Below are 115343 nucleotides of genomic sequence, written 5' to 3'. Positions count from 1 at the left end.
CCGACCCGGCCGACCGCGCACAATTGCGCGAGTCCCCGGTATCTCTGCGCCGGATCGCCGCGCTCTTCGCGCCGTACCGGCTTCAGCTCACCCTGCTGACCGTCCTGATCGTGGCGGGCTCGACGATCAGCCTCGCCTCGCCGTTCCTGCTGCGACTGGTGATCGATGACGCGCTGCCCCACCAGGACGTGTCGCTGCTGCTGTGGGCCGTGGGCGGCATGCTCGCCGTCACCGTGCTCACCGCGGTGCTCGGCGTCGGCCAGACGCTCATCTCCACCACCGTCGGGCAGCAGGTCATGCACGTGCTGCGGGCCGATGTGTTCCGCCACCTGCAGCGGCAGTCGCTGGCGTTCTTCACCCGCACGCGCGGCGGTGAGGTGCAGTCCCGCCTGATCAACGACGTCGGCGGCATGCAGTCGGTGGTCACCAGCACCGCGACCTCCATCGCGAGCAACGTCACCACCGTGGTCGGCACCGCCGTCGCTATGGCCGTGCTGTCGTGGCGGTTGTCGCTGCTGTCGCTGGTGGTGCTGCCGCCGGCGATCTGGCTGACCCGACGCGTCGCCCTGCTTCGCCGTGACATCACCGCCCAACGCCAACGCCACCTCGCCGACCTGCACGGTCAGGTCGAGGAAGGGCTCTCGGTGAGCGGCGTGCAGCTGGGCAAGACCCTCGGCACCGGCCCCCTCGCCTCGGCTCAGTTCGAGAAGACTTCGCACGATCTGGTCGGCCTGGAAGTGCGCTCGCAGCTCGCGGGCCGCTGGCGGATGGCCACCATGAGCATCCTCTTCGCGGCCATCCCCGCCCTGCTCTACCTCGCCGCCGGACTTCCGGCGACCAGCAGCGGCATGACCATCGGCACGCTGGTCGCCTTCACCACGCTGCAGGCCGGGCTCTTCCGGCCGCTGATGGCTCTGCTCAACGTGGGTGTGGAAGTCACCAGTTCGATGGCGTTGTTCAGCCGGATCTTCGGCTACCTCGACCTTCCGGTCGAGATCGATGAGCCCACCCAGCCGGTCGACCTCGACCCGCGCGATGTCGTGGGCGAGGTCCGGTTCGAGGATGTCGGTTTCCGCTACGACGCGGCGGGCCCCGACGTGCTCGACGGCGTCTCGCTCGTCGTGCCGGCTGGGTCGACACTGGCCCTGGTCGGCGAGACCGGTTCCGGCAAGACCACCCTCGCCTCGCTCGTCGCGCGACTGCACGACGTGACCGCAGGACGGGTGACCATCGATGGAATCGACGTCCGCGACTTGGAGCTCGGCACCCTGGCTCGCATCGTCGGTGTGGTGTCGCAGGAGTCCTACCTGCTGCACACGACCATTCGCGAGAACCTGCGCTTCGCCGCGCCGAGCGCCACCGACGCCGAGATCGAGCGCGCGGCCCGCGCCGCGCAGATCCACGAACTGATCGCCTCGCTGCCCCAGGGCTACGACACCGTGGTCGGGTCGCGCGGTCACCGGTTCTCCGGCGGCGAGAAGCAGCGCATCGCCCTGGCCCGCACCCTCTTGCGCGACCCGCGCGTGCTGGTGCTCGACGAGGCGACCAGCGCCCTCGACAACGAGACCGAGCGTGCGGTGCAGGCCGCCATCGACGTGGTGGCCCAGGGCCGCACGGTCATCACGATCGCGCACCGGCTCAGCACCATCCGCGACGCCGACCAGATCGCCGTCCTCCACCACGGCCGGGTCGTCGAGCTCGGCGACCACACGACGCTGGTCGACGACGGGGGACGCTACGCCCGGCTCAACGGCGCCGCCGAGGTAGTGGCGGCCTGAGCCGAAGGACATGGCTGTGCCCGCGTACCTATCAGCCGGTGATGAGGTGTTCGACCTCGCCGATATCGTCGAGCGTCAAGGTGAGGACGTCTCCCGGCTCGAGCCAGTTGCCGGTTTCCATCCCGCTGCCGCCGGGCAACGTGCCGGTTCCGAACAACTCTCCGGGATAGAGCTGTTCGCTGCGGGAAGCGTGGGCGAGGACTTCACCGAGGCTCCATCGCATCCCGGCGCTCGACACCGTCTCGACGGTATCTCCGTTGATTCTGACCGACCCGGTGAGGTTGTCGATGCGCGGCAGGATTTCGTCCGCGGTCACGGCTGTCGCCGACATCGAACTGGCGAAATGCTTGGATTTCTGCGGCCCGAACCCGCTGGCCATCTCGGCTCGTTGAACATCTCGCGCGCTGAAATCGTTGAGCAGGACGAACGCGCCGATCGCGGCCTCGGCCTGCTGCGGCGTCGCACAGTACAGCGGCTCGGCGAGAACGAATCCGATCTCGAGTTCGTAATCCAATGCCGACGAGTAGGCCGGCGCGCAGATCGGGGTACCCGACGGAACGAAGGTCAGATGATTTCCCAGGTAGTAGATCGGCTGCTGATAGAACAACGGCTTCGGCTTGAACAGTGGAAAGCTGCGACCGCTCAGCCGCTCCACCGCGACTGCCAACCGGTACTGCGCCGGATGGAATCGGCGCACCAGACCGCGGCTGGCGTCGATGTTGTGCTGCTCGAACAACATGAAGTCCCGAAATGATGCCGGGTTGAACGGCAGCAGCAGCTCGGACTCTCGTAGGTGCCCGTCGGCGATGCCGAGTTCCCACTGATCGCTGAACACCTTGCCCGCCAGCGGTTGCGGATGCGCGGACCACTGCCCATCACGCAAAGACTGTGTCTGCAATCCGTCCTCGGTCCGAATACGACGCAATTTCATCGACGATCCTCTGTTCGCTGTGGCCGGAGGTCGGCTCGGGCACCGTTGCCACCTCCGCACGTTGTGGCACTTCACAGACCTGCCCCAAGGCCTCGGCGTCCGCTCTCTGTGACCATAGTGTCGACGGATGCCGAGTCAATCAAAGCCCAACAGGCGCGGCGCGATCCAGCTGGCGGCGGTCGTCGGCGCAGGGTTGGCACTGTCCGGTCTCCCGGGCTCCGCCACCGCCGATCCGAACGTTCGATACCGTGGATACTCCGCCGAGGACCGCGCCGAACCGTACGCGAAATTCATGGCCGCGCACACCGCTCCCGTGCTGCCTTCGGTGACTGCGGCCTATCTCGGCGGCCCGACACCACCGGAACAGATCCCCGAGTTCTCCGAACTTCCGACGGACCTCTCACCGCACGGTATCGCCCCGGTGGAAACCGGCTACGGCACCACCGCATCCGGCGCGATCTGGGTCGCGGTCCATACCGAGATGCGGGGCGTCACCGCTGCCATGTGGGACTGGTGGTTCGCCTGGCACACCGTCGAATCCGCGCGCTACAAACTCTGGCACCCCGACGCGCACCTCTACTGCGCGGTCGCCCGAGACCGGTCGGCGGAACGCATTCCCGACCGCGAGAAGTACATCGGCAACATCGCCTACGTCGACGAGTACATCGGCCCGAAACTCCAGCAACTGGCGATTGCCTTCACCGACCCGCGTGCCCACGGCTTCCGCGTCCCCGATCAGCACACGATCATTCTCGGACGGGTCGGCAGCATCGTCGCACCGGTCGACCTCGGATGGCTGGCGCACCAGGTGAGGCCGACACCCGAGGGGTGCGAGATGCGCAGCCGCTTCTACCTCAATCTCCACGGCCTCCACCAACCCGATCTGCACCGAGCCGCGCAAGCGATCGAACGCGGGCCTGCCGTCGACCCCCGAGACCTCGTCCTCGATGTCGACCTCGCCCGCGAACTGCTCCTGCACTGCGGGCAGGAAATGAATCACCTGGCCGGATTTCTGCCGCAGCTCTACCAGGAATTCGCCCGCTGACGCCGATTCCGCGTGACCCATTCGAGCCCGCGGATCATCGGTCGAATGCGAGGTCGAGAATTTCGCTCCGAGGCAGTGACTGACAGGCGAGTCGGGTACCGCGAGCCAGATCGTGCTCGTCGAGGGTGTGGTTCTCGCGCATGTGGACCTCGCCTCGGCGCAGGGTGTACGCGCAGCCGCCACAGGTTCCCTCGCGGCACACATAGGGCGCGTCCAATCCGCGAGCGAGCAGCACATCGAGGAGCACGGCGTCTGTCGGCCAGGTGACGGAGTGGATCTCATCGTCGAGCTCGACCGTCGCTGTCGAGCTCGACGTACTGTCGGAGACCACCTGGGCGGGTCGATCGAAAGCATCGGTGGTCAGCGACACGAAGGTCTCGGCGTGAATATGCTGCGCGGCAAGGCCGTTGGCGGCCAATGCGCCGCGAGCTGCCGCCATGAACGGCGCCGGACCGCAGAGGTAGGCGTGTGACTGCGCGGGCACGGTGAGCCAGGACCGTAGGGCTACCTCGGTGGGTCGGCCGGATTCCGATTCCAGCCAGTGCGTGACGGTGAGTCGATCGGGGTGGCATCGGGCCAGCGCATCGAGTTCGTGAGTGAAGATGACGGATTCGGCAGTGCGGTTCGCGTAGGCCACCGTGATCGGATTGCGGTGTAGGGCAAGGGCCGTCCGCAGGATGGACATGATCGGGGTGATTCCGCTGCCCGCGGCCACCAGCAGGAACGGCGCGGTCCAGTCTCGCGGGACGAAGCTGCCCGCAGGTGCGAGAACATCGAAAACCGTTCCAGGCGAGGCATTGTCGAAGATCCAGTTGGATGCGCGACCGTCGGGGACGCGTTTGACCGTGATGGTCGGGCGGGCGAGTAGATGCGGCGAACTCGACAAGGAGTAGCAGCGAGCGAGCGACCCGCCCGGGCATGGCACCCGCAGTGTCAAGAACTGTCCCGGCTGGTAGTCGAACGGGGTCGCCGGACCCGCCACCGCATCCAGGGTCATCGACACCGCATCTGCTGTCTCCTGGATGACATCGCGGACTTTCACCTGGTAGATGTGCTGATCGAGCCCTGTGGCTGACATCGTCGTGCAACTCCCTCGTGGCGGGTATCGAGTCTCGGCGCCCCTGCAGCCACAGTGTGGACCACAAATGTGCCATTGACAAATGGCACATAAGCTGATGACACTGGGCTCATGACAACAACAAGGTCAACGGCGACCTCACGGTTGGCGAACACGGTGGCAGTGCCACCGTCACGACGATCCCGGCTGGCACTGGCAGCGGGCCACCACGTACTGCGTCCGATCAACTGCACACTTCCGCACAATCGAATCGGCATAGCCGCGGCCAGAACGGTGACAGCCGCGATCATGGCCGTGGGCGGACCACCCCCTCCAGGAACTCGGGTGACGCCGGTCCGGTCCGGTGCGGTACGCGGGGAATGGGTTCGGGCCGCAAGTGTCGAATTCGGCGACCGGGCAATCTATTTCGTCCACGGAAGCGGATACGTGCTCTGCTCGGCGCGGACGCACCGCGGTCTGGCGGCCCGGCTGTCACGCGAGACCGGGTTGCCGGTATTCGTGATCGACTACCGGCTCGCGCCGGAGCACCGATTCCCCGCCGCCGCCGACGATGTCGCGGCCGGGTACCGGTGGCTGCTCGGAAACGGTTATCGCGCAACAGATGTGCTCATCGCCGGTGACTCCGCCGGTGGCCATCTGACGATGGACCTCCTGCTGGACAATGCCAGGACCGCCACCCCGCAACCCGCCGGTGCCGTGCTGTTCTCGCCGCTGATCGATCTTTCGTTCGAGTTGGCCGAGCACCATCAGCGCCACGGCACCGAAGCCATGGCCTCGGCGCGGGTAGGCCGCAGCGCTGCCGAGCTGTACATCGCGCAGAACCGGCCGACTCACCGCGACTGCGGTTGACGATCCCGCCCGGCACTGCGCTGCCGCCGCTGTTCGTGCAGGCCAGCGACACGGAAATGCTGGTCGGCGATGCCGTGCACCTGCGCGAGATGGTGACAGCGGCCGGCGGCTCCTGCGAACTCGAGCTATGGCCAGGACAGGTCCACGTCTTCCAGGCCCTGCCGCTGTTGGTGCCAGAGGCCGCATCGGCACTGCGCCGAGCGGCCCGTTTCATCGCCGACGCACTGGCGGCATCCGATACCTCGACCCGAGAGCGAGTGAGCTGACCGTGGGAATACTGGATCATCTACCGGGCAACAGCCGTCGATCCTATGGCGCCAAGGCCGTGGTCACCGGGGCGGGCAGCGGCATCGGCCGGGCGTTCGCGCTCGAACTCGCGGCCCGCGGCGGCCAGGTGGTGTGCGCCGATATCGACAAAGACCGTGCCGAGCAGACGGTGCGATTGATCGAACGCGTGCACGGCGCGACCGCGCATGCCCTGTTCTGTGATGTCGCCTCCCGTGGCGACATGGAGAGCCTGGCACTGCACACCGAACTGCTGCTGGGCGGCCCACCCACCCTGGTAATCAACAACGCCGGCGTCGGCATCGGCGGCAGCCCCGTCGGCGAGATCGGTCTCGACGACTGGCAATGGGCACTCGGCATCAACCTGTGGGGTGTGGTCCACGGCTGCGAGCTGTTCACCCCGCAACTGCGTGCGGCCGGACGCGGCGGCATCATCAATGTCGCGTCGGCTGCGGGCTTCGCCGCCGCACCGACCATGGGCCCCTACAACGTCTCCAAGGCCGCGGTCATGTCGCTGTCGGAAACGCTGGCCGCCGAGCTCACCGGCAGCGGCGTCGCGGTCACCGTGCTGTGCCCGACCTTCGTCAAGACCAATGTCGCCCGCGACGGCCGCATCGACGCCACGGCGATGAACCTGGCCGAAACGCTGATGCGCTGGACCGGCTACTCCCCCGAGCGCGTCGCCCGGATGACCCTCGATGCCAACGACCGAGGCCGCCTCTATGTATTGCCTCAGCTCGACGCGCGGCTGATCTGGCTACTCAAGCGCCAATTGCCCACCCTCTACACCCGCGGCCTCGGCACCATCAATCGCCTGCTCCCACAAGCCGATACGAACCCGAAGCCCGTCACCACCACCGAGAAGACAGGAGTCTGAGATGTCCTTCGACTTCGACGACATGCTGGCCAAGATCAAGGCCCGACAGTGGGCACTGGCCGATATCGACTGGGACGCACCGGGCGCCGAACTCATCGACCCCGCATTGCACGCCAAACTGAAGCCGTTCATGGCCGATCTGATGTGGATCGAGAACGTCGGCGCGCGCGGATTCGCCGCTATGGCGCAGAAGGCACCCACGGAGACGTTGCGTGAGATCTACCGCTACTTCCACGCCGAAGAACAGCGCCACGCCAACGCCGAGCTGGCGCTGATGCGCCGCTGGGGGATGCTCGACGGCGACGAGATCCCGGAACCGAACATCAACGTCAAACTGGTGATCGACTTCCTCGACAAGCACGCCGACGGCATGTCGCTCTCCTTTCTCGGCACGGTCATTCCGATGCTCGAGGTCGCACTCGACGGCGCGCTGATCAAATTCATCACCGACGAGGTCACCGACCCGGTCGCGCAGGACGCGTTCAAGAAGATCAATGCCGACGAATCCCGGCACCTGGCCACCGATTACGCGGTCATGGAGCTGCTCGGGCACTCCCCCGCCCGCAAACTGCTCATCGACCTGGTCGGCGGCTGGGCCAAGCCCTCGCTGCTCATCGGCGTCCTGAGCTACGTGCCGCTGTTGAACAAGATGCGCGACAATGTCGTCGACATGGGCGTGGACGAGGAGCGCCTGTACGCGGCTATGCGGCGTTTCAGGGCCGTGGGTGAACGCAATCCGATAGCCAACCGCGTACCCATGTACCGCGTCGTGAAGATGCACGCCAATTGGGTGATCAACCGCGACCACCCCTACCATCTGCTCGCCGACGCGCTGGTGAAACTGACCGCACGTGTTCCCGACCGCTTCCTCGGACCGCAGCCGACCTGGTCCAAGGAACTGACCTACGAGCCCGTCGCGTGAGCGCCGCCGAGCCGCTGGATGTGGCGATCATCGGCGCGGGTTTCGCGGGCATCGGTACCGCGATTCGGTTGCGCCAGAAAGGGATCACCGACTTCGCGATCTTCGAACGCGGGTCGCAGGTGGGTGGCACCTGGCGCGACAACACCTATCCCGGCGCCGCGTGTGACATTCCCTCCCGGTTGTACTCCTACAGCTTCGCGCCCAATCCCGACTGGTCGCACACCTACTCCGGCAGTTCCGAGATACTCGACTACATCGAGTCGATGGTCGACGAATTCGACCTGCGACCCCGAATCAGGTTCGGGCACAACGTCACCGGGACCACCTTCGACGAGGTGAAGGGCCTGTGGACCATCGCCATGGCAGGACGTAAGCGCGCAGTTCAGGCGCGCACGATCGTCATCGCCTCTGGACCATTGTCCAATGCCAGTCTTCCCAGCATCCCCGGGATCGAGGACTACCAGGGGCACAAGATCCACAGTGCGCGCTGGGATCACGACTACGACTTCACCGGTAAAAAAGTCGCCGTGGTCGGCACCGGGGCCAGTGCCGTGCAGATCGTTCCCGAACTCGTACGGCGCGCCGCGGCGGTCAAGGTATTCCAGCGGACTCCGGGGTGGGTGCTACCCCGGGTCAACCGACCGACCAGTCAGCGAACCAAGCAGATGTATCGTCGGCTGCCGGTCACCCAGTCCCTCGCCCGCCGATGCTGGTTTTGGGGGCATGAGTCGGTGGCGCTCGGGGTCGTCTGGAACACGCCGCTGACCCGGGTGGTGGAATCGGTGGCCAAGCTGCACCTGCGTTCCCAGGTGCGCGACCCGTGGTTGCGCCGTCAGCTCACCCCGGGATTCCGGGCCGGCTGCAAGCGGCTGCTGATGACCAGCGACTACTACCCGGCATTGCAGAAGGACAACTGCACCCTGGTCACCTGGCCGATCGCCCGCATCAGCGAACGCGGCATCCGCACCGCCGAGGGTATCGAGCACCGCTTCGACGCCATCGTCTTCGCCACCGGATTCGAGGTGTCCAAGGCCGGCAGCCCGATCCCGGTGACCGGCCGCGACGGGCGGGTCCTCGCCGACGAATGGAGCAAGGGGGCCTACGCGTTCAAGAGTGTCGCCGTGGCCGGATATCCGAACCTGTTCCTCACGTTCGGACCGAATTCGGGACCTGGCCACAATTCGGCGCTGGTGTACATGGAGGCTCAGATCGACTACCTGACCGACGCCATCGGCATGATCCTGACGCAAAATCTGCGCACCCTCGAAGTGCGCCGCGACAAACAGGATCGGTACAACGAGCAGCTACAGCAGCGTCTCACGACGACGACGTGGAATTCCGGTTGCCGCAGTTGGTATCTCACCGAGGACGGCTTCAACGCGACGATGTTCCCCGGCTTCGGCACCCAGTACGTTCGGCAATTGGCCGTCGTCGACCCCGACGACTTCCTGTTCACCCCCGCCGACGCGGAATCGGTGATCGGAACCAGCGACCATGCCGTGGTTCCACTCGGCTAGGGTGACAACGATCCCTGTGTCCATGTCCCCGAGGACGCAATCCGGGGACATGGACACAGCCGGTGCCTGCTCGGTGGCCGCGAGACGAACAGGAGACGAGACGGGTGTCGGAGTACCGCATCGATGATCTCGCCCGCGCCGCCGGAACCACCGCCCGCAACGTGCGCTCCTATCAAGAACGCGGACTGCTCCCGGTGCCGACCGCCCGCGCCGGGCGCGCCCTGATCTACGACGACACCCACCTCGAGCGCCTGAAACTCATCGACGCGCTGCTGCAACGCGGCTTCACCACCGCCCACATCGCCGACTTCATCACCAGCTGGGAAACCGGCAAGGATCTCGTCGACGTCCTCGGTTTGCCGCGTACGGCGACTCCCGACCCGGTCGACGCCTCACTCGAGGTCCCCCTCGAACTCGTCGCGACCTTCCTCGGCGCCGAGGCGAACGACCCGACGATGCTGACTCGCCTCAGCGAGCTCGGCGTCCTCCGAGTTCGCGGCGACATGGTGGAATTCACCGATCCGCTCCTGCTGGAGACCTTCGCCGACCTGCGCGAGTACAAGTTCGACCTCCGCCGCCTCGCCGACCTACAGGCAGTGGTCCAGGATCGCCTCGACGACATCGCCCACCAGATGTTCACCGTCACCCGCGACCATCTCGTCGAACTGCACGGCCCCGGCTGGCTACCGACCACCGACGCCGAGATCGCCGAAACCACCACCATGATCAATCACCTGCGCGACGTCGCCGTCGCCGCCGTGCAGCACAGCCTCGTCCAAGCGCTCGACCGCACGTTGACCCAGGAATTGGGCGAATACCTGGCCACCACCGCCGAGAGCGGCTCTGCTGCGGACCCGGAATAGCTCCTCGTCCACCCGCCTACCTCCACGCGATCGCCGCATACCCTCCAGACCACGACATCTCGTCGCACGGCGGCGTCACATGGTGGCGATCGACTCCGGCAGAATCGTCGCCACCATCTGACGCCGCCGTCGTCGGGTGCGCTCGCGTAGCTGCGCGGTCAGAGCCTCAGTGGCTGACCGTCGTGCTACTTCACTTCTCGAAAGGCAGCACCGCGGCCAGCGCGCGTAGCGCCGCGAGGTAGTCCTCGTCCAACGGCTGGATCGCGACATGATCGGCACCCGCGTCCAGGTGCGCCACCAATCCGGCTCCAACCTCGGCGGCTGTGCCGTGGACGGCGAGGGCATCGACGAGCCTGTCGCTGCCCGGCTTGGTGATGTCGTCTTCGGTGAATCCCAAGCGGCGCAGATTACCCAGGTAATTCACCAAGCCCAGATACATCGACAGCGTGCCCCGGGCAACCTCACGCGCCCGCGCCGCATCCTCGTCCAGGACCACCTTCTGCTCCGCGACGAGTAACGCACTCCCGCCGAGGGTTTCGCGGGCGATCGCGGTGTGCGTCGGCGGGGCGAGGTAGGGCAGTGCGCCCGCGGTCCGGTCTCGGGCGAGTTCCAGGACGCGGGGGCCGAGCGCGGCCAATGCCCTGCGCTCCTTCGGCACACCCGCCGCGTCGAGTTCGTCCAGGTAGGCCACGAGCGCGTCATACGGCTTGATCGCCTCCGTGCCGTTGGCCTCCCGATGTCCGACCCCGATGCCGAGCAGGAAACGGCCGGGAAATCGCTGGTCGATCCGGTGGAAGGATTCGGCGACGACGTCCGCCGGCGCCGTCCAGATGTTCACGATGCTGGTGCCGACAGTCAGCGACTCCGTCGCCTCCAGCAGCGATTCGGTCACCGGCAGATCCGCCGGCGGCGAACCGCCGAGCCACAACGCGCTGTACCCCAATTCTTCGATCTCGCGGGCCGCCGCTGGGGTGAACCCCTTGTAATAGCGCCACACACCGAATTTTCCGAGATCATCACCGGTCATGCCGAAGGCAACGCGGGCATCCTCGCGACTATTCCGAGACCGATGCCGACGTTTCACAGAGCAGCTTGCACAACGGCTTCGGCGGCGACGGTCGAGGGGGCTCGGGCGTCGTCGAGCAACTCTCGAAAGCTCGCCCGGGTCCGGCGGGCCAGTCGCTGTTCGTCGCGCAGGCCCCATCGCCGCGCGACCTCGCCTGCCCGCACCGCGGGCCGCAGGAGCGTCGGCAGGTACTTCAGACTCGTGTTCGGCAGGCCGAGACTGTCGGCCACTTCCTCGCCGGCCCATCGTCGGGTGAGTGCGTACAGCGTCGCGACGAGGGGGCGGGTGCCGATGCCGATCATCGACTTCGGCAGTACGGTAGCCGGGTCGAAACCGTTTTCGATCAGCGCCTTCACCAGTTGTCGAGAATCCGCGTCGGCGGGTGTGTCCGTGAGTTCTTTGATCGCGATGATTTCCCTGGCCCGTGCCGCGTTGTAGGGCAGCAGGTCGTCGGGTACGCCGAGCAGGTAGCCGATATAGCGCCACATATGTTGGATGTCGTCGAGATCGCGTTCGGTGAAGTGCACTCCCGCATCGCGCATGGCCGCGAGCGGAATCGTCGAGAATTCACCTGATACGCCGTAGGCGGTATCGGTGAGGTTGATCGGCACCCCCCATGCCTCCTGATTCCATTCACCGGACTGGAGAATGCGTTTACGCACGCCGGCATGCATGAACCGGACGCGCACGGTCTCCCGGAAGCCGGGGCCGTGTCGTCGCAATGCCCCGGGTGACGTGGCCGCGAGAAACCACCGTCCGGTCTCCTGCATTCGTCGGCGAGACCGGTAGTTCAATTCGCCGGTGAAGGTGAGTGGCTTGACCCCTGCCCCCGATTGATATCCGGCCGCCAGCGCCGCGCAGTTGAAACTCAGCCCGATCCACAGGATCCCATTGCGCCACAACGCCGTCGAACCCCGCTCGAGCGCGTCCCCATCGAGCCAATCAGGCAGCTCAGCGATCGGCTCCAGCATGGTCGCGAGACTGTCCGGAACACCGGTTTCGCCATCGAGCCACGCGTTGACGGCGCGGAACGAGTGTTGCGGACGCGAGCCGAAGGAAGCGACCACCGCGTCGGCGAGCGAGTCCGCCTCTTCGAGACCCTGTTCCAATCGCCGCACGAGACGAGGATCGAAACGGTTGCGCGCGAGGTCTCGGTTCAGAAAGCGCGTGGTCGTCATGCATTACGACGTTAACAGGGGTTAGACACGCTGTCCAACCTCAATTCCTCACGCATGGAGGCTGTGCCAGACAATGGTCGTCAGTGCTCGGGTCAGGCGGGCACGTTCCTGCTCATCGCTGCCACCGATCATTCGGGAGCACGTGCGTTCCACCATCCAGACCAGTGCCGAGGCGGCCTCGACGGCAGGCAGATCGACGCGAACGGTTTCGCGCTGTTGAGCGAGTTCGATAGTGCGAGCGGATTCGGCGATGAACGCTTGCATGTTGTCGTCCATACGTCCGGCCACCTGCGCATCCGTCACAGCCGCGTCCATGACCGCATTGATCAACGGGTACTCGCGCGCGAATATCTCGACGAAATCGGCGAGGGCCGCCTCCAACGCGCCGCGATCCCCGGCGGCTCGCCACACTGCTGCGACACTCCCGGCCAACTCCGCGCGCACGTGATCGACAAGGCGCAGCGAGAACGCCGAGCGATCCGGAAAGTACAGATAGAACGTCGCACGACCGATCGCCGCCGCCCCGACAATCCGCGAAATGCTCAGATCTGCGAAGCGCGCACCGTCAGCACAGAGATCCGAGACGGCCGCGATCAGCCGCCGTTCGACGTCCGGTCGCCGTTCGTCACGCGATGCGCTTCCTGAAATTTCCGTCACGAGCTGCAACGTAGCGCGCCTCGGCAGGTCCGCGCCTGCTGTGACACGTATGTAGGTGTCGAGTATGCGCAGGTCCGACCTAGACTACTGCCGATCAACTGGTGGGATCTCCTGGAGTTCTCGCACTCGACAAGGAAACGAGGCGGGCGATGCGGTCGGGACCAAGGGTGAGTCGATGAATGACAGCAAGACGTTGCGGGACTGGTGGGTGGACCAGGCCGACTACCGATGGCTGGTGCGCACCCTCGCGGCTCGATCGTCGCTGGTACCGCTGAAGGTGCTGGTCGGTCTCGCGGGAGCGACGATCGCGGTGATGGGCGCGGTGATCGCGGGAACACCGGTGGGACCGCCCGGTCATCCCGGCGTCGCGTCGACGATCGGGGTGCTGTCCGGGACCCTGTGGGCGCTGCGCTGGTGGCTGCGGCCCTGGCCGAGCAAGACCGAGTCGCTGGTGCTGATCGCGTGTGCCGATGTGTTGTTCACGCTGGAGTTCCTGCAGTTGCAGGATCGGCTGTTCGGGGCGATGGGCACGGTACTACTTCTCGGTACCGGCAGTTACCTGAGCTTTTTCCACAACACCCGGGCGCTGGCCGTGCATTCGGCCTGGTCGCTGCTGTCAGTGCTGGTGCTGTCGGTGCGGATCGCCACCGGCGGCGAGGGCGTGCACCTGGCGGTCGCGGTCGCGCTGCTGCTCTCCTCGGTATTCATCGCGGTACCCGCGTTCCAATTCCTCTATTGGCTGTTGCGCACGGAATCGTTGTCGGACCCGCTGACCGAACTGCTGAACCGGCGCGGCCTCGAGAACCAGCTCCCGCAGCTGATGGACCGCAACCTCTCGATCTGTGTCATCTGCTTCGATCTCGACCGGTTCAAGAGCGTCAACGACACCTGGGGCCACCGCATCGGCGACATCGTCCTGGTTCGGACGGCGCGGCGGTTGCGCGATGCGGCCGGGGAGACAGCGGTGGTGGCCCGAACGGGGGGCGAGGAGTTCGTGGTCGCTGTCCCCACGGCCGCGGCCGCCGCGCGCGGCGAAGCCGAACGGTTGTGCCGTGCGGTCGCCGAACCCTCGGAGTCCGCGGTGGGGGTTACCGCGAGCGTCGGGGTGGCGGTGTTCGACGCGACAGCCTGTCCGCGATGTCCCCACCCGACCGCGGACCGGCTGCTGCAATCCGCCGACGCGGCGATGTACCGGGCCAAACAGTCCGGCGGGAATCTGGTCGTGGTCGACGAACTCACTCCGCCGTTGGATCATCGCCACCCGACCGATCCCGGAGACCAAAACTAGGGGCGGCTATATGTAGTCGGACCGGCCGATCTGCGGAACGGTTTGCGTCAGAGGTGTTCTAACGCCATCGACTGTCGGCGGGCATGCGTTGTCCGGTGAGATCGAATCCCTCGGCCGTGAAAGGCATCCGATGACCGAGCCCTCCCCTGCCGACGCCCGCCGCGTGGCGATCGTGACCGGCGCCGCGTCCGGTATCGGCCGTGCCACTGTCGAGTTGTTCGCCGAACGCGGGTACGACGTGGTCGCGGTGGACATCTCCGAGCACAGCTCGGCCGGATTCGGCGACGGCATCGTGACTCTGTTCGGCGATGTCTCCACGGATGCGGTGAACCAGGCGGCTGTCGACATCGCACTGAGCCGCTTCGGTCGACTCGACACCATCGTCCTCAATGCCGGCACCGGCGGCACCCCACCGCTCGAGTCCGCCGATGCGGTACGCGCGGCCGACCGCATCCTCGACGTGAATCTTCTCGGCCCGATTCGCGGGCTGCGGGCGGCGATTCCGGCGTTGCGTCGGTTCGGGGGCTCGGCGGTGTTGACCGCGTCGGTGGCCGGTCTGCGGGGCGACGCCGGGAACTGGGCCTACAACGCCTCCAAAGGCGCGTTGATCAACCTGGTCCGCGCGGTCGCGATCGACTACGCGGCTCAGGGTATTCGGATCAATGCCATCGCCCCCGGGCTCACCCGCACCGGTATCACCGCAGGGATCCAGCAGGACCCGGCGCTGCTCGCCGCGATCGAGCGCCGGATTCCGCTCGGACGGATCGCCGAGCCCCGAGAACAAGCGGAGGCGATCTGGTTCCTCGCCTCCCCCGCCGCCGGATATATCACCGGCACCACTCTCGTCGTCGACGGCGGCCTCGACGCCAACCTGGGCATATTGCCGCTACCTGGGCAGTCGTTCTGAACGCGGCTACTCGCTGACGCCGATCTCGGGCACCCTCTTTCCTCGACTCGGGCGCTGTGCTGTGATTGTCACCGGGAGGGCAACCATGCACAACGATCTCTGTGGCCGGGGCACGGGTCGACGAGCGAAACCGCCGAAGTGATCGCCCAGCGACGCCGATGAACCCACCCGACACCTCCCCGACATCCGCTCTGCGCTGGGTAGTTCCGCTGGCGGCCGGTGCCGTGGGTGCTGCCGCCGGGTTGGTCTGGTTGCGATGCGTCTACCTCGTGCTCGCATTTCGCCTCGTGACCGACCCCGGCTTCGATCCCCACGGATACGGACTCGTCGCGGGAACCGTGCTGTCGGTGCCCGCCGCTCTCGTCACCGCGGTGGCTGTCCCCTTCGTTTTCGCTCGCCATCAGCGAGCGCGGGTCGCACGGATCACCACCCCGGTCCTGATCGCTGTCACGGCCTTGCTGTGGGCCGCGTTCCTCACGGCCTAGGACCGCACTCGACACCCTGGTCGACCATCTACTGCACGCAGCGGTCAAAAATATGGACAGAACATTGGACATGTGTCTATACACTTGTTCACGCCGTGTGTACCGTACGTGCTATCTCTCGGACTCGGTGCCATGGCGCGGAGTCCGCTGTACAGATCGGAGCAATGCCCATGTCGTTTCCCCGCGCCGAACTCGACGAAATGATCCAACGGTGGCTGCAGGCGAACATCGAGTGCGAGCAGGCAGGTGACTGGCGGCCACTGGCGGAGTTCTATACCGAGGACGCCACCTACGGCTGGAACTACGGGCCCAAGCACGACTTCATGGCGATCGGGCGCACCGAGATCCGCGATTACGCGATCGGCCTGGAAATGGACGGCCTCGATGGCTGGACCTACCCCTATCAGGCCTGGGTCACCGATGAGAAGACCGGCGACATGCTCGGTCTGTGGAAGCAGGTCTGCGAGGTCAAACGCGCCGACGGCACGAACTACTCCCTCGACGGCATTCAGGGCAGCTGGTTCAAATACGGCGGCGACTTCCAATGGAAGTGGCAGCGCGACTTCTTCGACTACGGCAATCTCACCGTCCTGTTCACCGAGATGATCACCAACGACGACCTACCGGTCGGCGTGACCGAGCGCATCGAGCGCGTAGTGAACTCCAAAGGCAACCTGCCAGGCTGGTACCGCCTCGGCACCTCTCCGGTCCCGCTGTGGTGAACGCGATGACTGAAACAGTACGGGGCGTTGTCGCGCGCCGAGCCGGTGCCGAAGTGGAGATGGTCGACATCGTCATCCCCGAACCCGGAGCCCATGATGTCGTCGTCAAGGTGCTGGCCTGCGGGGTCTGCCACACCGACCTCACCTACCGCGAAGGCGGGATCAACGACGAGTTCCCGTTCCTGCTCGGCCACGAGGCAGCCGGGGTCATCGATCGGATCGGCACTGCCGTAACCCATGTCGCCGTAGGCGATTTCGTGGTTCTGAACTGGCGTGCGGTCTGCGGGAGTTGCCGCGCGTGCCGTCGCGGCCGCCCCTGGTACTGCTTCGATACCTTCAACGCCGAGCGGAAGATGACACTCGGCGACGGGTCACCGCTGACCCCCGCGCTCGGGATCGGGGCCTTCGCGGACAAGACTCTGGTGCACGAAAAGCAGTGCACCGTCATCGATTCCACCACCGACCCCGCCGTGGCGGGCCTGCTCGGCTGCGGGGTCATGGCCGGGTTGGGGGCCGCTCTCAACACCGGAAACGTCAGCCGTGGCGACTCGGTCGCCGTCATCGGCTGTGGCGGTGTCGGCGCGGCCGCGATCGCCGGGGCGCGCCTGGCGGGAGCGAGCACCATCGTTGCCGTCGACCGTGATCCGGCCAAACTGACCGGCGCGACCGCACTGGGTGCGACCCACACCGTCGATGCCGCGACCGAGGATCCCGTCGAGCGGATCCGCGAGCTCACCGGCGGTTTCGGCGCCGACGTCGTGATCGACGCGGTGGGCCGACCCGAGACGTGGAAGCAGGCGTTCTACGCCCGCGATCTGGCCGGAACAGTCGTCCTCGTCGGTGTACCCACGCCGCAGATGCGCCTGGAGATGCCGCTGCTCGACTTCTTCTCCCACGGCGGCGCGCTGAAATCCTCCTGGTACGGCGACTGTCTCCCGGAACGTGATTTCCCGACGCTGATCGAACTGTATCGCCAACAGCGCCTGCCCCTGGACCTGTTCGTCACCGAACGCATCGGCCTGGCCGACGTCGAAAAGGCCTTCGAGACCATGAAATCCGGCCGCGTACTGCGCTCCGTGGTGACGTGGTGAACCGGAAAGAGTTGACACTGATGAAATTCGGGATCGTCCTGTTCACCAGCGACCGCGGCATTCGGCCCGCGGTGGCCGCCCGGGCCGCGGAGGAGCGCGGCTTCGCCTCGTTCTTCGTGCCCGAGCACACCCATATTCCCATCAAACGGGAGGCGGCCCACCCGTCGACCGGCGACGCGTCGTTGCCCGATGACCGCTACACCCGGACCCTCGATCCCTGGGTGTCGTTGGCCATGGCGGCGGCGGTCACCGAGCGGATCGAGCTGTCCACCGCCGTGGCGCTGCCCGTGGAGCACGACCCGATCACCTTGGCCAAGACAATCGCGACCCTGGATCATCTGTCCGACGGGCGGGTGACGCTCGGAGCCGGATTCGGTTGGAACACCGATGAACTCGCCGACCACGGGGTGCCGCCGAACAAGCGGCGCACCGTGCTGCGCGAGTACATCGAAGCGATGCGAGCGCTGTGGACCGAGGAGGAAGCCTGCTACCAGGGTGACTACGTATCGTTCGGAGCGAGTTGGGCATGGCCCAAACCTGTCCAGCGCCATGTCCCGGTCCTCATCGGCGCGGCAGGCACCGAGCGCACCTTCGAATGGATCGCTCGCAACGCGGACGGCTGGATCACCACACCGACCGAAACCGACATCACCGCGCGTTTGGCGCTGCTGCACAAGATCTGGGCCGATGCCGGGCGCGGTGACCGACCACGCGTGGTCGCACTGGATTTCAAACCCGACCCGGCCAAATTGGCGCTGTGGGCCGGCGCCGGTGTCACCGACGTGCTGTACGGACTCCCCGACCGCACCGAGACCGAGGTGCTGCACTATCTCGACCGTCTCTCGGCGAAGCTCGCCGAGCTGACCGAGCTCTGACCCGAGAACGTTTCCCCGAGGTGTGGGCCGGGCTGCTACAGCCCGGCCCACACCTCGTTATCGCGCACGTGCGGTTTCGACCATGTCCTCGACCCGGGTAAATTTGACGCGAGGACGGTCGGCCGCAGCGCCGTTGGCGCGCTCCGCGGCGTCGATCAGCGCCCATCCGTCCCGGTCGACGAGGTTCGGGCAGCGACGCGACAGCAGGGCCAGCAGCTCTTCCCGATCCCCCGCCGGTGTGGCCAGGCGTCCGGCGGTGAAGTCCTCGACGATCCCGGCGACCGTCTGTTCCGCGTCGCCGCGGTTGGTGCCGATCACGCCGCGTGCCCCGCGCTTGATCCACCCGGCGACATAGGCACCGGGCAGTACCGCGCCCGCGCTGTCGAGCACCCTGCCGCCGTCATTGGGGATGATGCCCTTGGCCGAGTCGAACGGCACGCCGGGTACCTGCGCGCCGCGGTAGCCGACGGCACGCAGCACCAGGGAGGTATCGATGGTTTCCCCGCGCTCGGTCGCCACGGCCACCGGCCCCTGCGGGCCGCTGTGAATCTCGTTGTGTGCCAGCCGAAGTGATTCGACCCGGCCTTCGCCGGTGAGCGCGACAGGGGTGACCCGGAACCGGAAGTCGACGAGCCGAGGCGCGCCGGTGGTACCTCGCGTGCTGTATTCGTGCGCCAGGGTCAGCTTGAGGCGGGTGGTCGGATCGGTGGCCGGATCCGACAGTGCGGCGACCACATCGTCGTCGATATCGGCGGGATCGATGACGATGTCGGTACCGGACGAGTGCCCGAGCGCGAGGAATTCCGGGCCGGTGTAGGCGGCCTGGCGAAGGCCACGTCTGCCCAGCAGCAAAACTTCACGGATCTTGCTGTGGCGCAATGCTTCCACCGCGTGATCGGCGATATCTGTGCTCGCGAGCTGATCGGGATCAGTGGTCAGTACTCGCGCGATGTCCAGCGCCACATTGCCGTTGCCGACGATGACCGCCCGCTCACCGGACAGGTCGAAGCGGTAGTCGGCGTAATCGGGGTGCCCGTTGTACCAGGCCACGAATTCGGTGGCCGAGTGACTGCCGGGCAGATCCTCGCCGGGTATGTGCAGCCGCCCGTCGGCGGAGGCGCCGACCGCGTAGATCACCGCGTGGCAGTGCTCCAGCAGTTCGGCATGTGAGATATCGCGCCCGACTTCGACATTGAGGTGGAATCGGACCGAGTCGCGTTTGAACGCCGACGCGAACATGGTGGTGACGCCGCGGGTCTCGGGATGGTCGGGAGCGACTCCGTACCGAGCCAGCCCCCACGGCGTCGGCAGGCGATCGAACATCTCGACTTCCACATCGCCGCCCCGGCCGAGCAGATGCTCGGCGGCGTAGCAGGCCGCGGGGCCGGTGCCCACGATCGCCACGCGCAGCCGACCCGCCGCACGCGAGAGTCGGGCGGGCGCGGCGTCGACGGCGAATTCGGTGTCGAGCGGACGGTGCTGGAAGTAGGCGGCGTTGATCTCGGCGTAGCGCAGCAGGTTCACCGGCAGGTCGTCGGCGTCGTAGATCGAGTCCACGGGACAGGCATCCATGCAGGCGCCGCAGTCGATGCAGGTGTCGGGATCGATATGCAGCATCTCGGCGTTCGCGAAGTCGGGATCTCCGGGTCGCGGCCGGATGCAGTCGACCGGGCACTCCGCGACGCAACTCGCGTCGTTGCAGCATCGCTGGGTGATGACAAAGGCCATGAGCACACCTTCCATGGACGGTAGATCGGACAGGATCAGCCCGCGGTTCGCGGACGATCCGCCCCGCGTTCGGGGATCATCTGACGCAACTCCGCCATGGTCCACGGCGGCGCATCCCGATGGTCCCGGTAGCCCACGAGGGTGGGGGTCGGGCGTTCGAAGCGGCCGACGAATCCGCCTGCCGCGATGTAGATTTCACCGGTGATGCCGGCGGCGAGATCGCCGGCCAGGAACTGATAGAGCGGCGCCACGTAGTCCGCGGGGGGTGCGTCGAGCGAACTGCGCATCGTCGTCTCATCGAGCATCTGCCGCCGATAGAGTTCGAGAATCCGGGCCTCGTAGGCGAATCCGGAGGAAAGGCGCGTCTTCGCGCCGGGGCACACGACGTTCGCCCGAACTCCGTGCTCTTTCAGCTCCGCCGCGATCGCCAACGTCAGGCTGGTCACCGCTCCTTTGCCCGCTGGGTATCCCGTCCCGCCGTAGTCTCCGAGGTAGGCGAAAGAGCTCGTATTGATAATCGAACCTCGCCCTTTCTCGACCATCCGGGGCGCGGCGGCGCGGCAGGTGTTGAACACCGTGGTGAGATGCGAGTCCAGCAGGGCCCGCCAATCCCATGGCTTCGCGTCCAGAATCGACGAGGCGGGTGGTTCGGCGATGCCCGCGCAGTTGACGAGAATATCTATGGCGCCGAACTTTTCGACGCAGACGTCGATCGCCCTGGTCGCGACGGCCTCGTCCGCTGCGGATCCCGCCACCCCCACCGCCGAATTTCCGGAAAGTGTGATCGCCGTGGCCGCCCTGTCGACGGCCGCCTCGTCACGCCCGTTGATCACTACTCCCGCACCGTCTTTCGCCAGTAGTGCGGCGACAGCGAAGCCGATCCCCCGACTTCCGCCGACCACGACCGCTCCACGCCCACTCAACGATCGCTCGCCGTTCATCACGTTCTCCACTCACGTCGACCACATCCACAGCGCATCGAATCACGCTGTGGTCCAAACGAATTCCTGCCGCAATGCCGTATTGCCGTCAGGACATCAGGCGTCGCGCGATCGCGCTGCCGAACCCGTACTTCAGAGTGCCCGCGATCGCCGCGACCGACTCCTCGGTGTACGGGTACCAGATCCGTTCCCGCTTCAACTGCCACCGATCGAGCAGAATCGGCTGAGCGTGGGTGAATCCGCGCAGGCCGTGGCGGCCGTTCGTCTGCCCGAGGCCGCTGCGTTTACGCCCGCCGAACGGCGCCTCCGGCACTCCGTAGATCACGGCAGCGTCATTGTGGACAACCGATCCGGTGTCCAGACGCTTGGCGATACGCAGCGCTTTCGCCGTGTCCTTGGTGAAGACGCTGCCGCTGAGCCCGTACTGACAATCATTGGCCAGTAGGATCGCTTCCTCCTCGTCCGCGACCCGCATGATCGCCGCGACGGGGCCGAAAGTCTCCTCCCGCATCAGTTCCATGTCATGGGTGACCTCGACCGCGACCGTCGGTTCGAAGAACAAGCCGTCGGCGGTGTCGGCTTCCCCGCCGACCAGCAGCACGGCGCCACGGCGTTTCGCGTCCTCGAGGTGGCGGGTGACGATCGCCAGCTGGCGATCCCAGCACATCGGACCCAAGTCGGTGCTGTCACCGGCGCCATAGGTCAGCGATTTCGCCTTCTGCTGGACCAGCCGGATGAACTCGTCGGCAACGCTTTCCACGACATAGATGCGCTCCACGCTCAGACATACCTGGCCGCTGTTGAACATCGACAGGTACACCGCCCCCTCCGCGGCCCGTTCGATGTCGGCGTCGTCACAGACGATCATGGCGTCCTTGCCGCCCAGTTCCAAGGTGCACGGAATCAGCTGCCGCGCACAGGCTTCGGCGACCTTTCGACCGGTGGCGACGCTGCCTGTGAACGAGATCTTGTCCACCCCGGCGTCGACGAGGGCAGCGCCCGTCTCGCCGTCGCCGTGGATCAGCTGCAGCACGTCCGCAGGAACACCGGCTTCGTGCAGGATCTTCACCACCCAACCGCCCGAATGCGGCGTGACTTCCGAGGGCTTGAGCAGTACGGCGTTGCCCGCCAACAGCGCCTGCGCCACCGGATTCATCGACAGCACGAAGGGCGCGTTCCACGGTGTGATCACGCCGATCACGCCCAACGGGCGGTAGTGCACGGTGAGCTTCTTGAACGGACGGATATAGCCGTGCAAGCGTTCACGATGATCGGCGAGATCCCGCTTGGCTCGGCGGCTCCAGTAGTTCAGAAAGTCGCACGAGGCCAAAATTTCGATCGCCAAGGCTTCGACGCGCGGCTTGCCGGATTCGGCCCGAAGGGTGTCGACGACGTCGTCCTGGCGGGCGATCAGGACCTCGACGGCCGCTCGGATGATGGCAGCGCGCTCGCGCACCGGCCGTGCCGCCCACGCCACTTGGGCGACCCGGGCGCGGGCAACCGCTTGCCCGACCTCTTCGGCCGTGCTCACCACGATGTCGCCGACCGCTCCCCCGTGCACCGGACTGCTCAACCCGAGGCGACGTCGACCATCCGACGCCTGCGGCAGCGCTTGCACATTCGCCATGGTCGATCTCCTCAACTAGGTCTTCGAGGTGTCGATGCCGAGAAGGGCTATCATTGGACACTAACCTGGACACTTGTCTGGACGCTAGCATGGGGTGCACTCGAATGGCAATGACCGCCCTCCCCACACGGCCGTTTCCTTGAGTAGACAATTTCTGAAATCTGTATACAGCCGTAGATAACGTGTTCTAAATTTGGGCCATGGCTGCCACGGTCACCGAACTTCTGCTCGCGCGAGCCGAGGACGATTCCCTCGCGATCACCTGCCCCCACCGGACCTGGACGTGGCGCGAGCACATCGCCGACGCCCGACGCCAGGCCGCGACGATCCTGTCCGTCGCCGATCCCGCCCGTCCGATGCACGTGGGAACACTGCTGGGCAACACTGCCGAGATGCTCACCAGCCTCGCCGCCGGCGCGCTCGGCGGATACGTCACGGTCGGCATCAACAACACCCGGCGCGGCGCTGCCCTCGCCGACGACATCCGGCGCGGCGATGTCCAGATCCTGCTCACCGACGCCGAGCACCGAGCACTGCTCGACGGACTCGACCTCGACGGCGTCACCGTCTTCGACGTCTCGCTTCCACGCTGGGCCGAATTGCTGGCCAGCGCAAGCGAATTGACGCCGCACAGCGTGCCGGGCGCGATGGATACCTTCATGCTCATCTTCACCTCGGGCACGAGCGGGAATCCGAAGCCCGTGCGGCTCGCGCACATGATGGTGCCGTTCGCGGGACCACCGTTGGTCGACCGGTTCGGCCTCGGCTCCGACGACATCTGCTACCTGTCGATGCCGCTGTTTCATTCGGCCGCGATACTCGGCGGCTACTGCGTGGCCCTCGCCAGCGGGGCAGCCATGGCGCCCGCCAAATTCTCGGCCTCGACATTCCTGGCCGATATCCGGCGCAGCGGCGCGACGTACATGAACTACGTCGGCAAACCGCTGTCCTACATTCTCGCCACCGAACAGCAGCCCGACGACGCCGACAATCCGCTGCGCGTCGCTTTCGGCAACGAGGCGACCGACCGCGATATCGACGAGTTCACCCGGCGCTTCGGGTGCACGGTGTGGGACGGATTCGGCTCGACCGAACTGGCGATCATCATCACCAGGGAACCAGGGACCCCGCCGGGTTCCATCGGCAAGGGTTATCCCGGTGTGGCCGTGTACAACTCGACAACCGTCACCGAGTGTCCGTGCGCCGTCTTCGACGAACACGGCGCCTTGGCCAATCAGGACGAGGCCGTCGGCGAACTCGTCAACGCCGACGGGACCGGTCTGTTCATGGGCTACTACGGCGACGAGGAAGCCACCGCCGAGCGGACCCGCGGCGGTCTCTACTGGTCGGGCGATCTGGCCTACAAGGACGCCGACGGCTTCCTCTATCTCGCCGGTCGTACCGCCGACTGGATGCGCGTCGACGGCGAGAACCTCGCCGCGGGGCCGATCGAACGGATCCTGCAACGGCTCGACGCGGTCAGCCGGGTCGCCGTCTACGCCGTTCCCGACGACCGGGTGGGCGACGCTGTCATGGCCGCGATCGTCCTGCGCGACAACGCCTCTCTCGATCCGGACGAACTCACCGTGTTCCTCGGCGAGCAACTCGACCTCTCCCCCAAGGCCTGGCCGCGCTTCGTGCGCCTGGCCGCCGACCTGCCGACGACGGCCACCAACAAAATTCTCAAACGCACGCTCGTCGCGCAGGGCGCCACGGCAGGCGATGGCACCCTCTGGCGACGCGAATCACGCTCGACCACTTACGAAATCGCCGCACCGGAGGTGCCCGCCGTTGTCAGCAGATGAACAGTTTCCGCCACAGCTGACCGAACTCGGCTATTACGCGCTGTCGCGCCATCCCGTCACCCCCGCCGATCTCGCGGCCGAGGCGGTGCTGGCCGACCGGATCGGGCTGGGCACCGCCTTCGTCTCCGAGCGGTTCAACATCAAAGACGCCGCGGTCCTGTCGGGCGCACTCGCCGCCGTGTCGACCAGACTGGGTATCGCCACCGCGGCGACCAACCACAACACGCGTCATCCGATCGTCACCGCGAACATGGGCGCGACCCTCGCCGAGCTCAGTGGCGGACGCTTCGCGCTCGGTCTCGGACGCGGAATCGCGCCACTGTGGCAGGTTCTCGGGATACCGAACGTGACCGGTGCGCAACTGGCCGAGATCACCGACATCCTGCGCAGGTTGTGGCGCGGGGAGACCGTCATCGGCCACGACGGCGCGATCGGTTCCTATCCGGTTCTGCATCTCGGCGTGGCACTCGCTTCGCCACCGCCGGTGCTGCTGGTGACCATGAGCCCACGAACCCTGCAACTGGCAGGCCGCATCGCGGACGCGGTCGTCCTGCACACCTTCCTCAGCGCCGAAGCCACCGCGACCGCGGTGTCGACGGTGCGCGAGGCCGCCGAACGCGCGGGGCGCGATCCTGCCTCGGTGCGGATCTGGTCGGTCGTGGCCACTGTCGGCGACGACCTCGACGAGCAGGATCAACTGCGGCGTCTCCACGGCCGCCTGGCCACCTACCTGCAGGGCTATCCCGAGATTCTGATGCGAGCCAACGGCTGGCGCAGCGACGATCTCGACCGGGTGCGGGCGAGCACGGCCTTCACATCGGCGCGTGGCGCGATCGACGCGACTGCCGATGCCGCCGAACTCGCCGAACTCGCCGCGGTGATTCCGCGGGAATGGGTGAGCGACTGCGCGACCGGTTCCCCGCACGCCTGCGCCGCGGCGGTCGACCGCCAATTCGCACTCGGCGTCGACTCGGTGATCATGCACGGCGCCACCCCCACCGAATTGGTCCCGGTCGTCGAGGCCTACCGAGCGATCCGCTCGACCCGGCGCGCACTGCCCGCCAATCCGGGCTCGGTCGCATTGCCGGTCTCACCAGGAGTTGTCGCATGAGCGCCGAATACACCCCTCCCGGAACGGTTTCGGAGGACATCCCGACCGATCCGGCTTCGCTCACCCCCGCCTGGCTCACCGCGACACTAAGGGCGCACGGGCACGGCGTGGATGTCGAGGGCGTGACCGTGACGCCGGTGGGTTCGGGTCAGATGGCCGGCTCGTACCGGCTGCTGCTGCGTTATCGCGACAACACCAGCCTGCCGGTGCGCATGATCGCCAAACTCGCCATCGGCTCCGCAGAGCATCGCCGGTTCGGAGCGGGCGCCTTCCGCAACGAGGTGCGCTTCTACCGCGACTTGGCGTCGACGCTGCGGATCCCGGTCCCGGGCTGTCACGCCGCGGTCGTGTCGGAATCCGGCAGCGAATTCGTGCTGCTACTCGATGATCTCGCGCCGGCGGTGCAGGGTGACCAGATCGCGGGCTGCACCGTCGAACAGGCGCGCGCGGTCGCCGTCGCCGCCGCGGGGCTACACGGCCCGCGCTGGTGTGACAACACGTTGTTCCAGGTACCGGGCCTGTCGCTGCCCACTGCCGAGGATCGGGACCTGATGGACTCGGTACTCGGCCCGATGGCCGACGCCTTCGTCGAGCGTTTCGACGATCGGCTCACCGACCTCGAACGGGCCGCCGTCGCGTGGCTCGTCGCGTCCGCCGGTGAGTGGCTGATCGCCCCGCTGCGGCATTTCGCGCTACTGCACGGGGATCTTCGCGTCGACAATGTGATGTTCGCGCCGGACGGCACGGTGACGGTGCTGGACTGGCAGACGATCACCCCTGGGCAACCGCTGCGCGATATCGCCTTCCTGCTCTCGACGAGCCTCACGATCGAGGATCGCCGCCTCCACGAGCGCACCATCGTCGCCGACTACCACCGGGAACTCACCCGGCACGGCGTCACCGGCTACAGCGCCGAGCAGTGTTGGGCCGACTACGTGTCGTCGCTGATCCACGCGCCGCTGATCGTCGTATTCGGTTGCGGCGCGGCCGCTCCCACTCCACGCGGCGACCAGATGTTCCACACGATGCTCACGCGCAGCGCCGCCGCGATCGACGACCTCGTACCGGGCGCACTGCGCTGAATCCGATACTCGGTGCGATCGCGGCGGAGAAAGCCGGTGCGGCAACGACTTACGGCTACTCCTGGCCCGTCGCCATCGCCCGTACCCGGCCCAGCACATCCGGGTAGCGCCGCAGATGTGCGCCGCCGTTGAGATCGATCGCCGCTCCGGTCATCCACCTCGCGCGGTCGGAGGCGAGGAAGGCGACCGCGTCGGCGATCTCCTCCGGTCGTCCGCTGCGGCCGAGCGGAGTGTTGTCCAGGTACTCCTCGGTCAGCCCCGGCACCAACGAGACTCCGGCGACCAGTGGGGTGTCGACCAGGCCGGGAGATATCGCGTTGACGCGAATACCGCGCTCGGCCAGTTCCAACGCGGCGACCTCGACCAGCATGAGCACACCGGCTTTGGCCGAGCAGTAGGAGGCCATGCCGGTGCCTGGTTGGCGACCGTTGAGTGAGGCGATGCAGACGATGCTGCCGCCCTCAGTGGCGTGGCGACCCGCGTGTTTGAGGACCAGGAAGGTTCCGGTCAGGCAGACATCGATGGTGGTCTGCCAATGCGCCAGGTCGAGGTCGGTGATCGCGCCCGGAATCGAGAGCCCGGCACAGTTCACCACGGTGTGCACACCGTGTGCGGACTCGAATCCCGTCGCCACCGAGTCCTCGTCGGTGACATCCATTCCGATCGCGGTGACATCGCCGCCGAGCAGCTCCGCGGCAGCACGGGCCGCGCCTTCGTCGATGTCGGCGATGGTCACCCGGTACCTCTCGGCTGCCAAGGTGCGCGCGGTTGCCAGGCCGATTCCGGACGCTCCGCCGATCACCAGTGCGCAACGTCGATCGCCGGTCATGCTGCTCCCTCCGTGGTCCGAACCTGGCCGTGCGTCGCGTCGAGCAGATGTCGTCGTAAGAAGTGCGCCTGGTGGGCCACGGCGGTCTCGAACCACTGCTTGCCCGCGAAGAGGTCGAAATGGTCGCAGGGGTAGTGCCTGACCTCGGCGCGGGCCTTGAACGCCGCCTTGGCCGCGGCGTGTGGGGGCGCGGCACGGTCGAAATCGGCGATCTGCACGAGAACCGCGGCGGTGATGCGGTCCGCGTGCCGATCGGCCCGATAGCCGCCCAGCTCGAGTCCCACGGCGGCGTCGACTTCGTTGCGCCAGGTCGGCCCGGCCAACGCGGTGTAGGACTCGAAGTAGCCCTCGGCGGTCAATGCGGCCCGCTCGCCGGGTTTTCCGACCAGCGGCATCATGATCGGTGCGCCGCCGAGGCGCCCCGCGATCGCGCTGCGCACACCGGTCATCGCGGAGCGGGTGACCGCGCCGACGCCCACCTGACTCAGGGCGTTGCGACCTGCTGAGATGCCGTCGATCATGGGCGCCATCGCGATCACCGCGCGGATGTCGGTCCGCTCGGCGGCCACGCTCAACACGTGCCCCGCGGACTGGGAGATGCCCCACAACACTGTCCGCGCCGGATCGACGCCGGGCTGCGCGAGCGCCGCGGCGATCGCGGCGTGATAGTCCTGGATCTGGGCGGCCATCGAGACCCGTTGGCGCGGTTGACCGTCAGAGGCACCGAAGCCGCGGTAGTCGAAGGCGAGAACGGCGAGGCCTGCGTCGGCGAGGTGCCGCGCGAACGGCGCGACACCGGAATCCTTGGTGCCGCCGAATCCGTGCGCCATGACCACGACAGGCGAGCCGGTCGGCCCGGTCAGGGAACCATCCGATGCCGGAGGGAAGAACCAGCCATCGCAGGTGGTCCCCTGGGAGAGAAAGGAGATCTGCCGGTAGTCGTCGGTCATCGGGGCGCTCCTACGGTCGTGGTGTCGGCATCGGCCACCCGGGCCCACGACGGCGGACCCTGGACCCGAGCCCGTTGCGCTCCCGCCGGTAGTTCTCGGGTCCGCATATCGTGTTCGTAGAGGAAATAGTCGACCTGCTGGGTGTGGCGGGGGCGGTCGAGCATGTGCCCGGTGTAGCGCTGCTGATCGGCGACGATCACCTCGCGCATCCGCTGCGGCGCGGGCAGCCGGTACCGTCCGACCGCGTACGCCCCGACCAGCCGTGCCTGAGATTCGACGAAGGGGAACAGGGTGGGCGTCGACTGGGCGAATCCGGCGAAGACCAGGTCGTCGATGCCCGGCACGAACATCCGCTTGTACAGATCGATCCGATTGTCGGGTGCGCTGAGGAATTCCGGATCGAAGAACGGGAAGGTGATGTTGTAGCCGGTGGCATAGATGACGATGTCGAAATCGTCGCTGGTGCCGTCGGTGAAGTGCACCGTGTGTCCATCGAACCGCGCGATATCGGGCTTCGGGATCACATCACCGGATCCGAGGCGCAACGGGAGTTCGACCGATTGGGTCGGATGTGCCTCGAAGAACTTGTGATTGGGCGTCGGCAGGCCATAGCTCTCCGGGCGTCCCGAGATGAGCGGCTGGCCCCACTGCGCGATCTTGCGCTGCCACGAGTACGGGATGTGGGGGCTGGTCCGGAAGTACTTGTCCGCCGGTCGGCCCGCGATGTATTTGGGCACGATCCACCCGCCGGAGCGGGTCGACAGGGTCAGGGTGTTGCCCAGGGCTTTCGACGACAGTTCCACGGCGATATCGGCCGCGCTGTTGCCGAGACCGACCACGAGAATCCGCTGGTTCGAGAAGTCCATCGGTGTGCGTAGGTCGATGTAGTGGTGCGCGTGCAGTGTGGCGCCCGCGAACTCGCCGGGAAAGTGCGGATACCGCGGATCCCAGTGGTGTCCGTTCGCGACGACGAGCAGATCGAAATACCGGGTCCCGGTGCGCTGGGTGCGCAGCTCCCAGCCACCGTCGGGCAGGCGGCGCGCGTGTTCGACGCCGTTCTCGAATTCGATGTGGTCGGTCAGCTCGAAGGCGGTGCTGTAGTCGTCGAGGTACTGCTTGATCTGCGAGTGGTGCGGGAAGTCCGGGTAGTGCTCGGGCATGGGGAAATCCCGGAACGACAGCTGATGTTTCGAGGTGTCGATGTGCAGCGACCGATAGGCGCTGCTGTGCCCGTTCGGATTGCCGAACGCCCAGTTGCCGCCCACCCGATCCGAGGACTCGAAGCAGGCATAGGGCACGCCGTAGTCGTTGAGCATCTTTCCCGCGGTGAGGCCGCTGATACCGGCGCCGATGACCGCGGTCCGCGGTTGATACATATCCCGATCCCTTTCGAGCCGATCTGTAGACAGATTTGCAAGAGTGTCTACTCGCAGTTGTCACATTCTCAGATCTGTCCACTGCTTGCTAGGGTTTCGAGAAACCCGATGCCGTTCCCGCGGGAACGACGACCCTGGAAAGCGAGGAGCGTGACCGAGGCCCCGACGGCGACAGTCGTGGATCGATTGCTCCACGCCGCACAGAAGTTGTTGGCAACCAAGGGGATCCGAGCCACGACGGTCAGCGAGGTCGCCGAGGAGGCCGGAGTATCACGCGCCTGGCTCTACCGGCATTTCCCCGACAAGACCACACTGCTCGGCGCGGCACTCGTCCGGCTGACCGACGCTTTCTGGACCGATGCGCGGGGGCAACTCGATGCGATCGACACCTTCGGCGCACAACTCGCGGCGGGGGTGCGCATCGGCAGAGGGGCCTACGACGATCCCGGCGCATTGCTCATTCGGCTACGCACCGACGAACCCGAGGAATTCGCCCTGTGCACCGACGCGGGCGTCTCCGGCCTGATCCCCGACCTGGCGTCTTTCTGGCGTCCCTACGTCGAGGCCGCGGCGGCGCGGGGCGAGATTCATCCCGGTCACGACCTCGCCCAGGTCTCCGAGTGGGTGGCGCGGGTGCTGATCAGCCTGGGCACGATCCCCGGTGACACCATCGACCCCGATGACAGGGCGGCGGTGCTGGCGCACGTGCGGCGCTACATCCTTCCCGGCCTCACGGCGGATCCCGGCGCTTCCTGAGTCCGCATGCGATGGCCGGCTTCCGATCGCGTCGGATCAGCGGGTGCTCACGCAGACCACGTAGCGGCGCTGGTCGTAGACGACACCGCGGTCGCCGATCGTGCAGACGTTCACATCTGTCGTGTCACGGCGGACCTCGAGAACACGGACTCGACCGGGGACATCGGCGGCGCAGTCCACGTGCCTGACCGCGTCACCCTGAAGGTCGAGGCATTCGCCGACGGTCCAGTCGATATCCAGGCAGACGGTCTGGTCGACACCGCCCGGCAGGGTCCGAGGTTGGGCACGGTCGACGTCGCCCGGGCAGTGACCACCCGTGGACGCCAATTCCGTCACCCGGTAGCGGGAGTCGGCGCCACCGCACGCGACCTGCCGAATATCGGCCGAATTCGCATTCCAATCCACACAATCACCGACACTGAGTTCCACCCAGGGAATCTGCGTCGCGGACTTGGTCAATGTGGACGCGACACCACCATAGAAATCATTATTAGTTCCCACCGGTTGAGTCGCTGAAACCTCTGTCGGCAAAGTTTTTTCGGCAGAGGCATTGTTCGGCTGTGCGGGCCCTTCGGCCGCGAACCCCACGACGACGGAAAGCGCCAGGTAGAAGGCACCTGCCAGTGCGAACACCGCCCCCATGGACACGCCGAGTAAGGCTAGGTTTTTCCGACGCGCCATCTGTGTTGTTCCTACTCATCCGCTGGACGTCCCCGACCGACGTCCCACTCGCTGACAGTTCTTACACGGCACACACGAACGTTGTCTAATTGTGAATCTTCGTCTTTTTACAATGAGAAATCCTGGTCCGCCGCCCAATTCGGCAGGATTGACCAACGGCCGGAAAAGGGTGCTAGTGTCTGCCCGATCTCTCTGGCGGACAACATGGTTCGCGCCCCCGCAGGGGCACGCCGTTCTGCCGCGCAATTATTCGTGATGCGTAAAGGAATTCCCTGATGAAACTCGGTTACCTCCCTGCTGCCACGCTCCTTGTCGGCGCCACCGTCTGGATCAGCGCGGGAACCGCCGCCGCGCAGCCGATCGCACCGACCCCCCAGGCCACCACATCCGGGGTCGACCAGTCCGTGCGGTACGAGGCCACCCTCACCGAGTTCTCCCGGGTGCTGACCACCACCGTTGCCGGCGGCACCTTTTCCACCACCGACGACAACACCGCGGTGACCCTCGTCGCCGACTCCGGCGCCGTCGTCACCCGCATCCCGCTCATCTATCAGATCTCCGGCAAGCAGATGCGGGTGGCACAGACGATCTCCGACGACGGCCACCACCTCGTCCTCGCCCCGCAGGCGCGCACCGCCGAGATCGGCGAGATGCAGGCCATCAGCCCCATGTCCCAGTTGACCAACGAGATCAACCGCAACGTGGTCGGCGTCGTCGCGGGCGGCATCCTCGGCGGCCTCATCGGCACAGTCCTAGGCTTCGGCTTCCTCAGCATCATCACCGGCCCCGTCGGCCTGGTCCTCGGCGCCATCGCCGGCGGCTACGCCATGGGCGGCCAGCCCTTCCTCGACGCCGTCACCGCCGCCGTCAGCGGCCAGCCCTGACCCACTGACGCGCCCGGCCGTGGCATTCCCCGGCCGGGCGGTCCGATCACCCGAAGTAGGCCGCGTAGTCGCCGAAAGGAACCTGGCCGGTCGGGCTCGCGTTGATGGCGTCGGCGACCTGCGGGGGCATGGGAGCCCAGTAGGCCGGCATCTCGGCCGCCAGGGCCGGGTTCAAGATGTAGATCAGAGCGAAGTTCACGATCCACAGCGGCGGAGCCATCGACATGCCGACCACGGTGCTCACGCCTGCCTTGGTGTTGGTCACCAGTTGAGCCTCGCCCGAAATCTGTTGTGCCGCGAAGCCGTAGGCAGCTTGCACGGTGTAGGCCGACCGGTAGAGCGCGGCCAGGGTCCGCACCGCACCGTTGTCGCGCAACCAGGTGCCGACGTAACCCCCGGGTGCGAGCAAGGTGTTCACCTGCCTGGTCGGCGCGTCCGCGTTGGCCGGACTCTCCAACAGCCCACCGGGGTTCACATACAGTCCGTAGCTGCCCAGCACCGAGGGCGTCCTCTCCCCGTTGACCTCGGAATAGAGTGGGCGGCCGACCGTATTGGTGAGGATCTCGACGCAGGCGACGATCACCTCGGCCGCCTCGCGGCTGCCGCCGACGCCGCCGCCGGTGCTGAGGTCGCGATACTGCTGCTCGGTCAGCGCGTCTGCTCTGTCGAGACCTATCTGACCGGCGATCGTGTCGGCCCGTGCCTGACCGAGTGGTTGGTTGAGCTGCTCCGGACTCGTCATCAGTGGCGGCGCCACGTACTCGTAGGCGGGCGCACCGGCGAAGGGGATCGCGAATCCGGTGTCCGAGGTGTTTGCCATGGGTTGCCCCGAGACGGTCTGGATAGCCGTCACGGAGAGCAGGCACGCACCGATCAGTGCCAGTATCGGGAGGGCTCCGCGACGGGCGATCGAACCGCGCCGATGCCCCGAGCTCGCTGTCCACGTGTTGGCCATCGTCGACCTCTCGGAGCACCGTCGTAGGAGGTGAAACAGGTTTCCGAATCAGTCAAAGCCGTGTCCGGCACCGTGTCAAGCCCCGCAACGATCACGAAGGACGTGCGCGTGTCCCCCCGATCCGACCATCGGACCGGCCCACCCACCTCACCACGACATGCCTATTGCCGATAATTTGCCACCCGAAGCAGCATCGCTGACTCTCGCGGGTGTCGGCGCCTCGCCGCCTCCGTAGGTCTACACGGAGACGGCGACCTCGAACTAGTCGGCGTGCAGATACACCGGAACAGTCGCGTGTCCGTTGGAGATGAAGCTCGGTACCGGCGCCAACTCGGCCCGGCTCGTGGCCAGGCGCATCTGCGGGAACCGTTCGAACAGCGCGGGCAGCGCGACGGCCGCTTCCAGACGGGCCAGTGACGCGCCGATGCAGTGGTGCGCCCCGTAGCCGAACGCGAGGTGCTGCTCGCGGGTGGCGCGGGTGGGGTCGAATTCCGCGGTGTCGGCGCCGTGCACTTTCGGGTCACGGCTGGCGCCTGCGTAGGAGGCCAGGATGGCCTCGCCCTTGGCGATCCGATACCCCCCGGCGATGTCGATGTCCTCGACCGCGTACCGCAGGGGCAGGTGTGCCACCGGCGCCTGGAAGCGCAGTGTCTCCTCGACCACGTCTGTCCACGACACCTGGCCTGCGGCCACCGCGGCGCGCTGCTCGGGATGGGTGAGCAGGGCGACGATCGCTTGGTCGAGCAAATTCACCGTGGTCTCGTGACCGGCGTTGATCACCAGCATCAAGGTGTCGACGAGCTCCTTCTCGGACAGCTGAGAGTCGTCCTCGTCGCGCGTGGCGATCAGCACGCTGGTGACGTCGTCTCCAGGATGCGCACGACGGTAGGCAACGAGTTCGCCGACCAATCCGTACATTTCGAGGTAGTTGGCCTGTGCCTGCTCGGCGGTGAACGAGCCGTCGAAGAACCCGTCCACGCACTTGTGCAGCGCAGGACCCAAATCTTCGGGGACACCGACCAATTCGGTGATGACCCGGATCGGAACCGGGTAGGCGAAGCTGTCGCGCAGATCGACCGGCTCGCCGACAGGGGTGGCTGCCAGTGCGTCGAGCAGGTTCTCGGTGATCTCGGCGATCCGCGGACGCAGCGCGGTACTGCGGCGATGGCTGAAAGCCGGGGCGACCAGCCGACGCAGCCTGCGGTGATCGGCCCCGTAGGCGGTGAACATGCTGTCTACGGCCACCCACGGCAACAAGGGCCACGCCTCGGTGATCTCGCCGTTGATGAACGACATCCAGTGCTGTCTGGGGTCCTTCGACACCCGAGGGTCGGCGAGCAGGCTCCGGAGTACCGCCTGATCGGTGACCGACCAGGCGGGCACGCCGCCGGGCAGCTCGACCAGCGCCACCGGGCCACGCTGCTGAATGCGTGCCGACTCGCCTTGGATGTCGGCACCGGTCGTATCCAGCACGATCGGTTCCATGAAAATCTCCTCGATACCGGGGTCTGCGGCCCGTGATCGACAGTGCCGCAGCCATTTTCGATCACTCTTGTGGTGAAAAACCTACCTTGCGGACAGGCCACCGAGACGGCGGAATCAGGGAGTTCCCTGATGTGGTTTCAGGGCTTTCACCGGATGTCATCGACTCGGCGCCTGCCTACTGTCGATCGCAGAACCTCAGAAGGGACGTTCCTTGCGAAAACTCACCGCGGCACTCGCGGCCACCACGGTGTACGCGGCACTGGCGGTCTTGGTGTTCTGCACCATGATTTCCGAGACTGTCTTCCTGTACCCGAACTACTTTCACGATATTCCGGCGTCGCTGATCGTGGCCGACGAGTTCACCGCCGTCGTCTCGGTCGGCAGCGTGATGCGTCCGCTGGGCGCTGTCCTGATGCTGACCGGCGTCGTCGCTGTCGCAGCGACCCTCTGGGCGAAAAGGTCTCGAACCTGGACGCTCGCCTCGATGCTCTCGTCGGTCTCGGGACTGTTCCTGCTCTCGGCGCTGTACCTGTGGCCGCGGTGGACGATCCTGTTCGATGATCGCGCGCTGCACACGGTCGACGAATTGCACCGCACCGCAACCGAAATCGAGGTCGCGCACACAGTGCGTGTGGTGCTGGGAGCACTCACAGCACTGTTCGCCGTAATCGCGGCGCTGCGCATATACCGCGACCGGATTCTGCTCGGCGTCGAGTCGGCGACAGCGGCCGCACTGTCGATGGACCCGCGTTCGAAAAGCACCCAGTAGCTCGGTCACCCGACGCGGTCACCGTCGCCGGGCGCACAGGTGGGCGCTCGGCGACGAGACTGTTTTCTACTTCGCGACATCTCGCAGCAGTTGGCGTGAGATGGCGTACTTGTGCACCTCGGTCGGACCGTCGTAGAGCCGGAAGGCGCGGATATCGGTGAAGATCGCCGAGACCGGAGTCTCGTCACTGATTCCGATGCCGCCGAGTACCTGTACGCAGCGGTCGGCGACCTTGAACAGTTCCTCGGAGACCATCGACTTCACCATCGAGGACTCGTGGCGGCCCTTGCCTCCCTTGTCCAGAGTCCAGCAGGCCCACCAGATCATCAGACGGCATTGCTGCAGCGCGATCTCGTTGTCGGCCAACATGAAACCGACACCCTGGTGCTCACCGATCGGCTTGCCGAACGACGTGCGAGTCTTCGCGTGTTCGATGGCGATCGCCTGCGCACGGGAGGCTGCGCCGAGCCAGCGCATGCAGTGCGTGAGGCGAGCCGGGGCCAGCCGCAGCTGCGCGTAGCGGAACGCCTCCCCGACCGAGCCCAGGATCGCCGACTCCGGCAACACCAGGTCTTCGAACCTGACGACGCAATGCCCTTCGACATAGTTGCGATCCATCGTGTTCATGACCCGCTCGATGACGATGCCCGGCGTATTCCCGTGACACAGGAACAGTGTCGCGCCTTCCTCGGGAACATCGGCCATGATGATCCAGGTGTCGGCGTTGATCGCGCCGGTGATCAGCCACTTGCGGCCGTTGATCACGAACTTGCCGCCGTCGCGGACCGCCGTCGTCGTCAACTGGCTGGGATCAGAACCCGCGCCATCGGGTTCGGTCATCGCGAACACCGAACGCCGCGTGCCGTCGATGACGGGCTGCAGGTACTCGGCGGCCTGTTCGGGAGAGGCGACCTTCGACAGCAGGAACATGTTGCCCTCGTCGGGCGCGGCGCAGTTCATCGCGACCGGCCCCAGCGTCGACCAACCGGCGGCCTCGAAGACCACCGCCTGCTCCAGATGCGACATCCCCTCGGGCCGCTGCTGGATGGTCAGCAGACCGGCTGCCTTCGCCTTCGCTACCAGCTCGCTGCGCAGCTCGTCGGTCGGACCGTGCGAGGTGACGCGGGGGTCGCGTTCGTACGGAACAACTTCGGTTTCGACGAACCTCCGTACCCGGTCGCCCAGTTCAGCAAGCTCGGCAGGGATCTCGAAGTCGATCATCACTCTCCACTCATCAAGGATTGCGCACGTTCGAACAGGCGCAGAGTTGTCATATGCAGTCGCTCACCGAGACTCATCGGTGCCTTGCCGGCCAGCGCCCTGGCATAGGTGCCCTCGAGCACGATGCCGAGTTTGAAGCAGGCCAGCACGGTGTACCAATCGATCGCCGCGACATCGCGATCGGACTGTTCGCCGTAGCGGGCGACCAGTTCCCGGGCCGTGGGCAGGCCGCCCATCTTGGTCAATTCGCCGGCGAACTCGTTCGGCGCACCCGGTAACTGCCAGGTCGCCAAGAGCCAACCGAGGTCGAGCAGCGGATCACCGATCGTGCACATCTCCCAATCGACCACGGCCACCACATCGGGCCCGGTGCGGGAGAACATCACATTCGACGCATGGAAGTCGCCGTGCAGCACGCCCGGCGAAGACGAAGTGGGTCGGTGCTCGTCGAGCCAGCGCGCGACCTCGGCGACCGGCCCGATGGCCGGGCCCGGATATTCGGTGAACGCCGAGTAGGAGTCGAGCTCGGCGAGCCATCGAGGCACCTGGCGTTCGAGGAATCCGTCCGGTTTACCGAGATCGCCGAGCCCGACCGCGATGTGGTCGACCGCACCGAGCCTGGCCTGCGCGTCGATGAGGCTGAAGCACATTTGTCGACGGATGGCGGCGTCGCTCGCGTGCAGGTCGGGCAGTTCGACCCCGGCGTTGAACCCGGCGACCGGTTCCATGAGATAGAAGACCGCGCCACCGAGAACCGACTTGTCGCCACACGCGGCGATCAAACCCGCATGTGGGACATCGGTTTTCGCCAGGGCATCCAGGATGGTGAACTCGCGCCGGATGACATCGTTGCTGCGCGGACGGAGATGGCGCGGACCGCGACGCAGGATGTAGCCGCGGCCTTCGCGTTCGAATCGGACCATCACGTTCTGGGTCCCGCCGGTCACCGGCTCGACCGACACCAGCGGCCCCGATCCGAGGCCCTGGGTATCCATCCAGGTGGTCAGCGCTGCCAGATCGGTCCGCGTGAGAACGGCACCAGCATCGATCGCGTCTTGCTCGGACATGTTCTCCTCGAACGGGATCAGACCTCCTGAGCGCGGAGCGCCGAGGTGATGAGCAGTGCGGCACCGGCTCAGGATGTCTCCGGACAGGTTTCTCACACAGCCGATACCTGCGAGAATTGTGATTAACATAGAGTCCGGGTAAGTGCCCTGTCAACATCCGACAAGCCGCTACAGGGGTCGCACGACTCCGGAACCAGACGTTACTTTGTAGGTTCACGGCGCCCCCGGCGCCCAATCTGAAATGAAAATGTGTCTGAAAGTGTCTCCGAAACCGATGGCGAGTGGCGAGAATTGGCCCCGACGGTTCGACACGATTCAGCACCTGCCGCACCGTCTCGAATCCCCTTCGGCAACAGAGGTATTGGACGATGAAGAGGTTGTCGAGATCCGCCGCGGCGACATTGGTTGCCACCGTCGTCGCGGCCTGGACTGCGGCGGTCGGCGTCGCAGGGGCGCAAACACCCGGCCCGCAGCCCTGCACCCCGTACACCGCTATCTTCGGGCCGGGGACCTGGGAGACCACGCTGGGCGCCGATCCCGAGGTGCCTGTCGGCATGCTCGGGCCCGTCGGCGATGGCCTGCGACGGCAGTTCGGTCGTGACATCACGATCCTCTACGTTCCCTATGCCGCAAGCGCTTTCGACCAGGGTCTGACCTACGCGGAGTCCCTGAGCACCCTGGAATCCCGCGTGCGCCAGATGCTGCGCGGCCTGTGCGGCTCGACGCGGGTCGTCCTCGCCGGCTACAGCCAGGGCGCGGACGGCATCGGCGATCTCGCCACCGAGATCGGCAACGGCGACGGTCCCATCGGCGCCGATCGCGTGGTCGGGGTCGGGCTACTGTCCGACCCGCATCGTGATCCGAATACCACACTGTCCCTGGGAAATACGCAGCCCGGTCGCGGCATCGCCGGAACGCGGAACCGGGATTTCGGTGCGTTGACCGAGCGAGTTCGCACCCTGTGCGCCGACGGCGACCTGTACTGCTCCCTCGATGCCGCCACCTCCCCGTTCCTCGCCGTGTTGGGCAGAGTTCTGAGCGGTGATCCCACACCGATCGCAAACCTCGTCCCCGCTACGACCGATCCCACCAGCCTGATCACTCAAGCCGTCACCATGGGCGCCGGCTGGACCGCCACCGCGGCGAATCTGCCCACCATTGTCGACAACCTCACGCGCCTGCCGGAGTTCCTCGCGGCCGGTGACATTCGCGGTGCGCACCAGAGTGCGCGTGCGGTCAACGTTGCCCTTGCCCCGTTGGTCCAGGCTGCCGCGGGTGTAGACCGAGTGCTGGTCGCCGAGGTCATCCGCGCGGCCGCCGCCGTCGACCCCTCTGGTCGGACCGCGGGCCTCAGCGTGATCGCCGATGCTCTCATGGACATCGATTTTCTGAGTATCGCCGACAGTGTCGGCCGAATTCAGGAAATCCTGTGGCGTGCGGTCGAATCCCTCGATCGCAACGATCCTCTCGCCGCTGCCGCCGACCTGGCCACCTTGGCCGCCACCGGCGCCGACCTCACCGGGTCGGTGCTCGGCCCCGTCGCCGCCGGTATCCGAGCAGACCTCCACGCAACCACCCGAACTCTGCTCAGCATCACCGACCCCGACACTGTCGAAGAGCTCGTCCAACTCGGCCGCCAGGGTATGGACGTAGCCAACTTCTACGCCTCCGACGCCCACATCGACTACCGCGACGACGTCCAAATCCTGCTGAACTACCTCAGCTCCCAAGTCGTTTCGTAGCCCGTTGTGTCGGCTCGACCTGCATCGAGCCGACACAACGGCTTTCAGATCAGCACGACACTGCATCTCCGACGGAGTTGCCGAGCCGCACTCCCAGGACTCTCGATAATTCGCCGACATTGTTTGCACTGGGTGTCACCACATCACGTTCCCAACGGCTGATCTGGTTTCCGTCCGCGATTCCGATCCAGTCGGCCAACTCCGCCTGGGTGAATCCGGAGGCCATCCTCGCCGCCCGAATAGCTTTGCCGATCGTCGTGGACATGGTCTCCCCTCTCTCTCGATGCCCTCAGCACGGACCGCATCGGTGCGAGTGCCCCGTGGGCGAACACTCGTACTGCTGATGTGGTCTCGCGCAGCCACATTCGAAAGATATCGGTGAATCGATCTTCGAAGGAGACTGTGGCTGCACGGCAACTGACTGTGCACGCACAAATTTCGCGCGCCGCCGGGCGCGCGACTTCCGGCTACTCGGGTGGGTTGTCCGCGGCGGTGGCGCTGCGGCGCCAGTCACGGGGCGTCATGCCGAAAGCTTCGCGGAATCGCCGGGCGAAGTGGGCGGCGTCGCGGAAACCCACGGCGCCGGCCACCGATGCGATGGACCGGTGAGCGTAGCCGATGTCGATCAACATGTCGCGGGCCCGGACCAGGCGTTGTTCGATGATCCACTGCTCGAGGCTGATACCTGATTGCGCGCATATCTTGTACAGGTGCCGCACGGAGATGTTGTTGGCGGCGGCGATACCGGGGATCTTCAAGGTCGAATCGGACAGATTCGTCCGCACATAGCCGAGGATCTGCTCGATCAGCAGTTGTTCGGGGATGGCGGCGCCGTCACCCGGTCCGCGCCCGGCCGCCGAGATCAGTAGCGCCCGAACCATTTCCAGGCACGACTCGCCCACAGAGGCGGCGGCCGGGTCCGCTTCGAGCTGGTCGGCGATCCCGACGAGATGCTGGATCTGCGCCGTGACCATCGGGTACAGCGGCGATGCCGCCAGTCGTCCGTGAGCCGCGACGACCGTCTCCGCGGAAATGCCGAGGCGCTCCCTGGACAGCTGCAGGCACAGCGTCCCGCCGAGACCCTGCCAGCCGGAGGCGAACGCGGTGGCCAGGTCGATCACTTCGCAGGCGCCGGGTTCGATCAGCGTTTGCGCACCGAACTGTTCGTGCCTGCGGACCTGCCCGTTCTGAACGGTAACCGTCAGGGTGTCGCTGGGCGCGACTCGCTCGTGCCGACTGGTTCGGCAGACCTGGTGACCGGATACCTCCGAGCGGGTCAGCGCGATCGGGCCCAGCATCCAGGCCTGATGTCGGCTGACCACCTCGGCCGGCGAATCCAACATCTGCAGGTTCGCCCCGATATCGGCTTCCTGCAGGATTGCGGTGACCGCCTCCCGCCGGTCCGCCGGCGTGAAGTAGTCGGAGTCGATCAGCACTGCCATTTGTGATCTCTACTTCGGATTCTCGCCGGCGGTGGAGCCCCTCCCGTCGCCGGCCGCTACGCGTTTCGGGTGGTGGAAATTCGGGCAAAGCGATTGCATGGGTTCGTAGTCGGCGATGCTATCGCGCCGCGGCGCGCCCGTAGCCCGATTCGGTAGGGATTGCACACCGACTTCACCGGCCCACGATGACGTGTTCCTTTGCCGCGGTAGGCCGTAACGACAAGATTCGGCGTTCGGCAGATGTCGCTGTCGCAGCCCATTCCGGTCGCAGAGCCGCATAGGTGCACACATCGCGCCACCGGCCCTGGGTTCGATAGAGCTGCCGCAGCCGCGCCTCCGGCGTCAAGCCCACTCCCGACATCACCGTGTCCATCACCGGATGATCGTGCCGGTGCCCCGCCCATACCCGGTGAATCCCGAGCGGCCCGAAGGCGAATGCCGCCATGAGCCGCCCCGCCTCGATACCACCCGCCCGCAGCGCCCCTTCCGGAACCACGACCAGACCGCCGATCATGGCGTTGCTGCCGAAATCCTCTACCAGCAGCCCGATGGTGCCGACCATGGTGTCCGCACCCGGCGCCGTGATCGCCAGCGTGTACCTGCGCCGGGGAGTCTCGCCGCGCGAGCGCAGGGCGGCATCGAAGGACGCCGAGGCCGCCTGGACACCCATGCTGTCGGTGCCCATATATCGGGTCAAGAGCGGATCGGTGAAAATCCGCTGGTAGACGCCCAGGTCCCCGGCGCGCAGATCACGCAACCGCAGCCGCGCGCCGACCAATTCCACGTTGTGCAGATCGATCGTCAACGGACTTCCTCCATCGCCCGCACGAATGTCGGAGCAACCTGTGGACCTACCGCGGGGATGAGCTCGTCGAGGTCGACATAGGTTCGTCCCGACGGGATCAGCTCGCCGAGCAGAATCCGGCGAGCCGTATCCGCCACCAAGGCACCGCCGAGCATCACCCCGGAAGCGAGTTGAGGCCAGCTGGACAGGCTCCGGCCGATCTCACCGACAGCATCGCGCATCGCCGGACTCAGCCGCGGCTCGTCGACCACCGCCAGCAGAAACGACAGCCGCTCGCCCCGGCTCATTTTCGCGACATCGGACGAGGTCGACCCGCCGGTGCGGCCGTGGAACAGCGGGCGATGGGGTTCGCGATCGAAACGCTCCACGTCCAGCAAGCCGCGATCGTTGGTGTCCATCAGTACCGGGACGGCTCGGCGCCGCGCGTACTCGCGGACAGCGACTTTCGCCCAGACCGTGTCGCATTCCTCCACCACCAGATCCAACGGCCGGGCGCCGCCCAGGCCGTCGAAGAACGGTCCGATCGACTTGTCGGTCAACCCGTCCGCGAACACCTCGATGTCGAGATAGGGGTCGATCTCGAACATCTGACGCGCCGCCAGCACAGCCTTGGAGACCCCGAGATCACCAACCCCTGCCCGCAGCCGGTTCAGGTTCGACAGCCCGACGTTGTCGAAGTCGGCCAAGCGGAACGATCCGCCGACCCCTTCCATCGCCAGCGTCACTGCCGCGCTGTTGCCCACCGACAGCCCGACCACACCGATCCGCCGCGCGCGCAGGTCTCGCTGCTGCGCCCCGTCGATCTTGTTGCGATTGCGATCGGTCCGCACCCGCTGGAAACCCTCGCGCGGCAGCACATGGACCAACCGGCCGTTCCACGGATAGAACACCCATGTTCCCCACCGCCACAGCGGAGTCCCGCCACAGATCCGACGACGCGCCGCTGCCAGCGAACCCGTCGAATGCGCGATCGCGGGCTCCTCGCAGCGGATCAGTTCGTCGAGTTGATCTTCGATCGTGTCGTGCACGGCACTCACAGAACTCGACGCTGCCAACGCTTCCAGATCACGCAGTCCTTCCGGGCTCGATGCGTCGAGTAGCAGGGGAAGGAAATGCGATGTCGCAGCGCCGGGCGTGAGGACTTTCGGACGTGGAACCGAGCAATGCCGAACCATGTGTGTACAAACCTCCGACCCTCATGAGACGAACGGTCATCCGCTCGTCTCTGTCGACCAGGACGCGCAAAGGATACACACAGCACACCTTCAGCAAATCGACCTTCGGTCCAGCGGCATGGCGCGAAAATACCTCAGCCGAAATGGGACTACGAGCAATCCGGACGGCACGAAAGGCGACCGCTGAATCCCCGCCATCGGGCTCGCAATAATCCCGCAAGCATCGATTCCGGGGCCTCCGACCGCACGGGGGCGAGACTTCGTGTCACAGGCGCGACAGCAGCAATCGCGCCGCTTCGCCCGGGTGGGAGTAGGGCCACCAGTGTCCGGCATCCACCGCGACGACCTCGACGTCGCTGACCCAAGCGTGCACAGCGTCGGTGAGATCCGAGGCCAGGAATCGATCACCGCGCGGGGCCACGATCGTAGTGGGGACAACGCAGACCGCCGCAGGCCCACCGACAAGCCGTGCGACTACATTCGCGCGATAGAGCGCGATTCCCCGTCGCTGATTCTCCAGTGATAGCGGCGGCGCGTCCTCGAAGTATCCGGCAGCCGAGAGCAACCTGGGAATATGCCGCGAAAGAACGGGAACATGGAAGCCCCAGATATACCAGGAACGCGCGAGCTGCGAAATCACCGACGGCCAGCGCGGCAGCGCGACAGCGCGGGCCCTCGCCAGCTGACGTAGATGATCCAGGCTCGGCCCGGAGACTGACGTATACGAGGCGAAGGTCGATGCCGCGCGAGGTGCGGACATCGCCTCCCACGTCTGCACAGAGCCCCAGTCATGGGCAAAGACGTGGATCGGAGTTCGGGGGGCAGGAATCGAATCCACCACGGCGAAGACATCTTCGGCCAGTCGCGGCAGGGTGAACGAGCGCAGGGAGTCGGGATCGTCGACGACGGTATCGGTGCCGCCCCGCGTGTCGTAGGCGATGATGCGCACCCGATCGCCGAGCGCATCGATCATCGGCAGGAACAGCCGATGATCGTCGGGGTACCCGTGCACGAGCAGCACGGTGGTCTCGGCGTCGGGATTCCCGTATTGGAATACCGCGATCGTGGCACCATCGGTTCGCACTGTCCACCGTGTCACGCGCTGACGAATTCCCGATGCGCAGCCTCGGCCTGGAGCAGATTCGCGATCACCGTGAGCCGCAACTCGTCCTGCGCGGGGTCAGGATGGACCACGGCGGCGAGGGCTTCTCCGTCGAGGAGGTAGACCACGCTGAAGATGACGGTATCCAATCGCTCCGCGGCGATGGTGGCCGCGAACGGCAATGTCCTCGCCAGCTGTGCGATCTGCTCATGGTACTGAATGGTGAACGGCGTGAGCCTTTCCCGGAGCGCGGGGTCGCTGCGGGCGGCGATGAGCAGCTCGTACCACGCCCCGTTGATCGGAGCACGGCATGCCGCTCGCAGCAGGGTTAGGCAGTGGTCGATGGAATCGGTGCCGAGTCCGCTCAGTCCGGCACGGAATTCGGTGAACTGCCGAGAACGGACCTCTTCGGCTGCTGCCACCAACAGGTCGAGTCGCGTGGGGAAATGGCGGAACAGCGCCCCGGAGGACACCCCCGCCCGTGCGACGATCTCGCTGACTGTCGTTGCGGCATAACCTTTTTCGCACAGCGAGTCGATAGTGGCGTCGATCAGATTGCCGATGGTTTCGGTTCGTCGTTGCTGCTGGGTTCGACTCACGCGTTCACCGTGGCAGCTATGGAGTCATCGGCCCCGGCCCGCAGAAATCGACCGGCACGTTCGGACACGCCGAACCACGGCGCGAACTGCCCCTGTCGATAGGCGATCTTGCCCGCTATCAACGTCGCCGACACCGCTCGATCATTGCGGTTGACCATGCGGCTGAGCCCGCCGAACTCGGGCATGATCTCCTCGTGATAGGCGGTGACGTCGTCATCAAGGCCCGCGGGATCGATGATCACCACGTCGGCACGTCCACCGAGCCGCAGATGCCCGGCGTCGACACCGTAGAAATCACCGAGCTCACCGGTGAGTTTGTGTACCGCCTTCTCCACGCTCATGAACGGATTCCGTTCAGCTCGCGCGCTTTTCACACGATGGAGCAACCGGATACCGAAGTTGTAGAACGCCATATTGCGCAGATGCGCACCCGCGTCGGAGAATCCGACAGTGACCCCGGGCGCGTTGATCAGTCGGTCCATGGTTCGGGGCCGGTAGTTGGCGATGGTGGTATGCCAGCGCAATGCGCGCCCATGCTCGACCACCAGATCGAGGAAAGCGTCGACGACGTGGATATCACGAGATTTCGCGATATCGGCGACCGTCTGACCCACGAGTGAACCGTCGGGGCAAGCGGTTATCTGCACGTCCGCGAAGTCGCGGTGCCAGACCCGTGAGCTGAACTTCTTTTCGAAGTCGGCGCGGAACCATCGTCGATACGCTTCGTCGGACAGGAGTTCGTTGCGCTCCAACTCGTCGCGCAGGTGCAGTGCCGCCCGGCCGGAGCCGAACTCTTCGAACACCACCAGATCGATGCCGTCGGAGTAGACGTCGAACGGCGTGGGCAGATGCTGCCATCGGAACTGCCCTCGGCCCGGGCCGTTGACAACGGCCGCGATCGGTCCGAAGATCCGATGGATCCACGGCGACGCCTTGGGGTCGGCCGCGGCCAACAACGACACCTTCAACGACTTGCGTCCCAGACCTGTTGCGGCACCGAGGAAGAAGATCATGTCGTATTTGGTGTTGAGGTTCGGGATGCTCTGCAACAGTCGTCCTCGCTTGCGCAGGATCTTGTGCAACCGACGGAACTCGCTCCATCGGGCATAGGCCGACGGCAGCGACCTCGAACGATATCGATCACCGTCCAGCTTGTCCCATGGATTGGTCATCGTCGACATACCGAGCATTCCCGCGTCCAGGGCTTCGCTCAACGCCTCGGCCATCGCCCGAGATTCTGCACCGGTGGGCTTCTCGCGACGATCGGTCGACCGATCGAGTCCCATGACGTGCGCCCGCAGGTCGGAGTGCCCCACGAGCAAGGCGACATTCGGTCCCAGCGGCAGACGCTCAATGGCTTCGATGTAGTCCTGCGGCCCGGACCATGTTTTCGCGGTATCGACGGCTTTGAGGACGTGATCTCGCGGCAGCGCCTCCACGCGCGAGAACAGATCGGCGATGTCCACGGCGGTGCTGTAGATGGTCGACAGCGAGCAGTTGCCGAGCATGACGGTGGTAACACCGTGTCGGACAGACTCTTTGAGTCCGGGGCTGACGAGAACCTCGGCGTCGTAGTGGGTGTGGACGTCCACGAAGCCGGGCATCACCCACTGGCCTGTCGCATCGATGACTTCCCCGGCAGCGGAGGCATCGAGAGGTTGCGCGGAGAGGGCGCGGACGACACCGTCGCGAATCCCCACGTGGCGCACGACGCCGGGGCCGCCACTGCCGTCGTACACCGTGCCACCGCTGATGATCACGTCGAAGGGGTGAGGGTTCATGTGACCTCCGTCATAGATTCCCTGCACGCTAACTTAGATAGCGAGCACTCACAACCTTTTGGGGAAACCGGTATGAGCGAACGCTTTCGCAGCTGGACGGTCACCGTGTCGAGCGGGGTCTTCGAGCGGCCGTGACCAGGCCATCGTCGTCTTGCTACCGTGGTGCGACAGTTGTCGTACACAAGCGAGGTTGCCCGATTGTTCTTCCGAGCTTTTCACCCGGCCACGCGGTCCCCTGACCGCGTCGTCCTCGAATGCTTCGGAGAGTGCCATGCCAACCCAGATCACCGCGCTCGCGGTCAGTAAGTCGTTCGACGGCGATCCCGTTCTCACGGAGGTGACCTGTTCGCTCGACGTCGGCGAGCGCACCGGGATCATCGGCGAAAACGGCTCCGGCAAGACCACCCTGCTGCGTTTGTTCGCCGGGCGGGTGCAGCCCGACAGCGGCGAGATCATCGTCCACGCCGAGGGCGGCATCGGCTACCTCGCACAAGACGAGCAACTCCCCCAGCACCTCACTGTGCAGCAGCTCATCGACCAGGCCCTCACCGAGCTGCGCGCGGTCGAAGCCCGGATGCGCCGCCTCGAGATCGCGATGGCCGACGGCGACAAGTCCGGAATCGACGAATACGGTGAGCTGACAGTACTTTTCGACCATCACGGCGGCTACGACGCCGACGCGCGAGTGGAGCAGGCTTTCCACGGACTGGGATTGAGCCTGGTCGATCGCGACCGCACGATCGGTGAGTTGTCGGGCGGCGAGCAGGTCCGACTGCGCCTGGCCGCGGTGCTGGCGGCAGCTCCGGAACTGCTGTTGCTGGACGAACCGACCAACCACCTCGACGACGTCGCCCTGACCTGGCTCGAAGACCACCTGATCGCCCGGCGCGGCACGACGGTGGCGGTTTCCCACGACCGGGCGTTCCTCGAACGGGTGACAACCAGCCTGCTGGAGGTCGACGCGGACCGGCAGCGCGTCGTCCGCTACAACGACGGTTACCCAGGATTCCTGGCGGAAAAGGCGGCCGAGCGAGCGCGATGGGTGCAGGCGCACGCGCGATGGCTGGCCGATACCGCACGATTCCGCGAGGCCGCCGACACCACCGCCCGCAGGGTCGCACCGGGCCGGGCGATGGCCGACAACAACAAGATGGCCTACGGCCGAGCCGGTGGACGGGTGCAGCAATCAGTGGCCAGCCGGGTCCGCAACGCCCAGGAACGGCTGCGGCGTCTGCTCGCCGATCCGGTTCCCGCACCGCCGCAACCCCTACGATTCGCGCCCACCCTGGCGACCGCCGGCGGAGAGGGGGCCGGGCTCGAGGCCACCGACATCTCCGTCGCGGGCAGGCTCGAGCCGATCAGCGTGACGCTCGCCGCAGGCGACCGCCTGCTGATCACCGGCCCGAACGGCGCGGGCAAGACCACCCTGCTCCGCGTGCTGGCCGGTCAACTCGCACCCGACACCGGCACCGTCGCACGGACCGGCAAGATCGGCTACCTCGCGCAGGAACCACCGCCGGCGGTCCGCGGCCGCATGATGTTCGTCGCCTTCGCGCGCGATCGCCCGGGTGACCCGGAATTCCACGGCGACCAACTGCTCTCACTCGGTCTGTTCGACGTCTCTCAGTTCACGACGCGTGTCGAGGACCTGTCCACCGGCCAGCGTCAGCGCCTCGCCTTGGCGCGCCTGGTCACCGAACCCGTCGACGTGCTACTCCTCGACGAGCCGACCAACCACCTGTCGCCGGGTCTGGTCGAGGAGTTGGAAACCGCGCTTGCCCATTTCCCGGGAGCCATCGTGGTCGTCAGCCACGATCGGCGACTGCGCAGCCGCTGGGAAGGCAGCCACCTCGCCTTACAAGCGTCGGCCTCCGTGCGAACTACGTAGATATGCTGCGGCCCATGAGCCAGCCCCCACCGCCCTATTCATCACAGCCGATGCCTGCCCAGGGCGCACCGCAGCAACAGCCCGGACCACAGTTTCCGATTCTGGTGTCGACGATGAACGACGTGCCGGGCCACGAAGTGGTGCGGGTATTCGGTGAGGTCGCCGGGTTGACTGTGCGCAGCCTCGGTATCGGGAACAGCTTTTCGGCCGGATTCCGCTCGATCAGCGGCGGCGAGGTCCCCGAATACACGCAACTGCTGTACCAGGCTCGATACGAGGCGATCATGCGCATGTGCCAGCACGGTATGGCTTTGGGCGCCAACGCGATCATCGCGATGCGATTCGATTGCAATGGGATCGCCGGCTCGCTGAGCGAGGTGGCGGCCTACGGCACCGCCGTCGTCATACGGCCGATCCAGCGGCCTCCGGTCGATCCACCGGAATGAGCGGGACTGGGTATACGCCACCACGATCTTCGCCGATCTCTCGGTCACCATCGCGATGTGCTTGCGCTGCGTCGAATTCGCTGCGTGCGCCGATGCCGGTGCCGACCGGCTCGAGCGCCGGATCACCCCCGCGCGATCAGTAGGGTGTGCCCAACTCGATGCGCTCAGGAGGTTCCGCCGTGGCGGTGCACACGCTCACCCTCAATGTGGCTACGGCTGACGGGAAGGCCGATGCCTTCCTCGCCTATCCCGACGACAACGCTCCCCACCCCGCGGTTCTGGTCTTCTCCGACGCGTTCGGGCTGCGGCCGGTGGTTCGCCGTGACGCCGAACGCCTCGCGGCCCTCGGCTTCACCGTGCTCGTTCCGAATGTGTTCTACCGCAACGGTTCCGCACCGGTCGTCGAGCTACCCGACTTCATCGGGGCCGACCGACGCGGTGAGATCTTCGGTGCACTGCGCCCGCTGCTGACCGCGTTGACACCCGAACTCGTCGTCGCGGACGCCGAGGCGTATCTGTCGTGGCTGGCCGATTCTCCCCTGACCACCGGCAACCCGGTAGGCCTGGCCGGATACTGCATGGGGGTGCGCAACGCTCTGCACACCGCCGCCGCCTACCCCGACCGAGTGGCCGCGGTGGCCGGCTTCCACGGCGGCAGGCTGGCCACCGAGGACCCCACCAGTCCGCACGCCGTGGTCGACCGCATCGCCGCCGAGGTCTACCTCGCGCACGCCGACGCCGACCCCGGCCTCCCACCGGAACAGATCCACCGACTCGACGCCGCCTTCACCGCCGCGGGCACCACCTTCCGCACCGAGGTGTACCCCGGCGCCCACCACGGCTTCACCCAATCCGACACCGACGTCTACAACGCCGAGGCAGATGCCCGGCACTGGACCGAACTGGCCGACTTGTTCACGCGCGTCCTGCGCTGAACCGCTGCCGAAGGGACCTTCGCCGGATCCGGTCGCACCGGCCCTGTGCCTAGCGTCGGAAGGCGATCAGACTCAAGCGCACAACAGCTCTCGGGCTATCGTCCAGGGGGCATCGCGGCACGGGAGCCAGCGCGCTTTCTGGTGTTGGCCACACGAACAGCGGTGTGAAGACGGGCGCATCGACCCGCGCATGACAAAGGCTCTTAGGGCAGCGAACCATCGGTGACAATCGGGCCGGCTGCGAGGAAGATCGACAGGGGACCAACTGGTCGCAACCATGACGCGCTGGAGCGTGACGTCACTAGAGCCCACTCTGGCTGAATCACCACGCTCTCCAGGAGGTTGCGGTGACAGATGGGGTCGCATCAGCCGAGACGTCCGTTCGGGTAGAGCGCTGTGATGTCTGCGTCGTGGGGGCCGGCATCGCGGGGGTCAATGCCCTGTTCGTCGCCAGTCGATACCTGTCTCGCTCGCAGAAGGTCATCCTGGTCGACCGCCGCGAACGTTGCGGCGGTATGTGGGTCGACACCTATGCCTACGTTCGGCTGCACCAGCCACATGGCCTGTTCACCGCCGGAAATATCAAGTGGACACTCGGCCGGGATCGCTCCTACCTGGCAACCAAGGACGAGGTGCTCGCCCACTTCGAACACTGCCTGGAGATCGTCAGACAACGAGTTCAGGTGGAGGAGTATTTCGGCTGGACGCTGGATTCGCAGGAGGAGTCCGACGGGATCGTTCGCCTCACCTGCAAGTCCTCGGATGGCCGGCTCATGGTTGTCGAGGCGAAGCGACTGATCAAAGCCATCGGATTCGGGGTTGTGCCCAACGACCCGCTCGCGATTTCCAGCGCGCGTGTCGCGTCGGTGTCGCCCGACTTCTGCGATATGCGCAGGAACGAGATGCGGGCGAGCGACGCACCTGTATGGATCGTGGGCGGGGGAAAGACCGCGATGGACACCGCTCACACACTGATCACGGAATATCCCGGCCGGGAAGTGAACCTCGTGGCAGGTTCCGGCACGTTCTTTTCCGACCGTGACCGCTTGTTCCCCGCGGGCGGCCGACGATGGTGGGGCGGCGCGCTGGCATCCGGTGTCTTCCGGGAGTTGGGCCGGCGCTTCGACGGGACCAACGAGACCGATGTCGCGACTTGGTTTCGCACGACCTACGGCACGTGGTTGACCCCCACCACAGCCAACTATCTGCTGGGCTTGCTGTCCGAATCGGAGAACAGGACGATTGCCGACGGCCTGAACGAGGTGATCATGGACCACGTCGTCGATGCCGTCGACCGCAACGGCGATATCGACCTGGTGTTCCGCAGCGGATCGGCGAGGAAGATCCAACCGGGCAGCTGGATAGTGAACTGCACCGGATATCTGTTGCGCGGCGATCCACCGCCGCCCTACGAGCCCTACGTTTCCGACAGCGGTGCGGTCGTCTCGGTGCAGCCGCGCTCGGCGACCTTCCATCTGACGTCGTACATGGGTTACTTCCTGACCCACCTCCTGTTCTTGGACAAGCTCGAGGAAGTCCCGCTGTACGAACTCGACGCACTGGACCTACGGCGGAAGTCGAGCGCGGCACTTCCGTATGTGCTCGGCTCCCTGGCCATGCACAACCTCAGCCTCGCCGTCGACAGCATCCCGAGCAAAGTGTTCCTCGATTGCGGATTCGATCTCGATCGCTGGTACCCGCTGCCGCGCCGCATGATCGGAACGACGCGGTTCATGCTCACCCACCGCCGCGGACGCGAGCATCTCCGGCAGACACTGGACACTGTGCGCACCCGATTCGATGTACGCTGCGGTCCGATCCTGGTGTAGCTCGAAGAATCGAAGCCAGCCCGAAAGACCTGCGCGAGGGGCCTCGAAAACTGTCCGCACGACAAGAAGGCGGAGACGATGGGTATCGACGATCCAAGTGTCAAGGAACTCGCTGTCGACGAGTGCTGGGCGTTACTCCGTGTCGGGGAAGTAGGCCGCCTCGCGGTGTGGGTGGAGGACCATCCGGAGATCTTCCCCCTCAATTACGCGGTCGATCACGGAACCCTGGTGTTTCGAACCGCGCGAGGTACCAAGATGTCCGCCGCGTTGTCCGACGCACCCGTCGCGCTGGAAGTCGACGGCTACATTTCCGGATCTCACGAAGCCTGGAGCGTGGTGGTCAAGGGTCGTGCCGAAGGGATCCGCGAGATCGCTGATGTGATGGACACCGTGGATCTCCCCCTGTTTCCGTGGCAGGCCGGGGCGAAGGACTTCTTCATCCGACTCGTACCCACCATGGTGACCGGTCGCCGGTTCCCCGTTGCGGACCCGACCGCTTGGCGGACTCCCTTCTCGAACGTGCGACAGTCGCCTTCGGAGTAGGGCACCGTCCGACAGGCGGAACAAGGGCCCGTCGGGCCGACGCGACAGGCCACCGGCCTCGGTGGGCAGCGTCGTCCCGCCTCATCATTTTGGGCCGTTTTGTCGACTACCGCCCGTTAGAAAGATTGCGTAGCCTCATCCGAGCGCGAAGGTCCACCGATCCGCATACTCGGCGATGCAGCTCGAACCGACCGAAGTGGAGGATCGCACCCATGACTGCCGAAGACTGGCGGCACAACGGTGTCCGCGTGATCAAGGCGGATCAGCTCGATCCGAACACCGCGCAGACACCCGGGATGGAACGGGCGGCCGCGATCGATTTCGCCCGTGTCGGCGCGCAGAAGATCTGGGCCGGAACCGTCACGATTCATCCGGACGCCAAGACCGGTGCGCACCACCACGGCGCGCTCGAGAGTGTCATCTACGTGATCCGCGGCCGCGCCCGGATGCGCTGGGGCGAGCAGCTGGAATTCGTCGCGGAGGCCGGGCCGGGCGACTTCATCTTCGTGCCACCGTATGTCCCACACCAGGAGATCAACGCCAGCACCCACGAACCCCTGGAATGCGTGCTGGTGCGCAGCGACAGCGAAGCCGTCGTCGTCAATCTGGAGATCGAGCCGATCGAGAAGCCCGAAGCCGTGCATTGGATCGACCCCATCCACCGCCAGCCCTAGCCCTCGCCTGCGAGCCCTGAAATCCCCGCGCCGGTGGCGGCATTCCAGGAGCTGATCGGGTGGTCGTCGGCACCTTCAGCGACCGCATCGCAGCCGATGACGAACGGCGCCTCCGGAATTCCGGGGGCGCCGCTCTGGCACTTCAGACCGCGTGGGCGATCAGGCTTCGCGCAGTGCCGTGGCGATCGCGACGACGGCCGCGGACAACGCCCCGATCACCACACCGCCGAGGACGACCGCGGCGGCGCCGACCGTGAACTGATCCCAGCCCACCATGAGCGCGGCCACGCCGAGGACCACGAGGATCGCGTCGACGCCGACGGCGGCCAGGACAGCGTCGTCGCGGCTCAGTAGCCGAGGAGTCAGCGCAACGGTGGCCAGGCCGAGCAAGACGGACACCAGGCCGACCACGACGAAGACCGGCACGGCCATTCCGGTGCCGACGTCGGTCCCCAGGATCAGCGCGGCGAACGCGACGAGGCCGTACAGGACGCGGATCGCGCCCAGACCGCGCAGCGTCCACGAGGACACATCGACGGGGGCACCGCCGGTGGAGGTCTTGGTCGCGTACGCCATACGCACAGTTGCTACCTGGCTGGTCATATCCCGCTCCTTCGACATTTTCACACCTTCGTGCAATTGCACGTAACTGTGAAACTACGTCTATTGCACACCGATGTGCAAGAACTCGTGAAGGGACTCACACCCACCCGGGTCGGTGCCGGAGAGCACACCTCGAATCAGTTCGGGGACAAGTCGTTTCGACGAGCGATCGCCCGACGACCGCGATCAGTGCTGCGCGGCCTCAGCGGCGGACCGGGCGATCTCCGCCGCACCGGAACGGTCGACGCCGGCCGCGATCAGGCAGGCCACAGCTGCGTCGCGCGCGGCTTCGGCACCAGCCCATTCACCATCGCTGTGCGCCTTCAGCAGCTCGAGCACCAGCGCCGTCAGCACCCTGGCCAACGCTGCGGGCGGGAGGTGATCAGCGAAGGTTCCGTCGGCTTGACCAGCCGCTATCAACGTGATGAGCCGGGAGCGGACGGGCGCGAGCCGGTCGGCCATCCGCGCCCGCGACCCGGCTTCGTCCAGGCGCAGCAGCAGCTGGAACTCGTCGCCGACAGCCCACAGCGCGACCGCCATATCCGCGGTCGCCCGGGCCGGTTTTTGCGCGGTGTCGATCCCGTCGAGTGCGCGACCGACCTGTTCGAAGGCCTCGTCGAGCATGCCGTCGATCAGCGCTTCCCTGGTGGGGAAATGACCGTAGAGGGTGCGACGGACCATCCCTGCGGCGGCGGCGATGTCTTCCATGCTCGCCAGCGGATTTCGGAGCAACTCGTCCCCGGCCACAGCAACGATGCGTCGCCGGTTGGCCAGTGCGCGCGGCCCGAAGCCGACGGTGGTCGAGTGCGTCGTCGCAGTCACGTCCGTCCTTTCACCCACCACCATCCCACACCTGCGCAAAGGTGCACAAAAGGCCCTCCGCGCCTACCGGCGGGTGGGCCGCACGGGTCGCCGACGCGGCAATCTCCCTGAACTTCCGCCCGTCCTGATCCAAGTAGGCTCCGCAGCGCGCGGTCGGCCCTTTCCGAGGAGCGCAACGCCTGCGACGAGGCCACTCCGCGCACCATCACCCAAGCAGACATCCGTCATCGTCGATGCGGTGGATCTGCTCCCACTCACCCGTCGGGTCGCGGTAGATTCCGACTTCCCCGATCGCGTGGCGATCGGCAACCCTGGATCGCGCGAATACAATCGGCGCTGTGCAGCCACCCTTGCCCCCGGCACATGTGACCGAAGTCGGCAGGCAGGTCGACAAGTAGTTCCACCTCATACGGACCGATGAGCCACCCGACATAGCGAGGTACGAGTGCAGGCCCTGCATCGAATTGTCCTACCCATCACAGCAGCGGCGTTCATTGCCGCGACCGCCATCTCCGCACCGAACGCGCAAGCTGCCGCCGACTGCCCGGGCGCAGGTCAATCGGCGGTGCAGGTCGGCGCTGTGCCGGGGGGTGCCCTGGAAGGTCTCACCGTCGATTCGCAGGGCCGCGCGTACACCACAGACCTCGTGAGCGGACACGTCTTGCGGATCGACGCCCCCGGCGCCCCCGCGGTAGTCATCGCCACCGTGCCCAGCGGGGGCGCCGGTGCGCTCGCCTGGACCCGAGACGGCAAACTGCTCGTCGGTTACGGCGCGGACGCCCGGGTCGTCATCGGCGACCTGGTCCAGCTGGCGGGCATCGTCGAGGTCGACCCCGATACCGGTGCGGTGACACCATTCGCCTCGGGCCTCAGCGCCGCCAACGGCATGGACGTCGCCGCCGACGGAACCGTCTACGCCACCAACGACTTCGGCAACCTCGTCGGCCACGTCAGCCCGAACGGCGCGGTGCAGGCGGACTGGGCGCGATTCCCCAGCGCCAACGGTGCCGTGCTCGACACCGACGACGAATACCTTTATGTCTCACGTACTTTCGTCAATCCTGGTGTCAGCCGGATCCCCACCGCGAATCCCGGCGCACCACAATCGCTGCTGGACCTGTCCGGCACCGACACCTTCGGCACACCCGACGGGCTGACCCTGGACTCACAGAATCGACCCGTCGTCCCCTTCAACCTCTCCGGCCGCATCGTCCGCATCGACTCACCCGGTCAGTACTGCGTCCTCGGCACCGCAGCTCCGTCGACCAGCGTCGTCACCTACGGCCGCGGTACCACCGGATTCTCCGCAGGCCGTCTGTTCGCCGCCACCTTCACGGGCGCGATCTACGAGATACCAGGTGCCTTCGACTCCAACGCCTGAACGGCGCCTGATGGCTAGTGCCTCGTCCAGGAAATTTGCCTCGGCAACGGGTGTCGCGTTGATCGCGTGCCCGTGGCCGGTGATGCTCCCCGATGAAGGTGGTGCCGGCCAGGAAGCCGGAAGTGTTTGTGCGACAGATGACCACGGACGAGCCTCGCCACCCGATCTCGTGCGACAACCTCGATAGTGCCGGTCGGTGGGAGCGCCGGTACTGCGGGCTCGTACCAATGACCTGTGGCCTTGAAGGCCGAATTACATTGCGGTAGTTCGGATATGGTCAATCCAGCGGGGCGAGTTGGGACAGCTGATCGGGGGACAGCGTGGTGAACACGACGAACGACCGTGAGTCCGAGCGGTTTCTAGCGGCGGCCGCCGGGGTGATTACGAACTATCCGGCGGGCAAGGTGTTCATCGGCGCCGATGTTCTTCGGGACTTGGAAGACGCCGGCCTCCTGGCAATCGCCGAACGCCGGCGCCTCGGCCCACTGATGCTGCGCCTGCGTCGTTGCGGCATTGTGGAAAAGCTGGGAACACAATCAACGCCCGCACGCTCCCATGGTGGAGTGACCACCGTGTGGCGTCGCACTGCATTCGACTGAGAATCAGCCGCAGCGGGTCAACGGTGAAGATCCTCAGGGTCGAGCCGACCACCTCGGCCGGTCGCTGCTCCGACGAGCCGTGCCCCGCCGTACAACGACGGAGCACAGCTCGTGCGGATCAGGAACCGGTAGCGGCGTTCTGTGTACGCCGGATCCATTCCTCCACGTAGCGGTTGCTGGTGGCGAAACCCTCGATGAACTGTGTCGAGACCGCTTCTTCTACGGATTTGCCGAACACCGGCAGCCGGGACTCGACCGTGCCGGCGAGGGTCATGTGTGCACTGTCTGCGCCCCCTGCGGTCAGCACCATGACGGCGTCGAGCTCCATGCGGGCCAACGTGATCGCGCCATGAATGGTGCCCTCGCACCGATCCCCGGTCCAGGCGGGCCAGCGCTCCTCGAAGTCGAAGGTGATCTCCTTCGCGCGGGTCTTGCCGACACCGCGCGGGAGCAGCGTGCTCGCGATCTCGGTGGAGGCGGCCACCACGACGAGTTGGTCCTCCTGACGAAAATCGGTGAGGGTACTGGCCGCCTCGCTCACCGCCGGGATCCGCTCCACCCAGTGGTCGCGGCTCCACAGCGCCGCGTGCACTGCCGCGGCGGACAACGTGAACGTGTATTCGGCGGTAAAGGTTCTGGTCATTTGGTCACCTCAACTTCCTGCCCGGCGGTGCGGGCCTGTTCGGGTTCACCGGCCGGTGCGAGGACAGCCGGCGGACCGGATTCCTCCCAGCCGAACCGGTCGGAAATCCTGCGCAGCACCGCCGGTGACCACCAGGTCCACCGCGCGCCCATTATGCCGAGCACCGCGGGGACGAGGATCAGTCGCACGATGCCCGCGTCGACCCCGGCGGCCAGGGCGACACCGATGCCGATCATCTTGGTCGCGGCCACCCGCGAGGCACCGATCGCGGCGAGCACGATGGTCAAGATGATCGCCGCCGAGGTGATGGTGCCGCCGGTGCGCGCGATGGCCTCGACTACAGCACGGTCGTGTGGCAGCCCGGCACGATGCTCCTCCGTCAGGCGGGCCAGCACGAAAACGCCGTAGTCCATGGATAGTCCGAAGGCGATGCAGACCACCAGGATCGGCAGGGTGCAGTCGATCGTGCCGGTCGGGGTGAAGCCGAGCAGCCCGGCTAGATGACCCTGCTGGAAGATCAGCACGATCGCGCCCAGTGACGCTGTCAGACTCAGGCCGTTGACCGCCACCGACGCCGCGGCCAGTACGACACTGCCGGTCAGCAGAAACACCGAGATCAGCGCTACCAGGATTACGATCGCCACCGCGTACGGGCCGATTCGCCCGATGGCGGCCTTGGTATCGAGCAGGGTGGCGGTGTCGCCGCCGACCCGCAGACCTTCGGCGCGGGCAACCTGCTGGATCCGGTCCACTACGTGCTGTCCCTCAGGCGTGACCGGTTCGATGCCCGGGCGCGCGCTGACCAGCAGCACCCCGGTCTCCGGCAGCGCCGAGACGCGTGGGTCGGCGCGCAGGGGTGGCGGGGCGACCGCGAGCACGCCGTCCAGGGCAGCCAGTCGCGTCGAGATCCGGCCGATCTCGATCGGGTCGCTGCCGGCCGGGATCTCGATGCTGGCCAGCGGCAGAGCCCCGGCGGAGTAGTTCGAGCGCAGGGTCTCGTGGGTGTCGCGAATCTGCGCTCCGGGCGGGAGCTGCCGGTCGTCGACGGTTCCGTAGACCACGGAACCGAACGGGATCGCCAGCGCGACCAGCACCGCGGTGGTCACCAGTGCGAACAGGTGGGGACGCGCCAGCACGACCCGGGTGGACCGGGCCCACCGACTGTCGTCGACGCTCGTCGCCTCGGTGGCACGGCCACCGATCCTGGTGCCCAGCAGCCGGAGCGCGGCAGGCAGGCACACCAGCACTGCCAGGGTCGAGGCCGCGACGACGAGAACGCCCGCGTAGGCGAACGATCGCAGGAAGTACATCGGGAACAGCACCAGCGCCGCAAGCACCGCGCTGATGGTGGCCGCGGAGAACAGCACGGTGCGGCCCGCGGTAGCGACGGTCGCGGTGATAGCGCGATCGACATCCGCGGAGGCCGCCAGTTCTTCCCGGAACCGGCGCACCATCAGTAACGCGTAGTCGATCGCCAACCCCAAACCGACAGCAGTCGTGAGGTTCTGGGAGAACACCGACACCTCGACGAACTGCGACAGCAGTTTCAGACCGGCGTTGGTGACGACGATCGAGAACACCCCGACCGCCACCGGCAGCAATGCCGCCAGCACCCCGCCGAATACCCACAGCAGCACCATCAGCACCAGAGGCAGAGCGACGAGCTCGGCCAGCAGCAGGTCGGTCTTGATCGTCGACTGAACCTCGGCGCGCACCGCGACCGGGCCGCCCACCCTGATCTCGAGGTCGGCGGCGTCGGCGACCCGCTGGCGCACCGCACCGAGCGTAAGGTCCTGCGCCCCTTCGTCACCCAGGATGCGGGCGATCACCAGGGCCGAGCTCCCGTCGTCGGCCTTCAGCGCGGGTAGCGGCACGGTCCAGGCCGACACCACACCGGCGACACCGTCGATGCCGGCCACGTCGGCGACCAGTCGCCGTGCCGCTGCCGCGATGCCCGGGTCGTCGGCACCCTCCGGGGTGGCGATCAGCAGGAACAGATTCGGATCAGCCTGGGGCGCGACGCTTTCCACCGCGCGGGCCACCAACGCGGAGTCCGCGGACGGGTCGGCCGCGCCACCGGCGAGGCGGTGATCGGCGGCAGTGAGCTCCACGGCCAGCGCCGCCAGGAACACCAGCAGCGTCACCAGCAGAATCCGAGTGGGACGTTGGGCCACCGATACACTCACCGCAGCACCTCCCTGGCCAGGTCCTCGACCGCGGCGACGACGGCACCGGGCTCGCGAGACAGGTAGGAGTGACCGCCACCGAAGACGATGGTGCGGATCGGTTGCTCAGTGAACCGCTGCCAGTCGCCCGCGTCGTCGGCGCCGAAGTGTGGATCGTCGGCGGCGGCCACGCAGACAACGGGCGTGGGTAGCGGTGGGACCGCACCGGTCCGGTGGCCGGACAGCGCCAACAGGTCCGATCGCAGCACCGCGGTCAGCAGCGGGCCCAGATCGGGGTCGGCGTAGGCGCGACGGTCGTCGTCGGACAGATACGGCATCCGCCCGATGAGTTCGTTGTCGTCGTGGTCGGTGGGGTCGAGGTCGCCGTGCAGTCCCGGCGCACGAGAGGCCGACGCCACGAGCAGTGCGGGCGGGTCGCCGAGTGCATGCAGACCGAACGCGGTCTCCGCGGCGATCGTGGCACCCATACTGTGCCCGAAAAGCACTGTGGGAAGAGATGTTTCGGCGTGCAGTGCGGCCGCGACGGCGGCCCCGAGGGCACTCAGATCGCTCGGCGCCTGCTCACTGAATCGTTCCTGCCTGCCGGGGTACTGGGCAACGCACAGTTCGGTTTCCGGCGACACCAGCCTCGACCAATGCCGGTAGGCGCCGGCTGAGCCGCCCGCGTGCGGGAAACACACCAGCCGTAGGCTTGCCGGTGTCTCTGCGTCGAATCGCCAGTACGACGACGTCGACGATGTCGCGGCCTTCCTCACCCCGCCGCCTTCGTGACGAGCTCTTCGGAGGCCTCCCACAGTCGCAGACCCCGATCGGTGTCGTAGGACTCACGCGAGCTGGGGTGTTCCCGGCGGCCGGAGTAGTACTTGCCCGTGATGCCCGCCGTCTCCGGTGACGCGGTCAGCCAGGCCAGGTCGGCGGCGGAACGGGCCGCGGTGGCGGCACCGGGCAGCTTGGTCAGGATCGGGGTCATCAGTTGGTATCCGCGCCGGACCACCGACGGGTAGTCGCGCGCCAAACCGGTTTCCGGCATCAGGCCCGGGTCGAAGGCGCTCGCGGTGATTCCGGTGCCGTCGAGCCTGCGGGCCAGTTCGTAGGTGAAGTAGATGTTGGCCAGCTTGGAGGTGGCGTAGCGGATCCGCCCGTACTTGCCACCGCCGCGCTGGCCGGTGGGGTCTGCCAATTCGAGAGGATCGGCCCAACGCGGCGCGGGGAAGCCCATGGACTTGCTCGGGCCCTGGTGGACTTCGCTGGCCACATTGATGATCCGCGAGCCGGCGTGCAGTGTGCTCTTCAGCAAGTCGGTGACGAGCTGGAAGTGCCCGAGGTGATTGGTGGCGAAGGTCGTCTCGTACCCGTCCACGGAGGTCTGCACACCGGTGGTGATCTGGATGCCCGCGTTGCACACCACCGCCGACAGCCCCTGCGGGAAGGTCTGAGCCAGGTAAGTGCTCGCCGCGCGCACCGACTCGACCGAAGCGGTGTCGAGGGTGACCACGCTGAGCTCGGCCTGCGGGCTGGCCGCGGTGATGGTGGCGACGGCGGCCGCGGCGCGTTCGGGATTACGGCAGGCGAGGATGACGTGGTGGCCGGCGGCAGCGAGTTCGCCCGCCGTGCGCAGACCGAGGCCGGCGGAGGCGCCGGTGAGCAGGATGGTGTCGGACATGGGTGTGCCTTTCTGTCAGGGGTTGATGCCAGCGATGATCGAATGGAGACAGCGGTCCGCGACGGCCGTGACGGTCAGCGCGGGCGGCATCGAACCACACGAGCCCGGTAGGAGCGCCGAGTCGACGACGAACAGATCAGGACAGCCGTGCACCTGACCGAAATCATTTGTGGCCGAACCGATTACCGCGCCTCCGAGGCTGTGCGAGGTGGACGGCGCTCCGCTGGCGGCCACGCCGGTTCCGATGCGCGCGGCGGCCAGCCGGGCCGCGGTGTCATGGACCGCGGTGCTGTAACGAGCCAGTGTCGCGGTCTGCGGCCAACTCACCGTGACCCCGCCGGCACCGTTCGCCCGGACCGTGCCGGCCGCCGGTGGATCCGACACCGCCAGCAGTCCGCCTGCCAGTTGCCCGACGAAGGGAAAGGACAGCATCGTCATCGGCAGGTCGCCGGTGTCGTCGGTGAAGCCGAGGTGCGCCGGACCGCCCTGTGCGGCGCCGGGTGGCGGCCAGCCGGTGAGCGCGACGAGGTGATCGCCACCGGTTCCCCAGCGCCGCCCGACCTCCGAGTTCAGGTCGGGCAGACCACCGTCGGCCTGTGCTCGTACCAGCAGCGCGGTACTGCCGATCGATCCGGCGGCCAAAATCACCCGCCGGGCCTGAACCGTCCGGGTCACCACCGCCGCGCCCGCCACATTCAGGGTGGTGTATTCCAGCAGATAGCCGGAGTCGGTGCGGACGATCCGATCCACCCGGGACAACGGACGCACCTGCACGAGGCCGGTGGCCTCGGCCCGGGCGAGTACGGTCCGGTCGACACTGCGTTTGGCGCCGCTGCCGATTCCCCACATCGAGTCGCCCAGAATCGTTGAAGCCGGCGCGGTACCAGCGATTTCGGCCCGCACAATATCCCAGTCGACGGCCAGGTCGAGGCGGTGCGGGGTGAAGCCCGCGCGTTCGGCCAGATCGGCGAATTCGCGGGCGTTGGCGTAGGCCGGGGAGGCCAGCACATCGTCGGGGATCGGCGAGACTCCCAGCAGCGCCCGGGCACGCGGGTACCAGATCTCCGCCATCTCGCCGTAGTCCAACGCGGTACCGAAGGACCGCGCGAACCCCTCGGCGTCGGGGGCTGCCATCACCGCATTGTTGACCAGCGAACCGCCGCCGACGCCCGCGCCGAGCAGCCCGACGATGCCCTCGGCCGGAAAGGCTTGCAGCACACCGGTCGAGAGCACCCCGGCCCCGGGCGAGGGCACCCAGAAGGCCCGGTCGTCCAGGGCGCGGGCGGTGGCGAAGGTGTCACCATCCGGGGTGATCGGCCAGCGTCTGCCCCGCTCCAGGACCAGCGCGGTGTGCCCGGCTTCGGCCAGGCGCAACGCCGCGACCGCACCGCCGTAGCCGCTGCCGACGACGACGGTGTCGTGCTGCTCGGTATCCTGCGCCGCGGCGGGTACGGGCCGCAGCACCGCCGCGGCGCCCACCATCGACGCCGCGGCCAGAAACGATCGTCTACGCACCGGTGCCCTGTTCGACGCGCACCGGCAGGTAGGAATAGCCGAAAGAACCCTGCCGGGTCCGCAGGCGCGGCGGGTCGGCCGGGTCCAGCGAGAACCGGGGCAACACGGGGTAGAGCGCCCGGAACGCCTCCTCCGCCAGCAGTCGCGACAGCGACGAGCCGGGGCAGAAGTGCGCGCCGGCACCGAACGCGAGGTGGTCACGCTTGTTGGCGCGGTTCAGATCGAGCACCGCGGCGTCGGGAAACCTGGACTCGTCGCGGTTCGCCGAACCGATCACCACGTGGATCAGCCCGCCCTCGGGAATGTCGACCTCACCGATCCGCAGGGGCTGGGCGGCCCGGCGCAGCAGCCACTGGGTAGGGCTGTAGAGGCGCAGGAACTCGTCGATGAAATCCTGGGTGTCCTCGGGATTCTCGGTCAGTCGGCGGGCCAGGTCGTCGTCTTCGAGCAGCATCTTGAAACCGCCACCGAGCAGGTTCATGGTGGTCTCGTGACCGGCGGCGATGAACGACCACGCCATGGTGACCAGTTCGTCGCGGGTCATCTCCCCGCTCTCCTCCTGGGCGACCAGCTCGCCCAGGATGTCACCCTTGTTTTCCTGACCGTGGCGTTCCTGCGCCAGTTCGTCCATATAGTTGCTGAATTCCAGGACGTCCTCGTAGTAACCGGGCGCCAGGTCCGGGTCCATCCCGGCGGCGACGGCGAAGCCGTCCATCACACCCTGCGACCAGCGGCGCAACTCGGATTTGCGATCGAGGGGGATCCCGAGCATGCCCCCGACCACCCGCAGCGGCAGGGCGGTGGTGAACGCCTCGACGAACTCCACCCGGTCCTGCGCCAATACTTCGGCGACCACCTCGGCGACCACCTCGTGCACCCAGTCCCCCAGGGTGCGCACCATTTTGGCCCCGAAGCCGCGGTTGGCCATCCGACGCAACCGGGTGTGTTCGGGAGCATCGCGGTTGACCAGCATCGGCACGTTCATCATGCCGTCTCGGTGGATGTGGGAGGAGTAACTGTTCTTGTCCCGCAGTGCCTCGCTCACCTCTCGGTAGCGGGCGAGCACGTAGAGGTCGTAACCGTCCCAGGTGGCCTCGGGCAGGTGGTGGACCGGCGCATCGCGCAGGGCAGCGTATTTCGGCCACGGGTTGAGTCGGTACTCGGGGTCGGCCAGGTCGATGGTCAGCGCGGTCATGCTCGGTCCTCTCGGTGGGCGGCGGAATCGGCGGGCGGCCGGATGAAGCCGGACGACACGAATCGCCGCAGGTAGGTCTCGATCTGGGTGCGAGTCAGCGACGGGCAGTCCACGTCGGCCGCCCGCATCGCGGCCACGGTGGCCTCGCTCTGCGACAGCGGCAGCCGGACATGGTCGACCGAATCGCTGAGGAAAGGCATCAGCCCCATCAGTGCCATGCTCGTCGAGCCGCGACGCAGGATGCGCTCGCGCCACTGTTCGAACGGCAGCCGCTGCAAGGGGTAGCCGAATTCGGCGATGGTGTCGAAGAATTCGGGCCACGGCATCTCGCGGTCGCCGACCAGGTGGTAGGTGCCGCCGTACAGCTCGGGGTGACGAGTGCAGGCGACGATGGCTCGGGCGACGTAGTCGACCGGGGCGGGCTGGATGGGCATCTCGCCGCGCTTCGGCGCCACCCCGGCCTCGATGCAGCCCTTCACCAGCATCGACAGGTGATCGAGTTTGTTGAAGGCACCGGTGGTGCTGTGTCCAGCGGTGTTGATGCGGTGCACGGTGACCGGCAGGCCACGCTCGGCGGCGAAGCGCACCATCCGCTCCGAGATCCATTTGGTCTGGGCGTAGCCCACCACCAGTGCGCCGCTGTTCTCGAGAGGTTCGCCCTCGGTGACGCTGTCACGCAGGTACTCCCGGGAGGAGAACACACCCACGGTGGACAGGAAGTGGAACGGGATGGGCGCTGCCCAGGTGGCCAGGCGAAGCAGTTCGCGGGTGCCGCCGATATTCACGTCTTCCAGTCCCCGATAGGGGTAGGTCCACTTGACCAGGGCACCGGCGTGCACGATCTGGCCGATCTCGGTGGCCAGGCGCGAGTAGTCCTGCGGGGTGAGGCCGCACAGCGGCTTGCCCAGGTCGGCCACGATCGGCACGATCCGCTCCGAGTCCGCAGAAGTGCAATCCATTCCGTAGCCGGCCATGTTCTCGGTGAGCCGTCTGCGCGCGTGATCGACGTCGTCGGCGCGGACCGGGCAGTGGACTCGGACGCCGGTGTCGAGCAGTTCGCGGAGCAGGAACGCGCCGACGAATCCGGTGGCGCCGGTGAGCAACACGTCGGTCCGGCTGTCCCGCGGTACGCCGACCGGGGTGATGTCGGCGTCGAGGGTGGCCAGTTCGGTCATCTCCTCCACCGTCTTGCGCCGGATCCGCACACCGGTCTTGGAGCGTTGGGGGGCGCCTGCGACGGATTCGGCTGCTTCCCCTGCGATCTCGCCGACAATCCAGTCGCAGAGCCGACGTGGAGTCGGGTGGTCGAAGAGGGCTTCGAGCGGGACGCCGATTTCTAGGTCCTGTTCGATCTTGCGTTTGATCTCGGCGATCATCAGCGAGTCGACGAGTTCGCTGAACAGCGCGAAGGTGTCGATGTCGGCCTCTTCGCGACCGAGGACCGCGGCCAGGACGGAGACGGTGTAGCCGAGGACCGTGGCGTGCGCGGCCGTCGTGGGGGCGGTGCGCAAGGCGGCCAGGTCGGGTGCGGCGACCGCGGCCAGCCGTGCGGAGCCGTGCCCGCCGTAGCGGCCCGCCTGCACCAACCGGGCCAGCATGGCGCTGGTGACAGGCGCGAATCCGACGCCGGTGAAGATCACCGCGGGGCGGTCGCCCGCGTAGAGCGTGATGTCGCCGGTCGCCGACATCGGAGTGGATTCGGTGAGCTCGACAGCGCAACGCAGCAGTTCACCGTCGAAGTCGGTGAGTACCCGCATGTTCTCGAAGCCGGTGCCGAGCATGAGTGGCCGCTCGGGATCGGTGCCGTGCTCGTGGGTCCACGCGGCCGCGACGAGCTGGACACAGGCGTCGAAGGCGACCAGTTCGGTACGGACACCGGCTATCTCGCTGGCCGCGGTGGGGCTGGGACGGCCGATGGTGCCCAGGGCCGCGCCCGCGCCGATCTGAGCGTGCTCGACGACGCGGAAGCTGGGGCCCAGCGAGAACTTCGGATGCCAGATGCGTTCGTAGAACTCGGCGCTGTCGACCGCCACCGGCTCCTCGAGGAACACCTCGCCCGGCTCGATCGGGTCACCGTCGTCGTCCGCACGGACCCGCAACCGCACCTCGGCATGCTTGGTCCATTCCGCGAATTCTGAAGTGGTGCTGTAGATCTCGGCGGTCGCCAGTCCTTCTTCAAAAGCTCCGCACAGCACCTGGAGTTCGATCCGCACATCGTCCGGGGCGACCAGTGGGTGCATGATGGCGACCGTGTCGACCAGCAGCGCCTCGGTGCTCGCGGCCTCACCTGCCCGCAGCGCCAGTTCGAGCAGCACCACGCCGGGCACGACCCGCACCCCGTGCACGACGTGCTCGTCGAGGAACGGGATCGACGCGGCGTCGAGCTGGGTGGTGACGACCGAACCGCCGGTCGCGGTGCGCTGCACCAGCGGCGCCAATGCGCCTGCGGCGACCGGAACTACCGGGGCCGCAACGGATTCGGTGACGATGGTGGCGGTCGGGATCCAGTACTCGGTGCGTTCGAAGGGGTAGGTGGGCAGTTGTCTGCGGTGTTGGGGCCGCGGATGTGTGGCCTGCCAGGTGATGTCGGCGCCCGCCACCCACAGCCGGGCCACGGCCATGGCCTGCGCTGCCGCCGGATCCTCGGCGGCGACGGTGGCCACGGCATCGACCGCAGCGGCCGCAATATGATGCAGTACCAGCGACAACAGGGCGCCGGGGCCGAGTTCGACCACCGCGGTGATGCCCCGACCCAGCAGGGTGTCGAGGGCGTCGCCGAACTGCACGGTGTTGCGGGTGTGCTCGACCCAGTAGCCGGGGTCGGTCACCTCCTCGCACACGACCGCCCCGGTGGTGTCGGAGATGAGGTCGAGCACAGGCAGGCTCAACGTGATGTCGTCGAAGGCCTTGTGCAGGGTGTCCAGCATCGGTTCGACGAGAGCCGAGTGGAACCCGTGCTGCACGGGCAGCCGCTTGACGCGCACGCCGCGACCGCTCATCGTCGTCATCACCGATTCGACTCCGACGACCGACCCCGACACCACCGTGTCGGTGGGGCCGTTGGTTACCGCGACGGTCACCGTCGCGGCCCGCAGTTCGGGCAGGTCGGCGAGTTCGGCCGCGGTACAGCTGATCGCGGCCATCGCGCCGTCCTCGGCGAGTTCGCTCATGGCCTGGCCGCGGGTGCGGATCAGCGTGGCACCGTCGGCCACGGAGAACACACCGGCGAGGGCGGCGGCCGCATAGGCCCCGACGCTGTGGCCGAGCAGCACCTCGGGCTCGACCCCGATCGACTGCCACCACCGACCGAGCGACACCGACAGCGCATACAGCGCGGGCTGGGCGATCTCGGTGCGCGACAACGCGTCCTGGGACTCCGGTCCCCCGTCGATGAGCACCGACAGCGGCAGGGCGTCCGCGCCACCGAGCTCATCGATGACCGCGGTCACCGCGGGCACCACACCGTAGATGCCGGCCAGTGTTCCCGCGATGCGGGCACCGTGGCCGGGCGCGATCATCGCGACCCGCGGGATCGCGCCGGGGACGCGGCGGCCGGTCAGGCCCGATCCGGTAGCGATTTCGCGGAGCCCTTCGGTCAGTCCGAGGAGATCGGCGGCGACGACGGCCCCTCGATGGGCGAGGTCGGCGCGTCCGGTGCCTGCGGCCCAAGCGATTTCGGCGGGCGACCACTCCGGGTGCCGGTCGACAGTGTCGGCGAGTCCGGCCGCGACGGCAGCGCGGGCCGCGGCGGTGGCGCCGGAGACTTTCACGATCACCGGCGCGGCATCGGTAACCGTGGCGGGCGTCGGTGAGACCGGTGCCTCGGGCGCCTCGCCGAGCACGACGTGGGCGTTGGTACCGCCGAAGCCGAACGACGACACCCCGGCCAGTCTGGGCCCCGGCCCCCACGCGGTGTTCTCGGTGGGCACCTGGACGGGCAGCTGTGACCAGTCGACATGCGGATTCGGTTCGCGCAGATGCAGATGTGGTGGGATCTGCCCGTGGGCAACGACCAGGGCGGCCTTGATGAATCCGGCGATGCCCGCGGCGGCTTCGAGGTGGCCGAGGTTGGTCTTGACCGACCCGAGGCGGACCGGCCGGTCGGCGGGTCGGTTGACGCCGAGAACGGCAGCCACGGCACGCACCTCGATCGGGTCGCCCAGCGGGGTGCCCGTACCGTGCGCCTCCAGATACCCGATGTCGGCGGGCGCGGTGTGAGCTGCCGCCAGGGCCTGGCGAATGACCTCGCGCTGCGCGGAGCTGCGCGGCACCGTCAGCCCGGAGGTGCGCCCGTCCTGGTTCACCGCACTGCCCTTGATGACGCACAGCACCTCGTGGCCTGCAGCCCGGGCGGCCGACAGCGACTGCAGCACCACCACACCGCAGCCCTCGCCACGCACGTAGCCGTCGGCCCCCGCGTCGAAGGTGCGACACTGACCTGTCGGGGAGAGCATGCGCCCCTTGGACAGTGCCACCGTGACCTCCGGCGACAGCAGTGTGTTCACCCCGCCGACCAGCGCGGTCTCGCACTCCCCCGCCCGCAGGCTCTGCACCGCCAGGTGCAGCGCCACCAGCGAGGAGGAGCAGGCGGTATCGACCACCATGCTCGGTCCTTCGAGGCCGAGGGCGTAGGACAGTCGGTTGGCGCCGAAGTTGCCCGCGTTACCCGTGGCGACGTAGGCGTCGATGGAATTGACACCGTGCGCGGCCGAGCCGAGCCGCTCGTAATCGCCACCCCCCATGCCGACGAACACGCCGGTTCGGGTGCCACGCAGTGAATCCGGCGCGATACCCGCGTGTTCGAGTGCGGTCCACGCGACTTCGAGAACAAGTCGGTGTTGCGGGTCGATGCTGACAGCTTCGCGCGGGGAGATGCCGAACAGGCCCGCGTCGAACTGCTTCACGTCGTCGAGGAATCCGCCGTGCCGGGAGTAGGTGCGGCCGGGCACGTCCGGGTCGGAGTCGTAGAACCGGTCGAGGTCCCAGCGGTCGGGCGGTGTCTCGACCACGCCGTGTCGGCCTGCGATCAGCAGTTCCCACAGATCGTCGGCGCTGCTCACGCCACCGGGGAACCGGCATCCGATGCCGACCACAGCGATCGGTCCAGCGGTCGCGGCAACGGCCCGGTCCGCGGCCTCGCGGGCGGCGCGCACTTCGAGCAAAGCGCGGCGCAGGGTCGCCTCACGCTCGGTGGAGCGTACGTGTTCCTCAGTGCTGGTCATCGATCCTCCGGTTGTCGAGTTCCTGACCGAGCAGCTCGAGCAGTTCGGTTTCGGTGAGGTCGAGCAGCTCCTGCTCGAGGTCGGGCGTTGCGGTCGGAGCCGTGGGGGCAGCCTCGAGGCCGAGTAGATCGAGCAGATGGGCACTCAGATCCGCGACACTGGGGTGTTCGAATGCTGTGGTGACCGGAATTGTGTGTCCTACAAGCTTTTCCAGTCGGATCTTCAGTTCGACACTGGTGATGGAGTCCATCCCGGATTCGAAGAATCCCTGGCGCGGGTCCAGTCGTGAACCGGACGGGCGGCCGAGCACCGCGGCGACTTCCCGCTGTACGGCGTCCTGCACGGCGCGCTCGCGCCCGGCGACGGGCAGTGCCCGCAACCGGGCGAGGAACGGTTCGGCCGCGGCAAGGTCGGGCGCGCCCACGCCCTGGGCGGCCATCAAGGCCAGCAGTGGTCTGCGTCGCTTGGCCTGCATGACCGGCAGGAATCGGGGCCACTCGACCGGCGCCACGACGAGTTGGGTGTAGCCGCCGGCCAGCGTGCGGTCGAGCACGCCGAGCGCGGTGCCGGTGGTCAGTTCGGTAAGGCCGATGGACGCGAAGTAGTCGCTGTGGCCGTGCGCCATCGTGGAGTCGCTCCACCAACCCCAGTCCACGGCCAGCGCGGGTACACCCCGTGCCCGGCGGTCCCAGGCCAGCATGTCGAGGAAGTGGTTGGCGGCGCCGTAGTGCCCGGCCAGCGCCGAACCCCAGACCGCGGCGGCCGAGGAGAACAGGAGGAAGAAGTCCACCCCGCGCAGCGATTCCAGCGCGTCGAGCACCAAGCCGCCGTGCACCTTGGCCCGCAGCACGCGCAGGAACTGCGACATGGACATGTCGGCCACGGTCGCCGCGTCCAAGGTGCCCGCGGCGTGCACGACGCCGCGCACCGGCGGCCAGACCGGGTCGGCGTCGAACAGCGCGCTCATCTGTCCCGGGGCGGCGACGTCGGCGTCGGGCGTGTAGACAGTGACGCCCGAGGATCGCAGTGCGGCAATCGCTTCGACGACATCGGTACCCGCCTCGACCACCGGACTGCGGCCGAGCAGGATCAGGTGCCTGGCTCCGCGCCGCGCCAGCCAGTCGGCCAGACGCAGGCCGAGCGACCCGCGTCCCCCGGTGACCAGATAGGACGCCTGGGGATCGAGGACGGGCAGTGGTCCTTCCGGCAGTGGCGCGGCCGCACGCAGGCGCGGCACCAGGACCCGGTCTTCGCGGAACGCGATCTGGTCCTCGTCACCGCCCGCAGCCAACCGCGCGACGAGTCGCGCGGCATCGCGTTCGACGTCGGTGTCGGCCGGGTCGAGGTCGACCGCACCTCCCCACAGTGCGGGCTGTTCCAGACCGATCACCCGGCCGAGACCCCACAGCGGCGTCTGAGCCAGCGCGATGCGATGCGTGCCTGCCTGTGTCGCGCCCCGGGTCACTGTGAAGATCCGACCCGCCCGTCCAGTCCTGATCCAGGACTGGACGATCCCGAGCAAGGTGCCGATGCCGCGCTCGACGGCCGAGATCACCTGGTCGTGGCCGGTCTCGGCCGCCGCGGGCGCGTCCACCAGATGCACCACGCCGACCGGGCAGGTGACCGGGCCGAGGACATCGGCCCAGTGGGCGTCGCCTGCGGTGCGGGCGAAGTCACCATCGACCAGGATCGCGGTGGCGCCCGCAGCGGTGAGCTGCCGAGCCAGCGGTTCGGCCAGCTCGGTGTGGTCGGCCACGAGCACCCAGGCGCCGGAAACCGCCGCCTGCGCGAGTTGATCTTCTTGCCAGAAGATTTCGTATCGGTCGCCGGTGTCCTCAGGCAGGTCACTCGCGACGTCGACAGTGGTTGCCGGTACGCCGGGAAGCCAGTATTCCTGCCGCTGCCAGCGGTAGACCGGCAGCTCGACCCGGCGGTAGGAGCCGCGCGGGTACAGGGCGTCGAGTGCGACCGGGAAGCCGAGGTCGAACAGCCCGCCCACGACGCTCCGCAAGGTTTCAGCGACCGGGACATGCTTGATCATCGCGGCGAGGTAGTCGATTTCGACCTCGGCCTGAGACTGACGCACCGCACCGGCCAGCGACCGGTCGGGCCCGATCTCGACGACACACTGCGCGCCCGCCTCGAGCGCGGCGCCGAACGCGGCGGCGAACAGCACCGGCCCGGTCGTGGCGTCGGCCCAGTAGTCCGCGCCGGTCAGTTCGTCCTCGGCGCGGCGGCCGGTGACCGTCGAGTAGAACGGCACCGACGGCCGGGTCAGCTCGACCTCGGCCAAGTGGCTGAGCAGACCTTCGTGCGCCGGCGCCATCTGCGCACTGTGAAAGGCGTAGTCGGCGTTGAGTTCCTGAGTTCGGGCACCCTGTCCCACGGCGATCTCGGACACAGTCGCCACGGCGCCGGGCGCGCCGGCGATCACCGTCGCGGCGACACCGTTGACCGCGGCCACGCACAAGCCGTCACCGTCACCGTGGGTCCGGCGGTACTGTTCGAGCAGCACCTCGACCCGGTCGGCGGGCAGCCCGATCACGGCCATCGCACCGCGGCCGCGCAGCTCCGACATCAGTTCCCCGCGACGCACCGCCAAGCGCATCGCCACCGTGCGGGTCAGGGTCCCCGCGGCCCAAGCCGCGGCGATCTCGCCGACACTGTGGCCGAGTACCCCGCCCGGCCGCACACCCCACTCGGCCAGTCCGCTGGTCAACGCGATCTGCACCGCGCACAGCAGCGGCTGGGCGATACGGGTGTCGGTGAGCCGTGAATCCTGTTCCGGCCGTTCGAGTTCGGTGATAAGCGACCACCCCGCCACGTCCTGGACTACGGCATCGCAGGCGGCGAGTTCGGCGCGTAGCGACGGTTCGGCCAACAGCGCGCGACCCAGTCCTGCCCATTGGCTGCCCTGGCCGGAGAACACGAACAGCAGCCCGCCCCGGCCTCGGGTGATCGCCCGGTCCGGTGCCCCCACCTGCTCGGCCAGCTCACGCAGTGCGGTGACGGCGTCGCCGACCGTGCTCGCGACCACGCTGCGCCGGTAGGGAGCGGCCGAGCGGTGCCTGGCCACCGTGCCTGCCACATCACGCAACGACACGTCCCCGGTAGCGAGGGCATCGGCGAGCGCAGATGCATTGCCGGACAGCGCATCCGGGCTCGCGGTCGACAGCACGATCAGTTCGGGCCCGGACTCGTCGCGGACCGTTTCCACCTCGGTGGCAGGGGGTTCCTGCAGGATGACATGGGCGTTGGTCCCACTGAAACCGAAGGAGCTGACGCCCCCGATGCGGCCCGCACCGTGGTCGGGCCAGTCGGTGGGCTCGGTGGGAACCACCAGCGCGGAGCCGTCCCAGGCGATGCCGGGATTGGGGTTCTCGCAGTGCAGATGCGGTGGGATCACCCCGTGTTTGAGGGCCAGCGCAGTCTTGATCAGCCCGCCCACGCCCGCGGCAGCCTCGAGATGACCGATGTTGGTCTTGGCGGAGCCGACGAGCAGCGGTGCGGCGCTCGTGCCCGGGCGCAGCACGCTCAGCAGCGCCGAGACCTCGATCGGGTCACCCAGCGGGGTGCCGGTGCCGTGGGCTTCGACATAGCCGACCGATTCGGGCCGCACGCCCGCCGCGCCGAGCGCGTCGGCGACGACCTCGGCCTGCGCGGTGCCGCTGGGCACGGTGAGCCCGGCGCTGCGCCCGTCCTGGTTGACGGCGCTGCCGCGCACCAGTGCCCAGATGCGGTCGCCGTCGCGGCGGGCATCGGAGAGCCTTTTGAGCACCAGCACACCGCAGCCCTCACCACGGCCGTACCCGTCGGCGCTCGCGTCGAAGGTCTTGCAACGACCGTCCGCGGCGAGCGCGCCCATACTCTGCAGGCTCAGCACCGTCGCCGGCGAGAGCATCAGATTCACACCGCCGACCAGGGCGATATCCGAAGTGCCCGAGCGCAGCTCGCGTACGGCCTGATCGGTGGCCACCAGCGAGGACGAGCACGCCGTGTCCACGGCCAGGCTCGCCCCGCGAAGACCGAGCAGATAGGAAATACGGCCCGCCGCGACACTGAAGGTGTTTCCGGTGGCGAAGTACGGGTCGAGGGTTCGGCTGCCGTCGGCAGCCAACAGCTGTAGATAGTCCGTGGTGTTCATGCCGATGTGCACCGAACCGGCCACCCCGTCGAGTTGTTCGCGGGCGATGCCCGCGTCGTCGAGGGCCTCCCACGTGACCTCGAGCAGCAGGCGCTGCTGCGGGTCCATACTGCGCGCTTCGCGCGGGGAGATACCGAAGGCGGCGGCGTCGAACCCAGCGACCGCCCCGTCGAGGAAGCCGCCGCGGAAGCCACCCAGCGACTCGATTCGCAATGCCGCCCGGTCTGCGGGGACCGGGCCCGTACCGTCACGGCCCGTGCGTAGCAGATCCCAGTAGCTGTCGAGATCGTTAGCGCCGCCGGGGAATCGGCACGCCATGCCCACGATAGCGATGGGTTCGGCGTTTCCCACGCGAGCGCGACGCGACCGACCGACCGGCCCCTTCTCCTGACGGGCCAGGTAGGCCGCCAGTTTCGCGACGGTCGGATGTTCGAACACCACGGTCGGCGGCAAGGGCACCGTGTGTGTCTCGCGCAGGCGGGTCAGCAATTCGACCGCCATCGCCGAGGTGAGGCCGAGCTCGAACAAGCCGGCATCCGGGTCGATCCGCTCGTTCGCGGCCAGGCCGAGCATGCGGGCCAGCTCCCGCTGCAGAGCTTCGATCTGCTCGTCCACCGAGCGCGGACGCGTGGACGCGGTGAGCATGGTCTCCCCGGCCCCGGGCGTGCTCAGGTCGTCGGTGATCCAGTACGGCACGCGCTGGAACGGGTAGGTCGGCAGGTCCGGTACCCGATCCGGGCGTGGCGCCACCGCCCGCCATCGGACCGAACGGCCCGCCGACCAGACGCGTGCCAGCGCTTCGTTCAGGGTGCGCAAGGGGTTGTCGCCACCGGCGGAGGCCAGGCACAGCACCTCACCGGCGGTGTCGGCGCGGGAGACCAGCGGCAGCAGCGCACCCGGGCCCAATTCCACGACCAGGCGCACACCACGGTCGATGACCGTGCGCAGCGCGGCGTCGAAGCGGACCGGTTCGCGGGTGTGCTCCACCCAGTAACCGGGTTCGGTCAGTTCGGCGCCGAGGACCATACCCGAACTGTCGGAGACGAAGTCGAGGTCGGGCGCGGTGCGGGTGGCGGCTTCCCAGGCGGCTCGCAAGCGGGGCAGCATGGGTTCGACGGCCGCGGAGTGGAATGCCTGGGAAACAGGGAGCTTACGTGCCCGCACACCCAGGGCGCCGACTTCGGCGACGAGGGTGTCGATCTCGGCGGCCGGTCCGGCGATGACGACATCGGTGGCACTGTTGACCACCGCGATGGTGGCGCTGCCCTCGTGCAGGGCGAGCAGTTCGGCGGCGTCGGCGGCGGACATGGCCAGCGAGGCCATCGCCGAGCCGGGCGCCAGCTCCGACATCGCCTGACCCCGAGCGGCGACGAGCCGCGCGCCCTCGGCGATCGAGAACACCCCTGCCAGCGCGGCGGCCGCGTAGGCACCGACGCTGTGCCCGGTGACCAGGTCCGGCTCGACACCGACACTGCGCCACCAGGATCCGAGCGCTACGCCCAGCGCGTAGAGCGCGGGCTGGGCGACCTCGGTATCGAGCAGGTCGTCCTCGGCGGCCGCATCGGTGCGCACCAGCACCGACAGCGGCAGTTCGTCGACCGCGCCGATCTCGTCGAGCACCGCGGTCACCTCGGGAACCATGCCGTAGATCCCAGCGAGCGCGCCCGCGATCCGGGCACCGTGGCCCGGTGCGAGGAACGCGACCCGCGGCGGGGCGCCCACCCGGCGCGGCCGGGTGTCCGCGGCGGCGGCGACCTCACGAAGCGCGTCGATCAGTTCGGTACGCGATTCGGCGACCACCGCCGCCCGGACCGACAGATCGGCGCGACCGACACCGGCCGCCCAGGCGATCTCGTGCGGGCGCAGCGTGGGATCGGCGGCGGCCAGCTCGGCCAGCTGCCCGGCAGCGGCGGCCAGTCCGGCCTGATCGGCAGCTGACACCTTCACTACCACGGTGCCCGTCGACGGGGATCGTGTTCCGGTCGTCACCGGTTCGGGCGCGGCGCCGAGGACGATGTGGGCGTTGGTACCGCCGAATCCGAACGAGGAGACACCCGCCACACGCGGACCGGGGCCCCATTCGGTGACTCGGCGGGGCACCAGCACGGGCAGCTGGTCCCAGGCGATGTGCGGGTTGGGTTCGGTCAGGTTCCGATGCGGCGGAATGATGCCGTGTGACACCACGAGCGCCGCTTTGATGAATCCGGCGATGCCCGCTGCGGCTTCCAAATGACCGATGTTGGTTTTGACGGAACCGAGCCGCACCGGCCGTTCGGGCTCACGTCCGGCGCCGAGCACCGCGCCGAGCGCGCGCACCTCGATCGGATCACCGAGCGGAGTTCCGGTGCCGTGCGCCTCGACGTAACCGACCTCGGCAGGCGCGACACCCGCGGCGGCGAGAGCCTTCTGCACGACCAGTTGCTGGGCGACCATGCTCGGCGCGGTCAGGCCGGAACTGCGCCCGTCTTGGTTGACCGCTGAACCACGGATCACGCACATGATCCGATCCCCGGCCGCGACGGCATCGGAAAGCCTGCGCAGCACCACCACTCCGGCGCCTTCACCGCGCACATAGCCGTCGGCGCCCGCGTCGAAGGTCCGGCACTGACCGGTGGCCGAGAGCATCCGCCCCTTGGACAGGGCCACCGTCACCTCCGGTGACAGCAGCAAATTGACACCACCGGCCAGCGCTGTGTCGCATTCTCGTGACCGCAGGCTCTGTGCCGCCAAGTGCACAGACACCAACGAGGAGGAACAGGCGGTGTCCACCACCAGGCTCGGCCCCTGCAGGCCGAGCAGATAGGACAGGCGGTTCGCACCGAAGTTCGATGCGTTGCCGGTGGCGACGTAGGCGTCGATCGCCTCGATCCCCCGCACGGACGCACCCAGGCGCTCGTAGTCGCCGCCGCCCGCCATACCGATGAACACACCGGTGGCGCTGCCGCGTAGCGCGTCCGGCGCGATTCCGGCGTGTTCGATTGCCTCCCAGGCGGTTTCGAGGACCAAGCGATGCTGGGGATCCATGCTGGTCGCCTCGTGCGCCGACACCCCGAACAGGCCCGCGTCGAATCCACGGACGTCGGAGAGGAATCCGCCGTGCCGGGAGTAGGTGCGCCCCGGCGCGTCGGGGTCGGCGTCGAACAGTGCCTCGACGTCCCACCGGTCCGACGGAACCAGATCGACGCCGCTACGTCCGCCGAGCAGTAGATCCCACAGCCCTTCCGGGCCGTCCACGCCGCCGGGCAGCCGACAGCCGATGCCGACCACCGCGATCGGCTCGCCGGGATCGAGCTGCGCCACGGCGGCGGTGGTGTCGTTCGCGTCGTCGCCGGTGACGTCGACCAGCGCTGCGGCAGCCTCGGCGATGCTGGGGTATTCCCAGGCCAGCGTCGGCGGGATCTCGATACCGAGCGCCTCCGACAGGTCGCCGGCGATCCGCACCGCCTGCATCGAGTCGAGGCCGAAAGAGGCGAACTGCTCGCGTGGATCGATTTCCGCGACGGTGAGACCGGCATGGCGAGAGACCAATTCGACCATGAGGTCTTCGAGTTCGCGCCTGCCCCGGCGCGGCACATCCGGCACCGGCGCCGCCTGCGCTACCGGCTCGACCACCTGTTCGACGCCGCGACCACCGAATTCCCCAGCCAGGTAGAGAAGCCGACTTTCGGCTCGTTGCAGTTTGCCGCTCGAGGTGACCGGAATCGCGCGGGCCGGTACCAGCAGCACGTCGTACGGGGCGAGCTGGTGCTGTTCGGAGACAGCGCGGCGGATCGCGGCGAGCAGGTCGTCGTCGGTGAACTCACGTCGAGCGCGACGCGGCTTCTGCTGCAGCACCACCAGTTGGTCGGTGCCGTCCACCTCGATCGAGAAGGCGACACAGCGCGTGCCGTCCAGGCCTGGGTGGCTGTACACAGCAGTCGACTCGACGTCCTGGGGGTACACGTTGCGGCCGCGGAAGTTCATCACTTCCTTACTACGGCCGGTGACGAACAGTTCCCCGTCGACAAGGCAACCGAGGTCGCCGGGGTCGAGGTAGGGGCCTTCACCGGTGTCTGTGTAGCGGCCGAAAGTCGCCTCCGTCGCCGCCTCGTTCTCGAAATACCCGGACGCGACGCTCATGCCGCGAATCCAGACCGCGCCGACCGTGCCGTCCGGCAGCACCGAGCCGGTGGCCGGATCCACGATGCGGACCTCGGTATCGATGGTGACGCGGCCCGAACTCACCAACAGCGCGGAACGATCGCCGACTTCAGGCTCGAATTTCCCCACCGCCAGCCGTTCGGTGGACACGGAGGTGACGATCGGCTCACCCGAGCCGGGCCGGGCGCCCGTCACCAGCAACGTCGCCTCGGCCAGGCCGTAGCAAGGATAGAACGACGACGACGAGAACCCGGCAGGCGCGAATTTCTCGGCGAACGCCGACAGCACTTCGGCGCGAACCGGCTCCGACCCGTTCAGCGCATACTTCCAGCGCGACAGATCCATGGCTGCGATTCGCTCCGGGTCGGCCTTGTCCACGCACAATTGATACGCGAAATTGGGACCCGCACTGCTGGTCGCGCCCTCGCGCGAAATTACCTCCAGCCAGTACAGCGGATCGCGCACGAAAGTCATCGGCGAGATGACGACCACTGGAAATCCCGTATACACCGGTGATACCAGACCACCGAGCAGACCCATGTCGTGATAAGGGGGCAGCCAGCCTGCCCCGACAGAATTCTCGTCGAGGCAGAACGATTCCTGCGCCATACGCGCATTGTTCAGTAGATTGGCATGACTGACAATCACACCTTTCGGCGCCGAAGTGGACCCCGAAGTGTACTGAAGCAAAGCCGTTGTTTCGCCATCTATTTCCGGACGGACCCATGAATCCCCCGGCGTCGAAAATGTTTCCCTGGACGCTTCGAACCAGCGTGCGTTCCGCAGGGTAGGAATGGAATCGCCGCCCAGCGCCCCGAGATCGTGCCGGTCACCACCCTGCGCGGTCAGCACCGCGGTCGCCCGAGCCGATCGGGCGATCGTCTCGACCCTCGACAGGTGCCGATTGGACGCGGGCGGGTAGGCCGGAACCGGAATCAGACCCGCGTACAGGCACCCGTAAAAGTACATCGTGTACTCGAGTCCGGGCGGACACAGAAGCAGAATCCGTTCTCCCACAGCACATTCCGAGGCAAGTCGAACCGCAACCGACCGAGCTCGCGCGTCGATATCGGCATAGGTCAGCTCGTCGGTCTCGAAGCGGTTGGCTTTCGTCGGACGGACGAATCGCATCGCAGGCCGGTCGGGAGTCAACCGGCTGCGATGCACGAGGATGTCGACCAGAGTCGCTGGCAGGAAACCATTTGCGCCGGACATAATTCTCCCAGAGTTCGAATTTCTACAGACAGATAGACAGACCGATCGACAGATACACAACCCACAGAATCAGAAATCGCCGGATAACGGGTCGACAATGACCCGCAGGCGATCACGCACCGCGATCACGGCGGTTCAGGAAGGAATTAGGCGACGGCCGATCGAATCGGTGACCACCACGTCACCGTATTGCCTATGCGGTACCCGTAGGTTTTCAGTCAGGCCGGATCCCGATACCCATCGGCGGCCTTTTATCGATGCTAAAGAACATCGATACACGGAACGAAACAATGTAAATAGAACCCTCACCCTTCGTGATTCGAATGTTGACAACAAGGCTTCGATGACAGTGTCGACATCCAACAGAACCGACCCTAGCAACACCGACCCGAACCCGCGCGATACCTGCTGCGAGGCGCACAATCTGAAATCCTCGGAAAACCTGTATCACATTCACATGAACCATATCCAGCGAATTATCAGCAAATTTGATCAAATGTCCGAGAATGGCGCGTTCGCGCCGGAGCGCGCCCGACGAAATAGGGCCCGCCGAGCGGGCGAGATGCACGACAACCGGCACTCACGCCGGCCGACGTCGAGCGATGCCCGAGATGATGGCCGCGTCGACGAATCGCCGAACAGTCGCGAAGCCGCGTCGGCAGCTCGCGCGTGCCGATAGCTGCACCACATCGAGGGTGGTGAATTCGCGATACGAACCGTACGGGATGCCGTGATGCATACCACATACCGAACGGAATCCACGAACAGTCAAATCAACCAAAACGGACAACAAATCAGAGGGTCTCTTACCGGTTGATGCTCACCGATACCGCTGAGCTACAACGAGTTCGGCGCACCAGCGGTGACGCCTGGCTCGCGTCGTGGGCGGGTCACCGGAACGTCGGCGGCCGGCGACCATGCGACACCGGTCCATGACGGCGGACGCTGCGCGCCCGCGTCGACGAACCGCACGACTACGAACCGAAGGAGCGCTCGATTCTCCTTGCGGGCCGGTGAACTCCGGAAACCGTGGCCACCCACTTCGACTGCAGCGCAACGGAGACCCGGTATGTGGAACAGCTTGTCGCGCAGGGAGTTCGCGAACGCGTCAATCGAGGCACGGTCCAGCTGGGCGAGCCGCGCGGCCAGGATTGTCTCAGCGCCCGCGGATGCCGGCGCACAGACGGTGACGCTGCCGATACCGCTCGAGGTACCTCGATGGAAGACCAGCGGATTCGGTCAGAGGTGCAAGCGGCGAGGATTCTGGCCGGGCTCGATGAATCCCAGCCGAGCGCCGGCAGGCGCCATGACGGCTCCCCAGCGCTGCGCGGATCAGTTCAGGGCGCCGTCGTAGTCCGGGAACTTGAAGGTACGCTCGGCATGCCCGCCTGACAGGTCCGAAGGGCTGTTGCCGATATTGGCGACGATCGTGTAGCCGTTGCTCTCGATGTCGGCCCGGCTCGCGGTCTTGTACTCGGCCAAGCCGGCGTTGCCCGCAGACAGCGTGGTCGGCGCGCTGCCGTACAGCGCGTCGACCGGGTAGCCGACCGAAGTCAGGTTCGCCTGCGAGTAGGCGTTGACCAGGGCGGGCCTTCCGGTGACGAAGATGATCGCCGCGCCGTTCTGTTTCGCCCAGGTCGCCAGGCCGAGCACCGGTGGGATCGCCGGGATGATCAGGCCGGTGTTGTAGGAGGTCTCCAGCGTCGTGTTGTCGATGTCGAAGACGATCGCGGGCCGGGTCGCGCTGGGCAGCCGACCGGCGAGATAGGTCTTCGCCTCGGCCACGACGGGGGTGATCTCGCCGATCCACTGCGCGTACGGCGGCAGCTCGGACTGGTTGCCCGACAGCGACGACGAACCGCCGCCGGACAGGGACGACGAACCGGTGTCGGCACCCGCGGCGGGCAGTGGAGCTAGAAGTGCGGCCGCGACACCGGCGACGAGCGATGCAGTAACACGTTTCATCTATCGCACGCTAACAGCGGACCGTGCCACGCAGCTCACAATCCGTGCAGTCGGACTGCTACGCGGGCGCCCACTGGATCGGTGTCGGATACCTCGGCCAGGTGCGAGGAGACGGTCCTACGTGGACCCGCGGGAGCAGCGCGTGTTCCGCAGGGCGAAATTCGTCCCCAGCCGAAACCCCACTCACACCTGACTTTTGGCGACAGCGGGCCTGTCGCGAGTGACCATTGTGCGGCAGAACTCGACCTTGCGATCTGTCCGTCGGCCGAAGCTGACCCGTACCGCGCGGAGTGAGTAGTCGATCGCGGCGGCCGATCGCGAGCACATGCCGAGCGGGCCCTGACTGTCAGCCCGGATTCGGCACCGGACCGACGGCGACCGACGTCACGCCTTCGGACACGATGTCCACCGACAAGAGCTCGCGAACGATCTCCGCCCACTGCGCGAGCACCGCACGGTCGGCCCTTTCCGAGGAGCGCAACGCCTGCGACGAAGCCACTCCGCGCAACATCACCACCGTCAGCTCACGCACCGCCGGATATCGCGGATGTGTCACCAGCGACGGGCCGAACAGGGTGTCGATCACCCGGTGCAGATCCCGACCGGCCGCGCGTTCGGCGATACGCAGCGCCGCGGCCAGATCGGGATCGGTGCGTGCGGCCGACCACAATGCGAACTCCGCTTGCGCCGGTGGTTGGGAAATCGACTCGTACAGCGCGGCCAATGCGCGTTCGACGGGGTCGGCGCCCGTCCCGATCCGCGCGGCGGCGGCCTGCGTTGCTCGCTCGTTGAGCTCCACCAGATCGGCGACCAAGGCCTGCGACAGGTCTCGCAACGTCGGAAAATGATGCAGTAGCGCACCACGACTGATCTGGGCCTCGCGCTGCACCGCGAGGGTGGTCAGTGCCGCGTACCCGCGCTGCGCCAGCAAAGTTCTCGCGGCCTCGAGGATGCGGGCGCGAGTCGCCTGCTTCTGTTCGGCGCGTGAGCTCACCGCTGCATCCTCTCGCCTTCGACCCGGGACCGACAATTTCACAGTCAGCATTGACTGTCAAAGGGTTGATGGGTCAAGCTGCACAGGACGGCCGGTTCGCGAGCTGTTCGCATTCCGGCTGAATTGCCGCCCGCCGAAGGGAAACCCGTTGTCCGAGAATTCATCACACCGCGAGAACCGCCGTGCCGCCTGGTACGAGAACTGGACCGAGGGACCGGATTCGCCCTGGCAGCATCGACCGGAACCCGACTACCACCACGAATACTCGACGCTGACCTACGAGCGCGACGGGCGGATCGCCCGGATCACGTTCAACCGACCGGACAAGGGCAACGCGATCACCCCCGCCACCCCCCTCGATCTCGCGCACGCCGTCGAGCGTGCCGACCTGGACCCCCGAATCCACGTGATCCTGGTTTCCGGCCGAGGCAAAGGCTTCTGCGGCGGCTACGACCTCGGCATGTTCGCCGAGCAGGGCTTCGCCACCGGTGACGGCCCGGACGAGATCACCGGCACAGTCCTCGACCCGGTGGTCAACGCTGTCAACCACAACCCGGCGGGCACGTGGGATCCGATGATCGACTACGCCATGATGAGCCGCTTCAACCGTGGCTTCGCCAGCCTGTTGCATGCCGACAAGCCCACCGTCGCCAAGCTGCACGGGTTCGCCATCGCCGGTGGCACCGACATCGCGCTCTATTCTGATCAGATCATCTGCGCCGACGACACCAAGATCGGCTACCCACCCACCCGCGCCTGGGGTATCCCGGCTGCCGGGATGTGGGCACACCGCATCGGCGACGCCCGCGCCAAACGCCTGCTCTTCACCGGCGACAGCATCAGCGGCAAACAGGCCGAGGAATGGGGGCTGGCCATCGAGTCCTGCCCTGCCGAGGAACTCGACGAGCGCACCGAGGCGCTGGTCGAGCGGATCGCCCGCATGCCGGTGAACCAGCTCATGATGGCCAAACTCGCGCTGAACTCGGCGCTGCTGGCCCAGGGCGTCGCTACTTCTGGCATGGTCAGCGCCGTCTTCGACGGCATCTCCCGCCACACCCGAGAGGGCTACGCCTTCCAGATGCGCTCGGCCACAGTGGGTTTTCGCGAGGCTGTGCGCGAACGCGACGAGCCCTTCGGCGACTACAAGCGCGCGCAGTTCGAGCATGACAGGACAGAATGACATCGAACTGACATCGGCGAACAGTTGCAGCACAGCGCGACACGATCCTCTACCGCCTCGCTCTTGAAGATCGGCCGACCTACGTCGAGCCAGCGACTGGCAACGAGACAGCTGACGCCGACTACGCTCCACACGGGGACTCGAGCGGGGCAAGACCTCGACACCCGGGATCAAGTGGTGCGAACACGCTGAGTGTCCGAGGGCTGCGAGTGGAGCGGTTCGGCGTCCAGCTGCCACGAAGCCACCGGTTATTTCGGCTGACGTTCACCCCTAATCGTGCAGCACCGATCTGCTCTCCTGTGTCGGCGAGAGGAGGCGCGACGCAATCGATCAAGTGCTATTCACCGCTGGGGAAATGCCAACCACTCGCACTCGACGAGGTTCTCTCGCGCCGATCGGTGGCAGGTCAAATGATGCCATCGAGTTGCCGGTTGATGACAACCGCTGGGCTTGCACGTGAAACACGACGAGGTGTCTGCGAATTGGCCAGTCCCGTCGGCGACCCAAAGGTCATATCGGCGTTCTACCGCTTTTTGGAGACGTGCATGGTGATCCGCGCGGTGACGAAGGCGGTTCCGTCGGTATCGAGGACATCGACCGGGACGACGAGTTCGATCGGGTCGTCACCGAACTCGGGGATGTGGTCGAGAGCGGCGAGCGCAGTCACTGCGGTGGTTGCCTTGGATTTATATTCCACTGTCATGCCGACCGGGATCCAGCGGTGGGTGGTGGGGATGGTGGCGTCGGTCATCATGCCGCCTGCGAGTTCCGCCATGTTGCAGGAGGCGATCGCGTGATAGGTGCCGAGGTGGTTGTGGACGCCGCGGCGGTTGGGTGCGCTGACTCGGCACAGTCCGGGTCGTAGCTCTTGGAGAAGGGGGTGCACGCTGCGGAAGTACGGGGCTTTCAAGCACAGTGCCTGGGTGAACAGCCAGTTGCCGAACGGCAAGCGTTGCAGCGTGTTCCACAGGACGAGGTTGGCGCCGGCCTCGGAGGTCTGAGTGGTGGTGGTCATCGATTGGCTTCCTTCGATTGCGGTCGGTTCGAGCCGTATCAGCGCAGTGCCGCGGTGACGGCGCTGTACATGGTGGTTTTGATGGCGGCCAGCGTTGTGGGGTTCTTGCCGATGATGGGCGTGAGTCGGTCGAGGGCGGTGTCGAGGACCGCGGCTTCGGAGGCGGTGGCGTCGACGAGTCCGGCGGCGAGGGCGTCCGGGCCGCTGAAGCGGTGGCCGGTAGTCATGGCGGTCACCGAGGCTTGGGAGCTGAGCTTGGCCTGGATGAGCGCGGCCATTCCCGGGGTGAAGGGGATGTTGATGTCGACCTCGGGGAAACAGTAGTAACCGCGGTCCTCACGCATGACGCGGTAGTCGTGTGCGATGGCCAGCATGGCGCCGGCGCCGAAGGTGTGCCCGTTGACCGCGGCGATGGTGGGCAGCGGGAAGGTGAGGATGCGGGCGAACAGCTCCTGGACGCGGCCGACGTACCAGTCGGCGCGGTCTCCGTTGGCCATCAGCCAGTCCAGGTCGAGTCCGTTGGAGTAGAACTTGCCGCTGCCGGTGGTGATCAGGCCTTGGGCGTCGCGCTCGACGGCGTCGAGGTGGGTGTTGACGGTGTCGAGCCAGTCCGGGGAGAACCGGTTCTCGTCGGCTCCGAGGGTCAGCACGGCGATCTTGTCCTGGTAATGCAGGTTCGCGGTCATGGTGTTTCCTTTCACTTCGTGGAGGTTGCGCTGGTGGGCAGTGGTGGCGGCGGGGGCAGCGCCAATACCGCGCGGACGGCGGCTGCGAGACGTTGCCGCACGTCGGGATCGGGTTCTCGTCGGCCTCGTAGCAGCAGTGCGGTGGGCAGTTCCACCACGCAATCGCGGATGACTGCGACGGCCGCACGGTCGCCGCGGTCGAACACGCTGCGCGACAAACCGACGAACAGCTCACCCAAGGTCTGATCGAGTCGGCGTAGTTCCTCGGCGATGTCGTCGGGGATCTCGCTGGAACCGAGCAGTTCCCGCCGTGGCACGGTGAGCAGGAAACGGCCCGAGACCGGTTGCTGTAACAGGAATTCGGCGGGCGTGTCGGCGGCCGCGACGACCGCATCCTCGGGTGAGGAGCCTGCGGCCATCGCGCGGTCGACCGCCTCACGCTGCAGAGCCAGAAAGCGCTGCGCGGCGCGCAGCCAGACCCGGCCCATCAGCCCGGCGCGGGAGCCGAACGCGTGATAGATCGTCCCGTTGGATACCGAGGTGGCCTCCGAGAGAGCGCGGACTGTGACCGCGGCCGGACCGAATTCCACGGCCATCTGCTCGGCGGCATCCATCAGGCGATCGAGGTCATGTAAGCGGGGGCGAGGCATAACCGAAGAGTAACAGAGCGCATGCTCTATAACCAGTGACGATGTGCACAACCCGGCGTTTGCCCACGTCATCGGGGCCTGGTGGTGCGTTTTCAGAGTCCGATGCGGCGCCATCGCCGAGAAATGGAGCGCACGCTCTTGTTTAATATTAGAGCATGTGCTCTCATATGTGGAGTCCAAGCACCGGCTACCGAGCCTGAGACCTCACCGATCACCCGGCTACCGCGCCGAGGAGTTCACGGCGGCACCGAAGTAAACGATCGAGGCCGTGGCCGTACGCGGGCCCTCACTTTCACCTTCGGCCTGTTCGACTACGACGAAGGCAACGACGACATGCTTCGCCTTCAACCTCGACCTCCTGCTCGCTGCGAACGCCAGTAAACGCGTCGACTTCGGTGGACCGCATCGTCGAAAACCGTTACAGGACAGCGTTGTGCATAGCTAGCCACCGCATCGGGGCACTGACAATTGCGTGTCTCTCCCCGAACGCAACGGCCCTGATCCGGGCAGACGAGTGGAGGTTGGTGGATCGGTGCAGATCGGCGCGGGCCGACTCATCCGGTCGTAGCCCCGGCCCGACTCTGCTGGCGACCCGCGGTTATGACCCAAGACCCAAGCAGCTCAATCGGGTCGACAGTGCTGAGGTTGATGCATCGGCGCGAAGCTCGCCGACCACTTGAGCACGCGCGAACAGCTCGCCGATAGCTTCGACGCGAGGGCGCTGACCGCCGAACTCAGCGCATCACCGTTGCGAGCGACCACGCATTGCGACGATTCCGGTTGCCGGTCCTGGAGCAGGAATCTACGCGAGACCACCGCGTTCCAGCCTGACCCCGTCGAGGCCCTGTCAGCGGTCACCGTCGGCCTCGCCCGGCATTCGATGTCATTGCCGTGGTCGCAGCCTCAGCTCGGAGCGTCGGCCGCAGTCTCGCCATCCAACGACACTGGTCTACTGCATAATTCTTGGGCATCCTCACGCGAGAGGCCAAGTGCGACAAGTATTCCGACGGTCATCTCGTCCACGGTCACAGCACAATCGCGGTCGGGTTGTTGTAGCAGCAGGCGCCCGAGGCCGAGCAGTGATCCGGTGACCAGCGCCATCGCCAGATCCGTGTCTTCGACCACGAAGCGTCCCGCGCGAGTCGCGGCGGCGATGTCTCGTGTGGCGCGAGGCGCGAGGCCTTGCTCGGATTCGATCAGCGACGCGCCGGAGTTGACCAGGACCCGGCTCAGATCAGGCTGTAGTCGAAACAGTCGGCCGACGATCCGGAAGGACGTGGCGAAGATCTCCGCCGGATCGACGAGGTCGGCTGTGAGTGAGTCGAGGTAGTCGCCCAGCGACTCCAACGCGCTGTCGACCGCCGCGACGAACAGTTCTTCCTTGCTGTCGAAGTGGTTGTAGAACGAGCCCAATCCCACGTCCGCGGCCTGCGTGATCTCGAGGATCGGCGCGTTGAGCCTGCCCTCGGCGATGAAACGTTGCCCAGCGGCGATCAGAGCCGAGCGGGTGCGAGCTTTGCGGCGTTCGAGCCTGTTCGCGGTGGCGGACATCTTCGTTGGTCACCTTCTGGCAGTGGTTTCGGCTTTCCCGATCTTAGTTCACCGTCAAATCTGACGACTTCCTCAGCACCCTTGACTGATCGTTGAATCATAAGTGACGATATCGTCATCAAGTCACCGCACACGGAGGAGTAACACGGATGTCGGAGGTCCGCAGCGACGCACATCGCGACCTGCACGTCGATCAGGGTGCGCTGCCCGGCGAGCACCCCGGCCGTACCAGGAATCCGATCATCAAGGTCGCTGACCTCGCCTGGCTGGAGTTCCGCAAGCCCGATCTGCTCAAGGCCGAAGCCTTCGCGCTGGCCTTCGGGTTCTCTGTCGCCTACCGCTCCTCGGAGGAGATCCACCTGCGTGGCACGCAGGCGGGCACGGCGTGCGTGATCATCCGCAAGGGAGATCGCACCCGTTTCGTCGGCGCCGCGTTCCTGGCCGCCGAGGAGTCCGACGTATTCAGGCTCGCCGAGGTGACGGGTCATCGCGTCGAACGGCTACCTGAGAGCATCGGTGGAATCGGCGTCACCTTGCACGATCCGGGCGGCAAGACCGTGCGCGTTGTGTCGGGCGCGCACCGGCTGCCGCAGCTACCGGGCCAGCGTGCTCACCCACTCAACGTCGGTGACTCCGCTGCGCGGGTCAATGCGACGCAGCGGCCACCGCGCGTGCCCGCCGGTGTCGAGCGGCTCGGCCATGTGGTGCTCTCGCGTACCCGCTACCTGGAGAACCTGAACTGGTATCTCGAGCATCTCGGACTCATCGTCAGCGACTTCCTGTATTACGACGGGCAACGCGAACGCGGGCCGGTGATGGCTTTCATCCGCTGCGACCGCGGGAACACGCCCACCGACCATCACACCCTCGCCATGACACTCGGTCCCTCGGACCGATACGTGCACTCGGCGTATCAGGTGTGTGACCTGGACGCGCTCGCAGCCGGAGGCGAGTTCCTGGCCGAACGCGGCTATCGCCGGTCCTGGGGCATCGGACGACATATCCAAGGCAGTCAGATCTTCGACTACTGGCGCGATCCCGACGGTTTACTCGTCGAGCACTTCAGCGACGGCGACCTGTTCGACAGCTCCCTGGAACCGGGCTGGGCGCCGATGACGGCCTCGGGCCTGGCGCAGTGGGGCCCACCGGCGACCAAGGACTTCCTCGGCACAGCACCGAGCCGCCGATCGCTGCTGGAACTCCGGGCCATCTTCTCTTCGCTGCACCGAGACAACGAATTCGACGCCCAGCGCTTGCGGGGCCTGCTGAAAGTAGCCAACTCATGAGCATTTCCGTGCTGCGTACCGCCGACGCATGGTGGGTACTGACCCCGGACGGCGCCAGCCGAATCAACACCGCCGCCATGACCACAGGCGAACTCCTGGCCGACCGAGCCGCGATCGAAGCGGCGCGCGGCGGCAGCGACACCACGCCCGTGGAGACCTTGGCGCTCGTCTCCCCGGTGACCGCACCGTGTCGGGTTGTCGCGCAGATGACCAATTATGTTTCGCACGTACAGGATTCGGGGATGAACCCGGCGACCGTGCCGCTGACGTTCTTTCGCAAATCTTCGGGGTCCATCAGCGGTCCCGAGGACGACATCGTCAAACCGGCGCATGTGCGACTGCTGGACTACGAGATCGAGATCGGGCTCGTTTTCGGTGCGACGCTGCCCGTTGGCACCGAACTCGACGAGTCGAACATCGGCGACTTCATCGCCGGCCTGACCATCACCGACGATGTGTCCGCCCGCGACATCCAACTGCCCAAAACCCAGTTCTACGAGGGGAAATCGTATCCGACATTCACACCGGTCGGCCCGGTGTTACTCCTGCTGGAGACGGGCGAGTTCGACAGATTCCACGACCTCTGCCTGACACTGCGCGTCAATGGCGAAGTGCGCCAGAACAGCACGGTGGCGGACATGATCTACGGCCCACTCGAAACCCTGCGCGCTCTCACCGGATTCCAGCGCATGGACGCGGGCGACCTGCTGCTGACGGGCACCCCCGGCGGAACGGCATTGAAGGCTCCCGCCAAACCCATCGAAATCCTCGGGTCGCTGGTACCGCCCGCACTCAAGTGGAAGATCTTCTTCGACAAGCAGGCATCGAATCCACGCTATCTACAGGACGGCGATGTGGTGGAGCTGACTGTCTCGACACCCGACGGCGCGCTCGACCTCGGCATTCAGCGTACGACGGTGCGGTATGGGCACTGAGAGAGGCCGGGTCGAGCACTACCCGGTCGTGATCGTCGGGGCGGGGCCGACCGGTATGACCGCCGCGTTGCTTCTGGCGCAGTACGGCATCGAGTGCCTGATCGTCGATCGCTGGGACGAGGTCTACCCGCAGCCTCGAGCGGTACATCTCGACGACGAGGTGTACCGCATTCTGGCCGATCTCGGACTCAGCGACGAGTTCGCGGGAATCTCCCGGCCCGGCCGCGGCCTTCGGCTGGTCGACTCCGCGATCACCACGCTCGCAGAGTTCGACCGCGACCCCGACCGGATGCCGCACGGGTTCCCGCTGGCCAACATGTTCGACCAGCCGGATCTCGAGCGCGTACTGCGGTCCAGGCTGGCGTCGGCGCAGAGCGTGCGGATACGAGGTGGGTGCGAAGTGCTCGATGTGGCGAACCTGCGCGATCGCACTCGCGTGACCTACCGAGATGCCGAGACAGGTGAACGACGAGCTGTCACAGCGGAATTCGTCCTCGGCTGCGACGGTGCCAACAGCGTCGTGCGTACGTCGATCGGATCGCGCATGCGCGACCTGGGTTTCGAACAGCGGTGGCTGGTTGTCGACATCGCCACCGACGCCGATCTCGGGCAGTGGGAGGGCGTACACCAGGTGTGCGATGCCGAACGCGCCGCGACGTACATGCGCATCGGCGCATCACGCTACCGCTGGGAGTTCCGCCTGCGCGATGACGAATACGGCGACCAGTACGCCACGCTCGACACCATCGAGCCGCTCCTGTACCCCTGGCTGCGCGAGGTAAGAAGCCCCGCACTGACGCTGATCCGGTCCACCGAATACACCTTTCGTGCCCAGGTGGTCGACCGATGGCGGGACCGCAGGATCTTTCTGCTCGGTGACGCCGCGCACCTCACCCCGCCATTCATCGGGCAGGGCATGGGCGCCGGTCTTCGTGACGCCCAGAACCTGATCTGGAAACTGGTCGCCGTCATGAGCGCGGAACTACCCGACGACGCCCTCGACACCTATCAATCCGAACGTCAACCGCACGTCACATCGATAATCGGCCTGGCCGTCGCCGTCGGACGGGCGATGACGAGCGGCGCGGCGGCGGGTGCGGTGATCCGCAAGCGGATGTGGCCGCTCCTCAGCCACGTTCCGATCATCAGATCCAAGGTCACCGACAGCACCACACCGCGCCTTTCCCGGTCGATGTTCGTTGCGCGACATGCTTTTCGGCCCCTCGACCTGGCCGGCTCGATGTGTCCGAACTGCGTTGTCGAAGACAGCACGCGAGTCGACGAGATCGCCGCCGGACGCTTTCTCTTCGTCGCGACCACCCCGCTCACCCGCGAACAGCGGACCGAAATCGACCGGCGCGGCGCCGCGATCCTGGCGGTACCGGCGTCCTCCGAGCTCGGCGAATGGCTGCGCCGCGGACGCGCGACAGCTGCGATCGTGCGACCGGACAAAACCGTGCTGGCCACCTCCCGATCGGTCCCTTCCCTGCACACCCGTGTACCGAGCTGCCCCGCTCTGACCACCACGTCCACGCACAGGAGTTCCCATGGCGGTTGACATTTCCATCCCGCGATATCGCGAGAATCTCTTCAGTACCGAGGCGATCCTCGACCCCTACCCGCACTATGCGGCATTGCGCGCGGCCGGCCCAGTGGTGTGGCTACCACGCCAACGCGTCTTCGCGATCTCCCGATACGCCGAGTGCAAGGCCGTCCTCCGAGACGACGCGACCTTCGTCTCGGGGTGCGGGGTATCGCTGAACCCCGTTGCCAACCGCCTCGGACGGGGCACCACGCTCAACAGCGACGCGGAAGAACACGCCACCAAACGGTCCGTTCTCGCACACCGACTGACACCGAAGGCACTTCGGGAAGTGACAGATACCGTCGAGCGTTTCGCCGAAAGCGTCGTGGACAAGGCGTTGGCGAACAACCACATCGACGGGGTCGACGATCTCGCGACCGCACTGCCACTTTCGGTGGTCCCGGACCTCATCGGCTGGCCGCGCGACGGGCGCGCGGAACTGCTGCGCTGGGCCGGTGCGACGTTCGACTCGATGGGGCCGATCAACCGGCACTCCGTGCGCGCGGCGAAGGCGGCCTCGGAAATGCTGGTCTTCGCCCGCCGTGTCGCGCACGATCGATCGGTTCTCGACGACAGCATGGGCAGTGACGTCTTCCGCGCCGCCGACGAGGGCAGGATCGACATGAAGTCGTGCCCGGCGCTCATGATCGACTACCTGGCCCCGTCGCTGGACACCACCATCGGCGCGATCTCGAGTGCGCTCTACCTGTTTTCACAGAACCCCAGGCAGTGGCAGGCCGTGCGATCGGATCCGGAACTGATACCCCATGCCGTCAACGAGGTCGTGCGGATCGAATCGCCTTTGCGCGCGTTCTCCCGCACGGCCGCCCGCGATGCCGACATCGGTGGGGTGAAGATCCCGGGCGGAAGCCGCGTACTGGTGCTCTTCGCTTCCGCCAACCGGGACCCGGCCGAATGGGATCAGCCCGAGTCCTTCGACATCACCCGCGACGCGGCCCGCCAGCTCGGCTTCGGCTGGGGTGTGCACGGCTGCGCGGGCCGGACGCTGGCACGACTCGAAACCATCTCGATTCTGCGGGCACTGGCCGATCGTGTCGAACGTATCGAGCTGGTCGGCACACCGAAGTGGGCCGTCAACAACATCATTCGCAGGCTGGAACGTCTTCCGCTCGAACTCGTCGCCGCAGACCGGACGTCGGCATGAAGACAGCGATCGTCACCGGGGCGTCCTCCGGAATAGGACGGGCCGTCGCCACCGCCTTGGTCGCTCGCGGCTACCGCGTGCTCGGGACAAGCCGCGACAGCTCGACCGTGGCCGATCCCGTGCCGGGCGTCGACTACCGAGACCTGGACCTCACCGATCGTGGCTCGATAGCCCGGTTCATCGACGCACTCGACGGCCGAGCCGTCGATGTGTTGGTGAACAACGCCGGTGAGAGCCAATGCGGACCGCTCGAAGAGCTACCGATGGATGCGGTGCAGAGATTGTTCCAACTCAACGTTTTCGGTGCCATCGAACTGACTCAGTTGCTACTACCGGGGATGCGACAGCAGCGTCGCGGCAGGATCATCAACATCGGTTCGATGCTCGCGAGCTTCCCCCTCGCCTATCGATCGTCCTATGTCGCAACCAAGGCGGCCCTCAAAGGCTTCGCGACCGCCGCACGGTATGAACTGAAGCCGTACGGAATCGACATCACCACCGTCGAACCAGGTTCCATCGCGACCGGACTGTCCGGACGCCGCACCAAATACATCAGCAGCGACTCCCCCTACATCGAACAGTTCGACTCGGCGATCGCCGTCCTCGACACGAAGGAAGCCCAGGGAATTACGGCAGACGAAGTCGCTGGCACTGTGCTCGAAGCTGTCGATGCCGAGCAGACGTTGCCGCTCTATGCCGTCGGCAGCAATGCCCCTGCAGTGTTCCTGGCCCGCAGATTGTTGCCGCGCAGAGTAATCGAGGCCGTTATGGCCAAGACATACGGCGTCGGGTCCATGCGAACCCGACGTGCGCCATAGGCGTTCCCGCCCAGGCAAATCCCATCCAGCCGCGACCCGAGCGGGACACCCGCCCTGCTCGGGTCGAGCACTCAGCGAACCGCAGACCCCCGCCGACCGCCCGTCGGTCGGCCGTCATAGGACGCACCCCACCTCGCTCGATCAGCGAGACAGGGCGGGCGTCCACCGCGGTCCGCCAGTACACGTGACCACCGTACGGACGACAACGGCAACGTCCGTACCGACTTCGTAGAGATCTATCAGCCGATCCGCCGACATCCCAAGCGCAGAGCCTCACGGATATTTCCGCTCCAATGACTGACGAAATCGGCATATATGACTATTTCATCAGTTGAGCGATTCGTGGCTGCCGCTGTCGAGGTTTTACATGTTTTCAAGGGCCGGAAGGAACGCCCCGTGGAGCTTCTGCACAACACCGTGAACAGACCGTTTCGCATTCTTGCGATGGCCGCCGCAACATTGACGCTGAGCTGCTCCCTGCTTTTCGTCGATGACGAGCTCGGCCGCTCGACCGAGATCACCGCCGACTTCGAGAACATCGCGGGCATGTACGAGGGCAACGAGATCATGGTCCTCGGCCTCGCGGTGGGCAAGGTCGACAAGATCGTGCCCAAGGGCACCTACGTCGAGGTCCACATGACCATCGACTCGGGCGTCAAGATCCCGAAAGACGCGATCGCGGCGATCATCTCGCCCTCGATCGTCACCGACCGCCACATCGAGGTGAGCCCGCCCTTCACCGGCGGTGAGACCTTGAAGTCCGGCGATCACCTGCCCAAGGCGCGGACCAGGACGCCGGTCGAGCTGGACACGATGATCAAGACCATCGACCAGTTCGCCGCGGCCCTCAAGCCCGAACCCGGCCAGGAGGGTCTCGGCCCGCTGTCGGGCCGGGTGCTCTACCCGGTGCTCAACGGCAACGGCCAGAAGATCAGGGAAACCCTCGACGCGCTCTCGGGTGCGTTGAAGGTCGGCGTCGACAACAAGGACGCCATCTCCAACATCATCATCAAGCTCAACGAGCTCACGACGATGCTGGCCGACAACGATCAGTCGGTGCGCGACTTCAGCGACCGGGTGACCGCCATGTCGGGACTGCTCGCCGACCAGGCCCCCGGTCTGCAGGCCACCCTCGACCAGCTCAACCAGTTCCTGAGCAACACCTCGACGACCTTCGCCGGGCATCAGGAAGAACTGGCCGCCTCGCTGACGGGCCTGACCACGGTCACCAACCAGCTGCGTGCCAACTCGGGCGCGATGGTCGAGATCGTCGACGTGGTGCCGCTGCTCATGCAGAACCTCGACGGCGCGATGGACAAAGAAGAGGGCTTCATGCGCAACCAAGCGCTGATCGGTACCGCTCTCTCGGGCGAGATCGTCAGCGTGTTCTGTGAGCGGATCCAGATGCGGCCCGATGGTTGCCGCACCGGAAACGTCCAGGACTTCGGCCCCGACTACGGGCTCACCGCCGCACTGCTCGGACTGACGAAGATCGGTTGACTCGCCACGGTCCGGTCAGCCCCACGGTGTAGCCGTTTCGAATTGCGGCGCGGAGGCTGTTCGGTTCGTCGTGGTAATCGGGTTTCAATGGAACGGTTCCGTGGCACAAGGCACGGCCCGCGGGTATCAGGGGGCGAAGTTGCGCAGGTTGGTTGCTGGGGTTGTCTTCGTGGCGTTGGGCATTTCAGCATGTGCGAGCGCCACGGAGCAACGTGACCTTCCCAGCCCAGTCCCCACGTCATCATCGCCACCACCTACGACCACGACGGCTGTGAACCGGCCTGCCGCGTGGTCGATAGAGGTCGATGTCGGCGCAGCACAGGTCGCCGTGCTGGGAGACGTGGTCCTCACCCCTCGCGAGACCTCGTTCATCGCGGTGGACCGTGCATCCGGCCGTGAGCGGTGGCGCCGAGATCAGAAAGTCACCGGCGGAGCGGGATTCGAGTATCGGATCAGCGGTGAGCTGGTCGTGCTCTCCGAGCGTCGGGCCGCATCCAGTGACCCGACCCTGTTCGAAGTGGTCGAGGCAGCCACTGGCCGCGCCCGGCGGGCGGCACACTCGGCCACGACGTGATCGGAACCTGGCACCAGCAAGCTCCACCGGAATCGGCATACCTGCCCATCTGGGTGGGACCATCGACCGCCGGTCCCACATATCGGCCATGGGCGCCGGTAGCGACCGCCACCGGTGACGTTCTCCCCGGACGCGGCGCCAATCATGCTTGGTACACCTTCAGCGTTGGTGAACTACTCGTCAGCACTGACCACGACAGGAATGAGTACCTCTGCGAAGTTGCCCTGGAGGCAATCAGCGGCTCGACCGGAACGCGACAATGGTCGGCATCTGTACACGGTGGCCGACGCAAGGAGAACAACGACTGCCAGAAAAGGCTGAGTGGGTCGGAGCTCGGCCAGGTGATCGGCAGTGGCTCGAGGATAGCGGCCGTCACCGCTGACGGAACTCCTCAACTGTTCGATCTGGCAACGGGTTCCACGGTCTGGGCGGCCACCGATCGAGGCACTCCCCTAGACGGTGACGACCGATCGCTGCTGGTCAGCGAATTCGCTGACCAGAGCACCTTGTCACTACTAGATCTCGAGACCGGGAAGAAGCAGTGGTCGGTACCCGATCCGGGCTTCGACCCCTACCCGAGCCAACGTACGACGTTTCTGGTCGGTGATCGAGTTGTCGTGGGCGGCCGAATTCCGATCGGCGAATTCGCCGGCCGACCGACCACGATCATCTACGACCGCGAAACGGGTAGAGAAATCGATCGATATGTCGGCTGGGTCCAAGGGGCGGGTGCTGACTGGCTGGCACTGCTGGTGAGTGAGGGCAGCGGGTCCGACAAACTCCAGTTCCATCGCTGATAGCGGAAAAGGTCCGGGGTAGATCGGGGGGAGTCTGCGATATGGCATGGGATAGCCGCAACCCTCGGCGACTATCCGCGCGCGAGGAGGCTACGGGTAATTCGGCCCGGATGTGCCGAATTACCCGTAGCCCGGTCGATATCGAGGTGGTCGAAAAGTCCAAGTGCCATGTCGAGCTGGGTTCCGACGACCAAGGACCGGCTCGCGCTGTAAGTGACATCGCTCGACGCAGAGCTCGACGCCGCGCGCTGGTGCGTACTCGGACGCACCAGCGCGGACAGCAGAACTCGGGTCGAGCCGGGTGCGCTAGCGCTGGTAGACCTCGACGTAGGCGTTGGTTGCCACCGCGACGACGCCGGGGCCGGCGCCGGTGCAGCCGGTGGTGACGCGCTCACCGGCGGGGGTGAAGGGGTAGCTGAGGGTGTGGTACGGGCCGATGGCGTATAGCGGGAACGGACCGTTGGCGTAGAGGCCGATGCATTCGAGGCGCAGGACGTAGTTGCTGCCGCCGTCGGGTTGGCAGATCGCCGAGGCGCCGAAGAAGTCACGTTCGACGACGCAGTCCTGGGGCGCGGCCTGGGCGGTGCCGGAACCGATGATCGCGACGAAGGCCAGGCCCGAGATTCCGGCGGCCGCGAGTCGCGCTGCCGCGACGATGTTCTTGTTCATGAAAGTGCTCCTGTGTCGAGGTGGTCGATGAGCTTCGCCACGTCCGTGGCGTCGAGTTCGATGTCGAAGATCTCGGTGAGGATCCTCGGAACATCGGGGGGTCGCACCGCCCGGGTCTCGCCGGTGCCGTCCGGGTAGTTGGTGTGCAAGGTGAGTCCGTCGAGCATGTAGTGGACCTCCGGGTAGAGGCGCTGCGCGATGGGGCGGGTCGTGAACGGCGAATGCGTGGACGTCGAGACGTAGTAGTTGCCGACGACCTGGTCGATCGGGTACTGCGGGTTCATGGTGAAGGTGCGACGGTGGAGCCAGCCGTCGCGAGAGAAGTGGCGCAGGGTCCACAGGCCGCCGCCCAGCGCCTCGGAGTCGAGTTCGAGCATGAACAGCCATGCACCAGCGGTGAATTCGCCGTCGACGGGGGTCAGTTCGATCGGTTCCAGTGGTCCGGAGCCGAAACCGACGTCGCACAACCAGGCTCGCTCGTCGTCGGTCGTCGTGACGCGCAGCAGTGCGTGTGTGGCAGGAAGCAGGCGGGTATCCGCGCCGAGGAAAATCCGTCCGGCCAGGCCGGTGACGCCGAAGCCGAGCCGTTCCAGCACCGCGGCGAACAACGCGCAGTTCTCGAAGCAGTAACCGCCGCGACGGTGTCGAATCATCCTGTCCTGCATGGACTTCACGTCCAGCCTGACCGGCCGGCCCAGGATGATCTCGAGGTTCTCGAAGGGGAAGGTCGTGGTGTGCCGATAGACCAGCTCGCGCAATGTCGCCAGGGTCGGAGCGCGCGCACCGGTGAAGCCGATGCGGGTCAGATACGCGTCCAGGTCCAGGTCTGCACCGCACCAGGTGCTCACGCGCGGTCCGGCCGGCGGCCGAAGTGTTCGACCAGTCGGGAATAGCTGTCGTCGCCGTGGCCGGCGACCAGGGCATCGGCGATGAGTCGCCTGGTGTAGGTCGGCAGCGCGACATCGATTCCGCGGGAATCACTTTCGGCGATCAGGTCGTCGATGGAGGGCAGGTGGTGTTTGAGGGCGCCGAACGGGGTGGCGAATTCGGCGCGGTCGATCTCCCCGGCGAACAGCCCGAACAGCGACGGCAGCGCCGCCAGGGACGGCTGTGCCTGTTCGGTGTAGCGGCCGATCGGGATCCCGGCGGCGTGCAGCAGCGCTGCGGCGTGCAGGAATCCGTTGAGCAGGCCCCACATGATGTCGTGGAATGCCATTCCGTACAGCAGTGGCACGCCGGGGTCGGTGGACACGTGGGTCGCGCGTCCGCCGAGTGCCCGCAGGATCGGTTCGTGCCGGTCGAAGACCGGGCGGGGGCCGCCGAAGAAGATCACCGCGTCCGGTGAGCCGATCGCGGGGGCGATGGTCATGATCTGTCCGTGCAGGTAGTCCGCGCCCAGGGCGGCCACCACATCCGCTGCGGCCCCGGCCTGTTCGGACGGGCCGTCGGTCAGGTTGACCACGGTGCGCCCGGCCAGGGCGGTGCCCGCTGCCTGCAGCAGCTTCCCGGCTACCGCGCCGTCCTGGACGTTGACGATCACCAGTTCGGCCGCACGCACCGCCGCCTCCGGCGACTCCGCTAGCCGAGCGCCCGCGGCAACCAGCGGCTCGGCCTTCGCGGACGACCTGTTCCAGACGGTGAGCGGGTGTCCGGCCGACAGCAGGGCGGCGGCCAGCGCGGACCCCATTTCCCCCAAACCGAATAGAGCGATTGTCATGATTCTCCGATCTCGTTGCTTGCAGATGACGGTAAAATCTCAACTTTTGTTGAGATCAAGAGGGTGAGACGTAGGCCACCTCGACCGAGACCGCGCGCCGATTCGGCAGCGACCAGGCCGCGAGCACGCCGAGCAGGATGAGGGCAGAGGCCACGGCGACCGTGCTGCGCAGACTGTCGGCAGTGGCCATCCGCAACGCGTCACCGCCGAGACCGGTCGCGCCCGCGTTCGCGATGCCGACGAGCACCGCGAGTCCGGCGCCGATGCCGACCTGCATCGCGGTGTTGGCCATCCCGCCCGCGGTGCCCTGCTCCTGTTCGGCGACACCGGTGCCCGCGGCGGCGTACATGGTCGGATAGACGGTGCCCATCCCGGCGCCGTAGACCAGGATTCCGGCCACGATCGTGCGGTAGGAACCGTCGGCGACCATCCCCCCGGCGAGCAGGGCGCCACCCACCGCGCCGAGCAGCAACCCGACGATCAGCGTGACGCGGATGCCGATCCGTACGATCAGTCGCTCGGCGAGGAAGTTCGCGACCGCGATGACCAGCGACAGGCTCAGGAAAACCAGCCCGGTGACCAGCGCGCTGTAGCTCCACACGTTCTGCAGGAACAGCGTGAGGAAGTAGACGATGTTCTGCATGGTCGCGCCGAAGACGAAGATGACAGCCAGCACCGGCCCCAACGCGCGGGCCAGCCGTAATGGCATGAGCGGGCTGTCATTGCGCGACTCGATGACCAGGAACGCGGCCAGCAGTGCCACCGCGAGCGCGCCACCGCCGAGGACGGGCGCCGAGGTCCAGCCGGATTCCGGTCCCTGCGCCACGGTGAACACCAGCAGCGTCACGCCGACGGTCCCCGTGAGCGCGCCGGGCACGTCGAACCGACCCCCGTCGCGCGGACCATCCGCGCGCAACAGCGGGAACGCCGCCACCACGCCGACCACGACCAGCGGCACATTGATCAAGAACACCGCCTGCCAGCCGAACGCGCTGGTCAGCACGCCGCCGAGCAGCGCACCGAGGCTGAGCCCGCCCGCACCGGCCATCGCCCACACCGCGAGCGCGCGGATCCGCTGCCTGCCCTCCTCGAACATGGTGTTGACCAGCGAGAGCGTCGCGGGGAACAGCAGGGCCGCACCGATCCCCTGGATCGCGCGGGCGGCGATCAGTGCGATCGTGGTGGTGGCCAGGCCCCCCAGCAGCGACGCGACACCGAACACCACCAGGCCGAGCACGAACATCCGCCGCCTGCCGAGCAGGTCCGCGGAACGTCCGCCCAGCAGCAGCAGGCCGCCGAAGAAGATGGCGTAGGCGCTGACCACCCACTGCATGGAATGCCCGGAGAATCCGACGTCGCGTGCGATGTCGGGCAGGGCGACGTAGATGATCGTGAAGTCCAGCGACGTGATCAAGCTGGAGAAGGCGAGCAGGGCGAGTGTGGTGGAGGGACGTTTCATGACGGTGTCCTTCTCTACAGCGGGTAGGGCCGGGTTTCGCGGGCCACGTGCAGCGCGTGGGCCCACCAGGTGAGCTGGTTGAGCAGCGCGGTGGCTGCGGCGCCCGCACCGGCGGTGTCGAGCGGCTGACCGGCGTCGTCGAACTTGTTCCAGCACGAGTGGAAGCTGACGGTGTCGCGGATCGCGATGGCGTGCAGTTCGCCGAAGACCTGGCGCAACTGTTCGGCGGCACGCAGTCCGCCGGAGACCCCGCCGTAGCAGACGAATGCGACCGGCTTGGCCTTCCACTCGTCGACGTAGGAGTCGATGGCGGCCTTGAGCGCGGCAGGATAGCCGCGGTTGTATTCGGGCGAGACGATGACGAAGGCGTCGGCCCCCGCGAGACGTTTCGACAGCGCCGCGACCACATCGTCGGTCTGGTCGAGGTCGGCGGGGAGCGGCGTCTCGGCGAGGTCGATCAGGTCGAGGTCGAGCCCGCCGTGTTCGACGGCGTGATCGTGGAACCAGTGGGCGACCGTCGGCCCGAATCGCTGGGTTCGGGTGCTGCCGATGATGATCGCCACGCGCAAGAGATCGGTTGCGGGCACCAGGTCCACCTTCCGGTCGGGGGTCGTTGTCGTCATGACCTTCGCCGGTGCGGCCTACGCCGCTCTTACAGTCGCCCTACACGGCCGGGAAAGTCGGTCCGTATCGTCACGGTCATGCGGTTCGGTGTGCTCGGCCCCGTGACGGTGTGGACGGACCGGGTCGCGCCGGTCACGATCCCGGCCGGACAGGTGCGCACGGTGCTGGCCGTGCTCCTGGTCCATCGTGGGCGTTCGGTGTCGACCGATCGACTCGTCGAGGTGCTGTGGCCGCGGCGGGTTCCGCGGGATGCGGCGGCGGCGCTGCAGGTCAAGGTCTCGCAACTGCGCAGCGCGCTGGCCGCCGCCGAGCCGGACGCGCGGGCCCTGGTGGTGTCGGGTCCCGCGGGATACAGCCTCGACGTGACAGCCGATGCGGTGGACGCGGGCCGCTTCGAGAACTTGCTCGCCCACCTCGACCCGGATCCCCGGCAGCGGGCCGAGGCCCTGACCACCGCGCTTGAGCTGTGGCGCGGCCCGGCGTTCGCGGAGGTGGCCGACGCGGAGTTCGCGGAGGTCGAGATCGCCCGACTGGACGAACTGCGACTGTCGGCGGTGGAATCCCGGGCCGAGGCGCTGCTCGAACTCGGCGAATACGCCGCGCTGGTCGGCGAATTGGCGCCGCTGGTCGCCGAACATCCACTGCGCGAACGCTTGCGCGCGGCACACCTGTGGGCGCTGTACCGGGCCGGACGGCAGAGTGACGCGCTGGCCGAGTTCACCGATCTGCGCACGCGATTGCGCACCGAGCTCGGCGTGGATCCGAGTCCCGAGATCGTCGCCGTGCACCGGGCGATCCTGGCCAAGGACCCGCTGCTCACGCCTCGCTCGGCCGCGACGAATCTGCCAGGCCAGCTCACCGAGCTGATCGGACGGGCCGAGGCAGCACGCGACGTGCGGACGCTGGTCGGCGCGCATCGCTTGGTGACCCTGGTCGGGCCCGGCGGTGTCGGCAAGACCCGCTTGGCGATCGAGGCGGCGCAGACCCTGCTCACCGACCAGTCCGGCGGCGCGTGGTTCGTCGAGCTGGCCGGAATCGAGGAGACCGCCGCCGCGCGCGCGACCATCATCGACACCGTGCACGCGGTGCTGGGCATCCGTGGCGACGCCCGCTCCCCTGCCGGTCCACTCGACCAGCTGATCAGCGCGTTGCGCGGCAAGCGGGTGCTGCTCGTCCTCGACAACTGTGAGCACCTGGTGGCCGTGGTCGCCGAACTCACCGAGCGGCTGTTGCGCTCGGTCACCGAACTGCGCGTGCTGGCCACCAGCCGCGAACCACTCGGCGTGGCCGGCGAGGCCGTCTACCCGGTGGCCGCGCTCGAATTGCCCTACTCCCCAGCCGATATCGGTCCCGACTCGCTACCGAGGTTCAGCGCGATCCGCCTGTTCACCGCACGCGCGACGGCCGCGGCGCCCGGCTTCACCCTCGATGCGGGAAACGCCGCGGCCGTCACCACCATCTGTCGCCGACTCGACGGAATCCCGCTGGCCCTCGAGCTGGCCGCCGCGCGGGTGCGGGCGCTCGGTGTGCGGGAACTGGCCGCCCGGATGGACGATCGTTTCGACCTGCTGGTAACCGGGCACCGCGCCGGGCCGAGTCGCCAGCAGACCCTGCGCGCGATGATCGACTGGAGCTGGCAACAGCTCTCCGAGCCGGAACGAGCTGTGCTGCGCCGACTTTCGGTGCATGCCGACGGTTTCGGGCTGGCGGCGGCAGAGTGCATCTGCGCGATCGGCGAACTCCCTCGCCGACGGGTCCTCGATGTGCTCGCCCGGCTGGTGGACCGGTCGCTCGTCACGACGACCGACACCGACCACGGACCGCGTTACCGGCTGCTGGAAACGGTCGCGTTGTACTGCTCGGAGCGGCTGAGCGAGGCCGGTGAGGCCGACCTGGTGCACGAGCTGCGCAACGAGTACTACGCGACATCGGCCGAGCAGGCACGCGACCGGCTACGCGGCGCCGAACAGCGCAGATGGCTCACGGTAATGGACGTCGAGTACGCGAACCTGCGTGCCGCCGTTGAGGATTCATCGCGTCGCGGTAGCGGTGTCTTCGCGCTTAGGCTGGTAAACGCGATGGCCTGGTACTGGTTCCTGCGTGGCCGCATCGGAGAGGGTGTCCGGCTGCTCGACACCGCGCTGGCGACCTCCCGCGAGACCGCGCCCGTGTTGTGGGCCAGGGCCAACGGCTGGCGATCGGCGCTGATGCTGCTCGGCGCCGGCGACGCGGACCGTTCGGGATTGGTGCCAGCCGGGCTGGCCGGGTTCGACGAAGTGGACGATCCGGCCGGTCGCGCGTTCACCGAATGGCTACTCGCCGAGGTGCTGCTCGGCGGCGGCGACCAGGCGGTCAGCGACACTCTGGCACAACGCGCACTCGCCGGATTCCTTGCGGCCGAGAATCATTGGGGCATCGCCGCGGCCCTGAGCAGCGCCGCCCACCATGCCATGCTGCGTGGAGATCTCCCCGCCATGGCCCGCGACGCCACCGAGAGCGCGCGCCTGTTCACGAATATCGGCGATCGGTGGGGTCAGCTGCGCGCCACCGAACTGCTCGCCCGCCGCGCCGAGATCATCGGCGACTACCCCGAAGCCGCTAACCTGTACCGCGACGGTCTTTACCATGCCGAAGAGCTCGGGGTCTGGCCGCAGGTCGCCGACATGCTGTCCGGACTGGGCCGACTCGCCCTGCTCTCGAGCGATCTGGACCAAGCGCGCCGCCTCCACGAACGCGCGCTCGAGCTGTCGGTGAGCCAGGGCCACGAGCTCGGTCGGGTCTTCGCCGAGGTCGGTCTCGGCATCGGCGCCCGGCGTGAGGGCCGCCTCGACGATGCCGAACGCCACACCCGCGCGTCCCTGGACTGGAATCGGGATGTCGGCTACGCACCAGGCGTCGCGCACAGCCTCGCCGAACTCGGCTTCATCGCCGAACTGCGCGGCGATCCCGACCAGGCACGCGCACTACACGAAGAGGGCATCGCGGTCGCCCGCCGCACCGGCGACCCCCGCGCGATCGCCCTCGCGCTGGAAGGGCTCGCTGGGGCCGCCGCCCTCGCAGGGGATTTCGAACAGGCGAGGGCACTGCTCGCGGACGCCACAGCGGCACGTCACACCGCGGGAGCGCCACTGCCGGAACAGGAACGCACCGATGTGGACCGCATCGCGGCGGCGATTCGCGCGGCCGATCTCGGCACGCTGTAGGCAGGATGGACGAAAGCCACGCCGATCAGCGTGGATGCTCAGAGCGATCGGCCAGCAATGGGCTGACTACGGCTGGGAAGCTGGTCGCTTCGGATTCCCGACCAGCGACGAGTACGACAGAAACACTCGAACCTGGACTTCGGGTACACCGTCTGCATGTTCCCCTCCCCGGGTCGAAAATCATCGACACGCGGCTGATCGCCGCAGCAGTCCCGAACGTATTCGGCCCGTCACAACGGTCGTCGAGCGCCCCAGAACTAGAGGTCTGGCGGCCGACAGCCGTGCGCTGTCAGGCCGGTGCGATGCGTGGTCCCCAGTAGTTGAGGTGAGCGGCCGAGTGGGCGAGTGCGGTGCGTTCGGGAATGATGTCCCAGATTCCGTATTTGTCGTGGGGGAAGTCACGCAGGAAGTTGTTGAGGTCCACTGCGGTGGCGAACAGGCGGGCGGGATCGATCGGTCCCAGAATTCCCGAGTTCACCCAGTCGACAATGTGCTCGGCGATCCTGGTGATCATGGCGACCGGGTCGGTGAGGGTGAATTCGGTGGCGATGTCGTAGGCCTGTTTCAAGTAGGTGCCCGCGATGTTGGCATTGCCGTAGATGTCTCCGGGCAGGCAGTAGTCGAACCAGTCGATGGGGTGGGTTTCGGTGATGTTGTCGCCCGAGATGCCTTGGTAGGCCAGGGAATTGCCGAGATGGAAGGTACGGCCCAACCCGCGATGCGGTGAGGCGAGGGCGTGTACCCAGTGACAGTCGCCCCGTCGGCCCTGCAGTGGCCCGGACACGATGTCGCGACCGACCAGCGAGACCACTGCCCCGCCCTGGCTGTAGCCGAGCAGGCCGAACGACCCCTCGTGCGCGTTGATCAGTCTGGTCAGTTCGGCGATGCCCATGTCGCGGGAGGCGCGGTAGGACGGTCGGCCCAGAGCGTCGAGCAGGGCGTCGCCGCCGCCGGGGACGGGTCCGAAACTGGCGGGATAGTTCACGTATTCGATGTCGAACCATTGCGGGTCGAGGGCGTTGGTGATGCCGGTCAGCATGCCGATGGGGTCCGACGGGCTGATTCCGCCCGGATTGGCGTTGGCGGCGGCGACGGCTTCCCACGTGCCGGGCACACAGAACAGTGTGTGCTTGGCGAGGGTCAGGTCGGGGATGATCAGGGTCTGCCCGACGGTGATCATGTTCGGGTCGGCGAGCTTGTTGGCGGCCGCGATCAGCGGAAACCGCGCGCGGTCGCCGTAGAACCGCTCGGCCAGACCGGACAGTGTGTCGCCTACGACCACTGTGTGGGTGGCGGTGAGCCCGGGAACGATGAGCACCTGACCGACCCTGATCACGTTCGGGTCGGCGATCCGGTTCGCGATCGCGATCACCGGATACAGCGACGAGTCGCCGTAGAAGCGGCTGGCCAGCGCCGACATGGTGTCGCGTGCAGCAACCGTGTAGCGGATAGCCATGATCGACCTCTCGTCCTTGGGATCAGCATCGACGATTCCATTACTACGCAGAACTGACTCGAGTGGTGGAGTACTCCAAAATTGCGCCGATATCGACACCGTCGTGGTCGGACGGGGCCGCGACAAGCAGCCGGGCCCTGCCGGGAGACAGCCGCGGCACGGCGATCACCAGTGGGGTCTTCTGCCGCACATTCCCGATTCAGAGGGAACTCCAGACGACTCCACCGCTCCCCCACCGCCCGAGAACTCGCGACCCAACTCCGTGTCCCGGTCACCGATATCGCCCGAACCCTGTTCGCGGTCAACGTATTCCAGACGCACAGCCTCGACACTCCCGCTCGTGAGAGCGACGGCGATCCCAGCATGACGATCGCCGACACCTTCGGCGAAAAAGACCCCCGCTTCCAGCTGGCCGAGGACACGATCACCGTCGCGCCCTTGTCGGCACAGTTGTCGGCCGATGATCAGTAGCTGCTGATCTGGCGGTTCTATGACACGCTCGCCCAGGGCGAGATCGCGCAACGTCTCGGCATCTCCCAGATGGGCGTGTCTCGCAAACTCGGCAGACTGCTGGGTGGTCTGCGTGCCCAGACCACCGACGATCAGTCGCGCGCTAGTGGTGTGAACCGCGGGCCTGGGTTACTTGCCTGGTGCGAAGTCGCCTCGCCGTGGTCGGGGCCACCGGGCGTGGCTCCGGATGTCTGCGATCTGGCGCGCAGGGGTGCGCACATTCTGCGCAACATCGTGCGCAACCGGGTCGTCGCCGGGTCCTTCGCCGCCGTGGTCTCGATCATGCGCCCTATGATCGCCCGACACTGGATACACCGGTCAGGAGGCGTGAAAACGGATGAGCGCGAACGTACCTCGCAAGAAATTAACCATCGAGTTCGACGAACCTCTCACGGAGGAGCTATACGCGAACCTGGCATCGCTGGTGTGGATGCAGCTACGCACGATCGCCGACGCGGCCGATTTCGAGTTCACGGTCAGCCATGACGGCCCGGCCTCGATGAGCGAGAAGCTGAACCAACACTGGGATCGGTTCGCCCAGCAAGCCCAGTGGGAGACCGAATAGCCGGATTCCCCCGCGGCTCCCGGTGGTGCCGGTTTCTGGCTAGGATGGATCTCTTCGCCTATAAGGCGGAGTCCCCGGGAGCTGTGAGCCATGAGCGACCACATCCAAATGCAACCCCCCGACTACCACCGGTGTCTCGACACCGTGTTCGCCTCGCCAGTCGCCTGCCGGGAGCTATTGCAACGACTGTCGGAGATGACCGAGCACGACACCCACTCACGGTGGTCACCGTGGTTGGGGCAGGTGCCCCCGCCCCACGGCTCGCGGGTCGCCGAACAGATTCCGATCGCTGTGCGGCTGGCGATGCTGCAGGCCGATTACGACTCATGCCGCGAGATCCTCGATCTCAACGTCCGCGATCTCGCCGCAGTGGTCGGCGTGCACCCGATGCAGATGAGCTACGTCGAACTCATCGCCAGTGTGCGCAGGATCCTCGAGGATCAGCGAAACCGGATCCTCGAACTGGAGGCTGACCGGCCGGGCTGTCGTTAGAGCTGTTCGGAAATCGAAGGCGGGCTCAAACAGTCAGCGCATCACCCCTGTTCAGGTGCTGAGCATAACCTCGACAGGACTGTGGTAGCCGTGGATCTTGCGCGGGCGGTGGTTGGGCTCGTGGGCGATCGGCTTGACTGAGGCGGCGGAGGTCAGCGTTCTTCGGCAAGTATTGGCGCAGTAGGCGATTGGTATTCTCGTTCGTGCCTCGTTGCCAGGGCTGCGGGGTTGCAGAGGTAGATCGGCATCTTCGTGGCTGCGGTGATGGCTTTGTGGCGGGCGACCTCTCGGCCGCGATCCCACGTCAGAGTGCGGCGCATCGGTGCTGGGAGACTGAGCAGATACTTCGTCAGATGTGGTGTGACCTGGTCGGCCTTGATGCCGTCGGGCAGCGCCACCAGCGCGGTGAATCGGCTGGTTCGCTCGACGAGCGTCGCGATGGCCGACGGGCGGGACCCCATCACCAGGTCTGTTTCCCAATGCCCGGCGGTCTGCCGAGTTTCGACCTCGATCCGACGTTGGATGATGGGCACCAGGTCGGTGATCACACCTCACCCGTCGGGGCGGCGAGCTCGTTTCGGATGCCGCATCAGCCGACCGGTGCGCAACCTGCGAATCAGAGTTCGGTCGATCGCTGTGCGGCGTGGATCGAACAGGGTCAGGTAGATCGCTTCGTGGGAGATTCTCATCGACTCGTTGTCGTGGAACTGATTGCGCAGCAAACCGGGCGATCTGCTCAGGCGACCAGCAGGCCGCGAGTCTTTCCTCGACCAGTGCACGTAAGAGCGGGCTCTTCGCCAGTCCGGCCTGCTTCGGGCGCCGTGCTCGCTGATACGCCTGCTCATCGGGCATAGCGGCCCGATAGGAGGTGCGGCCACCGTTGCGGGCGATTTCCCGTGCGATCGTCGACGGCGATCGTCGGATGCGTGTGGCGATCGTCCGTGCCGAACAGCCCATCGCGAGTCCACGGGAGATCTCTTCGCGTTCGGCGATCGTCAGGTGCTGGATCCGTCGCTGAGGCGGCGGTCGGCGAACTCCTCCGGTCTGCGCGAGGAACCGCCGCACGTGTTGGGGGGCAGCCCGAGTGACCGGGCGGTCGCGCTGAACGACTCACCGGCCCGCCATTTCAGCCAGACCTCATCCTGACGAGCAGCCGACATCCCCATAATCTCGCACCCAAACCTCCACGCCGACATGATCGCGAAACCGTAGTCATCGAGCGTGTCGTGTACCGGGTGGATGACCAGCCCGGGGGTACTGGTTCGCGTCGCGGGTCCCCATGGGCGATTCTGACCTATCGCGTGGTCGCCGATCCCACTGTCACAGTACGAAGCTGGGTTGCAGACGCGATGCGAGTGTCCTGCATCCCGACCACCGCTGGCATGAGCTCGCCAAGACCTGGCAGACAGTCGGTGCGGGCGAGGAGTTCGTCCGCCAGGCCGTTGCCGCGCCGAAACCGTTGTGGCGAAACTACGTTTGCTCGGACTGCCGGAAACGCACAGGGCTCATGGGCACTTCGACCTCGAGATGGGCAGGACCATCCTCGACCTCTACCGTTCGGCGTGCGAAGCCGCTACCGGGCACCGGGAAGTGAGCAGTTTTCGGCCTGGCAGGTGAGCTAAAACCACTGTGCCGCGTGGAACGATCCACGCGGCACAGAGGTTTCGGCGGATGTCAGCCGACCGCGGTCACGGCCTCGACGATGACCTTCGCGACGGGGCCGGGCTGGGAGACGGTGAGAGCGTGCGAGGCACCCATGATCTCCACCGTGGCGCGGGAACCGGCGCGTTCGGCCATGAACCGGTGCGCGGCGACCGGGATGTTGTAATCGGCGTCAGGAAAGACGAACCACGACGGCACGGTCTTCCAACTCGGTGCGCCGGACTTGCCGTTGAGGGCGCGATCGTTGAGCGGACGCTGAGTGGCCGCGTCGATGGCGGCCTTGGTGTTGGGGACGTCGGCAGCGAACTGCTGGTGGAACTTGGCGGGCTGGATGTAGAGGTCGGTGCTGCCGTCGGACAGCGCCACCTTGTTGAGGGTGTCTCCGAGCGTGCTGCCGGGGAATTTGCCCGAAAGCTCGCCGATGGTCTCACCCTCTTCGGGAGCGAAGGCGGCAACGTAGACCAGCCCCTTGACCTTCGGATCCTGGATCTGGGAGATGACCTGCCCACCGTAGGAGTGCCCGACCAGGACGACCGGCCCGTCGATCGAGGCCACCACACTGCGGACGGAGTCGGCGTCGCCGGCGACACTGCGCAGTGGGTTACCCGCGGCGATGCTGGTCAGGCCCTGCTCGTTGAGCTTGTCGATCACCCCGTTCCAGCTGCTGGATTCGGCGAAGGCGCCGTGGACGAGGACGATGGTCGGCTTGGTGGCGGAGGGCGCGGGCTGGGCGGTGGCGCAACCCGCGCTGGCGATGGTTGCGGTGAGGCCGAGAGCGACGGCGGCGAGCTTGACGGCGGAGTTGATACGCATGACAGTTCCTCGAGACAGTGGTGGTGTGGAGTAGATGTTCGGCAGTGTCAGCCGACGACGGCTTCGATCGCGGTGAGGATGACCTCGGCGACCGCGGCGGGCTGCGATGCAGGCAGCGCGTGCGAGGCACCGACGATCTCGATCGTGGCGCGTGCACCCGCGCGTTCGGCCATGAACCGGTGCGCGGCGACCGGGATGTTGTAATCGGCGTCAGGGAACACGAACCACGACGGCACGGTCTTCCAGCTCGGTGCGCCGGACTTGCCGTTGAGGGCGCGATCGTTGAGCGGGCGCTGGGTGGCAGCGTCGATGGCGGCTTGGGTAGCGGAGATGTCGGCGGAGAACTGCCGGTGGAACTTGGCGGGCTGGATGTAGAGGTCGGTGCTGCCGTCGGACAGCGCCACCTGGTTCAGCGTTTCGCCGAGGGTGCTGCCGGGGAACTTCCCGGACAGTTCGCCGATGGTCTCGCCCTCCTCGGGGGCGAAGGCGGCAACGTAGACGAGGGCGGCGATCTTGGGGTCGTGGACCTGGGAGATGACCTGGCCGCCGTAGGAATGTCCGACGAGGACGACCGGACCGTCCACGGAATCGACGATGCCGCGGACGATGTCGGCGTCGGTATCGACATCACGCAGCGGGTTGGCGGCGGCGATGACGGTGGCGTCGACGGTGCGCAGCCGACTGATGACCCCGCTCCAGCTGGCCGATTCGGCGAAGGCGCCGTGGACGAGGATGACGGTGGGTGTGCTCATGATGGCTCCTGACAGGGTGTGAAGGTGATCAGTGCGCGAGGAATGCGAGGAGGTCGGCTTCGAACGCGGTGCGGAATTCGCCGTACAGACCGTGCGGTGCGCCGGGATACACCCGCAGAGTCGCGTTCTTGATCAGCTCGGCAGATCTCATCGCTGAGTCGTGGAGCGGGACGATCTGGTCGTCGTCACCGTGGGCGACCAGTACCGGCACGTCGATCCCGAGCAGGTCCGCGGTGAAATCGGTCTCGGAGAACTGGGCAACACATTCGTAGGCGGCGCGCACCCCGACCTGCATGCCGAGTCGCCAGAACGCACGACGCGCACCCTCGGAGACAGTCGCGTCAGACCGGTTGAAGCCGTAGAAGGCCTCGCTCAGATCCCAGTAGAACTGCGAGCGGTCGGCGGCAACGCCGGCGCGGATCCCGTCGAAGACCTCCATGGCAGTGCCGTCGGGGTTGGTGTCGGACTTGACCATCACCGGGGGCACCGCGCCGAGCAGCACCGCCTTGGCTACCCGGGCGCTGCCGTGGCGTCCCAGGTAGCGGGCGACTTCGCCGCCGCCGGTGGAGTGACCGACCAGGACCGCGTCGCGCAGGTCCAGGTGCTCGATCAGCTCGCTCAAATCGTCGGCGTAGCGGTCCATAGTGTTGCCGTCCCATGTCTGGCTCGATCGGCCGTGACCGCGGCGGTCATGGGCGATGGCGCGGTAGCCGTGCTCGGCGACCAGGCGGGCTTGCTCGTCCCAAGCGTCGGCGCTGAGCGGCCAGCCATGACTGAAGACCACCGGCTGCCCGGTACCCCAGTCCTTGAAGAAGATCCCGGCGCCGTCGGTGGTGGTGAAGGTGTTTGTCATGCCGAGGAAATTACGACCGAGCCCACCCCCCGCGAATCAGTCGAACGACTGCATCGATGACTGAGTCATGAGGGCCGCCGATGACTCAGTCACTGCCCGATTACGCCACCTACCTGCGTCGTCGCGTTGTGAAACCGTCGGGTCTCTGTCAGGATCGGGCAGGTGAATGGTGAGATTCCGCAGTCAGCGTTGATCGGTCGGGACCGGTATCTGTCCACGCTGCGAGACCTCCTGGATCGTGCCGTCGCCGGCAACGGATCGGCGATCGTCCTGCGCGGACCAGCCGGTATCGGAAAGTCAGCTCTGCTGAAGGTGATTCGGGAGGCGGCTACCAACCAGCACCTGACCGTCGTCTCCGCCGTCGGTGTCGAGAACGAAGCAGGCTTGCCTTTCGCGGGCCTGCATCAACTCCTGCGTCCCCTTCATGCGGAGATGGCCAAGCTGCCCGTTTCTCATCAACGCTCGCTGCGCGCGGCGTTCGGACAGGAAGACGGATCGCCCGACCTCTACGCGGTGGCGTTGGCCGCATTGCAGCTCATCGGTGAAGCCGCTGCGACGCGGCCGACGATTGTGATCCTCGATGATCTGCAGTGGCTCGACAGCTGCAGCGCCAATGTGCTCGGTTTCCTCGCCCGCCGCATCGGCAGTGACGCAGTGCTCGTGCTGGGCGCCGCCCGCGGATCCGAGGATTCCGCGCGACGAGCGGGGCTGCCGGAAATCACGATCGAACCGCTGGACGATCACGCTGCCGCCACGCTACTCGAGGCGCAAGCGCCCCTGTTGTCGAGCACTGTGCGGCAACGGCTGCTCGGCCAGGCCGCGGGAAATCCCTTGGCGCTCATCGAGTTACCGCGTGCGATGCGCGAGACCACGGATCGGGTGGTCGAGGATTTCCCGTTGACCGCCCGGCTCGAAGCCGCCTTCGCCGCGCGATCGGCCGAGCTCAGCGAGCCGGCACGGACCTTGCTCGTCGTCCTCGCCGCCGATGTCACCTGTGACGCGGGCAGGCTTCTGCGGGCGGCCACCGAACTCGCGGGCACCCCGGTCGGTACCGCGCACCTGCAAGAAGCCATCGACGTCGGCCTGGTCGAGATGGCGGGCCCACTGCTGCGTTTCCGGCATCCGCTGATGCGTTCGGCGACCTATGTCCGGGCGTCACTGACCTTGCGGCTCGGCGCGCATTCGATACTGGCCGAGGTACTCGCCGGCTTCCCCGACAAACAACTGTGGCACCGTGCCGCCGCCACACTCGGTACCGACGACGCCATCGCCGCGCAACTCGAGGACTATGCGCAGCGGTCGCGTGCCTGCGGCGCCATCATGGCCGCGGTGGCCGCTCTGGACCGTGCGGCGGAACTGTCCGAGCGTCCCGACCGCACCACCGCCCTGCTGCTGCACGCCGCGGAACTGGCGAGCGAGACCGGTGCGCGCCGCGAGGCCATAGACCTGTTGGACCGGGCCGACCTCAGCGTTCTCGGCCCGATCGAACGGGCGCGCTTGGCCGTCGTCGAGGAAGTCGTCGCGTTTCAGCGCTACGGCGACTCCGACCGTCGCATCCGGGAGCTGGTCGATATCGCGGCCGATGTGCACGTGGCAGGAAATACCGACCTGGCAGCGGGAATATTGTGGTGTGCCGCCGCCCGATGCTCGTCCCAGGACGCCGGCGACGTCACACGCAAAGACATTGCCGCTCAACTGGATACTCTCGGTCTGCCCGCACACGACGCCCGCGTTCTCGCGGTCGGCGCGCTGAGCCTGCCGTGGGAGCGCGGTCACGGAATCCTCGCGCAACTCGAACAGCTCGACCCCGATCGCACCGACGCGGCCACCCTGCGTTTGCTCGGCTACGCCGCGCTATTCCTCGGCGATTTCCGACGGGGCACAGCGTATATCGACGACGCCGCCGCGATCAGCCGCAGCGAGGGGCGACTCGGCCTGCTCTCCGGCATTCTCGGCGCAGGAAACTGGACTCGCATCTGGCTCGGCGACTGGGACACCGTCCGCGCCGAATCCGAGGAGGCTCGGACATTCGCCGAGGAGAACGGCCAGGAGTTCTATGCCGCGACCGGACGCGCCAATCTGGCGATGATCGCCGCGCTGCGTGGCGAATCCGCCCTGGCAACCGATCATCTGCGTGCGATCGACGCCAGCCCGCTGGCCGCCGGAATGCGCTGCATCCAGATCGCCGCGCAACAGACCCGCGGCGTGCTCCTGCTCCTGGAAGGACGCGCCGACGACGCGTTCGCGGCCCTGGCCCGTGTCTACGATCCGGCCGACCCGGTGAGCCACCCCATGCAATGCTGGTGGGTCGCCCCCGAACTCGCCGACGCCGCCGTAGCCTCCGGAAACATCGATGTAGCAAGGGAATTGCTCGCCGACCTACCGATATTTTCGAAGCGGGTACCTACTTCGATGCTGCTCGCCGTCGACGAATACAGCCGCGCCGTACTCGCCGACGGCGACCACGCTGACGCTGCCTACACCGCCGCGCTCACCGGCAGCGCAGGCGCGTGGCCGCTCTACCGCGCCCGACTGCAACTCCATCACGGCCGCCGCCTACGCCGCCTACGCCGCACCTCGCAAGCCCGCGAACCACTCCGCGAAGCCCGCGACATCTTCGACGCCCTCGGAGCCGACCCCTGGGCGCAGGCCGCCCGCAACGAACTGCGCGCCGCGGGTGAAACCAGCACCCGCCGCTCCCCCACAGCCCGCGACCAACTCACCTCCCAGGAACTCCAGATCGCTACCCTCGCCGCCGACGGCCTCACCAACCGTCAGATCGCGGAAAGGCTCTACCTCTCGCACCGCACTGTCGGCTCCCACCTCTACCGCATCTACCCCCGCCTCGGCATCACCAGCCGAGTCGAGCTCGCCGGAGCCATCTCAGCGATCAGCTGATCCGAGGGTATGCAAGCACTTGGGCTGAGGATCGACAACCCGGCACAGGTACGCGGGTGGCAGGAGCTCTACGCCCAGATCGAAGACGAGCTCGATGACCCGCGGTCATTGGCGCTTCCGGACTTGTCGACCCTGGTCACCTTGGCTAATGCGTTGGTAGCTCGATCCGCCGACGAGTACCACGGCTGGGGTGATGTGGTCACCTTCGCCGCGTGCACCGCGTCACGGATCGGTGAGGTCTAGGGGCGCCGAGTCGGTGATATCGACACCGCGACGTGGACATTGACAGTCCGCCGACAGACCACACTCGGACCCGGCGGACTCGACGACAAGGGAACCAAGGGCAACCGCCGCCGCTCCGTCCCGTTGATCAAAGAAGTCCGACAACTCGTCCTCGATCGCATTGCCGTCGTCGGTGCAGACAACACCGCCGCCCGTCTGTTCGTCGGCCCGCGCGGTGGACGGATCGCTACCGGCGTCCTTCGCGATGCCACGCATTGGGACGAAGCGGTCACGAAACTTGGCTACGAACCCACCCTGACCGGCGAGGGCACTGGCGACGGTGGCCGTCGGGGCGAACGATCAGACAGCCGTCATCGTCCTGGTCGCGCCCGCATGCCACGGCCACCTCGCTGCGACCACAGCGCGGCTCTGCTCACAGATCAGCGCAATCCGGCCGTGACACAACCGGCCCGCTCGAAGTTTCTGGCACGGCTGCGGGTAGTGGTCGGTAATTCAACTGCCCGCGAGAGGGTCACAGACCGAAATTCCTAGCACTGAGAACTATGTCGCCGTCAGCCACGGGTTCGGCGTTCGGGCAGCACCTCCCGCGCGATGCGTTCGAACTCGTCGAGTTGTGAATGGACCGGCCAGTCGAGGACGAAGTCCGTCATTCCTACCGCACCGAAACGGTCGAAGATCTCCTCGTAGCTGTGTTGGCCCCAGCGCGGATCCCACGGCCCGAAAATCGTGTACGACCGGCGGATCATCGCCGGATCGCGACCGGCGGCTTCGGCGAGGTGGTCGATTCTGTGGGTCTGCTCCGCCGTGGCCTGCAGGATCTGGATATCGGAAGCGCCGGGCGGACCATGGGTGTTCCACACGTCCGCGGTCGCTGCCGCCACCCGGAGCACCGTGGGTGACTGACCTCCCACGATGAGCGGCAACCGGGGTGACTGCCACGAACCAGGAGCTGTGGGGACCTCTTTTACCCAGAGCTCGTCTCCGGTGTAGCTGAACGTCTCCTCGCGCGCGTACAGCAAGCCGTCGACGATCGCCACATAGTCGGTGAACCGGCGCATCCGCTGCCTGGGCGGCCAAGGCTGTTCGCCCACACTGCGGTGGTCCCACGCGAACAACCCAGCACCAACCCCTAATTCGAAGCGACCGTAGGACGCGTGGTCGATCGTGATGGCTTGTCGGGCCAGTTGCGACGGTGGGCGCAGGATCTGGTTCGCGACAAGCATCCCGAGGCGGATTCGCCGAGTGCTCACCGCTGCGGCGGCCAGCACCGCCCAGCTGTCGAACCACCGTCCCCGTCGATCCCGTAGATCGCCGCTGTGGTCGGGCAAAAAGACCTGATCGAATCCCAACTCTTCGAGCCAGCGGATCCGTTCGAGCAGAACGGGAAAGGTCTCGTCCGGATACAGCATTACTCCGAACCGGGACTCGTGGTGGGACGGGCCGACTGTCACTGGGCAGTCCAGCCGCCGTCCATCACCAGCACCGAGCCGGTGAAGAATCCCGCTTCCTCTGTCGCGAGGTAGGCGACCGAGGAGGCCGCTTCCTCGGCAGTGGCGATACGGCCCAGTGGATGTAGTGAACGGAACATCGTCGCAGTGTCTTCGTCCGCTCCGACCGAGGACCGGTACATCGGCGTATCCACCGACGCGAACGCCACTGCGTTGATCCGGATATCTTGCGTGGCATATTCGAGAGCCGCGGCCTTCGTCAGCCCGATCACGCCGTGTTTGCCCGCGACGTATGCGCTGATACCTGCGCCGAATCCCACGAGGCCCAGTTGTGAGGCGTTGTTGATGATGACGCCGCCGCCGCGCCGCTGCATGGCGATGATCTCGTGGCGCATCGACAGGAAGGTGCTGGTCAGCACAGTGTTGACGTCGGCAGTCCATGTGCTGGGGTTCTGCTCGGCGACAAGTCCCATCGTGCCGAGTGAGCCCGCGTTGTTGAACGCGATGTCCAGCCCGCCGAACTGGTCTACCGCGGTGGCGACAGCATTTTCCAGATCGCTGTCCACTGTGACGTCGGTAGTGACGCTGACAGCCTTACCGCCGAGTTCGGCGATTTCGGCACAAACCCGGTCCAGCTGGTCGATTCGCCGGGCCGCCAGCACGACACTGGCTCCGCGCGCGGCGAGGATCTTCGCCGCGGCTTCACCGATACCTGAGTTGGCTCCGGTCACCAGAGCGACCTTGCCGTGGAGATTGCCTACGGTCATTGGCTTCCTTTCTGTATCGGGCGTTCGACCGGAACGCCGAGCAACGATCCGTATTCGGCCCACGATCCGTCGTAGTTCTTGATATCGTCGTGGCCGAGTAATTCCCGGAGTACGAACCAGGTGTGGGCTGAGCGAGCACCGACCCAGCAGTAGGTGATTACGCCAGCCTCGACGTCGAGTCCGGCGAACTGCGCGGCCAGTTCATCATCGGATTTGAAGGTGTCGTCGGGATTGACGACCATGTCCCATGGCAGATTGATTGCTCCCGGAATGTGCCCCGACCGTTGGGCGACCTCGTGCGGGCTGTTGCCCGGGGCGAAGGCGGGTCCGGCGAAGGCGGGCGCGAACAGCAGGCCGCTGTACTCGTCCGGTGTTCGGACGTCGACGATGCTCGTCGCACCGATCGCGGCGAGGACATCGTCGCGTCCGGCACGCACCGACGGGTCCGGCGTCGGCACGTGATAGACCGCTGGATGAGGTGCGAGCGTGTCCGTGGCCAGCGGGCGCTTCTCCAACTCCCACTTGCGGCGACCGCCGTCGA

The 115343-nt window shown here is 66.7% G+C and carries 94 protein-coding genes and 3 pseudogenes (2 of these 97 running past the window's edge); 43 read left to right on the top strand and 54 right to left on the bottom strand.

Annotation, left to right across the window (positions count from 1 at the left end; translation table 11 throughout):
• Positions 1-1778, top strand: the 3' portion of a protein-coding gene (locus QX204_RS10475; protein ID WP_301906440.1) for an ABC transporter ATP-binding protein. 43 nt of this gene lie to the left of the window's left edge; 1778 of the gene's 1821 nt are visible here — the last part of the coding sequence; the start codon falls outside the window, past its left edge; the stop codon is at positions 1776-1778.
• Between the two features lie 31 nt (positions 1779-1809).
• Here the strand turns inward: QX204_RS10475 and QX204_RS10470 are convergent, their stop codons facing one another.
• The gene (locus QX204_RS10470) at positions 1810-2709 is read right to left on the bottom strand and encodes a fumarylacetoacetate hydrolase family protein (protein ID WP_301906439.1); all 900 of its coding nucleotides are present in this window, start codon (positions 2707-2709) and stop codon (positions 1810-1812) included.
• Positions 2710-2836: 127 nt separating this feature from the next.
• Between QX204_RS10470 and QX204_RS10465 the strand changes: the two genes are divergently transcribed.
• On the top strand, positions 2837-3754 hold the full coding sequence (locus tag QX204_RS10465) for a DAPG hydrolase family protein (RefSeq protein ID WP_301906438.1): 918 nt from the start codon (positions 2837-2839) through the stop codon (positions 3752-3754).
• A 34-nt stretch (positions 3755-3788) separates the two neighbouring features.
• Here the strand turns inward: QX204_RS10465 and QX204_RS10460 are convergent, their stop codons facing one another.
• Positions 3789-4832 (bottom strand): ferredoxin--NADP reductase, encoded by a 1044-nt coding sequence (locus tag QX204_RS10460; protein ID WP_301906437.1) that lies wholly within the window; start codon positions 4830-4832, stop codon positions 3789-3791.
• Positions 4833-4943: 111 nt separating this feature from the next.
• On the opposite strand from QX204_RS10460, the pseudogene QX204_RS34420 reads away from it, so the two are divergent.
• The 5 genes and pseudogenes from QX204_RS34420 (at position 4944) to QX204_RS10430 (ending at position 10145) form a co-directional block, all read left to right on the top strand.
• A pseudogene (locus QX204_RS34420) lies at positions 4944-5947 on the top strand (alpha/beta hydrolase).
• Positions 5948-5949: 2 nt separating this feature from the next.
• Positions 5950-6843, top strand: coding sequence for an SDR family NAD(P)-dependent oxidoreductase (locus tag QX204_RS10445; protein WP_301906434.1), 894 nt, complete (start codon positions 5950-5952; stop codon positions 6841-6843).
• Between the two features lies 1 nt (position 6844).
• Entirely contained in the window at positions 6845-7765 is a 921-nt protein-coding gene (locus QX204_RS10440) for a ferritin family protein (protein WP_301906433.1), read from the top strand.
• On the top strand, positions 7762-9282 hold the full coding sequence (locus QX204_RS10435) for a flavin-containing monooxygenase (RefSeq protein ID WP_301906432.1): 1521 nt from the start codon (positions 7762-7764) through the stop codon (positions 9280-9282). The genes QX204_RS10440 and QX204_RS10435 overlap by 4 nt, the downstream gene beginning before the upstream one ends.
• Positions 9283-9386: 104 nt before the next feature.
• Complete coding sequence (locus tag QX204_RS10430; RefSeq protein ID WP_301906431.1) at positions 9387-10145, top strand: MerR family transcriptional regulator; 759 nt, start codon at positions 9387-9389, stop codon at positions 10143-10145.
• Positions 10146-10335: 190 nt separating this feature from the next.
• Here the strand turns inward: QX204_RS10430 and QX204_RS10425 are convergent, their stop codons facing one another.
• The 3 genes from QX204_RS10425 to QX204_RS10415 are packed head-to-tail and all read right to left on the bottom strand — an operon-like array spanning position 10336 to position 13046.
• Entirely contained in the window at positions 10336-11172 is an 837-nt protein-coding gene (locus tag QX204_RS10425) for an LLM class F420-dependent oxidoreductase (RefSeq protein ID WP_301906430.1), read from the bottom strand.
• A 53-nt stretch (positions 11173-11225) separates the two neighbouring features.
• Positions 11226-12389 (bottom strand): oxygenase MpaB family protein, encoded by a 1164-nt coding sequence (locus QX204_RS10420; protein WP_301906429.1) that lies wholly within the window; start codon positions 12387-12389, stop codon positions 11226-11228.
• Between the two features lie 48 nt (positions 12390-12437).
• Positions 12438-13046, bottom strand: coding sequence for a TetR/AcrR family transcriptional regulator (locus QX204_RS10415; RefSeq protein WP_301906428.1), 609 nt, complete (start codon positions 13044-13046; stop codon positions 12438-12440).
• 175 nt (positions 13047-13221) lie between these two features.
• Here QX204_RS10415 and QX204_RS10410 point away from each other — a divergent pair, with 175 nt between their 5' ends.
• From QX204_RS10410 to QX204_RS10385, 6 genes are all read left to right on the top strand, one after another.
• Positions 13222-14334 (top strand): GGDEF domain-containing protein, encoded by a 1113-nt coding sequence (locus tag QX204_RS10410; protein ID WP_301906427.1) that lies wholly within the window; start codon positions 13222-13224, stop codon positions 14332-14334.
• Between the two features lie 130 nt (positions 14335-14464).
• Positions 14465-15241 (top strand): SDR family NAD(P)-dependent oxidoreductase, encoded by a 777-nt coding sequence (locus QX204_RS10405; RefSeq protein ID WP_301906426.1) that lies wholly within the window; start codon positions 14465-14467, stop codon positions 15239-15241.
• Positions 15242-15399: 158 nt separating this feature from the next.
• On the top strand, positions 15400-15726 hold the full coding sequence (locus tag QX204_RS10400; RefSeq protein WP_301906425.1) for a hypothetical protein: 327 nt from the start codon (positions 15400-15402) through the stop codon (positions 15724-15726).
• 170 nt (positions 15727-15896) lie between these two features.
• Positions 15897-16448, top strand: a complete 552-nt coding sequence (locus QX204_RS10395; protein ID WP_301906423.1) for a Cif family virulence factor — start codon at positions 15897-15899, stop codon at positions 16446-16448.
• Positions 16449-16453: 5 nt separating this feature from the next.
• A complete protein-coding gene (locus QX204_RS10390; RefSeq protein ID WP_301906422.1) occupies positions 16454-17539 on the top strand; it encodes an S-(hydroxymethyl)mycothiol dehydrogenase in 1086 nt (361 codons plus the stop codon).
• 20 nt (positions 17540-17559) lie between these two features.
• Complete coding sequence (locus tag QX204_RS10385; protein WP_301906421.1) at positions 17560-18414, top strand: LLM class F420-dependent oxidoreductase; 855 nt, start codon at positions 17560-17562, stop codon at positions 18412-18414.
• Positions 18415-18471: 57 nt separating this feature from the next.
• On the opposite strand, the gene QX204_RS10380 is transcribed toward QX204_RS10385, so the two are convergent.
• From QX204_RS10380 to QX204_RS10370, 3 genes are all read right to left on the bottom strand, one after another.
• Positions 18472-20142 (bottom strand): FAD-dependent oxidoreductase, encoded by a 1671-nt coding sequence (locus tag QX204_RS10380; RefSeq protein ID WP_301906419.1) that lies wholly within the window; start codon positions 20140-20142, stop codon positions 18472-18474.
• Positions 20143-20177: 35 nt separating this feature from the next.
• The gene (locus QX204_RS10375; protein WP_301906418.1) at positions 20178-21083 is read right to left on the bottom strand and encodes an SDR family NAD(P)-dependent oxidoreductase; all 906 of its coding nucleotides are present in this window, start codon (positions 21081-21083) and stop codon (positions 20178-20180) included.
• A gap of 88 nt (positions 21084-21171) precedes the next feature.
• Positions 21172-22710 (bottom strand): aldehyde dehydrogenase family protein, encoded by a 1539-nt coding sequence (locus tag QX204_RS10370; protein ID WP_301906417.1) that lies wholly within the window; start codon positions 22708-22710, stop codon positions 21172-21174.
• 200 nt (positions 22711-22910) lie between these two features.
• Here QX204_RS10370 and fadD1 point away from each other — a divergent pair, with 200 nt between their 5' ends.
• The 3 genes from fadD1 to QX204_RS10355 are packed head-to-tail and all read left to right on the top strand — an operon-like array spanning position 22911 to position 26708.
• Positions 22911-24515 (top strand): fatty-acid--CoA ligase FadD1, encoded by a 1605-nt coding sequence (fadD1, locus tag QX204_RS10365; RefSeq protein WP_301906416.1) that lies wholly within the window; start codon positions 22911-22913, stop codon positions 24513-24515.
• Complete coding sequence (locus QX204_RS10360; protein WP_301906415.1) at positions 24502-25626, top strand: TIGR03857 family LLM class F420-dependent oxidoreductase; 1125 nt, start codon at positions 24502-24504, stop codon at positions 25624-25626. Before fadD1 ends, QX204_RS10360 begins: the two co-directional genes overlap by 14 nt.
• Complete coding sequence (locus QX204_RS10355) at positions 25623-26708, top strand: phosphotransferase family protein (RefSeq protein ID WP_301906414.1); 1086 nt, start codon at positions 25623-25625, stop codon at positions 26706-26708. The genes QX204_RS10360 and QX204_RS10355 overlap by 4 nt, the downstream gene beginning before the upstream one ends.
• A gap of 55 nt (positions 26709-26763) precedes the next feature.
• Here QX204_RS10355 and QX204_RS10350 read toward each other — a convergent pair whose 3' ends face one another.
• From QX204_RS10350 to QX204_RS10340, 3 genes are read right to left on the bottom strand one after another with little or no spacing between them, the layout of a single operon-like run.
• Positions 26764-27537 (bottom strand): SDR family NAD(P)-dependent oxidoreductase, encoded by a 774-nt coding sequence (locus tag QX204_RS10350; RefSeq protein ID WP_301906413.1) that lies wholly within the window; start codon positions 27535-27537, stop codon positions 26764-26766.
• Positions 27534-28487, bottom strand: coding sequence for an alpha/beta hydrolase (locus tag QX204_RS10345; RefSeq protein ID WP_301906412.1), 954 nt, complete (start codon positions 28485-28487; stop codon positions 27534-27536). Before QX204_RS10345 ends, QX204_RS10350 begins: the two co-directional genes overlap by 4 nt.
• On the bottom strand, positions 28484-29863 hold the full coding sequence (locus tag QX204_RS10340; protein WP_301906411.1) for a flavin-containing monooxygenase: 1380 nt from the start codon (positions 29861-29863) through the stop codon (positions 28484-28486). The genes QX204_RS10345 and QX204_RS10340 overlap by 4 nt, the downstream gene beginning before the upstream one ends.
• Before the next feature lie 150 nt (positions 29864-30013).
• On the opposite strand from QX204_RS10340, the gene QX204_RS10335 reads away from it, so the two are divergent.
• A complete protein-coding gene (locus tag QX204_RS10335) occupies positions 30014-30619 on the top strand; it encodes a TetR/AcrR family transcriptional regulator (protein ID WP_301906410.1) in 606 nt (201 codons plus the stop codon).
• 36 nt (positions 30620-30655) lie between these two features.
• Here the strand turns inward: QX204_RS10335 and QX204_RS10330 are convergent, their stop codons facing one another.
• Complete coding sequence (locus QX204_RS10330) at positions 30656-31267, bottom strand: LppU/SCO3897 family protein (RefSeq protein ID WP_301906409.1); 612 nt, start codon at positions 31265-31267, stop codon at positions 30656-30658.
• A gap of 308 nt (positions 31268-31575) precedes the next feature.
• Here QX204_RS10330 and QX204_RS10325 point away from each other — a divergent pair, with 308 nt between their 5' ends.
• A complete protein-coding gene (locus QX204_RS10325) occupies positions 31576-32184 on the top strand; it encodes a DUF8020 domain-containing protein (RefSeq protein ID WP_301906408.1) in 609 nt (202 codons plus the stop codon).
• A gap of 46 nt (positions 32185-32230) precedes the next feature.
• On the opposite strand, the gene QX204_RS10320 is transcribed toward QX204_RS10325, so the two are convergent.
• Both QX204_RS10320 and QX204_RS10315 read right to left on the bottom strand, forming a co-directional pair.
• Positions 32231-33004, bottom strand: coding sequence for a hypothetical protein (locus QX204_RS10320; RefSeq protein ID WP_301906407.1), 774 nt, complete (start codon positions 33002-33004; stop codon positions 32231-32233).
• A 396-nt stretch (positions 33005-33400) separates the two neighbouring features.
• Positions 33401-34624: a cytochrome P450 family protein gene (locus QX204_RS10315; protein ID WP_301906406.1), complete on the bottom strand. Its 1224-nt coding sequence runs from the start codon at positions 34622-34624 to the stop codon at positions 33401-33403.
• Positions 34625-34835: 211 nt separating this feature from the next.
• Here QX204_RS10315 and QX204_RS10310 point away from each other — a divergent pair, with 211 nt between their 5' ends.
• A complete protein-coding gene (locus tag QX204_RS10310; RefSeq protein ID WP_301906404.1) occupies positions 34836-35393 on the top strand; it encodes a hypothetical protein in 558 nt (185 codons plus the stop codon).
• A gap of 66 nt (positions 35394-35459) precedes the next feature.
• On the opposite strand, the gene QX204_RS10305 is transcribed toward QX204_RS10310, so the two are convergent.
• Together QX204_RS10305 and QX204_RS10300 are read right to left on the bottom strand one after the other, a co-directional pair.
• On the bottom strand, positions 35460-36614 hold the full coding sequence (locus tag QX204_RS10305) for an acyl-CoA dehydrogenase family protein (protein WP_301906403.1): 1155 nt from the start codon (positions 36612-36614) through the stop codon (positions 35460-35462).
• Positions 36614-37609: a phosphotransferase family protein gene (locus QX204_RS10300; protein ID WP_367620201.1), complete on the bottom strand. Its 996-nt coding sequence runs from the start codon at positions 37607-37609 to the stop codon at positions 36614-36616. The genes QX204_RS10305 and QX204_RS10300 overlap by 1 nt, the downstream gene beginning before the upstream one ends.
• A 440-nt stretch (positions 37610-38049) precedes the next feature.
• Here QX204_RS10300 and QX204_RS10295 point away from each other — a divergent pair, with 440 nt between their 5' ends.
• Entirely contained in the window at positions 38050-39423 is a 1374-nt protein-coding gene (locus QX204_RS10295; protein WP_301906401.1) for a cutinase family protein, read from the top strand.
• Positions 39424-39472: 49 nt separating this feature from the next.
• Here the strand turns inward: QX204_RS10295 and QX204_RS10290 are convergent, their stop codons facing one another.
• From QX204_RS10290 to QX204_RS10260, 7 genes are all read right to left on the bottom strand, one after another.
• Positions 39473-39688: a helix-turn-helix domain-containing protein gene (locus QX204_RS10290; RefSeq protein WP_056820842.1), complete on the bottom strand. Its 216-nt coding sequence runs from the start codon at positions 39686-39688 to the stop codon at positions 39473-39475.
• A gap of 202 nt (positions 39689-39890) precedes the next feature.
• Positions 39891-40865, bottom strand: coding sequence for a helix-turn-helix domain-containing protein (locus QX204_RS10285; RefSeq protein WP_301906400.1), 975 nt, complete (start codon positions 40863-40865; stop codon positions 39891-39893).
• A 172-nt stretch (positions 40866-41037) separates the two neighbouring features.
• Positions 41038-41670 carry a GNAT family N-acetyltransferase gene (locus tag QX204_RS10280; protein WP_301906399.1) on the bottom strand — a complete coding sequence of 211 codons (633 nt, stop codon included), beginning with the start codon at positions 41668-41670 and terminating at the stop codon, positions 41038-41040.
• Entirely contained in the window at positions 41667-42707 is a 1041-nt protein-coding gene (locus QX204_RS10275; RefSeq protein WP_301906398.1) for a ThiF family adenylyltransferase, read from the bottom strand. Before QX204_RS10275 ends, QX204_RS10280 begins: the two co-directional genes overlap by 4 nt.
• A 403-nt stretch (positions 42708-43110) precedes the next feature.
• Complete coding sequence (locus QX204_RS10270; protein ID WP_301906396.1) at positions 43111-43929, bottom strand: alpha/beta fold hydrolase; 819 nt, start codon at positions 43927-43929, stop codon at positions 43111-43113.
• A gap of 11 nt (positions 43930-43940) precedes the next feature.
• A complete protein-coding gene (locus QX204_RS10265) occupies positions 43941-44546 on the bottom strand; it encodes a TetR/AcrR family transcriptional regulator (protein WP_301906395.1) in 606 nt (201 codons plus the stop codon).
• Positions 44543-46327, bottom strand: a complete 1785-nt coding sequence (locus QX204_RS10260; RefSeq protein WP_301906394.1) for an N-acyl-D-amino-acid deacylase family protein — start codon at positions 46325-46327, stop codon at positions 44543-44545. The genes QX204_RS10265 and QX204_RS10260 overlap by 4 nt, the downstream gene beginning before the upstream one ends.
• 271 nt (positions 46328-46598) lie before the next feature.
• Between QX204_RS10260 and QX204_RS10255 the strand changes: the two genes are divergently transcribed.
• From QX204_RS10255 to QX204_RS10230, 6 genes are all read left to right on the top strand, one after another.
• Complete coding sequence (locus tag QX204_RS10255; RefSeq protein WP_301906393.1) at positions 46599-48215, top strand: ABC-F family ATP-binding cassette domain-containing protein; 1617 nt, start codon at positions 46599-46601, stop codon at positions 48213-48215.
• 98 nt (positions 48216-48313) lie between these two features.
• Positions 48314-48661, top strand: a complete 348-nt coding sequence (locus QX204_RS10250) for a YbjQ family protein (RefSeq protein WP_367620200.1) — start codon at positions 48314-48316, stop codon at positions 48659-48661.
• A gap of 179 nt (positions 48662-48840) precedes the next feature.
• Positions 48841-49596 carry a dienelactone hydrolase family protein gene (locus QX204_RS10245; RefSeq protein ID WP_301906391.1) on the top strand — a complete coding sequence of 252 codons (756 nt, stop codon included), beginning with the start codon at positions 48841-48843 and terminating at the stop codon, positions 49594-49596.
• 347 nt (positions 49597-49943) lie between these two features.
• A complete protein-coding gene (locus QX204_RS10240; RefSeq protein ID WP_301906390.1) occupies positions 49944-51425 on the top strand; it encodes an FAD-dependent oxidoreductase in 1482 nt (493 codons plus the stop codon).
• 78 nt (positions 51426-51503) lie between these two features.
• A complete protein-coding gene (locus QX204_RS10235) occupies positions 51504-51968 on the top strand; it encodes a pyridoxamine 5'-phosphate oxidase family protein (protein WP_301906389.1) in 465 nt (154 codons plus the stop codon).
• Between the two features lie 212 nt (positions 51969-52180).
• The gene (locus tag QX204_RS10230; RefSeq protein WP_301906387.1) at positions 52181-52642 is read left to right on the top strand and encodes a cupin domain-containing protein; all 462 of its coding nucleotides are present in this window, start codon (positions 52181-52183) and stop codon (positions 52640-52642) included.
• Between the two features lie 159 nt (positions 52643-52801).
• Here QX204_RS10230 and QX204_RS10225 read toward each other — a convergent pair whose 3' ends face one another.
• Positions 52802-53245, bottom strand: a complete 444-nt coding sequence (locus QX204_RS10225; protein ID WP_301906386.1) for a hypothetical protein — start codon at positions 53243-53245, stop codon at positions 52802-52804.
• Positions 53246-53431: 186 nt separating this feature from the next.
• Entirely contained in the window at positions 53432-54067 is a 636-nt protein-coding gene (locus QX204_RS10220; RefSeq protein ID WP_301906384.1) for a TetR/AcrR family transcriptional regulator, read from the bottom strand.
• Positions 54068-54521: 454 nt separating this feature from the next.
• On the opposite strand from QX204_RS10220, the gene QX204_RS10215 reads away from it, so the two are divergent.
• Positions 54522-55448, top strand: a complete 927-nt coding sequence (locus QX204_RS10215; protein ID WP_301907964.1) for an SMP-30/gluconolactonase/LRE family protein — start codon at positions 54522-54524, stop codon at positions 55446-55448.
• 323 nt (positions 55449-55771) lie between these two features.
• Positions 55772-56047: a hypothetical protein gene (locus tag QX204_RS10210; protein ID WP_301906383.1), complete on the top strand. Its 276-nt coding sequence runs from the start codon at positions 55772-55774 to the stop codon at positions 56045-56047.
• 118 nt (positions 56048-56165) lie between these two features.
• Here QX204_RS10210 and QX204_RS10205 read toward each other — a convergent pair whose 3' ends face one another.
• From QX204_RS10205 to QX204_RS10160, 10 genes are all read right to left on the bottom strand, one after another.
• Complete coding sequence (locus QX204_RS10205; RefSeq protein ID WP_301906382.1) at positions 56166-56690, bottom strand: DUF2505 domain-containing protein; 525 nt, start codon at positions 56688-56690, stop codon at positions 56166-56168.
• Positions 56687-58876: an MMPL family transporter gene (locus tag QX204_RS10200; RefSeq protein WP_301906381.1), complete on the bottom strand. Its 2190-nt coding sequence runs from the start codon at positions 58874-58876 to the stop codon at positions 56687-56689. Before QX204_RS10200 ends, QX204_RS10205 begins: the two co-directional genes overlap by 4 nt.
• Positions 58873-59556 (bottom strand): thioesterase II family protein, encoded by a 684-nt coding sequence (locus QX204_RS10195; RefSeq protein ID WP_301906380.1) that lies wholly within the window; start codon positions 59554-59556, stop codon positions 58873-58875. The genes QX204_RS10200 and QX204_RS10195 overlap by 4 nt, the downstream gene beginning before the upstream one ends.
• A gap of 71 nt (positions 59557-59627) precedes the next feature.
• Positions 59628-60539, bottom strand: a complete 912-nt coding sequence (locus QX204_RS10190) for an SDR family NAD(P)-dependent oxidoreductase (protein WP_301906379.1) — start codon at positions 60537-60539, stop codon at positions 59628-59630.
• A gap of 15 nt (positions 60540-60554) precedes the next feature.
• On the bottom strand, positions 60555-62054 hold the full coding sequence (locus tag QX204_RS10185; RefSeq protein ID WP_301906378.1) for a GMC oxidoreductase: 1500 nt from the start codon (positions 62052-62054) through the stop codon (positions 60555-60557).
• Positions 62047-63249 (bottom strand): cytochrome P450, encoded by a 1203-nt coding sequence (locus tag QX204_RS10180; protein WP_301906376.1) that lies wholly within the window; start codon positions 63247-63249, stop codon positions 62047-62049. Before QX204_RS10180 ends, QX204_RS10185 begins: the two co-directional genes overlap by 8 nt.
• A complete protein-coding gene (locus tag QX204_RS10175; protein ID WP_301906375.1) occupies positions 63246-68471 on the bottom strand; it encodes a type I polyketide synthase in 5226 nt (1741 codons plus the stop codon). The genes QX204_RS10180 and QX204_RS10175 overlap by 4 nt, the downstream gene beginning before the upstream one ends.
• The gene (locus tag QX204_RS10170) at positions 68458-77970 is read right to left on the bottom strand and encodes a type I polyketide synthase (protein WP_301906374.1); all 9513 of its coding nucleotides are present in this window, start codon (positions 77968-77970) and stop codon (positions 68458-68460) included. Before QX204_RS10170 ends, QX204_RS10175 begins: the two co-directional genes overlap by 14 nt.
• Positions 77971-79302: 1332 nt before the next feature.
• Positions 79303-79935 carry an HAD family acid phosphatase gene (locus tag QX204_RS10165; RefSeq protein ID WP_301906373.1) on the bottom strand — a complete coding sequence of 211 codons (633 nt, stop codon included), beginning with the start codon at positions 79933-79935 and terminating at the stop codon, positions 79303-79305.
• A gap of 346 nt (positions 79936-80281) precedes the next feature.
• The gene (locus QX204_RS10160) at positions 80282-80929 is read right to left on the bottom strand and encodes a TetR/AcrR family transcriptional regulator (RefSeq protein WP_301906372.1); all 648 of its coding nucleotides are present in this window, start codon (positions 80927-80929) and stop codon (positions 80282-80284) included.
• 148 nt (positions 80930-81077) lie between these two features.
• Between QX204_RS10160 and QX204_RS10155 the strand changes: the two genes are divergently transcribed.
• Positions 81078-82109, top strand: coding sequence for a crotonase/enoyl-CoA hydratase family protein (locus QX204_RS10155; RefSeq protein ID WP_301906371.1), 1032 nt, complete (start codon positions 81078-81080; stop codon positions 82107-82109).
• Between the two features lie 523 nt (positions 82110-82632).
• Here QX204_RS10155 and QX204_RS10150 read toward each other — a convergent pair.
• From QX204_RS10150 to QX204_RS10135, 4 genes are all read right to left on the bottom strand, one after another.
• Positions 82633-83124: a hotdog fold domain-containing protein gene (locus QX204_RS10150; protein ID WP_301906370.1), complete on the bottom strand. Its 492-nt coding sequence runs from the start codon at positions 83122-83124 to the stop codon at positions 82633-82635.
• A gap of 38 nt (positions 83125-83162) precedes the next feature.
• Positions 83163-83810 carry an enoyl-CoA hydratase/isomerase family protein gene (locus QX204_RS10145; protein ID WP_301906368.1) on the bottom strand — a complete coding sequence of 216 codons (648 nt, stop codon included), beginning with the start codon at positions 83808-83810 and terminating at the stop codon, positions 83163-83165.
• 11 nt (positions 83811-83821) lie between these two features.
• A complete protein-coding gene (locus tag QX204_RS10140) occupies positions 83822-84460 on the bottom strand; it encodes a TetR/AcrR family transcriptional regulator (protein ID WP_301906366.1) in 639 nt (212 codons plus the stop codon).
• A 903-nt stretch (positions 84461-85363) separates the two neighbouring features.
• Entirely contained in the window at positions 85364-86011 is a 648-nt protein-coding gene (locus tag QX204_RS10135) for a TetR/AcrR family transcriptional regulator (RefSeq protein WP_301906364.1), read from the bottom strand.
• Between the two features lie 149 nt (positions 86012-86160).
• Between QX204_RS10135 and QX204_RS10130 the strand changes: the two genes are divergently transcribed.
• The 8 genes from QX204_RS10130 to QX204_RS10095 all read left to right on the top strand — a co-directional run bounded on the left by QX204_RS10130 (position 86161) and on the right by QX204_RS10095 (position 94671).
• Entirely contained in the window at positions 86161-87297 is a 1137-nt protein-coding gene (locus QX204_RS10130) for a VOC family protein (protein WP_301906362.1), read from the top strand.
• Positions 87294-88232 carry a fumarylacetoacetate hydrolase family protein gene (locus tag QX204_RS10125; protein WP_301906361.1) on the top strand — a complete coding sequence of 313 codons (939 nt, stop codon included), beginning with the start codon at positions 87294-87296 and terminating at the stop codon, positions 88230-88232. Before QX204_RS10130 ends, QX204_RS10125 begins: the two co-directional genes overlap by 4 nt.
• Entirely contained in the window at positions 88222-89790 is a 1569-nt protein-coding gene (locus QX204_RS10120; protein ID WP_301906359.1) for a bifunctional 3-(3-hydroxy-phenyl)propionate/3-hydroxycinnamic acid hydroxylase MhpA, read from the top strand. The genes QX204_RS10125 and QX204_RS10120 overlap by 11 nt, the downstream gene beginning before the upstream one ends.
• Positions 89780-90982 (top strand): cytochrome P450, encoded by a 1203-nt coding sequence (locus QX204_RS10115; protein WP_301906357.1) that lies wholly within the window; start codon positions 89780-89782, stop codon positions 90980-90982. The genes QX204_RS10120 and QX204_RS10115 overlap by 11 nt, the downstream gene beginning before the upstream one ends.
• The gene (locus QX204_RS10110; protein ID WP_301906355.1) at positions 90979-91800 is read left to right on the top strand and encodes an SDR family oxidoreductase; all 822 of its coding nucleotides are present in this window, start codon (positions 90979-90981) and stop codon (positions 91798-91800) included. The genes QX204_RS10115 and QX204_RS10110 overlap by 4 nt, the downstream gene beginning before the upstream one ends.
• A 444-nt stretch (positions 91801-92244) precedes the next feature.
• Positions 92245-93300: an MCE family protein gene (locus QX204_RS10105; protein WP_301906353.1), complete on the top strand. Its 1056-nt coding sequence runs from the start codon at positions 92245-92247 to the stop codon at positions 93298-93300.
• A gap of 271 nt (positions 93301-93571) precedes the next feature.
• Entirely contained in the window at positions 93572-93874 is a 303-nt protein-coding gene (locus tag QX204_RS10100; RefSeq protein WP_301906352.1) for a hypothetical protein, read from the top strand.
• Positions 93871-94671 carry a BamB-related PQQ repeat family beta-propellar protein gene (locus tag QX204_RS10095; RefSeq protein WP_367620173.1) on the top strand — a complete coding sequence of 267 codons (801 nt, stop codon included), beginning with the start codon at positions 93871-93873 and terminating at the stop codon, positions 94669-94671. The genes QX204_RS10100 and QX204_RS10095 overlap by 4 nt, the downstream gene beginning before the upstream one ends.
• 306 nt (positions 94672-94977) lie before the next feature.
• On the opposite strand, the gene QX204_RS10090 is transcribed toward QX204_RS10095, so the two are convergent.
• The 5 genes from QX204_RS10090 to QX204_RS10070 are packed head-to-tail and all read right to left on the bottom strand — an operon-like array spanning position 94978 to position 99106.
• Entirely contained in the window at positions 94978-95340 is a 363-nt protein-coding gene (locus QX204_RS10090; protein ID WP_301906350.1) for a hypothetical protein, read from the bottom strand.
• On the bottom strand, positions 95337-96188 hold the full coding sequence (locus QX204_RS10085; RefSeq protein ID WP_301906348.1) for an arylamine N-acetyltransferase family protein: 852 nt from the start codon (positions 96186-96188) through the stop codon (positions 95337-95339). Before QX204_RS10085 ends, QX204_RS10090 begins: the two co-directional genes overlap by 4 nt.
• Positions 96185-97057 carry an NAD(P)-dependent oxidoreductase gene (locus QX204_RS10080; protein WP_301906346.1) on the bottom strand — a complete coding sequence of 291 codons (873 nt, stop codon included), beginning with the start codon at positions 97055-97057 and terminating at the stop codon, positions 96185-96187. The genes QX204_RS10085 and QX204_RS10080 overlap by 4 nt, the downstream gene beginning before the upstream one ends.
• Before the next feature lie 55 nt (positions 97058-97112).
• Complete coding sequence (locus QX204_RS10075; RefSeq protein ID WP_301906344.1) at positions 97113-98516, bottom strand: MFS transporter; 1404 nt, start codon at positions 98514-98516, stop codon at positions 97113-97115.
• Positions 98517-98530: 14 nt separating this feature from the next.
• The gene (locus QX204_RS10070) at positions 98531-99106 is read right to left on the bottom strand and encodes an NADPH-dependent FMN reductase (protein ID WP_301907962.1); all 576 of its coding nucleotides are present in this window, start codon (positions 99104-99106) and stop codon (positions 98531-98533) included.
• Between the two features lie 111 nt (positions 99107-99217).
• Here QX204_RS10070 and QX204_RS10065 point away from each other — a divergent pair, with 111 nt between their 5' ends.
• Positions 99218-102343 (top strand): ATP-binding protein, encoded by a 3126-nt coding sequence (locus tag QX204_RS10065; protein WP_301906342.1) that lies wholly within the window; start codon positions 99218-99220, stop codon positions 102341-102343.
• A gap of 289 nt (positions 102344-102632) precedes the next feature.
• Here the strand turns inward: QX204_RS10065 and QX204_RS10060 are convergent, their stop codons facing one another.
• Positions 102633-103799, bottom strand: a complete 1167-nt coding sequence (locus QX204_RS10060) for a LysM peptidoglycan-binding domain-containing protein (RefSeq protein ID WP_301906340.1) — start codon at positions 103797-103799, stop codon at positions 102633-102635.
• A gap of 171 nt (positions 103800-103970) precedes the next feature.
• Between QX204_RS10060 and QX204_RS34415 the strand changes: the two are divergent.
• The 3 genes and pseudogenes from QX204_RS34415 to QX204_RS10050 all read left to right on the top strand — a co-directional run.
• Positions 103971-104120, top strand: a pseudogene (locus tag QX204_RS34415) (hypothetical protein); the annotation flags it as partial.
• A gap of 526 nt (positions 104121-104646) precedes the next feature.
• On the top strand, positions 104647-104874 hold the full coding sequence (locus QX204_RS10055) for a hypothetical protein (RefSeq protein ID WP_301906339.1): 228 nt from the start codon (positions 104647-104649) through the stop codon (positions 104872-104874).
• A gap of 195 nt (positions 104875-105069) precedes the next feature.
• Entirely contained in the window at positions 105070-105366 is a 297-nt protein-coding gene (locus tag QX204_RS10050) for a hypothetical protein (protein ID WP_301906337.1), read from the top strand.
• Between the two features lie 152 nt (positions 105367-105518).
• Here QX204_RS10050 and QX204_RS10045 read toward each other — a convergent pair whose 3' ends face one another.
• The 5 genes and pseudogenes from QX204_RS10045 to QX204_RS10030 form a co-directional block, all read right to left on the bottom strand.
• Positions 105519-105914: an IS30 family transposase gene (locus QX204_RS10045; protein ID WP_301906336.1), complete on the bottom strand. Its 396-nt coding sequence runs from the start codon at positions 105912-105914 to the stop codon at positions 105519-105521.
• 343 nt (positions 105915-106257) lie between these two features.
• A pseudogene (locus QX204_RS34410) lies at positions 106258-106431 on the bottom strand (helix-turn-helix domain-containing protein); the annotation flags it as partial.
• Between the two features lie 609 nt (positions 106432-107040).
• On the bottom strand, positions 107041-107841 hold the full coding sequence (locus tag QX204_RS10040) for an alpha/beta fold hydrolase (protein WP_301906334.1): 801 nt from the start codon (positions 107839-107841) through the stop codon (positions 107041-107043).
• Positions 107842-107888: 47 nt separating this feature from the next.
• A complete protein-coding gene (locus tag QX204_RS10035; RefSeq protein WP_301906332.1) occupies positions 107889-108593 on the bottom strand; it encodes an alpha/beta fold hydrolase in 705 nt (234 codons plus the stop codon).
• A gap of 28 nt (positions 108594-108621) precedes the next feature.
• The gene (locus QX204_RS10030) at positions 108622-109446 is read right to left on the bottom strand and encodes an alpha/beta fold hydrolase (protein WP_301906330.1); all 825 of its coding nucleotides are present in this window, start codon (positions 109444-109446) and stop codon (positions 108622-108624) included.
• 162 nt (positions 109447-109608) lie between these two features.
• Here QX204_RS10030 and QX204_RS10025 point away from each other — a divergent pair, with 162 nt between their 5' ends.
• Together QX204_RS10025 and QX204_RS10020 are read left to right on the top strand one after the other, a co-directional pair.
• On the top strand, positions 109609-112344 hold the full coding sequence (locus QX204_RS10025) for an ATP-binding protein (RefSeq protein ID WP_301906329.1): 2736 nt from the start codon (positions 109609-109611) through the stop codon (positions 112342-112344).
• 9 nt (positions 112345-112353) lie between these two features.
• Positions 112354-112587, top strand: a complete 234-nt coding sequence (locus tag QX204_RS10020; RefSeq protein ID WP_301906328.1) for a hypothetical protein — start codon at positions 112354-112356, stop codon at positions 112585-112587.
• Here QX204_RS10020 and QX204_RS10015 read toward each other — a convergent pair.
• The 4 genes from QX204_RS10015 to QX204_RS10000 form a co-directional block, all read right to left on the bottom strand.
• Positions 112567-112842 carry a hypothetical protein gene (locus QX204_RS10015; RefSeq protein WP_301906327.1) on the bottom strand — a complete coding sequence of 92 codons (276 nt, stop codon included), beginning with the start codon at positions 112840-112842 and terminating at the stop codon, positions 112567-112569. The two genes, QX204_RS10020 and QX204_RS10015, sit on opposite strands and share 21 nt — an antisense overlap.
• Before the next feature lie 296 nt (positions 112843-113138).
• On the bottom strand, positions 113139-113996 hold the full coding sequence (locus QX204_RS10010) for an LLM class flavin-dependent oxidoreductase (protein WP_301906326.1): 858 nt from the start codon (positions 113994-113996) through the stop codon (positions 113139-113141).
• Between the two features lie 38 nt (positions 113997-114034).
• The gene (locus tag QX204_RS10005) at positions 114035-114865 is read right to left on the bottom strand and encodes an SDR family NAD(P)-dependent oxidoreductase (RefSeq protein WP_301906325.1); all 831 of its coding nucleotides are present in this window, start codon (positions 114863-114865) and stop codon (positions 114035-114037) included.
• A protein-coding gene (locus QX204_RS10000) for a sulfurtransferase (protein ID WP_301906324.1) crosses the window boundary here: on the bottom strand, positions 114799-115343 show its 3' portion. It continues 343 nt past the right edge of the window; only the last 545 of its 888 coding nucleotides appear in the window; its start codon lies beyond the right edge, outside the window; the stop codon is at positions 114799-114801. The genes QX204_RS10005 and QX204_RS10000 overlap by 67 nt, the downstream gene beginning before the upstream one ends.

It is taken from the genome of Nocardia sp. PE-7 (assembly GCF_030486425.1).
Taxonomy (GTDB): Bacteria; Actinomycetota; Actinomycetes; order Mycobacteriales; family Mycobacteriaceae; genus Nocardia; species Nocardia salmonicida_A.
Note: the sequence above shows the minus strand (reverse complement) of the source record. Positions and strands in the feature narration are given on the sequence as shown.

Coding starts and splice junctions, on each gene's coding strand:
- QX204_RS10470 (WP_301906439.1), bottom strand. CDS start 2,709: ATGAAATTGCGTCGTATTCGGACCGAGGACGGATTGCAGACACAGTCT.
- QX204_RS10465 (WP_301906438.1), top strand. CDS start 2,837: ATGCCGAGTCAATCAAAGCCCAACAGGCGCGGCGCGATCCAGCTGGCG.
- QX204_RS10460 (WP_301906437.1), bottom strand. CDS start 4,832: ATGTCAGCCACAGGGCTCGATCAGCACATCTACCAGGTGAAAGTCCGC.
- QX204_RS10440 (WP_301906433.1), top strand. CDS start 6,845: ATGTCCTTCGACTTCGACGACATGCTGGCCAAGATCAAGGCCCGACAG.
- QX204_RS10425 (WP_301906430.1), bottom strand. CDS start 11,172: ATGACCGGTGATGATCTCGGAAAATTCGGTGTGTGGCGCTATTACAAG.
- QX204_RS10420 (WP_301906429.1), bottom strand. CDS start 12,389: ATGACGACCACGCGCTTTCTGAACCGAGACCTCGCGCGCAACCGTTTC.
- QX204_RS10410 (WP_301906427.1), top strand. CDS start 13,222: ATGAATGACAGCAAGACGTTGCGGGACTGGTGGGTGGACCAGGCCGAC.
- QX204_RS10405 (WP_301906426.1), top strand. CDS start 14,465: ATGACCGAGCCCTCCCCTGCCGACGCCCGCCGCGTGGCGATCGTGACC.
- QX204_RS10400 (WP_301906425.1), top strand. CDS start 15,400: ATGAACCCACCCGACACCTCCCCGACATCCGCTCTGCGCTGGGTAGTT.
- QX204_RS10395 (WP_301906423.1), top strand. CDS start 15,897: ATGTCGTTTCCCCGCGCCGAACTCGACGAAATGATCCAACGGTGGCTG.
- QX204_RS10390 (WP_301906422.1), top strand. CDS start 16,454: ATGACTGAAACAGTACGGGGCGTTGTCGCGCGCCGAGCCGGTGCCGAA.
- QX204_RS10385 (WP_301906421.1), top strand. CDS start 17,560: ATGAAATTCGGGATCGTCCTGTTCACCAGCGACCGCGGCATTCGGCCC.
- QX204_RS10380 (WP_301906419.1), bottom strand. CDS start 20,142: ATGGCCTTTGTCATCACCCAGCGATGCTGCAACGACGCGAGTTGCGTC.
- QX204_RS10375 (WP_301906418.1), bottom strand. CDS start 21,083: ATGAACGGCGAGCGATCGTTGAGTGGGCGTGGAGCGGTCGTGGTCGGC.
- QX204_RS10370 (WP_301906417.1), bottom strand. CDS start 22,710: ATGGCGAATGTGCAAGCGCTGCCGCAGGCGTCGGATGGTCGACGTCGC.
- fadD1 (WP_301906416.1), top strand. CDS start 22,911: ATGGCTGCCACGGTCACCGAACTTCTGCTCGCGCGAGCCGAGGACGAT.
- QX204_RS10355 (WP_301906414.1), top strand. CDS start 25,623: ATGAGCGCCGAATACACCCCTCCCGGAACGGTTTCGGAGGACATCCCG.
- QX204_RS10350 (WP_301906413.1), bottom strand. CDS start 27,537: ATGACCGGCGATCGACGTTGCGCACTGGTGATCGGCGGAGCGTCCGGA.
- QX204_RS10345 (WP_301906412.1), bottom strand. CDS start 28,487: ATGACCGACGACTACCGGCAGATCTCCTTTCTCTCCCAGGGGACCACC.
- QX204_RS10340 (WP_301906411.1), bottom strand. CDS start 29,863: ATGTATCAACCGCGGACCGCGGTCATCGGCGCCGGTATCAGCGGCCTC.
- QX204_RS10325 (WP_301906408.1), top strand. CDS start 31,576: ATGAAACTCGGTTACCTCCCTGCTGCCACGCTCCTTGTCGGCGCCACC.
- QX204_RS10320 (WP_301906407.1), bottom strand. CDS start 33,004: ATGGCAAACACCTCGGACACCGGATTCGCGATCCCCTTCGCCGGTGCG.
- QX204_RS10315 (WP_301906406.1), bottom strand. CDS start 34,624: ATGGAACCGATCGTGCTGGATACGACCGGTGCCGACATCCAAGGCGAG.
- QX204_RS10305 (WP_301906403.1), bottom strand. CDS start 36,614: ATGATCGACTTCGAGATCCCTGCCGAGCTTGCTGAACTGGGCGACCGG.
- QX204_RS10300 (WP_367620201.1), bottom strand. CDS start 37,609: ATGGATACCCAGGGCCTCGGATCGGGGCCGCTGGTGTCGGTCGAGCCG.
- QX204_RS10295 (WP_301906401.1), top strand. CDS start 38,050: ATGAAGAGGTTGTCGAGATCCGCCGCGGCGACATTGGTTGCCACCGTC.
- QX204_RS10290 (WP_056820842.1), bottom strand. CDS start 39,688: ATGTCCACGACGATCGGCAAAGCTATTCGGGCGGCGAGGATGGCCTCC.
- QX204_RS10285 (WP_301906400.1), bottom strand. CDS start 40,865: ATGGCAGTGCTGATCGACTCCGACTACTTCACGCCGGCGGACCGGCGG.
- QX204_RS10260 (WP_301906394.1), bottom strand. CDS start 46,327: ATGAACCCTCACCCCTTCGACGTGATCATCAGCGGTGGCACGGTGTAC.
- QX204_RS10255 (WP_301906393.1), top strand. CDS start 46,599: ATGCCAACCCAGATCACCGCGCTCGCGGTCAGTAAGTCGTTCGACGGC.
- QX204_RS10235 (WP_301906389.1), top strand. CDS start 51,504: ATGGGTATCGACGATCCAAGTGTCAAGGAACTCGCTGTCGACGAGTGC.
- QX204_RS10230 (WP_301906387.1), top strand. CDS start 52,181: ATGACTGCCGAAGACTGGCGGCACAACGGTGTCCGCGTGATCAAGGCG.
- QX204_RS10225 (WP_301906386.1), bottom strand. CDS start 53,245: ATGACCAGCCAGGTAGCAACTGTGCGTATGGCGTACGCGACCAAGACC.
- QX204_RS10205 (WP_301906382.1), bottom strand. CDS start 56,690: ATGACCAGAACCTTTACCGCCGAATACACGTTCACGTTGTCCGCCGCG.
- QX204_RS10190 (WP_301906379.1), bottom strand. CDS start 60,539: ATGTCCGACACCATCCTGCTCACCGGCGCCTCCGCCGGCCTCGGTCTG.
- QX204_RS10180 (WP_301906376.1), bottom strand. CDS start 63,249: ATGACCGCGCTGACCATCGACCTGGCCGACCCCGAGTACCGACTCAAC.
- QX204_RS10175 (WP_301906375.1), bottom strand. CDS start 68,471: ATGACCAGCACTGAGGAACACGTACGCTCCACCGAGCGTGAGGCGACC.
- QX204_RS10170 (WP_301906374.1), bottom strand. CDS start 77,970: ATGTCCGGCGCAAATGGTTTCCTGCCAGCGACTCTGGTCGACATCCTC.
- QX204_RS10165 (WP_301906373.1), bottom strand. CDS start 79,935: ATGAAACGTGTTACTGCATCGCTCGTCGCCGGTGTCGCGGCCGCACTT.
- QX204_RS10150 (WP_301906370.1), bottom strand. CDS start 83,124: ATGACCACCACCACTCAGACCTCCGAGGCCGGCGCCAACCTCGTCCTG.
- QX204_RS10145 (WP_301906368.1), bottom strand. CDS start 83,810: ATGACCGCGAACCTGCATTACCAGGACAAGATCGCCGTGCTGACCCTC.
- QX204_RS10140 (WP_301906366.1), bottom strand. CDS start 84,460: ATGCCTCGCCCCCGCTTACATGACCTCGATCGCCTGATGGATGCCGCC.
- QX204_RS10135 (WP_301906364.1), bottom strand. CDS start 86,011: ATGTCCGCCACCGCGAACAGGCTCGAACGCCGCAAAGCTCGCACCCGC.
- QX204_RS10130 (WP_301906362.1), top strand. CDS start 86,161: ATGTCGGAGGTCCGCAGCGACGCACATCGCGACCTGCACGTCGATCAG.
- QX204_RS10125 (WP_301906361.1), top strand. CDS start 87,294: ATGAGCATTTCCGTGCTGCGTACCGCCGACGCATGGTGGGTACTGACC.
- QX204_RS10120 (WP_301906359.1), top strand. CDS start 88,222: ATGGGCACTGAGAGAGGCCGGGTCGAGCACTACCCGGTCGTGATCGTC.
- QX204_RS10115 (WP_301906357.1), top strand. CDS start 89,780: ATGGCGGTTGACATTTCCATCCCGCGATATCGCGAGAATCTCTTCAGT.
- QX204_RS10110 (WP_301906355.1), top strand. CDS start 90,979: ATGAAGACAGCGATCGTCACCGGGGCGTCCTCCGGAATAGGACGGGCC.
- QX204_RS10105 (WP_301906353.1), top strand. CDS start 92,245: ATGGCCGCCGCAACATTGACGCTGAGCTGCTCCCTGCTTTTCGTCGAT.
- QX204_RS10090 (WP_301906350.1), bottom strand. CDS start 95,340: ATGAACAAGAACATCGTCGCGGCAGCGCGACTCGCGGCCGCCGGAATC.
- QX204_RS10080 (WP_301906346.1), bottom strand. CDS start 97,057: ATGACAATCGCTCTATTCGGTTTGGGGGAAATGGGGTCCGCGCTGGCC.
- QX204_RS10075 (WP_301906344.1), bottom strand. CDS start 98,516: ATGAAACGTCCCTCCACCACACTCGCCCTGCTCGCCTTCTCCAGCTTG.
- QX204_RS10065 (WP_301906342.1), top strand. CDS start 99,218: ATGCGGTTCGGTGTGCTCGGCCCCGTGACGGTGTGGACGGACCGGGTC.
- QX204_RS10060 (WP_301906340.1), bottom strand. CDS start 103,799: ATGGCTATCCGCTACACGGTTGCTGCACGCGACACCATGTCGGCGCTG.
- QX204_RS10055 (WP_301906339.1), top strand. CDS start 104,647: ATGAGCGCGAACGTACCTCGCAAGAAATTAACCATCGAGTTCGACGAA.
- QX204_RS10050 (WP_301906337.1), top strand. CDS start 105,070: ATGACCGAGCACGACACCCACTCACGGTGGTCACCGTGGTTGGGGCAG.
- QX204_RS10040 (WP_301906334.1), bottom strand. CDS start 107,841: ATGCGTATCAACTCCGCCGTCAAGCTCGCCGCCGTCGCTCTCGGCCTC.
- QX204_RS10035 (WP_301906332.1), bottom strand. CDS start 108,593: ATGAGCACACCCACCGTCATCCTCGTCCACGGCGCCTTCGCCGAATCG.
- QX204_RS10030 (WP_301906330.1), bottom strand. CDS start 109,446: ATGACAAACACCTTCACCACCACCGACGGCGCCGGGATCTTCTTCAAG.
- QX204_RS10020 (WP_301906328.1), top strand. CDS start 112,354: ATGCAAGCACTTGGGCTGAGGATCGACAACCCGGCACAGGTACGCGGG.
- QX204_RS10015 (WP_301906327.1), bottom strand. CDS start 112,842: ATGCGTGGCATCGCGAAGGACGCCGGTAGCGATCCGTCCACCGCGCGG.
- QX204_RS10010 (WP_301906326.1), bottom strand. CDS start 113,996: ATGCTGTATCCGGACGAGACCTTTCCCGTTCTGCTCGAACGGATCCGC.